The sequence below is a fragment of the Azospirillum agricola genome (assembly GCF_017876095.1).
Lineage (GTDB): Bacteria > Pseudomonadota > Alphaproteobacteria > Azospirillales > Azospirillaceae > Azospirillum > Azospirillum agricola.
In genome coordinates this window covers 1-107,398 of the sequence record NZ_JAGINM010000023.1, presented here as the reverse complement: position 1 = coordinate 107,398, position 107,398 = coordinate 1, and the positions used below count along the sequence as shown (strand labels likewise).

At 69.4% G+C, this 107,398-nt stretch carries 88 protein-coding genes and 1 rRNA gene; 37 read left to right on the top strand and 52 right to left on the bottom strand.

Annotated elements, in window-relative coordinates; genetic code table 11:
* Positions 1–94: ribosomal RNA gene (locus J2847_RS35040) — 23S ribosomal RNA — on the top strand; the annotation flags it as partial.
* Between the two features lie 161 nt (positions 95–255).
* Here the strand turns inward: J2847_RS35040 and J2847_RS27260 are convergent.
* The 11 genes from J2847_RS27260 to J2847_RS27210 all read right to left on the bottom strand — a co-directional run bounded on the left by J2847_RS27260 (position 256) and on the right by J2847_RS27210 (position 14,447).
* Positions 256–1,362, bottom strand: coding sequence for a GNAT family N-acetyltransferase (locus tag J2847_RS27260; protein ID WP_209781909.1), 1,107 nt, complete (start codon positions 1,360–1,362; stop codon positions 256–258).
* Positions 1,359–2,363, bottom strand: coding sequence for an NAD(+) synthase (gene nadE, locus J2847_RS27255; RefSeq protein ID WP_085553902.1), 1,005 nt, complete (start codon positions 2,361–2,363; stop codon positions 1,359–1,361). The genes J2847_RS27260 and nadE overlap by 4 nt, the downstream gene beginning before the upstream one ends.
* 57 nt (positions 2,364–2,420) lie before the next feature.
* A complete protein-coding gene (gene asnB, locus J2847_RS27250) occupies positions 2,421–4,448 on the bottom strand; it encodes an asparagine synthase (glutamine-hydrolyzing) (protein WP_209781908.1) in 2,028 nt (675 codons plus the stop codon).
* Positions 4,449–4,509: 61 nt separating this feature from the next.
* Positions 4,510–6,051: a class I adenylate-forming enzyme family protein gene (locus J2847_RS27245; protein WP_209781907.1), complete on the bottom strand. Its 1,542-nt coding sequence runs from the start codon at positions 6,049–6,051 to the stop codon at positions 4,510–4,512.
* 73 nt (positions 6,052–6,124) lie between these two features.
* Positions 6,125–6,418, bottom strand: a complete 294-nt coding sequence (locus tag J2847_RS27240; RefSeq protein WP_209781906.1) for an acyl carrier protein — start codon at positions 6,416–6,418, stop codon at positions 6,125–6,127.
* Between the two features lie 278 nt (positions 6,419–6,696).
* The gene (locus J2847_RS27235) at positions 6,697–7,632 is read right to left on the bottom strand and encodes a polysaccharide deacetylase family protein (protein WP_209781905.1); all 936 of its coding nucleotides are present in this window, start codon (positions 7,630–7,632) and stop codon (positions 6,697–6,699) included.
* Positions 7,633–7,751: 119 nt separating this feature from the next.
* Entirely contained in the window at positions 7,752–8,915 is a 1,164-nt protein-coding gene (locus J2847_RS27230; RefSeq protein ID WP_211114868.1) for a glycosyltransferase family 4 protein, read from the bottom strand.
* A 273-nt stretch (positions 8,916–9,188) separates the two neighbouring features.
* The gene (locus J2847_RS27225; RefSeq protein ID WP_209781903.1) at positions 9,189–10,442 is read right to left on the bottom strand and encodes a glycosyltransferase family 4 protein; all 1,254 of its coding nucleotides are present in this window, start codon (positions 10,440–10,442) and stop codon (positions 9,189–9,191) included.
* 26 nt (positions 10,443–10,468) lie between these two features.
* Positions 10,469–11,401 (bottom strand): glycosyltransferase family 2 protein, encoded by a 933-nt coding sequence (locus J2847_RS27220; protein ID WP_209781902.1) that lies wholly within the window; start codon positions 11,399–11,401, stop codon positions 10,469–10,471.
* A gap of 37 nt (positions 11,402–11,438) precedes the next feature.
* Positions 11,439–12,761, bottom strand: coding sequence for an O-antigen ligase family protein (locus J2847_RS27215; protein WP_209781901.1), 1,323 nt, complete (start codon positions 12,759–12,761; stop codon positions 11,439–11,441).
* Between the two features lie 240 nt (positions 12,762–13,001).
* A complete protein-coding gene (locus J2847_RS27210; protein ID WP_209781900.1) occupies positions 13,002–14,447 on the bottom strand; it encodes an exopolysaccharide biosynthesis polyprenyl glycosylphosphotransferase in 1,446 nt (481 codons plus the stop codon).
* 787 nt (positions 14,448–15,234) lie between these two features.
* Between J2847_RS27210 and J2847_RS27205 the strand changes: the two genes are divergently transcribed.
* Complete coding sequence (locus tag J2847_RS27205) at positions 15,235–16,713, top strand: lipopolysaccharide biosynthesis protein (protein ID WP_209781899.1); 1,479 nt, start codon at positions 15,235–15,237, stop codon at positions 16,711–16,713.
* An 82-nt stretch (positions 16,714–16,795) separates the two neighbouring features.
* On the opposite strand, the gene J2847_RS27200 is transcribed toward J2847_RS27205, so the two are convergent.
* The 5 genes from J2847_RS27200 to J2847_RS27180 form a co-directional block, all read right to left on the bottom strand.
* Positions 16,796–19,372, bottom strand: coding sequence for a cellulase family glycosylhydrolase (locus J2847_RS27200; protein ID WP_209781898.1), 2,577 nt, complete (start codon positions 19,370–19,372; stop codon positions 16,796–16,798).
* Between the two features lie 220 nt (positions 19,373–19,592).
* Positions 19,593–20,528, bottom strand: a complete 936-nt coding sequence (locus J2847_RS27195) for a class I SAM-dependent methyltransferase (protein ID WP_233474820.1) — start codon at positions 20,526–20,528, stop codon at positions 19,593–19,595.
* 136 nt (positions 20,529–20,664) lie between these two features.
* Positions 20,665–21,918, bottom strand: coding sequence for an endo-1,4-beta-xylanase (locus J2847_RS27190; RefSeq protein ID WP_209781897.1), 1,254 nt, complete (start codon positions 21,916–21,918; stop codon positions 20,665–20,667).
* Positions 21,919–22,014: 96 nt separating this feature from the next.
* Complete coding sequence (locus J2847_RS27185; RefSeq protein ID WP_325169497.1) at positions 22,015–24,348, bottom strand: GumC family protein; 2,334 nt, start codon at positions 24,346–24,348, stop codon at positions 22,015–22,017.
* A gap of 3 nt (positions 24,349–24,351) precedes the next feature.
* Complete coding sequence (locus J2847_RS27180; protein WP_209781896.1) at positions 24,352–25,173, bottom strand: WecB/TagA/CpsF family glycosyltransferase; 822 nt, start codon at positions 25,171–25,173, stop codon at positions 24,352–24,354.
* Positions 25,174–25,528: 355 nt separating this feature from the next.
* Between J2847_RS27180 and J2847_RS27175 the strand changes: the two genes are divergently transcribed.
* Together J2847_RS27175 and J2847_RS27170 are read left to right on the top strand one after the other, a co-directional pair.
* Positions 25,529–27,850 (top strand): helicase-related protein, encoded by a 2,322-nt coding sequence (locus J2847_RS27175; protein WP_233474819.1) that lies wholly within the window; start codon positions 25,529–25,531, stop codon positions 27,848–27,850.
* Between the two features lie 83 nt (positions 27,851–27,933).
* Positions 27,934–28,587, top strand: a complete 654-nt coding sequence (locus J2847_RS27170; protein WP_085553916.1) for a MarC family protein — start codon at positions 27,934–27,936, stop codon at positions 28,585–28,587.
* Positions 28,588–28,590: 3 nt separating this feature from the next.
* On the opposite strand, the gene paaK is transcribed toward J2847_RS27170, so the two are convergent.
* From paaK to J2847_RS27105, 13 genes are all read right to left on the bottom strand, one after another.
* Positions 28,591–29,853 carry a phenylacetate--CoA ligase PaaK gene (gene paaK / locus J2847_RS27165; RefSeq protein ID WP_233474825.1) on the bottom strand — a complete coding sequence of 421 codons (1,263 nt, stop codon included), beginning with the start codon at positions 29,851–29,853 and terminating at the stop codon, positions 28,591–28,593.
* A gap of 146 nt (positions 29,854–29,999) precedes the next feature.
* Complete coding sequence (gene pcaF / locus J2847_RS27160; protein WP_209781894.1) at positions 30,000–31,208, bottom strand: 3-oxoadipyl-CoA thiolase; 1,209 nt, start codon at positions 31,206–31,208, stop codon at positions 30,000–30,002.
* A gap of 34 nt (positions 31,209–31,242) precedes the next feature.
* Positions 31,243–31,698 (bottom strand): hydroxyphenylacetyl-CoA thioesterase PaaI, encoded by a 456-nt coding sequence (gene paaI / locus J2847_RS27155; RefSeq protein WP_209781893.1) that lies wholly within the window; start codon positions 31,696–31,698, stop codon positions 31,243–31,245.
* Positions 31,691–33,211 (bottom strand): 3-hydroxyacyl-CoA dehydrogenase PaaH, encoded by a 1,521-nt coding sequence (gene paaH / locus J2847_RS27150; protein ID WP_233474818.1) that lies wholly within the window; start codon positions 33,209–33,211, stop codon positions 31,691–31,693. The genes paaI and paaH overlap by 8 nt, the downstream gene beginning before the upstream one ends.
* The gene (paaG, locus tag J2847_RS27145) at positions 33,208–34,011 is read right to left on the bottom strand and encodes a 2-(1,2-epoxy-1,2-dihydrophenyl)acetyl-CoA isomerase PaaG (protein WP_209781892.1); all 804 of its coding nucleotides are present in this window, start codon (positions 34,009–34,011) and stop codon (positions 33,208–33,210) included. Before paaG ends, paaH begins: the two co-directional genes overlap by 4 nt.
* Positions 34,008–35,690 (bottom strand): phenylacetic acid degradation protein PaaN, encoded by a 1,683-nt coding sequence (gene paaN / locus J2847_RS27140; protein ID WP_209781891.1) that lies wholly within the window; start codon positions 35,688–35,690, stop codon positions 34,008–34,010. Before paaN ends, paaG begins: the two co-directional genes overlap by 4 nt.
* Positions 35,691–35,738: 48 nt before the next feature.
* Positions 35,739–36,824, bottom strand: a complete 1,086-nt coding sequence (gene paaE, locus J2847_RS27135; protein WP_209781890.1) for a 1,2-phenylacetyl-CoA epoxidase subunit PaaE — start codon at positions 36,822–36,824, stop codon at positions 35,739–35,741.
* A 47-nt stretch (positions 36,825–36,871) separates the two neighbouring features.
* Positions 36,872–37,393 carry a 1,2-phenylacetyl-CoA epoxidase subunit PaaD gene (gene paaD / locus J2847_RS27130; protein ID WP_209781889.1) on the bottom strand — a complete coding sequence of 174 codons (522 nt, stop codon included), beginning with the start codon at positions 37,391–37,393 and terminating at the stop codon, positions 36,872–36,874.
* Positions 37,394–37,400: 7 nt separating this feature from the next.
* Complete coding sequence (paaC, locus tag J2847_RS27125) at positions 37,401–38,165, bottom strand: 1,2-phenylacetyl-CoA epoxidase subunit PaaC (RefSeq protein ID WP_209781888.1); 765 nt, start codon at positions 38,163–38,165, stop codon at positions 37,401–37,403.
* Positions 38,166–38,197: 32 nt separating this feature from the next.
* Positions 38,198–38,500 (bottom strand): 1,2-phenylacetyl-CoA epoxidase subunit PaaB, encoded by a 303-nt coding sequence (paaB, locus tag J2847_RS27120; RefSeq protein ID WP_085553924.1) that lies wholly within the window; start codon positions 38,498–38,500, stop codon positions 38,198–38,200.
* A gap of 24 nt (positions 38,501–38,524) precedes the next feature.
* Positions 38,525–39,526 carry a 1,2-phenylacetyl-CoA epoxidase subunit PaaA gene (gene paaA, locus J2847_RS27115; protein ID WP_209781887.1) on the bottom strand — a complete coding sequence of 334 codons (1,002 nt, stop codon included), beginning with the start codon at positions 39,524–39,526 and terminating at the stop codon, positions 38,525–38,527.
* A gap of 694 nt (positions 39,527–40,220) precedes the next feature.
* Positions 40,221–41,912, bottom strand: a complete 1,692-nt coding sequence (locus J2847_RS27110; protein WP_209781886.1) for a sensor histidine kinase — start codon at positions 41,910–41,912, stop codon at positions 40,221–40,223.
* A gap of 70 nt (positions 41,913–41,982) precedes the next feature.
* Positions 41,983–42,807: a Crp/Fnr family transcriptional regulator gene (locus tag J2847_RS27105; RefSeq protein WP_209781885.1), complete on the bottom strand. Its 825-nt coding sequence runs from the start codon at positions 42,805–42,807 to the stop codon at positions 41,983–41,985.
* A 235-nt stretch (positions 42,808–43,042) separates the two neighbouring features.
* On the opposite strand from J2847_RS27105, the gene J2847_RS27100 reads away from it, so the two are divergent.
* Entirely contained in the window at positions 43,043–43,276 is a 234-nt protein-coding gene (locus J2847_RS27100) for a hypothetical protein (protein WP_085553928.1), read from the top strand.
* Positions 43,277–43,310: 34 nt separating this feature from the next.
* On the opposite strand, the gene J2847_RS27095 is transcribed toward J2847_RS27100, so the two are convergent.
* From J2847_RS27095 to J2847_RS27080, 4 genes are all read right to left on the bottom strand, one after another.
* Positions 43,311–45,650, bottom strand: a complete 2,340-nt coding sequence (locus J2847_RS27095; RefSeq protein WP_209781884.1) for a hybrid sensor histidine kinase/response regulator — start codon at positions 45,648–45,650, stop codon at positions 43,311–43,313.
* Positions 45,651–45,661: 11 nt separating this feature from the next.
* Positions 45,662–46,858 carry an ABC transporter substrate-binding protein gene (locus J2847_RS27090; RefSeq protein WP_411800653.1) on the bottom strand — a complete coding sequence of 399 codons (1,197 nt, stop codon included), beginning with the start codon at positions 46,856–46,858 and terminating at the stop codon, positions 45,662–45,664.
* A gap of 137 nt (positions 46,859–46,995) precedes the next feature.
* Complete coding sequence (locus tag J2847_RS27085) at positions 46,996–47,811, bottom strand: alpha/beta fold hydrolase (protein ID WP_209781883.1); 816 nt, start codon at positions 47,809–47,811, stop codon at positions 46,996–46,998.
* A gap of 125 nt (positions 47,812–47,936) precedes the next feature.
* On the bottom strand, positions 47,937–48,362 hold the full coding sequence (locus tag J2847_RS27080; RefSeq protein ID WP_085553930.1) for an OsmC family protein: 426 nt from the start codon (positions 48,360–48,362) through the stop codon (positions 47,937–47,939).
* A 286-nt stretch (positions 48,363–48,648) separates the two neighbouring features.
* Here J2847_RS27080 and J2847_RS27075 point away from each other — a divergent pair, with 286 nt between their 5' ends.
* The gene (locus tag J2847_RS27075) at positions 48,649–49,224 is read left to right on the top strand and encodes an ANTAR domain-containing response regulator (RefSeq protein WP_209781882.1); all 576 of its coding nucleotides are present in this window, start codon (positions 48,649–48,651) and stop codon (positions 49,222–49,224) included.
* A gap of 40 nt (positions 49,225–49,264) precedes the next feature.
* On the opposite strand, the gene J2847_RS27070 is transcribed toward J2847_RS27075, so the two are convergent.
* The 4 genes from J2847_RS27070 to J2847_RS27055 are packed head-to-tail and all read right to left on the bottom strand — an operon-like array spanning position 49,265 to position 53,758.
* Positions 49,265–49,909, bottom strand: a complete 645-nt coding sequence (locus tag J2847_RS27070; RefSeq protein WP_209781881.1) for a DedA family protein — start codon at positions 49,907–49,909, stop codon at positions 49,265–49,267.
* A gap of 60 nt (positions 49,910–49,969) precedes the next feature.
* Positions 49,970–50,536 (bottom strand): AAA family ATPase, encoded by a 567-nt coding sequence (locus J2847_RS27065; RefSeq protein WP_209781880.1) that lies wholly within the window; start codon positions 50,534–50,536, stop codon positions 49,970–49,972.
* Between the two features lie 7 nt (positions 50,537–50,543).
* The gene (locus tag J2847_RS27060) at positions 50,544–51,923 is read right to left on the bottom strand and encodes a sigma-54-dependent transcriptional regulator (RefSeq protein WP_209781879.1); all 1,380 of its coding nucleotides are present in this window, start codon (positions 51,921–51,923) and stop codon (positions 50,544–50,546) included.
* A complete protein-coding gene (locus J2847_RS27055) occupies positions 51,920–53,758 on the bottom strand; it encodes a sensor histidine kinase (protein ID WP_233474816.1) in 1,839 nt (612 codons plus the stop codon). Before J2847_RS27055 ends, J2847_RS27060 begins: the two co-directional genes overlap by 4 nt.
* A gap of 245 nt (positions 53,759–54,003) precedes the next feature.
* Between J2847_RS27055 and J2847_RS27050 the strand changes: the two genes are divergently transcribed.
* The 8 genes from J2847_RS27050 (at position 54,004) to pseG (ending at position 68,683) form a co-directional block, all read left to right on the top strand.
* Positions 54,004–55,320, top strand: a complete 1,317-nt coding sequence (locus J2847_RS27050) for a dicarboxylate/amino acid:cation symporter (RefSeq protein WP_209781878.1) — start codon at positions 54,004–54,006, stop codon at positions 55,318–55,320.
* 222 nt (positions 55,321–55,542) lie between these two features.
* The gene (locus tag J2847_RS27045; protein WP_209781877.1) at positions 55,543–57,855 is read left to right on the top strand and encodes an NADP-dependent malic enzyme; all 2,313 of its coding nucleotides are present in this window, start codon (positions 55,543–55,545) and stop codon (positions 57,853–57,855) included.
* 81 nt (positions 57,856–57,936) lie between these two features.
* Positions 57,937–59,970, top strand: coding sequence for a tetratricopeptide repeat protein (locus tag J2847_RS27040; protein ID WP_233474815.1), 2,034 nt, complete (start codon positions 57,937–57,939; stop codon positions 59,968–59,970).
* Positions 59,967–64,724 carry a tetratricopeptide repeat protein gene (locus J2847_RS27030; RefSeq protein ID WP_325169496.1) on the top strand — a complete coding sequence of 1,586 codons (4,758 nt, stop codon included), beginning with the start codon at positions 59,967–59,969 and terminating at the stop codon, positions 64,722–64,724. The genes J2847_RS27040 and J2847_RS27030 overlap by 4 nt, the downstream gene beginning before the upstream one ends.
* Positions 64,725–64,780: 56 nt before the next feature.
* Positions 64,781–65,482 carry a hypothetical protein gene (locus J2847_RS27025; RefSeq protein ID WP_085553936.1) on the top strand — a complete coding sequence of 234 codons (702 nt, stop codon included), beginning with the start codon at positions 64,781–64,783 and terminating at the stop codon, positions 65,480–65,482.
* A 217-nt stretch (positions 65,483–65,699) separates the two neighbouring features.
* The gene (locus tag J2847_RS27020) at positions 65,700–66,425 is read left to right on the top strand and encodes a nucleotidyltransferase family protein (protein ID WP_085553937.1); all 726 of its coding nucleotides are present in this window, start codon (positions 65,700–65,702) and stop codon (positions 66,423–66,425) included.
* A gap of 83 nt (positions 66,426–66,508) precedes the next feature.
* Positions 66,509–67,435 carry a GHMP family kinase ATP-binding protein gene (locus J2847_RS27015; RefSeq protein ID WP_325169495.1) on the top strand — a complete coding sequence of 309 codons (927 nt, stop codon included), beginning with the start codon at positions 66,509–66,511 and terminating at the stop codon, positions 67,433–67,435.
* A 186-nt stretch (positions 67,436–67,621) separates the two neighbouring features.
* A complete protein-coding gene (pseG, locus tag J2847_RS27010) occupies positions 67,622–68,683 on the top strand; it encodes a UDP-2,4-diacetamido-2,4,6-trideoxy-beta-L-altropyranose hydrolase (protein ID WP_209781873.1) in 1,062 nt (353 codons plus the stop codon).
* Between the two features lie 4 nt (positions 68,684–68,687).
* Here the strand turns inward: pseG and J2847_RS27005 are convergent, their stop codons facing one another.
* Positions 68,688–69,197, bottom strand: a complete 510-nt coding sequence (locus J2847_RS27005) for an RT0821/Lpp0805 family surface protein (protein WP_085553940.1) — start codon at positions 69,195–69,197, stop codon at positions 68,688–68,690.
* Positions 69,198–69,369: 172 nt separating this feature from the next.
* Between J2847_RS27005 and J2847_RS27000 the strand changes: the two genes are divergently transcribed.
* The 3 genes from J2847_RS27000 to J2847_RS26990 are packed head-to-tail and all read left to right on the top strand — an operon-like array spanning position 69,370 to position 72,495.
* Complete coding sequence (locus tag J2847_RS27000; protein ID WP_209781872.1) at positions 69,370–70,998, top strand: acyl-CoA synthetase; 1,629 nt, start codon at positions 69,370–69,372, stop codon at positions 70,996–70,998.
* Positions 70,995–71,732 (top strand): sulfite exporter TauE/SafE family protein, encoded by a 738-nt coding sequence (locus J2847_RS26995; protein WP_209781871.1) that lies wholly within the window; start codon positions 70,995–70,997, stop codon positions 71,730–71,732. Before J2847_RS27000 ends, J2847_RS26995 begins: the two co-directional genes overlap by 4 nt.
* A gap of 58 nt (positions 71,733–71,790) precedes the next feature.
* Positions 71,791–72,495, top strand: a complete 705-nt coding sequence (locus J2847_RS26990) for an ABC transporter ATP-binding protein (protein ID WP_085553943.1) — start codon at positions 71,791–71,793, stop codon at positions 72,493–72,495.
* Between the two features lie 57 nt (positions 72,496–72,552).
* Here J2847_RS26990 and J2847_RS26985 read toward each other — a convergent pair whose 3' ends face one another.
* Positions 72,553–72,954, bottom strand: a complete 402-nt coding sequence (locus J2847_RS26985) for a carboxymuconolactone decarboxylase family protein (RefSeq protein ID WP_209781870.1) — start codon at positions 72,952–72,954, stop codon at positions 72,553–72,555.
* Positions 72,955–73,119: 165 nt separating this feature from the next.
* A complete protein-coding gene (locus tag J2847_RS26980; RefSeq protein WP_209781869.1) occupies positions 73,120–74,442 on the bottom strand; it encodes a tetratricopeptide repeat protein in 1,323 nt (440 codons plus the stop codon).
* Between the two features lie 224 nt (positions 74,443–74,666).
* On the opposite strand from J2847_RS26980, the gene J2847_RS26975 reads away from it, so the two are divergent.
* The 4 genes from J2847_RS26975 to J2847_RS34690 all read left to right on the top strand — a co-directional run bounded on the left by J2847_RS26975 (position 74,667) and on the right by J2847_RS34690 (position 78,275).
* Positions 74,667–75,587, top strand: coding sequence for a L,D-transpeptidase (locus tag J2847_RS26975; RefSeq protein WP_325169494.1), 921 nt, complete (start codon positions 74,667–74,669; stop codon positions 75,585–75,587).
* A gap of 108 nt (positions 75,588–75,695) precedes the next feature.
* A complete protein-coding gene (locus J2847_RS26970; protein WP_209781867.1) occupies positions 75,696–76,565 on the top strand; it encodes a branched-chain amino acid ABC transporter permease in 870 nt (289 codons plus the stop codon).
* Complete coding sequence (locus J2847_RS26965) at positions 76,562–77,548, top strand: branched-chain amino acid ABC transporter permease (protein WP_209781866.1); 987 nt, start codon at positions 76,562–76,564, stop codon at positions 77,546–77,548. The genes J2847_RS26970 and J2847_RS26965 overlap by 4 nt, the downstream gene beginning before the upstream one ends.
* A 1-nt stretch (position 77,549) precedes the next feature.
* Positions 77,550–78,275, top strand: a complete 726-nt coding sequence (locus tag J2847_RS34690) for an ABC transporter ATP-binding protein (RefSeq protein WP_209781865.1) — start codon at positions 77,550–77,552, stop codon at positions 78,273–78,275.
* An 18-nt stretch (positions 78,276–78,293) separates the two neighbouring features.
* Here J2847_RS34690 and J2847_RS26955 read toward each other — a convergent pair whose 3' ends face one another.
* From J2847_RS26955 to J2847_RS26940, 4 genes are all read right to left on the bottom strand, one after another.
* Positions 78,294–79,067, bottom strand: coding sequence for a family 16 glycosylhydrolase (locus tag J2847_RS26955; RefSeq protein ID WP_233474814.1), 774 nt, complete (start codon positions 79,065–79,067; stop codon positions 78,294–78,296).
* 173 nt (positions 79,068–79,240) lie between these two features.
* Positions 79,241–80,413, bottom strand: coding sequence for a rod shape-determining protein RodA (gene rodA / locus J2847_RS26950; RefSeq protein ID WP_209781863.1), 1,173 nt, complete (start codon positions 80,411–80,413; stop codon positions 79,241–79,243).
* Positions 80,414–80,548: 135 nt separating this feature from the next.
* The gene (locus J2847_RS26945) at positions 80,549–81,742 is read right to left on the bottom strand and encodes a GGDEF domain-containing protein (RefSeq protein WP_209781862.1); all 1,194 of its coding nucleotides are present in this window, start codon (positions 81,740–81,742) and stop codon (positions 80,549–80,551) included.
* A gap of 102 nt (positions 81,743–81,844) precedes the next feature.
* Complete coding sequence (locus tag J2847_RS26940) at positions 81,845–82,477, bottom strand: TetR/AcrR family transcriptional regulator (protein WP_233474813.1); 633 nt, start codon at positions 82,475–82,477, stop codon at positions 81,845–81,847.
* Positions 82,478–82,688: 211 nt separating this feature from the next.
* Here J2847_RS26940 and J2847_RS26935 point away from each other — a divergent pair, with 211 nt between their 5' ends.
* The 3 genes from J2847_RS26935 to J2847_RS26925 all read left to right on the top strand — a co-directional run bounded on the left by J2847_RS26935 (position 82,689) and on the right by J2847_RS26925 (position 86,051).
* Entirely contained in the window at positions 82,689–83,798 is a 1,110-nt protein-coding gene (locus J2847_RS26935; RefSeq protein ID WP_209781860.1) for an HlyD family secretion protein, read from the top strand.
* 73 nt (positions 83,799–83,871) lie between these two features.
* Positions 83,872–85,437 (top strand): DHA2 family efflux MFS transporter permease subunit, encoded by a 1,566-nt coding sequence (locus tag J2847_RS26930; RefSeq protein WP_209781859.1) that lies wholly within the window; start codon positions 83,872–83,874, stop codon positions 85,435–85,437.
* A 104-nt stretch (positions 85,438–85,541) separates the two neighbouring features.
* On the top strand, positions 85,542–86,051 hold the full coding sequence (locus J2847_RS26925; RefSeq protein ID WP_085553956.1) for a hypothetical protein: 510 nt from the start codon (positions 85,542–85,544) through the stop codon (positions 86,049–86,051).
* 45 nt (positions 86,052–86,096) lie between these two features.
* On the opposite strand, the gene J2847_RS26920 is transcribed toward J2847_RS26925, so the two are convergent.
* Both J2847_RS26920 and J2847_RS26915 read right to left on the bottom strand, forming a co-directional pair.
* Positions 86,097–87,329, bottom strand: coding sequence for an E22 family MetX-like putative esterase (locus J2847_RS26920; protein ID WP_209781858.1), 1,233 nt, complete (start codon positions 87,327–87,329; stop codon positions 86,097–86,099).
* Positions 87,330–87,425: 96 nt separating this feature from the next.
* On the bottom strand, positions 87,426–87,743 hold the full coding sequence (locus J2847_RS26915; protein ID WP_209781857.1) for a heavy metal-binding domain-containing protein: 318 nt from the start codon (positions 87,741–87,743) through the stop codon (positions 87,426–87,428).
* A gap of 177 nt (positions 87,744–87,920) precedes the next feature.
* Between J2847_RS26915 and J2847_RS26910 the strand changes: the two genes are divergently transcribed.
* The 6 genes from J2847_RS26910 (at position 87,921) to J2847_RS26885 (ending at position 92,136) form a co-directional block, all read left to right on the top strand.
* A complete protein-coding gene (locus J2847_RS26910; RefSeq protein ID WP_209781856.1) occupies positions 87,921–88,559 on the top strand; it encodes an XRE family transcriptional regulator in 639 nt (212 codons plus the stop codon).
* 303 nt (positions 88,560–88,862) lie between these two features.
* A complete protein-coding gene (locus tag J2847_RS26905) occupies positions 88,863–89,825 on the top strand; it encodes a YqaJ viral recombinase family protein (protein ID WP_209781855.1) in 963 nt (320 codons plus the stop codon).
* A complete protein-coding gene (locus tag J2847_RS26900; RefSeq protein WP_233474812.1) occupies positions 89,813–90,664 on the top strand; it encodes a hypothetical protein in 852 nt (283 codons plus the stop codon). The genes J2847_RS26905 and J2847_RS26900 overlap by 13 nt, the downstream gene beginning before the upstream one ends.
* Before the next feature lie 32 nt (positions 90,665–90,696).
* Positions 90,697–91,038 (top strand): hypothetical protein, encoded by a 342-nt coding sequence (locus J2847_RS26895; protein WP_233474811.1) that lies wholly within the window; start codon positions 90,697–90,699, stop codon positions 91,036–91,038.
* A 54-nt stretch (positions 91,039–91,092) separates the two neighbouring features.
* Positions 91,093–91,368, top strand: a complete 276-nt coding sequence (locus tag J2847_RS26890) for a hypothetical protein (protein ID WP_209781854.1) — start codon at positions 91,093–91,095, stop codon at positions 91,366–91,368.
* 129 nt (positions 91,369–91,497) lie between these two features.
* Complete coding sequence (locus J2847_RS26885; RefSeq protein WP_209781853.1) at positions 91,498–92,136, top strand: LysE family translocator; 639 nt, start codon at positions 91,498–91,500, stop codon at positions 92,134–92,136.
* Between the two features lie 33 nt (positions 92,137–92,169).
* Here J2847_RS26885 and J2847_RS26880 read toward each other — a convergent pair whose 3' ends face one another.
* The 4 genes from J2847_RS26880 to J2847_RS26865 all read right to left on the bottom strand — a co-directional run bounded on the left by J2847_RS26880 (position 92,170) and on the right by J2847_RS26865 (position 96,366).
* Positions 92,170–94,569, bottom strand: coding sequence for a Tex family protein (locus tag J2847_RS26880; protein WP_209781852.1), 2,400 nt, complete (start codon positions 94,567–94,569; stop codon positions 92,170–92,172).
* Between the two features lie 398 nt (positions 94,570–94,967).
* On the bottom strand, positions 94,968–95,408 hold the full coding sequence (locus J2847_RS26875) for a periplasmic heavy metal sensor (RefSeq protein WP_209781851.1): 441 nt from the start codon (positions 95,406–95,408) through the stop codon (positions 94,968–94,970).
* A complete protein-coding gene (locus J2847_RS26870) occupies positions 95,405–95,833 on the bottom strand; it encodes a hypothetical protein (protein ID WP_209781850.1) in 429 nt (142 codons plus the stop codon). The genes J2847_RS26875 and J2847_RS26870 overlap by 4 nt, the downstream gene beginning before the upstream one ends.
* The gene (locus J2847_RS26865; protein WP_211114867.1) at positions 95,830–96,366 is read right to left on the bottom strand and encodes a sigma-70 family RNA polymerase sigma factor; all 537 of its coding nucleotides are present in this window, start codon (positions 96,364–96,366) and stop codon (positions 95,830–95,832) included. The genes J2847_RS26870 and J2847_RS26865 overlap by 4 nt, the downstream gene beginning before the upstream one ends.
* 363 nt (positions 96,367–96,729) lie before the next feature.
* On the opposite strand from J2847_RS26865, the gene J2847_RS26860 reads away from it, so the two are divergent.
* The 7 genes from J2847_RS26860 (at position 96,730) to J2847_RS26830 (ending at position 105,360) form a co-directional block, all read left to right on the top strand.
* Positions 96,730–97,761 (top strand): amino acid ABC transporter substrate-binding protein, encoded by a 1,032-nt coding sequence (locus tag J2847_RS26860; protein ID WP_085553968.1) that lies wholly within the window; start codon positions 96,730–96,732, stop codon positions 97,759–97,761.
* An 84-nt stretch (positions 97,762–97,845) separates the two neighbouring features.
* The gene (locus tag J2847_RS26855; protein WP_209781849.1) at positions 97,846–99,003 is read left to right on the top strand and encodes an amino acid ABC transporter permease; all 1,158 of its coding nucleotides are present in this window, start codon (positions 97,846–97,848) and stop codon (positions 99,001–99,003) included.
* Positions 99,000–100,148 carry an amino acid ABC transporter permease gene (locus tag J2847_RS26850; protein ID WP_209781848.1) on the top strand — a complete coding sequence of 383 codons (1,149 nt, stop codon included), beginning with the start codon at positions 99,000–99,002 and terminating at the stop codon, positions 100,146–100,148. The genes J2847_RS26855 and J2847_RS26850 overlap by 4 nt, the downstream gene beginning before the upstream one ends.
* Before the next feature lie 22 nt (positions 100,149–100,170).
* Positions 100,171–100,911: an amino acid ABC transporter ATP-binding protein gene (locus J2847_RS26845; protein ID WP_211114866.1), complete on the top strand. Its 741-nt coding sequence runs from the start codon at positions 100,171–100,173 to the stop codon at positions 100,909–100,911.
* 37 nt (positions 100,912–100,948) lie between these two features.
* Positions 100,949–101,656, top strand: coding sequence for a response regulator (locus J2847_RS26840; protein ID WP_085553972.1), 708 nt, complete (start codon positions 100,949–100,951; stop codon positions 101,654–101,656).
* A gap of 396 nt (positions 101,657–102,052) precedes the next feature.
* Positions 102,053–104,257: a methyl-accepting chemotaxis protein gene (locus J2847_RS26835; RefSeq protein WP_209781847.1), complete on the top strand. Its 2,205-nt coding sequence runs from the start codon at positions 102,053–102,055 to the stop codon at positions 104,255–104,257.
* 20 nt (positions 104,258–104,277) lie between these two features.
* The gene (locus J2847_RS26830) at positions 104,278–105,360 is read left to right on the top strand and encodes an amino acid ABC transporter substrate-binding protein (protein WP_325169493.1); all 1,083 of its coding nucleotides are present in this window, start codon (positions 104,278–104,280) and stop codon (positions 105,358–105,360) included.
* 155 nt (positions 105,361–105,515) lie between these two features.
* Here the strand turns inward: J2847_RS26830 and pgmG are convergent, their stop codons facing one another.
* Together pgmG and J2847_RS26820 are read right to left on the bottom strand one after the other, a co-directional pair.
* Positions 105,516–106,916 carry a phosphoglucomutase/phosphomannomutase PgmG gene (pgmG, locus tag J2847_RS26825; RefSeq protein WP_209781846.1) on the bottom strand — a complete coding sequence of 467 codons (1,401 nt, stop codon included), beginning with the start codon at positions 106,914–106,916 and terminating at the stop codon, positions 105,516–105,518.
* Positions 106,917–106,987: 71 nt separating this feature from the next.
* A partial coding sequence (locus J2847_RS26820; protein WP_209781845.1) for a UDP binding domain-containing protein occupies positions 106,988–107,398 on the bottom strand: 411 nt, incomplete at its 5' end.

The window sequence follows — 107,398 nt, the reverse complement described above, 5'->3', positions numbered from 1 at the left end:
GAGCCGTGACAGACCATCACGTCGATAGGAGGCGTGTGGAAGGGCGGCAACGCCCGAAGCTAAGCCTTACTAATCGCTCGATCGGCTTGATCTCCTCCGAGCGCCATGCACAGCGGTAAGCCGCTCATGGACGCCGAGAGGATTGCATCCTCAGAATTCACGACCCGTCACGAAACTCGGCTTTATCGCGATCCTGATCGAAAAAGGGCGCCTTCCGTTGGAAGGCGCCCTTTTCGCATTCTGGCCCTTGCCTTTCTATTCGCCCAGGCTCTTGAAGCCCATGTCGCTGTCGGCGGTCGTGACGAACCAAGCCTTGGGATCGCCGGTCAGCGGTTTCAGCTCCGGCTGGTCGAGCGCCGGCCGGACCATCATGCGGGTCGGCGTGCGCAGCCCGTTCTTCAGGCACAGGAAGCCCATCAACGACAGCGGCCGCGCCGCCTGGGCGTTCAGGGTCCGGCACATCAGCGCCGCCATCCCCTCGCGCCGCGCCTGATCGACCACCAGGGCGAAGGCGGGCATCAGCCAGCCCGGCCGGGCCAGATAGTCGCACACCACCGCCACCGGCTCGCCCTTCCAGTGGTCGACGCGCAGCACGACGTAGGCCAGCACGGTCTCGCCGCGCGTGACGTAGAAGCGCCGGTGCCGGTCCGCCTTGGGCGAGGCGTCGAACCGCCAGTTCAGGAAGGCCCAGTCGCGCCGGGCGATCACCGGATGCTGGGGCGAGGCCGCCTCCCACAGCTCGTCGACCCGGTGGTCGAAGCTGCCGATCTCGACCAGCTTGGCCCCGAAGGCGCGGCTGCCCATCGCGTAGCCGAAGGAGGCGGTGGTCAGGGCCGGCTTGCCGACCTTGGCCACCAGCTTCGCCAAGCCGCCGCCGTAGGGGCTGACCCGCAGGCAGCGCGGCGGGTCGAGGACGCGCAGGTAGGTCGGAATGTTGCCGAGGTCGGTCCAGCCGGCGCGCTTGTAGGACTTGTAGGCGGCGTCGGTCATCGACAGCGACACGGCGAGGTCGCTGGCCGCCATGTGGCTTTCCGACAGGGCCGGACCGACCCCGCGCAGGCGCCATTCGGCCGCGACCATCAGGTCGATGGCCCAGGACGCCTTGCGGGTCCGTTCGCCGACCTTCAGGGCGAAGGGGATTCCGCCCTGCTGGCCGACGATCGCGCCGTTCCGCTTGCACACCCAGAGCTGGACGCCCTCGTCGTCGCGCTCCGGCGGTTCCTCGAACAGCCAGTGGAAGTGGTCGGGCGCCAGCTGCATGGCGTCGGCGCCGAAAGTCTCCCGTTGGAAGGTTTCCAGAAGAGGGCGGTCCTCCGGCTCATACCGGACGACCCCACGCTGCTTCCAGTCGATGACGCTCATGCGTCGCTCCCGATGTCAACCGGCTGCACCAGCGCGGCGTGGCGCAGGATGCGGGCCGAGGTGCGGCGCTTGGCGGTGATGTCCTTGTAGACGCGGTGGACCTGCTCGACCGGAATGCCGAGGGCAGCGGCGGCCTCCTCCTCCGACGCGCCGCGACCGTAGGCGCAGAGCGCCAGATCGAGCTGGTCGTAGGGCAGGGCGTAGTAGAACTCCTCCTGCGACTGGGGCAGGGTGTAGGTGTCGGTGCTCGGCGACTGGCCCTGGATCTCGGCGGGCAGGCCGAGATGGGCCGCCATCCCGTAGACCTGCGACTTGTAGAGGTGAGCGATCGGCTTGAGGTCGGCCAGACCGTCGCCGCCGCGCACGAAGAAGCCCAGCTCGTATTCCAGCCGGTTCGGCGTGCCGAGCACGGCGTAGTTCAGGCGGTCGGCGTGGGTGTATTCGACCGTCTTGCGGATGCGCTGCTTCAGGTTGGTCGCCGCGACGACGTCGAGATAGACGTCAACCGGCATGCGGCTGCTCTGGCGCTCGCCGTCCGGCGATTCGACGGTCAGGGTGAAGTAGTTGACGCGGTCGGCGTCGAGCAGGCCGGCGGCGAGGCCGATCTTCTGCTTCCAGCCGGGGCCGAACTCCGGGAACAGGCGGCGGATGGCGTTGTCGCGCCGCTCGTAGCAGCCGAGCGCGGTCAGCGGGGCGGTGATGTTCTCCATGATCGGCGTGACGCCGAGATGCTCGCAGAGCAGGGTGCCGAGGCGGGTGCTCTTCGGCGAATTCTCCTTCTCCGGCATCAGGATGGCGCAGACGCGCTCCGGCCCCAGGGCGCGGACGGCGAGCGCCGCGCAGACCGAGCTGTCGATGCCGCCGGACACACCGAGCACGATGCCCTGGCGGCGCAGATCATGGGCGACGATGCGCTGGATGGCTTGCTCGATCTCACGCGCCGCGGCCTCGTAGTCCAGATCGAGGGCCTTGGAGTCGAACGAGTGAAGGGCGTTCAGCATGGCGTCAGATTTCCCGGTTCGCGGTTGAAGCATCGTCGGTAGGAGTGGACAGAGGCGTCAGGCCGCCGCCGTGGAGCGGGCGGTGGCGAGGCGGTCCTCCAGGACATGGATGTCGGCGCGCTCCAGGGCGTCGCGCTGCTGGCGGACGCGCTGGGGCAGGTCGTCGAGCATGGATTTGGCCAGCATTTGCAGGGTCAGCACGCCGACCAGCGCCATCTCCTCGCGCTCGCCGGCCATGTGGCCGTTCTGGCGGTGGGCCTTCTCGGCCAGCGCCGACACCGCCGTGGCGTCGGCGAGGCCGTAGCGCGACAGAGCCTCGGGCGAGAGGAGGTCGCGGACATAGGCGGGCGCGTCGGCGCCGAACAGCGCGCTGGTCATCGGCGCGCGGTAGGGGCGCTTGGGTCGGTGGCCGATCTCCGCCGGCAGATGGCGGGCGGCGAGGCGGCGCAGCGCCAGCTTGTCGCGCAGGCCCAGCATCTTGACCCGGTCGGGCAGGGCGGCGCAGAGATCGTCGACGCCCGGGTCGAGGAAGGGATAACGGACCTCGATGCTGTTGGCCATGGCGACGCGGTCACCCTGGCTGGCCAGCAGGTAAGGGGTCATGAAGGAGGCGATCTCCGCCCACTGGGTGCGGGCGAGCGGCGACCAGCGCGACCAGCCGTCGGGCAGGTGGGCGGCGATCCGTTCCTCGAAGGTGGCGGCGTCGGCGGTGGCCTGGACGTCGCCGTTCAGAAGGCGCTGCGACCAGGCGGTGTTCTGCCAGCGGGTGCGGTGGGCGTAGAAGGGCTCGTCGGTCTCCATCATGCCGCGCTTGAAGAAGGCCTGCCACAGCGGGCTGTCCTTCTGGCCGGTGACGGCGGCGAAGGGGTGGACGCGGCCGAGCAGCTTCGGACGCGCCTTGGAATCCGGCTGGCGCGCCCAGAAACGGCGGACCTTGTCCTCCTTGAAGATGTCGTAGCCGGCCAGCCACTCGTCGGCGCCCTCGCCGGACAGCACGACGCGGATGCCGCTGTCGCGCACGAGGCGGGAGAGCAGGAAGAGCGGGGCGGGCGCGGTGCGGACCAGCGGCGACTCGCCGTGCCAGATCACGTCGGGCAGGGCGGCCTGGATGTCCTGCGGGCCGCAGAGGATGTCGTGATGCTCGGTGCCGACATGGGCGGCGACGAGGCGCTGCTGCGGGGTCTCGTCGAAGCCGGCGTCGGTGAAGCGCACGCCGAAGCTGTGCATGGTCGTGGTGTCGAGCTTGCGGGCCAGCGCCGCGATCACCGAGCTGTCGAGCCCGCCGCTGATGTAGACGCCGACCGGCACGTCGGCGCGCAGCCGCAGGCGGATGGCGTCGAGCAGCTTCTCCTCCAGCCGGTCGGCGGCCTCGTCGAGCGAGATGTCCGACAGGGAGGCGTCGCCGGACAGATCGGGCTGCCAGTAGCGCTCGGCGTGCGGCACGAGGTTGGCGTCGATGCGGATGGCGGTCGCCGCCGGCACGCTCTCGACCCCGGCGAAGACGCTGCCGTGGGGGGCGGCGCTCCAGTGGGTGAAGACCTGGGCGAGGCGGGCCGGGTCGAACTCCGGCGTGACGCGGCCGCCGCCGAACAGGGCCTTGGCCTCCGAGGCGAAGACCAGATGGTCGCCGCGCCGGGCATGGAACAGCGGCAGGATTCCGAGCCGGTCGCGGACCAGCCAGAGGTCGTGGCGGCGCGCGTCCCACAGGGCGATGGCGAACTGGCCGTTCAGCTTGGACCACAGGGCCGGCCCGTACTCCTCGAAGCCGTGGACGATCACCTCGGTGTCGGTCTGGGTGTAGAAGCGGTGGCCGCGCCCCTCAAGGTCGCGCCGCAGCTCGACGTGGTTGAAGATCTCGCCGTTGTAGCTGACCCAGAGCGTGCGGTCCTCGTTGTGGATCGGCTGGAAACCGCCGGCGAGGCCGACGATGCTGAGGCGGGCGTGGGCCAGCCCGACCCGCTCGTCGCGGTAGAAGCCGTAGCCGTCCGGGCCGCGATGGCCCAGCATGGCGATCATCCGCTTCAGCTCGTCCAGATCGGCCGGTTCGGCGCGCGGTCCGGCGAGAACTCCGGCGACACCACACATGGGATTGCTCTCTCTTTGCGGAAGGGAGGGGCGGGGCGGAGGGGAGGTCAGGCGGCCCCGATCAGGCCGTCTGGGCGAGGTCGGCCCGCCGGATCTTGCCGGTTTCGGTTTTCGGCAGGGCGTCGCGGATTTCCAGGAACTTGGGCACGAGATGGCTTTCCAGCCGGCCCCGGCAGTGCTGGCGGATCGCCGGCTCCGACAGGATGGCGCCGTCGCGCGGCACCAGATAGGCCTTCACCGCGAGGCCGTCGGCGGCGTCGGGGACGCCGACGACGCAGGCCTCGGCGACGGCCTCCAGCTCGTAGAGGACGTTCTCGACCTCCTTGGGGCTGACCTTCTCGCCACGGCACTTGAAGACGTCGTCCTTGCGGCTGACGAAGTAGAGATGCCCGTCGGAATCCTGGGTGAAGAGGTCGCCGGAGAACAGCAGCGTCTCGCCCAGCGGGCCGCTGCGCAGGCGCTTGGCGGTTTCCTCCGGACGGTTCCAGTAGCCGCGCATCACGTTGGCGCCGCGCACCACCAGCTCGCCCACCGTGCCGGGGGGCAGGCGGTTGCCGTCCTCGTCGGCTATGAAGGTCTCGCAGTTGGGGATGGCGCGGCCGACGGAGGCCGGCTTGCTGTCGAGGTCGGCCGGGTCGAGCGTGCAGATGCGGGTGCAGCACTCGGTCATGCCGTACATGGAATGGAAGACGGCCTGCGGGAACAGTTCGCGCACGCGGCGCAGATGGGCGGCCGGCAGCGGGGCGGCGGCGTTGGTGACGTAGCGCAGCGACGACAGGTCGGCGGTCTTCAGCGCCTCAAGGTTCAGCAGGGTCGAGAAGAAGGTCGGCACCCCCGGCAGGCCGGTGATGCGGTGCTGGACCATGCGCTTCAGCGTCTCCAGCGGGAAGGCGAAGGAGCGCTCCAGCACGACGGTGAAGCCGACGCGGGCGCCGGTGAGGATCTGCGACAGGCCATAGCCGAAGGTCAGCGGCAGGACGCACATCACGACGTCGTCGGGTGTGTTTTCGAGGTAGCTGGAGATCGCCCAGCTCGTGTTGACGAAGTTGGCGTGGGTCAGCATCACGCCCTTGGGGCGGCCGGTGGTGCCGGAGGTGTACATGATCGCCGCCAGATCCTGGTCGATCAGGCCGGGGGCGGCGGGGACCCGGTGCGGGGCCGACAGCGCGTCGGCGTAGAGCAGCCCCTCCGTCTCCGGGGGAAGGGCGGCGCCCACCCACAGGACGGCCGGCGGGGTCGGCAGGTCGGACAGGGCGGGCAGGACCTGGCGGGCGAGCGCCGACGGAGCCAGCAGGGCGCGGACGCCGCAGTCCGCCAGCAGATAGCCCAGCTTGTCGGACTTGGTGGAGGGATTGACGGGGACGAAGACGGCGCCGGCCTTCAGCGCGCCGAACAGGCCGGCGACATACTCGATGGAGTTCTCCAGCATCACCGCGACGCGGTCGCCGCGTCCGATCCCCGCCGACTGGAGCGCGCAGGCGACGGCGTCGCTGTCACGGTCCAGCTCGGCGAAGGAGCGGCGGGCGTCGCCCGCGATCAGCGCGGTGTGCGCGGGGGTGCGGGCGGCGGTCTCGGTCAGGAACTGATGAAGCAGATGGGCCATGATCGTCCCCGTCAATCAACAGAGCCGGCGGGCCGAACCGGTTTCCGGTTCCGCGGCGCGTCCGGTGCCGCCGTCAGGCGGCGGTGCGCAGGGTCTGCTTGCGCTCGACGAAGGCGGTGATGCGGTTCACCGATTCCAGGTTGTCGGCGATCATGTCCTCGTCGTCGACGGCGATGCCGAAGCGTTCCTCCAGGAAGGCGACGACATGCATGATGCCGGTGGAGTCGATGATGCCGGATTCCAGCAGGGATTCGCCGTTGTCGAAGCCGGAGTCCTTGCCGAGCAGGAAGTTCTCCACGATGAAGGCGCGGATCTCCGGCAGGGCGGGAGCGTTCAGGGTCGTTTCGGTCAGGGTGGCGGTCCGCATGTCGCTGAAAACTCCTCGTAGGTTCGGGCGTGAAACGGTGGCTGGTCTCATCTGGCGGTTGAGCCTTCCCTGGCCCGGTCACCGCGTTTCGCATCCGCGTGATACAGTACTTTTATTGTGTCAAATTCCTGGTTTGGCGAGAGAGCAAAGGATAGGGGTGGGTCGAAGACTGTGGTTAGCCACTCTGTTCCGGGATGTAGAGCTTGAAACGGTCGGCATAGATCTTAGAACTCGAAGTGCTTGACTTCCGCATCGGCCTCCAGGCCGAGGGTAGGCGGTCATACGCCGGCCGGCTGATGGGCCGACGGGGTGGCGCTGTCCGGCTTCCAGCCGGCCGCCGGCTGCGCGGGGGTGGCCGGCGACTTCCATTTGCGCAGCCAGGCCGGAATTCCGGTGAGCTGGACGCTCAGCCACTCGACCGACGCGTCGTCGGAGAGCGGAAAGGCCTTCAGCCGCAGCGGATCGCTGCCGGCGCCGTTCCAGCCGGGATCGATGGTGCGGGCGGTGCGGTAGCCGGCCTTGTGGATCTCCTCCACCTCGCGCTCGCTGAAGTCGCCGTTGGGGAAGGCGAAATGGCGGCAGGGCAGGCCGACCGCCTCCTCCAGCTCCGTCCGGCACAGGCCGATCTCCTCGGCGCACAGCCGGTCGTCGCATTGCAGAAGGATCGGGTGGGTGCGGGTGTGGGCGCCGAAATCGGCGACGTCGGTCATGCGGGCGACCTCGTCCCAGCTCATCGCCTGGAGGTCGGCGCCGTCGCGGTCGGGGTCGTTGCCGGCCTCCGCCAGCAGGCGGCGTCGCTCGGCGTCGGGGACACGCTTCAGCGTCTCCACCCCGATGCGGTCGGCCGCCGCGGTCTTCCACCAGTAGGGCCGCGCGGTGCCGACGATCCGGCTGCACAGATAGACGGTCGGCCGCAGGTCGTATTCGCGGAACAGGGGGGCCAGCGCCGTGTTGTTCCGATGCCCGTCGTCGAAGGTCACCACCAGCGGGTAGGGCGGCAGTGCGTCCCAGCGCCCGGTTTCCATCGCCGTCGCGACGGCGTCCAGCGTGGTGAAGTTGTAGCGCTTCGCGTACCACTCCAGATGCTGGCGCATCACCTCGGGTTCGGGGTTGTGGTAGACCACGATGGTCACGCCCCGGCGCGCCATCAGGAAGCGCTGCAAGGCGCCAAATCCCGACCAGCGCACCATGGCGGCAATGGTTTGCTGCTTCATGGTGTCCGTTCCTTTTTCCGTGGCGCCGCTCAAGACATGGTCCGGGCGGCGCCGCTCAAGACATGACCGGCTCCGCGCACCCCTTTCCTTGCGGAGCGGGGCGCGCGGAGCCGGGGGCGTCATCCGGTGCGTTCTGCGGGCCCGCGGGCCGCCATGGGCCCGGCGGTGGGCGGAGTCTCGGTCTCGGTCCTCCAGGCCCGCGCGTTGCGCCGGTAGATGTCGAGAATCCGCTCGCGGTACACGGCGATGTCGAACTGCCGTTCCCAGCGCGAGCGGGCGCCGACGCTGAGGTTGCGGCGCAGGGTGGGGTCGTCGATGACGCGGGCCAGCGCGGCGGCGAGTGCGTCGGTGTCGCCGGGCGGCACCAGCAGGCCGGTCTCGCCGTCGGCGATGGCGTCGGGAACGCTGCCGACCGGGGTGGCGACGATGGTCAGCCCCTCGGCCATGGCCTCCAGCACCGACATCGGCAGCCCCTCGAACATCGAGGGCTGTACCAGCACCTGGGCGGCGGCCAGTTCGCGCCGGCAGCCCTGCTGGTCGAGCCAGCCGGTGAAGCGCACACGGTCGGCGATCCCCAGATCCTGGGCGAGCGCCCGGTAGGTGCAGAGGTCGCCGTCGCCGGCGATGGTCACATGCCACGGCTTGTCGCGGCAGGCGGGGGAGGCCAGCGCGTTCAGCAGCACGTCGATGCCCTTCAGCTTGATGAGCCGGCCGAGGAACAGCAGCCGCACCGGGCCGGCCTCCGCCCCGTCATCCTCCGCCGCGCGGCGCGGCGGCTGCGCCGGCCCCGGCACGGCGTTGTGCAGCAGCGTGGTGCGCCGCCGCGCGTCGGGGCCGAAGGCGTCGGCGACCCAGTCGCGCCAGAACTCGCCGAGCACGACGATCTCGCTGGTCATCGCCATCATGCGGCGGATCCCCCAGCGGATCAGCGGGTTGGCGTCCTTGTAATGCTTGGGGAAGCGGCCGCCGTGCAGATGCAGCACCACCGGCACGCCAAAGGCGCGGGCGAGCCCGATCAGGATGCCCTTGCGCAGCACGCTGCCGTATTCGGCCATGTGGATGTGGACGAGCTGCGCCTTGCCCGAGGCGAAACAGCCGGTCAGATGGGCCGTCGCGCGGGCGAAGTAGAAGGGCATCAGCCGGAATTTGCCGGGACCATAGCTGTCGACCACCTCGAACCGCACCTCCGGGCAGTTTTCCCGCAGATCGGTGGTGAAGTTGTCGACGACCCGTCCCATGCCGCCCTTTTCCTGAGTGCCGCCGGGGGAGACGATGTAGATCATGTCCGCTCCTGGTCCTTGTGCCCGCTCGCTGTTTCCCCCGACCCGAACGGTCGGTCTCCATCCGGAGGGGGAAGCGATCTGTATTGATCCCGGCGAAGTTCCAAAGAAGAGTCCGGCGCTATCCACTCCAAAGCAGGTATTTGAAAATACCGTCGAGAATAACGCGACAGCAACGGTCCGAGGGTGTTAGGCGCCTTTGCCGAGGCCATGTCCGACGGACCTGTTTTGGAGCAACCGGAAGAACATCTATGCCGGGGCGATTACCTCGTTCGGTCAGCGTCCGCCCATGCGGGGTACCGTCGCCTTGGGGGACGCGCTCGCCGCTTCGGCCAGCGGTTCCAGACGGGGGTCGAGCTCGGCTCCCGGCCGGTCCAGCTCCTGGTAGATGGCGAGCAGCGACTTGCCGTAGGCGTCGATCACGAACTGCTTCAGGAACAGCCGCCGTCCCTGCTCCGCCAGCTTGCGGTGCAGGGCCGGGTCGGCGGCCAGCCCGGCGATGGCGTCGGCCAGGGCCGCCGGGTCGTTCACCGGGATGATCCGGGCGGTCTCGCCGTCGGTCAGCACCTCGGGGATCGAGCCGACCGGGGTGGTGATGACCGGCAGTTGCGCCGACAGCGCCTCCAGGATGACCATCGGCAGCCCCTCGTGGGTCGAGGGCAGCAGCAGCAGGTCATGCGACTTGATGTGGGCGTGCGCGTCCTCGCGCGACACCCAGCCGAGGAAGCGGCATTCCTCGGCCACCCCCAGGGATTCGGCCATCCGGCGGTAGCCGTCGACGTCGCCGCCGCCGCCGATGGTGACGTGGAAGCGCAGGCCCCGCTCCTTCAGGCGCTGGCAGGCGCGCAGCAGCGTGCCGATGCCCTTGCGCTCCGACAGGTTGGCCAGCACCAGCAGCGACAGCTCCGCCCCCGGCGGCGGCGGATCGCGCGGGGCCAGGTCGGCGCCGATGTCGGGAACGGCGTTGTAGAGCACCCGGACCTTGTGCGGGTCGGTGCCGACCGACTGCACCAGATAGTCGCGCCAGTTGTCGCCCAGCACCACGGCGCGGCCGCAGCGGTTGAACAGCCAGCGGCTGATGGCGCGGGGGAAGGCGCCGCTCTCGAAATACTCGACGAAGGAGGCCCCGTGCAGATGGACCACGGTCGGGCAGGAGAACAGCCCGGCCACCGCCTGGATCGCCGCCTTGCGCAGGAAGCTGCCCTTCTCCGACACGTTGATGTGGACCACCGACACCCGGCGCCGGGCCAGGAACCAAGCCAGCCGGGCCATCGTGCCGGCGAGGAAGAAGGGGGACCACAGCACGCTGCCGGTGCCGCGCGTGTCGAGCACGATCGTGCTGGGCGCGCCGGGGCTGGCGGCGAACTGGTCGACGACGTAGCCGGTCATGCGGCCGATGCCGCCGCCGCCGTCGAGGGCTCCGGGGGTGGCGAAGACGATGGCCACCCGTTCCTTGGCGGAACGGGCCGCCGCCGGTTTGCTATGGCCCGGCTGGGTCTGGTCGGTGCGCGGGGCGCGGAATTTCTGCATGGAGTCCGGTCCTTCCGACGTCGTCATCAGGCCGCGCCGGGCGCGGAGAACAGGGCTTGGCGCAGACGCCGCCGGAGACCGACCGGCATCAACGAGTGCATGGTGAAGGTGGCGAGCGCCATCGGCGTCGGCCGCCCGTCGCGCAGCGCCGAGTTCAGGATCCGCCAGCGCACCCCGGCGGTCCGCGCCGCCTGCTCGCCGCCGGTGGCCTGCAACAGCAGGCTGGCGTAGGCGCGCGGCGACAGCCGTTCGCGCATCGATTCCGCCCATTCGATGGCGAGGTCGATGTTGCGGCAGGTCGACAGGGTGACGCGGTTGTTCTCGGTGTAGTGCACCGCCATCACCTGCGGGATGTGGACCAGCGCCACGCCGTCCAGCGTGCCGCAGGTGATCAGCCACTCCCAGTCGTCGAAGCGTGATTCCGGGATGGGAACCTGCTCCAGCAGGGCCTTGGGCGCCAGCAGCGTGGTGGTCGGCGCGAAGGTCTCGCCCTTGAACAGGCCCCGGCGGACGAAGAGATAGTCGCCGATGGAGTCGTTCACCGTCGCCAGCCGGCGCGGCCAGGCGAAGTTGCCGCGCGCCGTCACCACCTGGCAGCGGCAGCTGATGATCGGGTAGCGCACGCCGGGCGGACGGGCCGCCATCTGCAAGGCCACCTTCTCCGGCATCCAATGATCGTCGTCGTCGAGGAAGGCGATCCACTGGCCCTTGCCCCGGCGCACGCCGATGTTGCGGGCCTCGGCGGCGCCCTGGTTCTTCTCGAGCTCCAGGACGGTCAGGCGCGGGTCGGCCAGCGTCGCCAGATGCGCGGCGGTGGCCGGGTCGGGGCCGTCGATGACGACGATCACCTCCAGGGCCTTGTGGGTCTGCGCCAGTGCGCTCTGCACGGCCCGCATCACCATGTCGGGGCGGTTGCGGGTCGGTATGACGACGGTTACCAGCTCTTTCGAGGACTTCATGATTGTGCCTTCGGTCGAAGGGGAATGGGGAGTGGCCTCAAAATGGGCGGCCGGGTCCGGCATAGATCGGGGCGTTGGCGGCGTAGGCGGCCTGCTCGCGCGCCTGCCTCTGCGCGCGGGCGTGGTGCTGGGCTTGCAGGAAGCGCTGGCGGCGGCTGTGCTCCATCAGGCGGACGACGCCGATCACCAGGACGATCCAGTTCATGGAGTGGCGCTCCAGGAACACGCTTTCGGAGATCGAGATGGCGACCAGCGCGCAGCCCACCGCGAAGGCCCAGGCCGGCTCGGCCCGGCTGGCGCCGTAGCGGGCGGCGAAAAAGCCCTGGAACAGCAGGCGGCCCATGATGACGATCAGGATGATGACGCCGGGAACGCCGAGGTCGAGCGTCGCCTCCAGCCAGCCGTTGTGGGCGGAGTTGATGCCCCAGCTCTCGACGAAGGCGCTTCCCGGCCCGTAGGCGCCGTACCAGTAGGCGGCGTAGCCGTAGCCGAGCAGCGAGCGGTCGGAGATCGAGCCCAGCACATGCTCCCACAGCACGGTGCGGCCGGTCAGGGTGGGATCGCGGCCCAGAGCGTAGAGCGCGTCGTGCCAGAAGGAGGCGGTGGCGGTGCCGGCGAGGATGAGCGCGACCAGCATCAGCGCCATGGTCGGCGCGAAGCTGCGGATGTTGCCGCGCACCAGCCCGGTGGCGAGCAGGGCGGCGGCCACCAGCACCGAGGTGACGAGGCCGGTGCCCGAGCGCGACATGACGATCAGCAGCAGCGCCAGCGCCAGCAGCGAGCGCGTCACCCAGCGCTTGGCCTCGCGCTGCCAGTCGAGCCAGAGCAGGCACAGAACCAGCCAGACCATCATGCGGCCGGTCACGTTCTTCTGGAAGAAGATGCCCTTCCAGGCGCCGACATGCTGGGCGCTGTCCAGCCCGACCGCCGGCATGGCGACGACCGAGGCGAAGGAGAGGAACATCAGCGCCGACAGGCCGGTCGCCAGCAGGCGCATGATCTCCGGGAAGGTGAAGCGGAGCGCCATGTAGATCCCGAACACCGTGGTGAACAGGAAGGCGAGCGAGCGCCGCAGCGTGACGTCCGGGTAGAGCGACCACAGCGCCGACACGAAGGCCAGCACCAGCAGCACCGTCACCGCCGGGCTGGCGGTGGGGATGCGGAAGGCCAGGCTGGGGCGCAGCGCGATCAGCAGCAGGATCAGCACGTAGATGCCGGCGAAGAACATCATGGCGCCCGACGATTCCTGATCGGCGGCGACGACGCTGCCGCCGGTCAGCAGAACCGGGAGCACCGTGCCGCCGAAGGCCATGATGCACACCACGGTGATGCTCTTTTCCAGAAATTCGAGGATTCTCATGAGCTGCCGTTCCGCTTTTGGCTGTGCAACAAGAAGATGCCCACCGATGCCGCGCCCGCGTAGACAGGCGGAGGCGTTAGACCGAAGGAGGCTTTCCCCGTCCGGGGTACCCGCAACCGCCGTGTCCCCTCCTTTTCCCGCGCTCCGATTGGCGGTCCGTGAGGCTGTTCCCCCCAAAACGCCTCGAGGCCCTTCGCGCCGGGGGAAGCGCGAAGGGCCTCGAGGCGGGGTGGGGCGGCCTTACGACCCGTCGCCCTTCAGAACCATCACCGCCGTCTTGCACAGGATGAAGAAGTCGAAGAGCAGGCCGCAGTTGCGGACGTAGAAGACGTCCATCGACACGCGTTCCTGGAAGGTGGTGCGGTGGCGGCCCGACACCTGCCAGTAGCCGGTCAGTCCGGGGCGGACGGTGCCGATCACCTCGGCCGAGGCGCCGACCTCCGGCAGTTCCTTCGGCATGTAGGCGCGCGGACCGATCAGGCTCATGTCGCCCATCAGGATGTTCCACAGCTGCGGCAGCTCGTCGAGCGAGGTCTTGCGCAGGAAACGGCCCAGCGGGGTGATGCGCGGATCGACCGTCAGCTTGTGGTAGGTCATGTACTCTTCGCGGGCGACCGGATCGTTTTCCAGAAGCTGCTGGAGATGCTCCTCGGCGTTGATGTGCATCGAGCGGAACTTCAGCAGGTCGAAGGTCTGCTTGCCGCCGGCCCAGCGCTTCTGCCGGAACATCACCGGGCCGGGGCTGTCGAGCTTGATCGCCACGGCGAGGCCGAGCATCAGCGGGGCGACCAGGACCAGCAGGATGCTGGACAGCACGATGTCCATGGCGCGGCGGATGCGCAGGTAGCCGGTCGGCGGGCGGACGCTGACGCGCAGGGCCAGCGAGCCGTGCAGGTTGTGGTAGGTGGCGTCGACGGCACTGACGTTGCCCTCGCCCAGCACGCAGTAGACCTGCTTGAAGGGCAGCTTGCGGACCAGTTCGGTCACTTCGCAGCCGTGGCGGCCCATGTCGGCGACGATGGCGGCGTGGGCCTGGCTGGCCATGGCCGGAGACTTCGCCAGCAGGTCGACCGGGCCGATCACCGGCAGGCCGGAGACGCGGGTCTGCCAGAGGGAGTCGTCGTTGTCGACGAAGCCGACCGGGCGCATGCCGAGCCAGGGCAGGCGCTGGAGCTTCTCGGCGATGGCGGCGCCCTGGGCGCCGGCGCCGACGATGACGACCGGGGTCCGCCAGTCGAGCGCGCTCGCCAGCAGCCCCTGGATGAGCAGGAGGTCGGCGACGTAGGTGGTGGCGAAGCCGAGCAGCGCGATCGACAGCGCCTCGACGAAGAAGGAGCGGAAGCCGTCCATCACGATGAAGGGAACCGCCAGCACGGCGCAGCACAGGAAGGCCGCCTGGAAGGTGCGGCGGGTCCGTTCCATGTAGTCGAAGCGGCCCAGCGTGTAGATCCCGAAGACCGACTTGACCAGCGGCACCAGCATCAGGCCGGTGACCAGGGAACGCTGCCAGGCTTCCGCCTCGACGGGTGCCGTGTCGGGCGCGAAGAAGTGGTTCAGCGCCCATCCGACCAGAGCGAGCACGAAACCGTCGGATAGGGCCAGCAGAAGTCCGGGGGCCAGCGGCGGAATGGCCGCCTTCTTGGCCGGGGTCAGATCGATGACCACTTCGGGGTCCAATTTGCTCATCGCAGGTCCCGTGAGTTTGAAGGGAATGCCAGCCAGCCCGCACGCCCGCCGTGCGGGTGGTCGCTCGTCATCAGCCTTTCGACCGGCCTCAACATTCTCCCGCCGCAAAGCGCCCATCACGAAATTCGCCGTCGGCGTATTTATGAGAACTGCGCTCTTTATGCGACGTGGAAGCAGGGCCGCGTCTTGTTGAAGTACGAATTAGGATGAGAAACGCCGTTCAGCAACAGATCATAGGGGTTTTGCTTCCGCGTCGGCGATAACCCCAGGGCTTCGAACGGTGCGGACCATGAAATATTAAAGACGATGCTTTGGTGGTGCCGCCTCCAGAGGGGATAGCGCAACGGGTGGGCGGACCGGGCCTGTCCACCCCGGTCGGCACCTTCCGCTATCCGCGAATTGTGGGTAGAGGGGTGCCGGCGCTCATCCTTTCGGTCGGGCTTTCAGGTCCGTCCCGACGGGCGCCGCCGGACGGCCCGCCGAAGAGGTGGGGGCGGGCGGCTCCGAACGGGGTTCGCCAGCAATTCCGGACAAGGCGCCGGCGCGAACGCCCCCTTGCGAGTTTCGGTTGCGCGGCGGCAGAGTCGGCCAGGACGGAATGTGTACTCGCAAGGGGGTGCCCCCGCGCGCCCCCTCGCCCGGAGCGGGAGAGAATAGCCCCGAAGAGTGCTCCGACCGGCTTCAAGGCCGAATTGACGGTGCTCCGACCACTCCCAATGATTGGGGCCACTCTTCTTGTGCGGCCGCGAGAGCACGGCCGCGCTCAGGCGTTGGTGCGGGGAGACGCATGGCTTCGGAAGCTGGAAACATCATCAGGCATGGCTGGCTGTTCATGGTGGCCAACGTGGTCAACCGGGCGGCCGGCCTGCTCTTGCTGCCTCTCTACACCAAACTGCTGGCGCCGCCCGAGTTCGGCGTCTACGCGCTGGTCGTCGTGGTCAGCGACCTGCTGGCGGTCATGCTGATGATCGGCATGAGCAACGCCTTCACCGCGGTCTATTTCGAGCATGAGGAGGGCCGCGACCGGCAGCGCGTGGTGTCGACCTGCCTGATCGCCCTGTTCGCCGTGTCGGTGTCGATGCTGGGGCTGGCCTATCCGGCCGGGCTGGCGGGAAGCTGGGCGATGTTCGGATCGGGCGAGCACGCGCCGGTGATGGCGCTGGCGCTGGCCGGCGTGGCGCTGACCACGCTGTTCGAGCTGGCGCTCGCCTATTACCGGGTGCGCAAGCGGTCGGGCCTGTGCCTGCTGGTGTCGGTGGCCAAGGTGGTGGCGCTGCTCGGCTTCAACCTGCTGTTCCTCTGGGGCATGGGGCTGGGCGTCGAGGGCATCTTCCTGGCCAACGGCGGATCCTTCGCGGTGCTCGGGCTCGGGCTGATGGTGGTGATCCTGCGCGAGAACGGCGCCGGCTTCTCCTGGCCGGTGCTGAAGCGGGTGGCGACGCTCGGGCTGCCCTACATGCCGCAGTCGCTGCTCGACATCGCCAACAACTTCGTGGCGCGCTGGTTGCTGAACATCCTGCTCTCCACCGCCGCCGTCGGCATCTTCGCCTTCGGCATGCGGCTGGCGCAGATCCTCTACATGTTCCTGACCGCGTCCTTCCTGCAAATCTGGTCGGTCAGCCGGCTGGAGGCCGGGCGGGAGAGCGACGGCACCCAGGCCGATTTCGTCTTCCACCTGTTCGTGACGCTGCTGACCGCCGCCGCTCTGGGGATGGCGCTGACCGCGCCGGAAATCCTCTGGCTGATCGCGTCGGACGCCTACGCGCCGGTGCTGCCCTGCATGCCGCTGCTGGTGCTGGCCTTCGTGCTGCACGGCGTCCGCATGAACCCGGAGGTCGCCATCCTGAAGGCGCGGCGGGTCGGGGTGCTGCCCTGGATCTCGGCGGCCAGCCTCGCGGTCGGCACGGCGCTGGCGGTGGCGCTGGTGTGGCGCTGGGGCGTGTTCGGCGCGGCGCTCGCCAATCTCGGGCGCGAGGTCTTCCAGCTCGTGCTGACCGAGGCGGTGCGCCGCCGGATTGCCGAGGGCGACGTGCCGCTGAACGCGGCGCGCATCGGCTGGATCCTGGCTCCGGCCGCCGTCGCCTACGCCGCCGGGGCCTATCTGTTCGGCGACGCGGTCGATCCGACCTTCACGGCGGAGAAGGTTCTGCTGACCCTGGCCTTCCTGGGGGTGGTTCTGTTCGGTCCCGGCATCGGGTCGGCGGGACGCGCGGTGCTGGTCAAGATGCTGCCGCGCCTGCCGCGTCGGGCGCCCTCGACCCCCTGACGGTGACGGGGAGCGGACAAGGAAAGGGCCGGCAGCGTGCGCTGCCGGCCCTTTCCTTTAGACCTTCGATCCGAGCGGACGATCAGGCCGCGTGCTGCAACAGGTCCTGGTGCAGCGAGTCGTAGTAGCTCACGATCGCCTCGGCCGCCACGAGGTCGGCATGGGTGACGTGGGCCAGATCGATGCCGGCGGTGGTCAGAACCGTGTCGATGTTCGGCGGGGTGGCCAACGCATTGTACACGTTCGTCGCGGCGGCGGCTTCGGCGGCCGGAGCGGCAGCGGCGGCAGCCTTGGCGGCGGCGTCGATGATGGTGCCGACACCGGTGCCGTCGGCGATCGTCGCCTGGGTCGAGTTCGACAGCTTCAGGCTGAAGGTCTCGTTGCCCTCGGTGACGCTGTCGCTCAGCACCTTGACCGTGACGGTCTTGCTGATCTCGCCGGCGGCGAAGGTCAGCTTGCCGCTGGTCGCGGTGTAGTCCGAGCCGGCCTTGGCCGTGCCGTCCACCGTGGCGTAGTCAACGGTCACCGCCTGGGTGGCGGCCGAGGACAGCTTCACGGTGAAGACCGCGTCGGTCGTGGTGGTGGTCGAACCGCCGGTCGAGCCGCTGAACAGGCCGGGCTTGATGGCGTTGTACTTGTTGTAGTCCACCTGCCAGCTGTCGGTCATGATGCCGCCGGTGTCGCCCGAACCCGGGCTCCAGGCCCAGTAGGTCCAGCTCGCACCCTGGTCGCCCTTGGCGAGGTCGATGGTGCCGTTGCCGTCCCAGTCGCCGTTCATGTACTGGATCAGCTTGGGCATCCAGACCTTGTCGATGGCGGTCTCCATGCGGCTGCCGAACTCGCCGATCAGGACCGGGTACTGGTCGTTCTTGATGAGGTTGCCCCACATCTGGTCCCACTTCGCCGGCATGTTGTTCGGGAAGTCGGACGCCTTGAACCAGTCCATCATGTGCAGCGACGGACCGTAGTCGTGCACCGAGTAGACGAGCTTGTTGTCGACGTTGAAGTTGACGTCGTAGTTCTTCTGGCCGAGCAGGTTGCCGCCCCACCAGTACCAGTTGTTGTTGACGATCTCGACGCCCTCGACGATCATCAGCCAGTCCTTGTTCACGGACTGGATGGCGTTGCCGATCCGCTCGGCGGCGCGCGCCCAGTCGGTGGACATGTTGCCGTCACCCCAGGTGGCGGCGCCGTGCGGCTCGTTGTGCAGATCGGCGGCGATGACCGCGTCGTTGCCGGCGTAGCGCTGGGCCAGCATCTTCCAGTTCTCGATCATCTTCGATTCCGGATACTGGCTGGTGTACCAGAGGCCGTTCTCGTTCGCCGACGCGCCGTCGCCGGAGCGGTGGTGGTCGAGGATGATCTTCATGCCCGTCTTCTGGGCGTAGTCGATGATCTTGTCGAAGACCTGGAGCGAGGTCAGGCCCTTCAGATCCGGGTTCTTCGAATAGTCGATTCCGGTCGGCATGCGGCCGTTGTCGAGCATGGCGTCGGAGAAGGGCAGGCGGATGACGTTGAAGCCAAGTTCCTGCATCTTGTTCATGTGGTTCTGGTAGCTGTCCATCCACAGCCCCTGCGGCGCGAAGGCGTAGCCCTCGGCACCGAACCAGTTGACGCCCGTCAGCTTGACGCTGTTGCCGGCGCTGTCGACGATCTGCCCGCCATCGGTGTGCAGGAAGCCCGGCGCGATGCCCTTGGAGCCCGTGCTGGTGCCGGCGGTCGGCTCGGTCACCGTCACGTCGTTGACCGACAGGCTCGGCTGCGTCGGGTTCGTGGGATTGGTCGGGTTCGTCGGGTTGGTCGGCGTCGTCGTGCCGCCGTTGGCGAAGAACGACTTGTCGGCGTTCACGACCAGCGTGCCGTTCCACCACATGTCCTTCTGACCGGCGGCGACGTCCTTGCCGTCGAGCGCGCCCTTGTCATAGGTGACGATGCTGTCGGTGGGGGCGACGGCCTTGCCGCCGATGGTGATCTTGTTGACGGTCAGGTTGCGGTCCTGGCCGTTGATGTAGGCGTCGTTGTCGTACTGGATCTGGACCTTGTGGGCCTGATCGGCGGTGACGTTCGCGTTGAAGGTGTAGTCCTTCGCGCCGGTCGTGGCGGTCGCCTCACCGATCACCTTGCCGTCGACCATCACCTTGAAGTGGGCGTTCACGCCGCCGGCGGGCGTGCCCTGGGCGTTGACGATGATCGGCGTCGTGCCGGTGGTGGGGTTGGTCGGGTTGGTGGGGTTGGTCGGCGTCGTCGGGGTGGTCGAGCCGGGGAAGAAATCCTTGGCCATGTTGAAGTTCAGCGACCCGTTCCACCACATGCCCTCCTGGCCGGCCAGGGTGCCCTGGCCATCGGCGGCGTAGGAGACGGCCGAGTTGGTGGAGGCAAGGGTCTTGCCGTTCACTTCGATCGACTTGACGATGAGATCGCGGTACATGCCGGCCTTGTCCGTGGACAGCCAGTCGTTGTCATACACGATCTGAATCTTGTGCGCGGCGTCGGGCGCAACCTTGGTGGTGAAGCTGTATCGGCCGGCGTTGGTGGAATTGACCGTCGCCTGGCCAACGGTCACGCCGTCGACGAGGAACTTGAAATGCGGCCAGACCCCTCCGGCAGCCAGACCCGAAGCGTTGACGACGAAGGTCGTATCGACGGGGTTCGTTGCCATTGGAAGTAACCTCTTTTCCGTGTTTCGCTGGAGCCCAGATTGGACGGAAAAGGTTAACGAGGTATTTCGCATTTTAGGGAAATGCGGCCCGAATGCCACGCAGGGCTGTGAAAAGAAAGAGACGCGAAAATACCCCTTTTGTGATGCGCAAGCGCAACAAAGGGGTATGTGCGTCTCTAAATAGATGAATTCAAACAATATTTTTCCGAGTCGCCTTGCCTCAATCGGGCTTGCGAGCAACCATGAACACCTCGGGACGGAACAGATAGAGCTGACCAACCCTTCCGAGCTTGCGCTTTAGGGTTAACGGCAAGCGTCCCAAAAATGCCTCCGCCCCCCGCACATAGGCGAGATAGCCGCGTCCGGCGAAGTGGAGGTTCCAGCGCCGCCGCAACGCCATCGGCGCGACATAGACCGCCTCGATCCGGTCGAAGCCGGCTCGGGCCAGCAGATCCGCCGTCTCCGCCCAGGTGTATTCGCGCAGATGCATGCAAATCGGCTCGTCCAAGCCGAACACCTCCGACAGATCCATCGGGCCCGCGAACTTGTGCGGCATGTTCAGGACGTAGCGGCCGCCCGGCTTCAGGATGGCGAGGACGTTCTCCATGTGGAGGGAGACGTCCTCGGGATGGAAATGCTCGATGACGTGGGTCGAGATCACCGAATCGTAGCGGTTGGCCGGCTCGAAGCGGGCGAGGTTGACGCCGTCGCAGCAGCGCCATGTGATGTTGGGATCCTCCTCGATCCAGCGCTCGCCGCGCTCCCGCGTCACCTCGGTGGCGACGCAGCGGTAGCCGTGGCGGGCGAGGTAGCGCAGCAGCCGCGCCTTGCCCGACCCGACCTCGTAGACATCCTGCGGCCCGCCGAGCAGGGTGAGGAAATGGCGGAAGTCGAGATCGTCGTCACGGGTGGCCGCGTCGTCCTCGGCCTCGTTCAGCCAGGGGCAGCCGGAGTAGAGCGTCGTGTAGGCGCGCTCGAAGGTGTCCCAGCGGTTCTCCCGGCTGGAATCGAGCAGCTCGCGGGCGAGCTGGCGCTCCAGGTCCCAATGCTGCCGCACCATCGCCTCGCTCAACGGATAGGACGGGGCCAGATGGAACTTCCGCTTGTAACGGGTGATCAGGTCTTGAGCATCCAGGGGGGTGGTTGGCTGATCCAAGATCGACCTCGTTCGGTGAACCGCGACACCACCGGGATGTGGGGTCGCGGCCGCCGGACTGCCCTGGTGCGGACGGGCGGTGGCGCGGCGCGATCGGGCGGGCTAGCGCCTCGGATGGCGTTACCCCGTACGACGCTCAACCGGCACGGGTCTTGCCGCGCAGCGCCTGGACCGCCGCCTCGTACATGGGAAGCGGGCGGGAGTGGCGGTCGTAGGGCGAGGGTTGCGGATCCATGCCGGCGTTCTCGCGCGCGATGAAGTTCAGGTCGGAGCGCAGGTGCCACCAGACCAGTTCCTCCAGCCGGGAATTGGCGGCCACGTCGCTCAGATACTGGCCGGCGAGCAGGGCCAGCGTGCGGTCCTTCTCCGCCCGCGACCAGGAACGCGGCAGGCGTGTCTCGTCGACGTCCATCTCGGTGATGTGGACGGCCAGCCCCAGCCGGTCGACCGCGCGCAGGAAGCGGCGCATGCCCTCGCGGTCGTAGGGCTTGCCGGCGATCAGATGGCTTTGCAGCCCGATGCCGTCGAGCGGCACGCCGCGCTTGACCGCGCCGGTCAGCCAGTCGAGCAGATAGGCGCGCTTGCGCTGCTGCCAGCCCTCGTTCAGCTCGATGCCGAACTCGTTGATCACCAGCTTGGCGTTGGGGAAGGCGGCGCGGGCCTGGTGGAAGAAGGGGTCGAGCCATTCCGGCCCGGCCTCGGCCCCGCCGGCGGCGACCCACCACATGCCGCGCCGGAAGCCGAAGCGGTCCTGCTCCTGCGGGTGGCTGTCGGCGGTCTCCCAGAAGAAGACCTCGTTGGCGACGTCGATCCGGTAGAAATTGTCGCCGTAGCGGGCCTTGACGCGGGCGACCGTGTCGGCGAAGCGCGTCTGCACCGTGTCGGGGCCGAGCGTGCCGTCGGGCGAGAAATAGGCGTTCTCGGCGATGCCCAGCTCGGGCTGCCGCTCGACCGGCAGCTTCATGTAGGGCGGCATGCCCATGTGCTGCCAGATGATCGTGTGCCAGTTGGGCATGGCGCCGATGCCGCGCGCCAGCTCGACGCTGGCGTCCATCCGGCGCCAGTCGAAATACCCCTCCTCGGGTTGGAAGACCGCCCATTTCCCGCCATTCTCCGGCGTGACGACGTCGCATTCGCGGGCCATCAGACGGTCGAGAGCCGGATCCTCGGGATCGATGAAATGGTCGCGCGCGGCGCCGTGGCGGATCTTCGCGGCGCGGCAGACGTCGCGCAGCGTCACCGCCGGCTCGTCCGGCCGGTCCGGGTGGGAGGCGGCGGCGATGGCGGCGGTCGGGTCGGTGGCGGCGCGGCAGCTCGCCAGGACGGCGGCGCAGGCCGCCACGCGCAGGACGTCGCGACGGCGGGGGGATGGAAGCGTGAGCTTGGTCATAAGGGCCAGTCCACGTGCTGTTTTCGACGGAAGGAATGAAAAAACTCCCTCTCCCGGTCAGGGGAGAGGGAGTGCCGAAGGCTTGGTCCGCAGGCCTTACGGGGCGGCCCGCAGGCTGCTGTCGCCGTAGTATTTCCGGGTCGCCATGTAGCTGTTGTACGGCCCTTCATACCCGCGCGAGGCGGCCTTCTTCAGGTTCACGTCGGTCATCACCGCGACGAACTTCTCGTGGTCGATCGGGCCGAGGTCGGCGACCGCCTGGAGGTCGCTGGCCGTGGTGTGGCCCCAGCGGCTGACGAACAGCACCTTGGAGGCGGCGCCGCAGACGATGCGGGCGTCCGACACGGCCAGCGCCGGGGCGGTGTCGAACACCACCAGGTCGAAGTGCGGCGACAGGCCGGCCATCAGGTGGACGAGGCCGTCGACGTTGAAGCGGTCGAGCGTCTCCGGCATCAGGCGGCCGGCCGGGACCATGGCGAAGGGCACGTCGTCGCTGCTGTGGACGATCTCGTCGAGCGTGGCGGTGCCGGCGATCCAGTCCGACAGGCCCTTCTTGGCCGACAGGTTGAACAGGCCGTCGATGCGCGAGCGGCGGAAGTCGGTGTCCACGACCACCACGCGGCGGCCGGCCTGGGCGGCGACCTGGGCGACGGCGAGGCTCATCGAGGTCTTGCCGTCCTGCGGGCGGGCCGAGGTGACGGCGATCGAGCCGACCGGACCCAGATCCGACAGGTGGTTGCGGAACAGGGCGCGCAGGGATTCGCTGAACAGCGAGAAGGGGTGGTTCTGGAAGATCTGGTAGAGCCGGCCGCGGGCGCCGCGGGTCGAGTGGTGCGGGACGATGTGGACGTTGCCGACACCGAGGATGCGGCGGACGGTCTCCGGCGTGCGGATGCGGCGCTGGAGCAGCTCGATGCCGAAGACGGTGAAGATGGCGATGAAGACCGAGGCGGCGAAACCGGCGATCAGCAGAAGGACGCGGAAGGGACCCGACGGCTCATGCGGGACCTGCGGCGCCGAGACCAGCTTGACGGCGGTCGGGAAGGCGCGGTTGTCCTGCTGGGCCGAAACCTCCTCCAGGCGGGCCATCAGGCTGTCGAGCAGGGTGCGCTTGGCGGTGGCTTCGGACTCCAGGGTGCGCAGCGGCACGGCCTCTTCCGCCATCGTCTGGTAGCCGGACTCGAGCTTGGCGATCATCGCCTTCAGGGCGTTTTCCTGCTCGATGGCGACGTTGGCCGCCTCGCGGACGCCGGTGATCTCGCGGCGCATTTCCGTCTGCATCGAGGAGTTGGCCTCGGACAGGCGGGCCTGGAGCTCCAGGATGCGCGGGTGCTTCGGACCATACTGGCGGGAGAGCTGCGCCATTTCCGTGGAGATGGCGGCGACGGTGGCGCGGAGCTGGGCGACGACCGGCGAGGCGATGCTGGCGCCGTTGCCGCCGCGACGCTCCAGCGTCTCGGCCTGGGCGACGGCGCGGGCGCGCAGGGCCGAGGCTTCGGCCAGGCGCAGGCGGGCCTGCTCAAGCTCGCCGGTGGCCATCAGGCCGTTGCCGCCCTTGACCAGCCCGGCCTTGAAGCGGATGGATTCGACGCGCTGGTCGGCCTCGGCGACCTCCTTGCGCAGGGTGTCGATGCGGTCCTGCAACCAGGCCACGGCGCTGGTCGACAGGTCGCGGTCCATCTGCTGGCGGGTTTCCATGTAGCGGCGGACGATGGTGTCGACGACGTCCTGCGCCAGCTCCGGGTTCTTGGCGGTGTAGCGCACCTGGATGACGCGCGAGCGGCCGACGATGGCGACGTCCAGCTTGCGGCGCAGGCGGTCGAGGATCCCGTCGATGCCGGCCGAGGCGTGGGCCTCGCGGGCCAGCGTGTCCTTGGTCATGCCGTCGCCGTGGGCGAGGATGGCGGTGACCGGGCCGGGCAGCTCCTCACCCCAGACGATGTGGGCCTTGTCGCGGAGGAAGGCGGTGGCCCGCTCCACGAAGGGCTTGGTCTCGTCGGCCTGGACCGGCGGGTTGAATTCCGGGTTGGTGGCGAGCTTCAGGTCCTCCACCGCGCGGGACAGCACGGCGGTGGATTTCAGGATCTCGATCTCGGAGAGGATGGCGGCGTCCTCGGCCGGGATGGAGCCCAGCGCCTGATCCTCCGCCCGCACCACGCGGACCTGCCGGTTGTCGACCAGCAGCAGGGCTTCCGACGTGTACTGGTCCTTCAGCAGCGAGACGCCGAAGGCGGTGAGCGCCGTCAGCAGCACGACGATGACGGCGATCAGCATCTTGTGGGCGCCGAGCACGCGCAGGATGAAACGGAAGTCGGGGCCCATGGCGGGGGCCTGTCCCTCGAACTCGTTGCGCGGCATGTGATGGCCGACGCTGGTGGGCCAAGCCGGAGCCGGCGGGCCGCCGCGATTGATCTGGGGAAGGTTTTCCACGTCTCAAAGCTCCTTGTGCATGGGCGTGCGGGGCGCGGCCGAGGCGGACCCGGTGGACTGGATGGGGGCGGGACGAAGGGGCGTGGACCGCAGCGAGGCGGCACGGCGGAGAAGCAGGACGGTGCGGGCGAAGCCGAACGCACCGACGCAGTAGCGGTTGAACAGGCGCTTCGGTTCCTGCGCCAGCCGGAAGGCCCATTCCAGGCCGGAGCGCTGGACGGCCTCCGGCGCGCGCTTGAAGCGGCCGGCCAGGAAATCGACGATGGCCCCGCCGTTGACGATCAGGACCGGATAATCGAGCGAGCGCTTGAGCAGCGCGGCCACCTCCTCCTGCCGCGGCATCCCCATGGCGAGCAGGATCACGTCGGGCCGCGAGGCGCGGGCCTGGGCGACGTAATGCTCCACCGGATGGAAGCCGTGCTGGAGGTCGGCGTACTGGTGGGGCGTGTTCGTCTCCAGCACGGCGCGGGCGCGCTCCAGCCAGGGGGTGGCGGTGCCGTAGACGGCGACCTTGCGGGCCGGCAGCGTGCGGAGCAGCAGCGGAATGAAGTCGGTGCCGTTCATGTTCAGGCCGGGCTGCAAGCCCAGGAAGGGCAGCACGGACTGGAGGCCGACCCCGTCGCGCAGCAGGATGTCGGACGCCCGGAAGGCGGCCAGCGCCTGATCGGACGCCATGCAGACGTTCACGCCATGGGCGTTCAGGAAGGACAGGATGGTCGGCCGTTCCACCGCGCCCAGGGACGCCAGCAGAGCGCGGCGTTCGGCGTCGTTGGACACGCACCGCATTCGCTCGACGAGTTCCAGGACGTCACGAGGGCTCGGCATGCGCATCTCCTGAGGAAAGAGGGGCGGGAGCGGGGACGGACCGCTCCGGCCGGTCGATGATGCTGGGGCGGGTGGGCGACTACTCCGTTGGAGCGCCGCCCGGGAACCGCTCGTGGCTCTATGTGGCCGGTCCTGCCCCCTTTTCGCACGGGCGAGATTGGTGAAGCCGGGGCGGATTCGAATTAGCCCGGCCTCGCCGTCCGGGGTGGAATCGGCTTGCCGGGGCAAGCGGTTCAGCCCATATAGGGAACCCGGTCCGACGCGGGCGCACGGGTGTGCCGCGCCGGCGCGTCTCCACGCGCGCGCCTTGAGCCTTTTCAGGGACCGGCCGCTCAAGAAAAAAGACACTGGATTCATGACCGACGACCGCTCCGCCCCCGAGACGGGCAAGACCCCCGGCACCGCCGACGAATACGACCGCCGCGAGGCCCTGCGCGCCATCGCCGCCGTCGTGCGCGGCGACGGCATCGAGGTGGACGCGGACAGCACGCCGGCCCGCTGGAGCATCGCGGTCGTCCACCCGGTCGCCATCCCCGGAACCGACCGCAGCCTGAAGCTGCGCTTCAAGATCGCGCTGGGCCCGCTGCCGGACATCGAGGCCGAGCTGTGGGGCCTGCTGACGGCGGAGGAGGAGTTCGGGCGTCCCCAGGCCAAGACGCTGGGCAAGAAGGTCAAGGCCGCCTGCCTGTCCTCCTCGGCCATCGAGAAGGCCAAGGGTCGGGTCGATTCCTGGTTCCAGTCGATGCAGCAGCGCGCCGCCGGCTTCGGCGACGCGTGGCGGCCCAAGGGCTTCGCGGAGGAGCTGGGGCGCGTCATCGGCTTCGGCGGCCGCATTCCCCGCTTGCAGACCCTGCTCGACGCGCTGGAGGAGGCTTTCTCCACCGCCGCCTCGCGCGCCGGCCTGAAGGTGCGGCGCGAGCGGCTGGAGAACGCGTCCGGCATGGGCGTCTATCTCGACAGCTTCACCACCGCCCGCGCGATGATCCGCAAGCTGCGCCTCTTCGTCGGCCCGACCAACTCCGGCAAGACCCACGCGGCGATGGACCGGCTGGCCGAGGCGGAGAGCGGCTGCTATCTGGCGCCGCTGCGCCTGCTGGCGCTGGAGGGGCAGGAGGCGCTGGAGACGCGCGGCCGTCCGTGCAGCCTCGTCACCGGCGAGGAGCGCGACGTGCGGCCGGGAGCCTCCTTCACCTCCTCCACCATCGAGATGGTGAACACGTCCAAGATCTGGGGCGCCTGCGTCATCGACGAGATCCAGATGATCGGCGACGCCGACCGCGGCTGGGCCTGGACCCAGGCGGTGGCCGGCGTGGCGGCGCCCGAGATCCTGATGACCGGCTCGGCCGACGCCATCCCCTACGTCAAGCGGCTGGCCGACGCGATGGGCGAGGAGCTGGAGGTCGTCGAGTTCACCCGCAAGTCGCCGCTGCGCGTGCAGGAGGAGAAGGTCTCGCTGGAGAATGTCCGCCGCAGCGACGCGGTGATCGCCTTCTCGCGCAAGGACGTGATGGCGCTGCGCCATGATCTGCTCGGGCGTGGCCACACGGTGGCGGTGATCTACGGCGCCTTGTCGCCGGAGGTCCGGCGGGCCGAGGCGCGGCGCTTCCGTGACGGCTCGGCCGACGTGCTGGTGGCGACCGACGCCATCGGCATGGGGCTGAACCTGCCGGTCGCCCGTGTCGTGCTCTCCACCACCCGCAAATACGACGGGCGCGAGGAGCGCGACCTGAACCATTCGGAGATCCGCCAGATCGGCGGGCGCGCTGGCCGCTTCGGCATGCAGGAGGACGGGCGGGTCGCCGTGCTGGAGGGCGAGAACATCAACCCGGTGCGCCGGGCGCTGACCTCGCCGCCGGTCCCGCCGGAGGATCCGCGTTCGTGGATCTCGCCCAACCTCAGCCATGTCGAGGCCATCGCCCGCGAGCTGGACACCGACAGCCTCGCCAAGGTGCTGCGCACGGCCGGGCAGGAGCTGCTGCGCGCCAACCAGACCTTCCGCATGACCGACCTGGAGCAGCGCATCCAGGCGGCGGCGGCCGTCGACCGGGCCAAGCTGCCGCTGGCGGTGCGCGACATCCTGGCCCGTTGCCCGATCGACACGCGCGACCAGAACAACCTGCGCCTGCTCGGCAACTGGGCGATGAACCAGGGCAAGGGGATCCCCAACGGCGCTCCCGACGCCGCCGAGCGCTTCCGCCACAATGTCGGCACCGACGTGGAGCTGGAGAAGGCCGAGCGCGCGGTGAAGGAGCTGACCGCCTACGCGTGGCTCGCCTACCGTTTTCCGGAGGCCTATCCCGAGATGGATCTGTGCCAGGAGCGCCGGGCGCACCTGAACGCCTTCATCGAGCGGACGCTGGCCGAACGCTCGCTGGCGCGGGCCTGCCCGGTCTGCGGCACGCGGCTGAAGGCCAACCACCGCTTCCGCGTCTGCGACAGCTGCTATGGCAACCGGCTGGAGGAGCGGCGCGGTGGCGGCGGCGGACGTCGCGAGGGGCGCGGCCGGGACGGCGGGGCGCCAAGGGACGGTGGTGCGCCGGCTGCGGCCAATGGCGGCGACAAGCCGCCGAGCCATCCGCATTTCCACCACGCCCAGCCGGGGGGCCGGGGCAAGGGGCGCGGCAAGCCGCCGGGCCGTCCGGGTGGCGGGCCGCGTCGGAAGGGTGCGACGCCCTGACCCCTCCGACGAAGCGCGGAGTTGCCAGCGGCCGGGGGCGTCTGTATCAGGGATGACGCCCATCCGCCGGACGACCAGCCCGCATGCTCGACAGCTTCCTGCTCGCCTTCACGGCGCTGTTCTCGATCGTCAACCCGATCGCCATGGCGCTGATCTTCAGCCAGGTCACCGCCGAGCGCAGCGAGCGGGAGCGCGCCCGGCTGGCCGGGCTGGTCGGCCTCTACTCCGCCGTGGTGATGCTGACCGCGCTCTGGGCCGGGGCCTATGTGCTGAACTTCTTCGGCATCTCGCTGGCGGCGCTGCGCATCGCCGGCGGCTTCGTGGTGGCCGAGCGCGCCTGGGTCCTGCTGACCGCTCCCGAGACGCACGAGGCCAGGAAGCAGGAGCAGGCGGCCCCGGCGGAGACCGCCGAGGAATCCGCCTTCTTCCCGCTGACCATGCCCTTCACCACCGGGCCGGGAACGATCTCCGTCGCCATCGCGCTGGGCTCCACCCGGCCGGCGGACAGCGGGGCGCTCACCGGCTTCTTCATCGGCGTTTCGGCGGCGGCGCTGGCCATCGCCGTGCTGATCTGGCTGTCCTACCGCTCGGCCGACCGGCTGGTCGCCCTGCTGGGGCCGACGGGCGCGCGGGTGCTGACGCGGCTGTTCGCCTTCCTGCTGTTCTGCGTCGGCGTGCAGATCCTGTTGAACGGCGTCATCGACGCCGCCACACCGCTGCTGGCGCAGCGTCCGTAGCCGTCAGGACTTGGGGCGCAGGTCGCGCACCCGCTTGGCCTTCCCGATGGAGCGGGCGACGCCGCCCTGTTCGACCGGCTCGACCGTGGTGCTGATGCCGACCCGCGACTTGATGGCGTGCTGCAAGTTCCTGGCGTGGCGGTCCCAGTCCGACGGGCGGGTGTCCGGATCCATCTCGACGCGGACGGCGAGGCAATCCATGTGCCCCTCGCGGGTGACGACCAGCTCGTAATGCGGGGCCAGCGCCGGATCCCGGCAGATCAGCTCCTCGATCTGGGTCGGGAAGACGTTCACGCCGCGAATGATGAGCATGTCGTCGGAGCGCCCGGTGATCTTGTCCATCCGCCGCATCCCCCGCGCGGTGGACGACAGCAGGCGGGTCAGATCCCGCGTGCGGTAGCGGATGACGGGCATGCCCTGCTTGGTCAGGGTGGTGAAGACCAACTCGCCGTAGGAGCCGTCGGGCAGGACCTCGCCGCTGTCGGGGTCGATGATCTCCGGGTAGAAATGATCCTCCCAGATGACCGGACCGTCCTTGGTCTCGACGCATTCCGAGGCGACGCCCGGTCCCATGACCTCCGACAGGCCGTAGATGTCGACGGCGTGGATGTCGAAGGTCTTCTCGATCTCGCCGCGCATGGCGCCGGTCCAGGGCTCGGCCCCGAAGATGCCGACGCGCAGGCTGGTGGCGCGCGGGTCGATGCCCTGGCGGCGCATCTCCTCGGCGATGTTCAGCATGTAGGAGGGCGTCACCATGATGATCGAGGGCTTGAAGTCCATGATGAGCTGGACCTGCTTCTCGGTCTGGCCGCCCGACATCGGCACGACGGTGCAGCCGAGCCGTTCCGCCCCGTAATGGGCGCCCAGGCCTCCGGTGAACAGGCCGTAGCCGTAGGCGATGTGCACCATGTCGCCGCGCTTGCCGCCGGCGGCGCGGATCGAGCGGGCGACGCATTCCGCCCAGACGTCGATGTCGCCCTTGGTGTAGCCGACCACCGTCGGCCGTCCGGTCGTCCCGCTGGAAGCGTGGACGCGGACGATCTCATCCATCGGCACGGCGAACATGCCGAAGGGATAGTTCTGGCGCAGGTCGTCCTTCACGGTGAAGGGGAACAGCGCCAGATCCTTCAGTTCCCTGAAGTCGTCGGGATGGACGCCCTTCGCCTCGCATTTGGCGCGGAAGGCGGGAACGTTGGCGTGGCTGTGGCGCAGCGACCAGGCCAGCCGTTCGGTCTGCATCGCCGTGATCTCGTCGCGGCTGGCCATCTCGTAGCGGTCGAGACCGGACGGGGAAACGGCCGATGGCGGCGCGACGGGGGCGGTCTCGGTCAGGGTGGTCGGCATGGTGCGTTTCTCCCGTTTCCTGGATCGTTCTTCGGGTCCGGCGCTTTTGGTGGCCGGTTCTTGGTTGTTCAGACGCGTTCGACGATCATGGCGATGCCCTGGCCGACGCCGATGCACATGGTGCAGAGCGCGCGGGACGCCTTGCGGTCCTCCAGCTCCATCACGGCGGTGGCGACCAGGCGGGTGCCGCTGGCGCCCAGCGGGTGGCCCAGCGCGATGGCGCCGCCGTTGGGGTTCACATGCGCGGCATCGTCGGGCAGGCCCAGCATCCGCAGCACCGCGAGGCCCTGCGCGGCAAAGGCCTCGTTCAGCTCGATCACGTCCATGTCGGCGATGGTCAGGCCGAGGCGGGCCAGCAGCTTCTGCGAGGCCGGGGCCGGGCCGATGCCCATAACGCGCGGCGCCACGCCGGCCACGGCCGTGCCGGCGACGCGGGCGCGCGGCGTCAGGCCGTAGCGCTTCACCGCCGCCTCCGAGGCGACGATCACAGCGGCGGCGCCATCGTTGACCCCCGACGCGTTGCCGGCGGTGACGCTGCCGCCCTCCTTGCGGAAGGGGGTGCCGAGCTTGGCCAGCGCCTCCAGCGTGGTGTCGGGGCGCGGATGCTCGTCCTCGGCGACGACAACCGGGTCGCCCTTGCGGCGGGGGATGCGGACCGGGACGATCTCGCGGGCAAAGCGTCCGGCTTCCTGGGCGCGGGCGGCGCGCTGCTGGCTGCGCAGGGCGAAGGCGTCCTGGTCGGCGCGGCTGACGTTGTAATCGGCGGCGACGTTCTCGGCGGTCTCCGGCATGCTGTCGATGCCGAACCTGGCCTTCATCAGCGGGTTGACGAAGCGCCAGCCGATGGTCGTGTCGGCGATCTCGGCCGAGCGTGAGAAGGCGCTGTCGGCCTTGCCCATCACGAAGGGCGCGCGGGTCATGCTCTCGACGCCGCCGGCGACGATCAGGTCGGCCTCGCCGGCCTTGATGGCGCGGGCGGCGATGGCGATGCTGTCCATGCCGGACCCGCACAGCCGGTTGATGGTGGTGCCCGGCACGCTGTCGGGCAGGCCGGCCAGCAAGGCCGCCATGCGGGCGACGTTGCGGTTGTCCTCGCCGGCCTGGTTGGCGCAGCCGAGGATCACGTCGTCCACCGCCGACCATTCGACGCCGGGGTTGCGCTCCATCAGCGCCTTCAGCGGCACGGCGGCGAGGTCGTCGGGGCGCACCGGGGCCAGCCCGCCGCCATAGCGGCCGAACGGGGTGCGGACGGCGTCGCAGAGAAAGGCTTCGCTCATGATTTGCTCCACCAACGAACAGATGGTGGCCGACTCAGCCGAGTTCGACCACGTTTCCCTTGATGCGCGCCGATTGGCCACGGAACAGGCCGACGACCGCGCCGTCCTGGTTGGTGACGGTGACGTCGTAGACGCCCGACCGGCCGCGCCGGTGGACCTCGCGGCATTCCGCCGTGAGCTGGTCGCCGAGCTTCGCCGGGGCGGGGAAGGTGATGGAGCAGCCGGCCGCCACCGTCGCCTCGTTGGCGGCGTTGCAGGCGTAGGCGAAGGCGGTGTCGGCCAGCGTGAAGGTCATGCCGCCATGGCCGATGTCATGGCCGTTCACCATGTCCTTGCGCACGATCATGGTCATGCGGGCGTAGCCGGGGGCGATCGCCAGCAGTTCGATGCCGTGGGCCCGGGCGCAATGGTCGCGCTCGTACATGCCGCGCCCGACCGCCTCGGCGACGGCCTGGGCCTCGGTGGAGGCGGCGGCGTTGGTCTCACTCATGGAAGCGGGTTCCTCCCCAGATCTTGCGGCGCAGCAGCGCCGAGGCGCGGTAGCGGTCCTCGCCGTAGGCGCGGGCCAGCGCGTCGAGCGCCGCCAGCACGCGGGTTCCGCCGATGCGGTCGGCCCAGCTCAGCGGTCCCAGCGGGTAGTTGACACCCTTGGTCATCGCGAGGTCGATGTCGGCGGGGGAGGCGACGCCCTGGAACGCCGCGTCCGCCGCCTCGTTGGCGAGCATGGCGACGGTGCGCAGGACGATCATGCCGGGCGCGTCGTCGATCACCGAGACGTTCTTGCCGAGCGCCTGGAACAGCCCGGCGGCGCTGGCGAGAGCCTCGGCCGGGGTGCCGTCGGCGGCGGCCAGGGCGACGCGAGTCGCCTTGCTCCAGTCCAGCGCCAGATCGAACAGGACCAGGGGCGTCCGGCCGTCCTCGACGGCGCGCTGGGTGGCGCTGCGTCCGTCGGTCAGGGCCAGCGTGACACCGTCCACCACGAGGACGCCGTCGCCGGGCCGTTCCTCGACCGTCGCCCCGGCGTCCCGCAGCAGGCCGGGCAGGGCGGCGGCGGGACCGAGGTCGCCCTCGACCGTGACGCGCGACGGGCGCGGGCCGGCGGCGGCCTCGCTCGTCGCTGGCCGGGCGGCACCGGGGCTGTGGTCGTAGAAGCCGCGTCCGCTCTTGCGGCCGAGCCGTCCGGCCTCGACCAGCTCCTGCTGGATCAGCGAGGGCTGGAAGCGCGGGTCGCCGAAATAGGCGGCGTGGACCGAGCGCGTCACCGCGAAGTTCACGTCATGGCCGATCAGGTCCATCAGCTCGAACGGCCCCATGCGGAAGCCGCCAGCCTCGCGCATCACCGCGTCGAGGGTGGCGGGGTCGGCGGCGCCCTCCTGGAGCAGCCGCAGCCCCTCGGCGTAGAAGGGGCGGGCGACCCGGTTGACGATGAAGCCGGGGGTGGAACGGCAGCGCACCGGACTCTTGCCCCAGGCACGGGCCGTGTCGGCCAGGGTATCGAGAACATCGGCGGCGGTCGCCAGCCCGCTGACCACCTCGACCAGCGCCATCAGCGGCGCCGGGTTGAAGAAATGCAGGCCGGCCAGTCGCTCCGGCCGCGCCACTCCGGCCCCGATGGCGGTCACCGACAGGGACGAGGTGTTGGTCGTCAGGATGGCGTCGGGGGCGACGACGGCCTCGATCCCGGCGAACAGGCGGCGCTTGACGTCGAGATCCTCGACGATCGCCTCGACGAGCAGCCCGGCCGGGGCGAGGTCGGCAAGGCCATCCACGGCGCGCAGCCGGTCCAGCGTGGCGTCGCGCTCGGCGGGGCTGCGCTTGCCCTTTTCGACCAGCGCGGTCAGGGCCTTGGCGATGGCCTCGATGGCGGCCCCGGCGGCGCCGGGGCGGGAATCGAACAGCAGGACCGGATGGCCGGCTTGCGCCGCGACCTGGGCGATGCCCTGGCCCATGGCGCCGCTGCCGACCACGGCCACGGTGACGGAGGGGGACAGGGCCGCCATCATCGGCCCTCGAAGTTCGGCGCGCGCTTCTCGATGAAGGCGGCAACGCCCTCCCGGTAGTCGCTGGACTGGCCGGCCTCCCGCTGGAAATCGCGCTCCAGGTCGAGCTGGGTGTCGAGGTCGTTGGTGGAGGAGGCGTGAATCGCCCGCTTGATCAGCGCCAGCCCGTGGGTTGGCTGGGTGGCGAGGTGGCGGGCCAGGACACCGGCCTCCTCCATCAGCCGCTCGTCGTCCACCGCCTTCCAGATCATGCCCCAGGCTTCGGCCTGCTCGGCCGGAACCTTGTCGCCGAGCATGGCGAGCGCCATGGCGCGGGCCTGGCCGACCAAGCGCGGCAGGGTCCAGGTGCCGCCGGAATCGGGGATCAGCCCGATCTTGCAGAAGGCCTGGATGAAGCTGGCCGAGCGGGCGGCCAGCACGATGTCGCAGGCCAGCGCGATGTTGGCCCCGGCCCCCGCCGCGACGCCGTTGACCGCGCAGACCACCGGCATCGGCAGGTCGCGCAACGTGCGGATCAGCGGGTTGTAGTTGGTCTCGATCGAGACGCCGAGATCCGGCCCCTTGGAGCCGGGTGCGACGGCCCGGTCGGACAGATCCTGCCCGGCGCAGAAGCCGCGCCCGGCGCCGGTCAGCAGCAGGCAGCGGACGGAGCGGTCCTCCCGCACCTCGGCCAGCGCTTGGCGAAGCTCGTCGTGCATGGCGGCGGTGAAGCTGTTCAGCCGGTCGGGGCGGTTCAGGGTGACGGTGGCGACGCCGTCGGCGATGGTCAGAAGGATGGTCTTTTCGGTCTCCGAGGCGCTCATTGGGCGGCCTCCGCCACGACGGGGACGCGGCTCTGCACGACGCGGAAGCGGTTGGCGACGAAGGCGAGGTCGCACAGCGCCGCGTTGGCGGCCGGGTTGGCGCCGGTGCCGTGGAAGTCGCTGAAGGCCGCCGACTGATTGACGAAGACGCCGCCGGTCAGGTTGACCGACAGGGCGACGCCGGCCTCGACGAAGGCGTCGGTCGCCTGTTCGATCAGGGCCGGGTCGGTCGAATAGAGGCCGGCGGTCAGGGCTCCCCTGGTGCGGGTCAGGCGGGCGGCGCGCTCCAGGCTGTCGGCGGTGGAGTCGGTCTTCACGACGATGGCGATCGGGCCGAACAGCTCATGGCCGTACTTGTCCTCGTCGGCGGCATCCATGGTCAGGATCAGCGGCGTGCGGACGCGGGCCTCGGGAAATCTCGGGTGGGCGATGGCGCGCGACGGCAGGGCGACCGTGCCGAGCTTGGATGCCTCCTCGATGCGGGCCAGCGTGGCGTCGGACTGGATGGCGCCCAGCACCTCGACGGCGCGTTCCGGGTCGGACAGGAACTTGTCCACCCCGCCGGCCAGCGCCGCCACCACCTGATCGAAGCCCATCCGCTCGGTGCCGGCCTGGATGCCGTCCTTCGGCACGAAGATCACCTGCGTCGTCGTGCACATCTGCCCCGAATAGAGGCTGAGCGTGAAGGCAAGGTTGCGGACCATGCCCTTGGGATCGTCGGTGCCATCGATCACCACCGTGTTGACGCCGGCCTTCTCGGTGTAGACCTGGGCCTGGCGGGCGTTCCGCTCCAGCCAGTCGCCGAAGCCGGTCGAGCCGGTGTAGTCGATGATCGCCACTTCCGGCCTCAGCGCCAGATCCTTGGCGATGGTGTCGCCGACGGCGAGCGTCACGAGGTTGGGGTCCAGCCCGGCCTCGGCCAGCACCTCGCGGGCGATCTTGACGGTGATGGCGAGCGGCAGGACGGCCGTCGGCCCCGGCTTGACGATCACCGCGTTGCCGGTGACGAGGCTGGCGAACAGGCCCGGATAGCCGTTCCAGGTCGGGAAGGTGGCGCAGCCGATGACCAGGGCGACGCCACGCCCGACCACCTCGAAGCGCTTGTCCATCACCAGCGGCGGGTTCTTGCCCTGCGGCTTCTCCCAGCGGGCGGCGGGCGCCTGGGCGGTCATCGCCGCCCAGCCATAGGCGACGGCCTCCAGCCCGCGATCCTGGGCGTGCGGGCCGCCGGCCTGGAAGGCCATCATGAAGGCCTGCCCCGTGGTGTGCATCACCGCGTTGGCGATTTCGAAGCTGCGGGCGTTCAGCCTTTTCAGGATTTCCACGCAGACTCCGGCGCGGCCGTCCGGCCCGGCCTTGCGCCAGCCCGGCATCGCCGCCTTGGCGGCCGTCAGGAGCGCGTCGATGTCCGACACCGGGTAGCTGATGCCGAGATCGATGCCGAAGGGCGAGCGCTCCCCGCCGGCCGTTCCGGTGGCTCCGGGCTGGTCCAGGACGAAGGGCTTGCCCTGATAGGCCGCGAAGGCCGCCTCGCCGTCCGCCGCCGCCGTCTCGCCATAGGCGCGCGGGCTCGGCATCTCGGGGAAGGCCGACCAGTAGGCCCGGCTGCGGCTGGCCTCGACGGCTTGGCGCAGCGTGGCCTCGTGGGTGGCGAACAGGGTCTGCGGGGTCGTGGTCATCGGGCGTTTCCTCGTTCTTTTATCGTGGTGCGCGGGCAGCAGGGCTCGTCAGGCGGCGTCGAAGTCGATGACGACCCGCTCGGTCAGCGGGCGCGACTGGCAGGTCAGGACGTAGCCGGCCTCGACCTCCCACGGTTCCAGGGAGTAGTTCTCGGCCATCTCGACCTTGCCCTCGCGCAGCTTGGCGCGGCAGGTGCAGCAGACGCCGGACTTGCAGGAATAGGGCAGGTCGGCGCCGTGCCGGTGGGCGGCGTCGAGGATGCTCTCGCCGTCATAGGCGAGCGCGAATTCCTTGCGCTTGCCGTCCTGGAGAATGGCGACGGTCGCGGCGTCGGCCGGGCTGTGGCTGTCGGCGGCGGTCTTCGGCCGGGCCGCGCGCGGACCGGGGGTGGTGCCGAACAGCTCCAGATGGATGCGCCCGGGCGGGGTGCCGGCCGCCGCCAGGGCGTCGCGCACCGCCTCGACCATCGGCTGCGGGCCGCACAGGAAGGCGGCGTCGAGCGATCCGGCGTCGATCGCCCCGTCGCACAGTTCACGCACCAGGGCGGCGTCGATGCGGCCGGACAGCAGCCCGGCCTCCTCCGGCTCGCGGCTGAGCAGATGGTGGATGACCAGCCGGTCCATGAAGCGGTTCTTCAGATCCTCCAGTTCCTCGCGGAAGATGATCGAGGAAACCGTGCGGTTGCCGTAGACCAGCAGGAAGCGGCTCCGGGGCTCGCGGGTCAGCGCCGTCTTCAGGATCGACAGGATCGGGGTGATGCCGCTGCCGGCCGCGAAGGCGACGTAGGTTCGCGCCGCCTCCGGGTCGAGCGGCGTGGTGAAGCGGCCCATCGGCGTCATCACGTCGATCACGGCACCCGGCGCCAGCGACTGGTTGGCGTGGGTGGAGAACAGGCCGCCCTCCACCCGCTTCACCGCGACGCGCAGTTCGCCTTCGTCCACCCCGGAGCAGATGGAGTAGGAGCGGCGGACCTCCTCGCCTCCCAGCGTCGTCTTCAAGGTGAGGTGCTGGCCCTGGACGAAGCGGTAACGGTCGGCGAGGTCGGGAGGGACGTCGAAGAGGATCGACACGGTGTCGGCGGTTTCCCGGCGGCACTCGCGGATGGTCAGCGGGTGGAAGCTGGGGGCGCTCATGGGGACGGGATTCCTTGTCGGGCGTACGGCCGCTCGGTCGGGGCCGCTCAATGGCATTTGAAGACGTCGAACGGTTCGAGGCAGGCGTTGCAGCGGTGCAGCGCCTTGCAGGCGGTCGAGCCGAAGCGGCTGATCTGCATGGTATCGGCGGAGCCGCAGAGCGGGCAGGCGACGGTCTCGTCGGGCGCGGTCAACGCGCGCTTGCCGGATTTCGGCGGCGGAACGATGCCGACCTCGGCCAGCCTGGCGCGGCCGCTGTCGCTGATCCAATCGGTCGTCCAGGGCGGGGCGATCACCACCGACACCCGCGCGTCGAGCCCGGCGCGTGCCAGCGCGGTCTCCACCTCCAGCACGATCACGCCGGTGGCCGGGCAGCCGGAGTAGGTCGGCGTCACCGTCACCGCCAGCCGGCCGGACGCGTCGCGCGCCACCGAGCGGACGATCCCGAGCTCGACCACGCTCAGCACGGGGATTTCCGGGTCCATGACCGTGGCCAGGGCATCCCACGCGGCCGTCACCGCCGCATCGGCTCCCGGCTCCGGTCCCCAGCAGCCTGCTGCGTCGGGCATGGTCGCCTCACCACACCGCGTCGGGGTAGGCGCGCGGCAGGAACTGCATTTCGGCCAGCAGATAGCCGAGATGCTCGCTGTGCTCGCCGCGCCGGCCGCCCTTCTGCATCCAGCCGTCGGTCGGGCGGTCCAGCGTGGCCTCCTCCAGCACCGCGGCGACGCGGGTGTTCCAGGCGGTCCGCAGCTCGGCCGGATCGGGGGCGATGCCGGCGGCCACCAGCGTGTCCTCGGCGGCGTCGCGCTCGAACATCTCGCCGGTGTAGGACCACAGGCGCTCCAGCGCGTCCGCGACCCTGGCGCGGCTGACATCGGTGCCGTCGCCGAGCCGGATCAGCCAGTCGGCGCTGTGGCGGACGTGGTAGCGCACCTCCTTCACCGCCTTGGCGGCGATGCCGGCCAGCGTGGGGTCGGCCGAGGCGGCGAGGCGGCCGTACAGCTCGACCGCCCAGGAATCATGCAGGAACTGGCGCACGATGGTGTGGCCGAAGTCGCGGTTGGGCTGCTCGGCCAGCAGATGGTTGCGGTAGTCGAAGACGTCGCGCCGGTAGGCGAGGCGATCCTCGTCGCGGCCCTTCCCCTCGATCTCGCCCGCGTAACTCAGCAGCAGGCGGGCGTGGCCGACGAGGTCCAGCGCGACGTTGGTCAGCGCGATGTCCTCCTCCAGCTCCGGTGCGTGGCCGCACCATTCCGACAGCCGGTGCCCGAGCACCAGGCTGGTGTCGCCCAGCCGCAACGCGTAGCCGAAGAGGGCCTGTTGGCGATCCGTGCTCATGCGATGGCCTTCCGGGTCAGATGGTCTTCATGTCAGATGTTCTTCACGGCGGCGGGGATGTCGTAGAAGGTCGGATGGCGGTAGATCTTGTCGTCCGCCGGCTCGAACAGGCTGGCCTTCTCGGATGGGTCGGAGGCGGCGATGCTGGCCGCCGGCACCGCCCAGATGCTGACGCCCTCGCCGCGGCGGGTGTAGACGTCGCGGGCGTTGTCGAGCGCCATGCGGGCGTCGGCGGCGTGCAGGCTGCCGACATGCTTGTGGCTGAGGCCGTTCTTCGGGCGGATGAAGATCTCGAACAGCGGCCAGTCCTTGCGATCGGTGTTTGGCGGGGCCATGGTCTCTTTCCCTCGTGTCTCTTGTCAGCCGGCCTTCTTCAGCGCGCGGGCGGCGCGCTTGGCGGCGTGGGCGCTGGCGGCCTCGCGCACCCAGGCGCCCTCGTCCCACGCCTTGCGGCGGGCCTCGATGCGCTCGCGGTTGCAGGGGCCGTTGCCCTTCAGGATTTCGTTGAATTCGGTCCAGTCGATGGCGCCGAAGCGGTGATGGCCGCTCTCGGGGTCGAGGCGCAGGTCCGGGTCGGGGATGGTCAGACCCAGGAACTCGGCCTGCGGGACGGTGGCGTCGACGAAGCGCTGGCGCAGCTCGTCGTTGGAGAAGCGCTTGATCTTCCAGGCCATGTTCTGGGCGGAGTGGGCCGACTGGTCATCGGACGGGCCGAACATCATCAGGGCCGGCCACCACCAGCGGTTCAGCGCATCCTGCGCCATCCGCTTCTGCTCCGCCGTGCCGGTGGCGAGCGCCAGCATCAGCTCGTAGCCCTGGCGCTGGTGGAAGCTCTCCTCCCGGCAGATGCGCACCATGGCGCGGGCGTAGGGGCCGTAGGAGCAGCGGCAGAGCGGCACCTGGTTCATGATGGCGGCACCGTCGACCAGCCAGCCGATGGCGCCGATGTCGGCCCAGGTCGGCGTCGGGTAGTTGAAGATGCTGGAATATTTGGCCTTGCCGGACAGGAGCTGCTCGACCAGCTCGTCGCGCGACACGCCCAGCGTCTCGGCGGCGCTGTAGAGGTAGAGGCCGTGCCCGCCCTCGTCCTGCACCTTGGCCAGCAGGGCGACCTTGCGGCGCAGGCTGGGCGCGCGGGTGATCCAGTTGCCCTCCGGCAGCATGCCGACGATCTCCGAATGGGCGTGCTGCGAGATCTGGCGGACCAGGGTGCGCCGGTAGCCCTCGGGCATCCAGTCGCGCGGCTCGATCTTCTCCTCGGCGTCGACGCGTTCCTGGAAGCGGTTGTCCTCGGCGGTCACCAACCGGGGCGGCGGCTGGGTGCCATGCTCGGTCTTGCTGTCCAAACCTTGCGTGTACATCGGCGTCCCTGCGATTGATTGCGCGTCCAACGAACTGTCTCGAAGGAAAATATGATACAGATCAATCCATGTAAAGCGCGATTATGTGTCATATTGGAATCGCTCCATGGGGGCGTCGAATCGGCGGCCGCCCTGGATTGCCGTCTTTCTGCGGTTGGCACGGGGGCGGTGCCGTGCGACGAGACGGGCGACGCCGACGATGCGATGTCCGATACAGATCGGAGGCCGGATCGCGGATTGCTGCGACGCAAATCGCGGGTGGCGAGGAAAGACGGCGTTTCCGGACACGCGGTTGCCCGAACGGCATGGCCGGCAAGGCATCTCGTCGGGACATCATCCGACGCGCCACCACTCCATCCGGAGCCTGGGTGCTCAAATCAATCTTAGGATGTGCTCTGCGTGGCGAAGAATTTCATGCGTTCGTGTTCAAAAAAACGGCAGAGACAATAAGATCCGATTCAAATTTTATTGAATTCGCCGCTGGTCGCGGCGTCCTTCACAGACTGGCCCTGGGACAACCTTTCATTATTCCCGAAATGGGAAGTGAATTTCCCGTTTGATGCAACTGAAGGGTTTATATTCCGAACCGTGGGCGCAACCGGATGCGTTTTATCCGAATCCTTGCGCCTGCCGGCGCGTCGCCCCAAGCAATGGCGGCGTGATCAGGATTGCGGTCCTGCGATGCGTTCCCGCCTCACGCCACGTCCTGGGGACGGAAGGTCATGATGAACCGTGCCCCTGGCGCGGCGTTCTCGACGGCCAGGGTGGCGTTCAACTGCCGGGTCAGGCCGTTGAGCAGCTTCATGCCCAGGCTTCCGTCCCTCCGGGGCAGCGTGTCGTCGGGCAGCCCGGCGCCATGGTCGCGCACCGTGAGGCGGAGCCGCCCGTCGGCGAGCTGGGAAAACCCGACCTCGACGATCCAGTTGCCTCCATCCGCCTCGGCCGGCTGCCCGTGCTTCAGGGCGTTGGTGACGAGTTCATTGACCATCAGCCCGACCGGCACCGCCTGGTCGGTCGGCAGATCGACCGGATCGGCGGTCACGACGATGCGCCAGAAGCGCTGACTCGCCAGCGTCGACTGCTCCAGGTCGGCGCACAGCGTCCGCAGATAGGGGGCGGCCGCCACCCGGCGGACATCGTCGGTCTGGTAGAGCTGGTCATGGACGCGGGCGATCGCCTGAAGGCGCGCCACCGTGTCGGCGAGCTGCTGCCGGACCTCCGGGGTGGAGCCGGTCTGCCCCTGCATCTGCACCAGCGCGCAGGCCAGTTGAAGGCTGTTCTTCAGCCGGTGGTTGACCTCCTTCATCAGCAGGTCGCGCTGGGCCACCGCTTCGGACAATTCCCTGGTGCGCTCGGCGACGCGCTCCTCCAGGTCGGCGTTGGAGCGGCGCAGCCGGGTCGCCAGCGTGGCCAGGGTGCTGCGGTGCGCATCCTCGGCCGACGCCCAGCGCAGGAGGATCCAGGCGCCCGCCCCGAAACCGAACAGCACGACCAGCCCCAGAGCCAACTGCGGCAGCATCAGGGCGAGCCAGCGGTCGAACTCCGCCCCCTTGGGCGGAATCGCCTCGACGAACAGCGGATAGGTACCGACCCTGCGGCGGGCCGGTTCCTGCCCGGTTTTGGCCGCCAACTCGGCCGGCGGCCCCTTGACCGCCAGCGTCCGCTGGTCGCCTAGGGTCCAGAAGACCGACGCGGGGCCGCCCGGAGGCAGCCGCGCCGGAGGCAGGGTCAATTCCATGGGTTTGAAGGACAGCGTCACGATTCCGGCGAAACCGCCGTCGGGCCGGCTCATCCGGCGGCTCAGCACGATGATCGTCGAGCCGTCCACCTGCGACGCCAGCGGTTCGCTGATCGCCAGGGCGTTGGCCGCCTCCGGCGCCGCGCCTCCGGGACCGGGGCGATGGGCGGCGAAATAGGGCCGGTCGGCGACCGAGAAGCCGGCCGGCAGATCGTCCTCCGTCGAGGCCAGCCGGCGCCCCTCGGCATCCCAGATTCCCAGTCGCATGACGGCCGGCATGAGGCCGCGCAGCCTCCGCAGCTCGGCCGACAGGCGGGCCGATTGGGCCGGGTCGCTCCAGCCGGTTTCCTCGCCCAGCTGGCGCAGCCGGTCGAGCATCAGGTCCGCGGCCTCGATGAAGCGGGCCGCGTGACCGGACAGCGTCTCCACCAGAAGTTCGGTTTCGCGCAGGACCTCGGTGTTCGTCTCCCGATAGGCGCGGTAGCCGGCGAAGGTGAGCAGCAGCGCCACGGTGACGGCGAGCAGGGCGGCGCCGATGCCCAGCCGGCGCACCATCCGCCGCACCTGTGCCGGCTGATCGCCGGGGGCGGGGGCGGCGAGCCGCTGGTCGAGGTTCGGGGGGACACCCTGGTCGGAGGCTTGGGTCAAGGCGTTCGTCTTTTCGGATGGTCGGAGATGAGGGGCGGGGAGCGCCGCTCCCCGGCGCGCGGGCCGAATCCTACATCTTCCGCCTGCCCTCGCCGGCGCCGCCGGCATGGGGGCGGCGCTCCTCTCCGGAAAAGGCGCGCTCCAACCGTTTCGGGGCACGGATCAGGTGGAGGTACAACTCGTCGAACTGCCCGACCGAGGCGAGCTGGCGGACGTCGTTGACGGTGATCCGCTGGCCGTTCAGCTCGATCAGGCCGCTGTCGCGCAGCCGGCGCAGGGTTCGGTTGATGTGGACGATGCTGAGGCCAAGGGCGTCGGCCAGGATCTCCTGGGTCACCGGCAGCGTGAAATGCCCGTTGTCCGCCATGTTGACGGTGGTGAGCCGGCGCAGCAGCTCGACGATCAGGTGGGCGGTGCGTTCCAGCGCGGTGCGCCGGCCGAGGCTGAGCAGCCGCTCGGCGACGATGGCCTCCTCGCGCGCCCCCGACCAGGCGAGCGCGGCGGCCAGACGGGGAAAGCCGCGGAACAGCTCGACGATCCGGTCGGGGGGGAAACACGCGACTTCGACCGCCGTCAGCGTGGTGACGCTGTGGTCGGCGGACTCGAACAAGGTCGAATACATCCCGATGATATCGCCGGGGAGAACAAAGTTGACGACCTGGCGGCGGCCGTCCGGCAAGGCCTTGTGACGGATCGCCCAGCCTTCACGCATAACGCGAACATCGCGGTACTTCTCTCCCTGCTGGAGAAGATCGCTGCGCGGCGGCTGACGTAAGATGTTCCTTTCAAGCTCAGAAAGATAAGCTTTCTCCTCATCCGTAAGGATTAGGTAGCTGCTGAGTTTGAGCCACAATGGAGTGGCTTCCGGCACGGATCTCGCCGAGGCGCGAGTCATGGTCGTCTCTTTGCTTTCTTTGATAGAATATTTGTCGCCTGAATGCCGGTCGTGCCTCTACCCCGATTAAGGGCAGCCACGAACGATTCAACCTTTCGGCCGGTACGGCTACAACATAGGTTAAGGGCATAAGAATTTTTCCCCGAACGGGTGTGACGGGGCCGATTTCGGCCTGTTGTTCAAGAGGTTCGGGACAGGATGATGCCGGAACCGTGGTAAACGACGGGGGCGAGACATGGCTGCGCAGGAGGAGGCGGCAGGGTTGGCCGCGCTCTCGATTTGTGAGTCGCTGATGATTGCGATGGTCGAAAAAGGGCTTCTCACCGTCGATGAGGCGCGGGGGACCCTGGAGGATGCCGCCGCCGCCCACCACGAGGGGGGGCTTCCGGCGCAGATCATCGAACGGCTGGTGGATCAGGTCAGCGTGGTGGTGCAGGCTTCGGTGCGGGGGCGTGACGGGGGCGGGTGAGAACCGACAGCCGCCGGGCACCCGTCGCCCGGAATCAGCCGCCGATCAGGGCGGGTCCCCGGCTCCGCCGCTCCGGACGGCCCTGGGTCGTCGTGGGAATCGCCGCCTCGTTCAGAAGCAGGGCGATGTCCTTGGCGCCGATCGGCTTGTGCAGGATGCGGTAGCCGCTGGCCTCCGCGTCGGCGATCCGTTCCGGCGCGGTGTCGCCGGTCAGCACGACGCAGAGCGGCGGCCGGCCGGCCATGGCCGATTCCACCGCGCGGATGACGTCCAGGCCGGTCTCATGGTCCGCCAGCCGGTAATCGGCGATCACGAGATCGGGAAGGCGGCCGGATTCGGCCAGCACCCGCAGGGCGCCCGACGCGCCGTCGGCGGCCAGGACGCGCCAGCCGAACCCCTCGATCAGCAGGCTCAGCCCCTCGCGCACCAGCGGGTCGTCGTCGATGACCAGGGCGGTTCCGCCGCTGGGGTCCGGGGCGACCGGATCGGCCGAAACCGCCATCTCGGCCTCCAGCGGCGGTGCCATGAGGTCGCCGATCTCCAGCGTGAAGCAGGACCCCTTGCCGGGCCAGGAGGCGACATGGACCCGGTAGCCGAGCAGCCGGGCGAGCCGGTCGACGATGGCAAGCCCGAGTCCCAGCCCCTTGCCACGGTCGCGCGCCGGGTTGGAGACCTGATAGAACTCGTGGAAGATGCGCTCCAGATGCTCCGGCGGGATGCCGATGCCGGTGTCGAAGACCTGGATGCGCAGCCCCGACGGGCCGCGCCGGCAGCCGAGCAGGATGCGCCCGCTGTCGGTGTAGCGGAGCGCGTTCTCCACCAGATTGCGGATGATCCGTTCCAGCAGGGCCGGGTCGGCGCAGAGCGTCAGGCTGTTCGGCACGCTGCGGAAGCCGATGCCCTTCTCGGCGGCGCGCAGCCGGTACTCGGCGTCCAGCCGCTCGAAGATGGCGCCGAGCGAGACCGCCTGCACGTTGGGCGACACCGTGCCGGCGTCGAGCTTCGACACGTCGAGGATGGCGTCGAGCAGGCGGCAGAGCGCCTCCATCGAGGTCTCGATGCTGCCGACCAGCGAGGAGGCCGGGTGGTCGCCCAGCCTTGCGGCCAGCGCCGAGGTCAGCAGGACCAGCGACTGCACCGGCTGGCGCAGGTCGTGGCTGGCCGCCGCCAGGAAATGGGTCTTCGCGGCGTTGGCGCGCTCGGCGACCATCAGCGCCATGACCGCTTCCTGGCGGGCGCGCTCCGCCTCGTTCTTGGAGCTTTCGGCCTCGTTGCGGGCCTGCTCCGCCCGTTCGGCGAGCGTGCGCTGGACGGTGATCTCCTCCACCGCGCGCATCTCGCGCTCGTGCTGGATGGCCCCGATGTGGTCGAGCATGGCGTTGAAGGTGCGGGCCAGCCCGCTGACCTCGTCGTTGCCGCGCACGCGGGCGCGCTGCCCGGTGAAGCCGTCGCTGGCGATGGCGCCGGCCAACTGCTCCAGATCGCGCAGCGACCGGGTCATGTGGTTGCCCACCGCCCGGCTGCCGAAATAGAGCGCCACCAGGGACAGCAGGGCGACCAGCCCGTAGAAGGGCAGCACCCAGGACTGGAAGGCGGCGGACGGCGTCGCCGGGGCCTCCAGCCGCAGGGTCAGGCGCAGCGGCCGCAGATGCTCGGGCAGCGACAGCGGCACCTCCACCGCCATGGCGCCTTCGGCCATCGGCGGCGGCGGCGCGCCGGTCGGGCGCAGCTCGGCCTCCGGGTGCAGGACCAGCGTGCTGAGCGGCACCTTGTAGAGCAGGGCGCCCTCCGGCGAGGCGGTGCGCGAATAGATCAGCATCTCCGCCGCCAGCAGGAACGGGACGCCGTTCTCCCACACCACCGTGGCGGCGGGCTGACCGGTGGCCATGCTGCGGACCAGCCAGGCCATGTCCTCCGGCGTCATGCGCAGCCGGCCCGCCCACTGTCCGGTCCGCTGCCCGTTGTCGGCGATCGGGACGCCCTCGAAATCGGTGAAGACCAGCGCGACGGGGACGCTGGCGATCCGGTTGAAGCTGCGCAGGAAGGGCAGCAGATAGGCTTCCTTGCCGGCGGAATCGACCAGCGCGCTGGCCAGGACGCTGTTGTCCGACAGCTCGCGCACCGTGTCGACCAGCGTGGTCAGCAGCCCTTCGGTCTGGCGGGCGACCAGGGCCGCGTTGGCCTCGATGTTGCCGTGGTGCTGCCGGATCAGATGGCGGCTCGACACCAGATAGAGGCTGGCGCCGATCAGGACGGCCAGCAGCACGCCCAGCATCAGCGACACGAAGGCGAAGCGGCGGGCCAGCCGGCCGCTGGTGAAGCGCCGCTGCACGGTGCGCAGGAGGGACGGTGCGGGATCCGCCGGTGTCGTCATCGCACGCCCTTTCACTCGCCGTCGGGCACGAGAACGCCGTCTCGCGTGAAGCGGGCCATCAGGAGCTCCTTCTCGGTCAGCGCCTCGTGACGGTCCGGGGTGAAGGGGCGGTCGAAGGTCCGGGCGAGTCCCTGGTAATGCTCGACCCGTTCCAGGGCGTCCCGCACGGCGGCGCGGTCGGTGGTGCCGGCGAGATCGATGGCGCGGGCCAGGATGTGGGTCAGGTCGTAGGCGTGGATGAAACCGACGGGCGCCTCGATCTCCTCGATCCGCGAGAGGCCGAACAGCCGCCGGGTGGTTTCCAGGACGGGAGCGAGGCGGTCGGGCGGCGTGCGGAACAGGCTGACGGTCTGGATGACGCTGAAGTCCACCTCGTGCAGGGCTGCCCCGGCCTGTCCGACGAAATCGCCGCCGGTGATGCCCCAATGGCTGAGGATGGGCAGCCGCTCCGCCGCCGGCAGGGCGGCGACCTCGCGCACCAGGATCGCGGCCTCGTCGTCGTTGGCGACCAGCACGATGGCCTGCGCGCCGGCCTGCGCCAGCGTCCGGTACTTCTCGATCAGCGAGCGGTCGCGCCAGTTGTACCACGCGGTCCCCACCGGCTGCGGCACGCCGCCCTCCGTGAAATAGCGGTTGGCCGCCTCCAGGTTGGAGCGCCCCCAGGCGGTGTTGGTCAGCAGGAGCCCGACGCGGGTCAGGCCACGGCGCTGGGCGTGCGCCAGCAGGAAGGGCATCGCCAGGCTGTCGCGCAACGACAACCGGAAGATGTAGTTCGGCTTCATGCCGTTGTCGATGATGGCGTCGGCCGACGACCATGGGGCGAGGAACAGGGTGCGGGTCTCCTCCAGAACCGGCAGTTCCTCGATCACCACCGGGCTGAAGCGACCGCCATACACGGCGACCAGATTGGGGATGGCCGCCAGCTCGCGGATGTTCTTGATGCCGCGCGCCGAGATGGAGCGGTGCTCGCGCGTCACCAGATCCAGCGGGCGGCCGCCCAGCACGCCGCCGGACCGGTTGATCTCGTCGATGGCCGTGCGGATGCCGCGCTCGATGGATTCCGCCGAGGTGCTGTTGGCCAGCCCGAACTCGCCGTCCAGCCCGAGGATCACCGGCGCGCGGGCGGCGGTCTCCGCCGCCGCGACGGCCGCCCGTCCGGGAAGGGCGAGCATCACGAGAAGCAACATGATCCGGACAAAGACAGGCAACGGCATCGTCCATCGTCTGAAGGAAGCGGCCGGAACAACAGGCTTCGGCACAGGGCTGGGCACTATGGTTTGATGAAAAGGGTACGGTCAATCGGCCCTTTGGCTAGAAGTACCCCGTCCGGATGAGGTGGATGCGCTTATGCCGCCGGCCGTGCCGCCACGCCGATGGCCTCGGCCATGGCGGCGAGCACGGCCTCCGCCCGGTCGCGGTGGGGGGTGTGGCCGCAACCCTCCAGCACCAGAACCGACACCGGGCCGCCGCTGCGCGCGGCGATGGCGTCATACTGCGCCGCCGTCGCGTACTCGTCGCCGACGCCCTGGATGACGAGCAGCGGCGTGCGGATCGACGGCAGCCGATCCTCGATGTTCCAATGCCGGAAGGCCGGGGTCAGCCACGTCTCGTGCCAGCCGTGGAAGGCGCCGTCGACATTGTCGCCGTGCAGCCGCTTCAGCCGCTCGCGCAGTCCGCCGTTGTGGTAGAGGTCGCCCGCCGCCCGGATGCCGGCGATGGTGACGTCCTCGACGAAGACATGGGGAGCCTCGGCGATTGCCAGCCGGATGCGCGGAGCCAGGGGGCCGGCGGCGGCGAGCAGCGCGATGGAGGCGCCGTCGCTGTGCCCGACCAGCACCGTGTCGGTCAGGCCGAAGGCGTCGAGCAGCGCCGGCAGCACGATGTCGGCCTCGCGGTGCAGATAATCGATGGGGCGGGGCGGGGTGACGGCGGAGGAGGCGCCGTAGCCGCGCCGGGAGTAGATCAACGCGCCGCAGCCGGTCGCCGCCGCCAGCCGGTCGGGAAAATCCTTCCAGATGGCGATGCAGCCGAGGCCCTCATGCAGGAAGACCAGCGTCGGCCGTCCCTCGCCCGCGGCCGGGATGCGGCGGTATTCCAGCCGGTCGCCGGCGATGTCGATGAAGCCGTCCGTGAAGTCTGCTGCGGTCCCCTGCGGAGCCATGGCGCGTTTCCCCCGTCGCGTCGCTTTCCCTTGGCCGGCGACGGGCACGGCGACGGCGCGCCGCCCGGTCGCGGGCGGCGCGCACTGTAGCATCGCGGGTCGGGGCGCCCGCAAGGGGTGTCGCGTCAGAGCAGCCTGGCGTTCAGGCTGATCTCGGTTCCGGCCAGCGCCTTGGAGACCGGGCAGTTGGCCTTGGCGCCGTCGGCCTGCTGGGCGAAGGCGGCGGCGTCGATGCCGGGAACCTCGGCTTCGCATTCCAGCTCGATCCGGGTGATCGAGAAACCGGCGCCGTCCTTCTCCAGATGGACCTTGGCGTTGGTGTGGACGCGGGTCGGCGGATGGCCGGCCTGCGACAGCGCCGCCGACAGCGCCATGGAGAAGCAGCCGGCGTGGGCGGCGGCGATCAGCTCCTCGGGGTTGGTGCCGGTGCCGTTCTCGAAGCGCGACGGGAAGGAGTAGGACCCTTCGAACGCCCCGCTGCCGAGCCGCATCCTGCCGCTGCCCGATTTCAGGTCGCCACGCCATTCGGCGTCGGATTGCCGCATCGCCATGATCGTCGTCTCCTTGGTTCTCGCGTGAACGGTGGTTTCCAACCGGACAGTAGCTAGGGCGCGGCGCGGGGCCGGCAAAGGCATACTCCCTCCGGAGAGCCCGGCGGTTGCGGAGCGTTCCGGTCCTGTCCAGGCTGTGGGCGGTCAGCCCAAGGAATGGGCATCGGTCGCGCCGATATGGAACCTTTGGATTGGTTTTTGAGGTGGTCCGGATTTTGCTGTGCAGAACGCCATCGCAACCGGCTCGCTTCGATGGGGAAGCGCGGACATCGGAGGGGCGGCGAACTTGCGGGTTCTGGTGGTCGATGATGACGGCGAGCGCGCCGCGGTGGTGAAGGACAGCCTGCGCGAGTCCGGTGCGGAGATCGCGGCGGTGATCGGCATCGACGCCGACCTGCGCGCCGCCATCCAGGTGCACCGGCCCGACGTCATCATCGTCGATCTGGCCTCCCCTTACCGCGACTATCTGGAGGATCTGATGTCGATCAACCGGGAGACGCCGCGCCCGATCGCGCTTCTGGTCGGCGAGGAGGACCGCCCGCTGATGGCCCGCGCCGTCAGGGCCGGTGTCAGCATCTACGCGGTGGACGGGTTGAGCGCCAAGCTGGTGCGGTCGATCATGGAAACCGTGTCCGGGCATTTCCACCGCTTCCAGACGGTCAACGAGGAGTTGGAGAAGTCACGCGCCGCGCTGAACGACCGAAAGATCGTCGAGCGGGCCAAGGGGCTGTTGATGGCGCACCGCGACCTCAGCGAGGATCAGGCCTACAAGACGCTGCGCAGGATGGCGATGGACCAGAACAGGCGGTTGGTCGAGGTGGCGGAGGCGGTGCTGAACGTCGCCGATCTGCTGAAGCGCTGACCGTGGCGTCCGGCGGGGCGTCCGGGATGGGCTGGCGGGATCAGCAGGCCGGGTTCTGCGGCGAGCCGGCGACGGGGGGAGTGATCCTGCACGGCCCCGGCGCGCTTTCCGCGCTCCCGGCCGCCGGTGCGTTGCGGTTGCCGAGGCTGCTCAGGTCGTAGCCGGTCCAGGCGAGGTGACCGGGCGACATCAGCAGGGGAGCCCAGATCGCCGCCGACAGCAGGTTGAAGGTCTGGAACTGCCGGTGAGGCATCGCCATCATGCCGGCGGTGGTCGGCACCACGGCGCGCAGGGGGCCGACGAAGCGCGCCAGGAACACGCTCTTGCCGCCATGCCGATGGAAGAAGGCCTCGCCCCGGCCGCGCAGCTCCGGCCGCCGGCTGAACGGCCAGAGTTGGAACAGACGCTCGCCGTAAAGGCGGCCCAGCCAGTAGGAGGCGGCATCGCCGAGAACGGCGCCGCCCACGATCGCCAGATAGACGGTCCAGAAATCGAGGATGCCGGCGGCCACCAGCGCCCCGGCCGCGGTCAGCATGAGGACGCCGGGAACCAGAAGACCGACGATCGTGATCCCCTCGGTGAAGGCCACCAGGAAGATGATGGCTCCGGCCCACTCCGCGTGCGTCTCGATGAAGGAGGCGAGCGCGGTCGCCTGGGCTTTGAAATCCGGAAATGCGATCGACAAGGCGGCCAAATCCTGGTTGTCGTGGTGACATGGGGCGAGGCTCGGCGGTTTTCCAGCGCTCTAGCGGAGTCCGGCCTGTTCGAGGATGAACGTCACGCGCTCCGGCACGGGACGGCGGGGAAGCTCGACCAGCTCGTAGCCGCAGTCGCCGTAGGTCTCCACCATGGAACGGTGGGTGCGCTCCGCCTCCTCCGGCGACTGCCGGCGCTCGGCGTCCCGCTCGTAGATCTCGGGCCAGGGCGGGGTGATGAACACCCGTTTTTCATAACGGAACAGGTCGACCGCCCTTTCCAGGTGCGGTGGCACCGGCAGGCCGTGCAGCCGCAGATAGCCGACGGTGTCGGGCACGCCGCGGTCGAAGAAGACGGCCCCCGGATGGCCGAGGGCGTTGCGATGGGAGCGCATGTCCCAGCCCAGCATCTGCTCGGCGAAGGCCGCCGGGTCGATCCAGGGCAGGGCGGAACCGCCGATGGCGGTCTGGTCGCGGATCACGCCGCGCCCGGCCTCCTCGGCGCAGGCGTGGCCGGCCTGTTCCAGCGCGCGGATCAGCGTGCTCTTTCCCGACCCCGGTCCACCCGTCAGGACGAACAGGCGGTTGGGGCCGTCCGGCGTCGCGTTGCCCTTCATGACCGCGTCACTCCACGAAATCCTCGCGGCTCAGCCCGTAGCGCTTGAGCTTGTCGTAGAAGGTCTTGCGCGGAATGTTCAGCGCCTCGATGGCGGCCTTCACGCTGCCCTTCTGGCGGGCCAGCTCGCTCTGGATCAGCCCCTTCTCGAAATGGTCGACCCGTTCGGCCAGGGACAGGGCCGGGGCCTGGGCGGGGGCGGCGGGTTCCGCCGCCACATCCTCCAGCCCCAGCACGAAGCGGTCGGCGGCGTTGCGCAGTTCACGGACGTTGCCCGGCCAGTCCTGGGCGACCAGCCTCTGCATCTGGGTCGGCGAGGCGACGCGCGGCTCGCGGTTGTAGCGGCCGGCCGCCTGGACGACGAAATGCTGGAACAGCAGCGGAACGTCGTCGCGCCGCTCGCGCAGCGGCGGGATGCTCACCACCACCACGTTCAACCGGTAATAGAGATCCTCGCGGAATTTCCCGGCCGCCGCCGCCTGCTTGAGGTCGACCTTGGTCGCCGCCACCACGCGCAGGTCGACCGGAACCAGCTCGTTCGATCCCAGCGGCTCGACCACCCGTTCCTGGATGACGCGCAGAAGCTTGACCTGGAGCGACAGCGGCATGCTCTCGATCTCGTCGAGGAACAGGGTGCCGCCGCTGGCGTGCTCGATGCGGCCGACGCGGCGCTTGGCGGCGCCGGTGAAGGCTCCGGCCTCGTGGCCGAACAGTTCGCTTTCGAAGATCGCCTCGGGCATGGCGCCGCAGTTCAGGGCGACGAAGGGGTGCTTGCGCCGGGCGCTGGCGCCGTGCAGGGCGCGGGCGACCATCTCCTTGCCGGTGCCGGTCTCGCCGAACACCAGAACGTCGGCGTCGGTGTCGGCCACCGCCGCGATGGTCGCGCGCAGCCGCTCGATGCCGGCGGTGCGGCCGACGATGCCCTGGGTGGATTCGCCGCCCCCCGACAGGGCGGCGCGCAGGCGGCGGTTCTCCAGCACCAGCCGGCGTTTGTCGACGGCGCGCCGCACGGTCTCGACCAGCCGGTCGGAGGGGAAGGGCTTTTCCAGGAAGTCGTAGGCCCCGTCGCGCATCGCCTGCACCGCCATCGGCACGTCGCCGTGGCCGGTGATGAGGATGACCGGCAGGTCGGGGTCGATGGTCCGCACCCGCTCCATCAGGGCCAGCCCGTCCATCTGCGGCATCCGCACGTCGGTCACCAGACAGCCCGGCCAGTCGCGCCCGAGATGGCGCAGGGCGCGCTCCGCCCCGTCGCAGGCGGTCACCTCGAAGCCGGCGAGTTCCAGCGTCTGCTGCCCGGCCAGCCGGACGGCGCGCTCGTCGTCCACGAAAAGCACGCTGCCGGCGCCGCCGCCGCCCGTGCCGCTGCCGGTGTCGTTCACGGTCATGATGGCTGTTCCATTGTTTTCTGCTCGGCGACCTTGAGCCGCATGGTGAAGACGGCGCCGCCCAGCAGGCCGGAGCGGCCGTTGGCGGCGGTCAGGCTGCCGCCGAAATCCTCGACGATGCCGTGGCTGATCGACAGCCCGAGCCCGAGCCCCTCGCCCGCCTCCTTGGTGGTGAAGAAGGGCACGAACATCCGGGGCAGGTCGGCGTCGCGGATGCCGGTTCCGCTGTCGGCGACGCTGAGCAGCGCCACGTCGTCCGCCGTCGTCAGGGTGATGCGCAGCCGGCGCACCGGAGCGCCGCGCACGGCGTCGGCGGCGTTGCCGATCAGGTTGACCAGCACCTGCTGCAACCGCACATCCTCGCCGGTCACCCAGACGGTGTGGGCGGGCAGGTCGGTCTCGACCGTCACGTCGTCGCGCCGCAGCCGCGCCTCCAGCAGCGACAGCGCCTGACCGACGGCGCCGTTGGCCGACACCGGCCCCAGCCGGCCCGAGGCGCGCCGGGCGAAGCCCTTCAGCTGGCGGGTGATCGCGGCCATGCGGTCGGTCAGGCCGGCGATCTCGCCAAGATTGTCGCGCACCGACTCCGTCCGTCCGCGCTCCAGCAGCACGACCGCGTTGTCGGCGAAGCTGCGCATGGCGGCCAGCGGCTGGTTGATCTCGTGGGCGATGCCCGCCGACATCTGCCCCAGCGCCGCCAGCTTGGCCGCCTGGGTCAGCTCGTTCTCCCGCTCCCGCAACTCCGCCGTCGCTTCGGCGACGCGGCGCTCCAGCTCGGCCCGCGCCTCCTCCTGAACCGCCAGACGCTCGGCGAAGGCGGCGCGGCGCAGGGCCAGCGCGTAGGCGGCGACGGCGGCCAGCGCCATCGCGGCGGCGGCGAGCAGGCCGGCGACCTGGGCGCGGCCCGAGACCGGCTCGCGGCTGGTCAGGCTGTGCAGGGTCCAGTCGCCGCCGGGCACGGCGACCGAGGCCAGCAGATAGCGCCGCTCCACCCCGTTCTCGGCGATGGCGATGCGGTCGGCGGCCCCGCCGAAGGCCCAGGGCAGCACGTCCAGCCCCTCGCTGGTGCCCTCCGGCACGACCGGCAGGGCGATCGGCAGGCGGCGGGGCAGGGCGTGGTAGCGCCAGTCCTCGACGTTGGTGATGAAGACCATGCCGTCGCGGTCGGTCACCAGCAGCTTTTCCGGGCTGGGCACCCAGGCCCGTTCCAGCCGGTCGAAGCCGACCTTCAGCACCACCGCGCCCAGTGTGCGGTTTTCCGCCACCACCCGGTGGGCGGTGTAATAGCCGGGGATGAAGGAGGTGGTGCCCAGCGCGAAATGGTGGCCCTCCCCGCGCTCGATGGCCATTCGGAAATAGGGCCGGTAGGCGAAGTTCTGCCCGACGAAGCTGGAGCTTCCGTTCCAGTTGCTCGCGGTCAGCGTCAGCCCGCTGGTGTCCATGATGTAGAGCGCCGAGGCGCCGAGCGCCTTCCCGATGCCTTCCAGCTTGCGGTTCATCCGGTCGATGCGCTCGGGCGTCGGGTCGCCCAGGAGCGCCGTGACCTCGGAATCCTGTGCCAGCGCCAGGGGGACGGCGGCGTGGCGCTCCAGCTCGGCCCGCAAATTGGCGTCGTAGAGCGCCAATTGCGCGTGCGCGTGCGCGTGCAGGTCCGTCTCCGCCTGCCCGGCGGCCCAGCCGGCGGCCAGCGCCGCGGCCAGCGGCACCCCCAGCAGCAGCAGCGCGAGAAGCAGCCGGCGCGGCCGTTCGAGCGCGAGCGCCGCCAGCCGCGCGGCTCCCCGCGCGGCCCCCTGGGCGATCGAATCTGTCCTTGTGCCGTCAAAGGGCTTCGGCAACGTCACGAAACACCATGCTGCGCCGCAACATTGCTGCGGTGGTCCGGGGAGTGTGTGGATTTTCGCACATCGCAACAGGTCCTGTCGTGTGGATTTTCGCGCATGTGGATTCGTCAAATCCTTGATGTTGCTGGATTCAGCAATTGGCCCATCGCTTGCTTTCACAGGCAACCAAGTACGGGGTCATCCGCATCGTCGGTCAACAGAACGGATGCCCCGGCAGGAACGCCACGAGGAGACCGTCGATGAGCAACGCGACCGCCACCGCCCAGCACGGGCCGGTGAAGAAGCCCTTCTACACCAACCTGACCTTCCAGGTTCTGACCGCCATCAGCTTCGGCATTCTGCTCGGCCACTTCTACCCGTCGCTCGCGGTGGAGATGAAGCCGCTGGGCGATCTGTTCATCAAGATGGTGAAGATGGTCATCGGCCCGATCGTCTTTCTGACGGTCGTCACCGGAATCTCCTCGATCGGCAATCTGAAGAAGGTCGGCAAGGTCGGCGGCAAGGCGCTGCTCTATTTCGAGATCGTGACCACCTTCGCGCTCGGCATCGGGCTGCTGGTCGTCAACCTCGTGCGTCCGGGCGCCGGGATGAACATCGTCCCCGGCCAGCTCAAGGCCGATTCCGTGCAGAAATACGCCACCACGGCGAAGGAGCACGGCTTCATGGACTTCGTCGTCGGCATCGTGCCCGACAACGTGGTCGGCGCCTTCGTCCAGGGCGACATGCTCCAGATCCTGTTCTTCGCCGTGGTCTTCGGCGTCGCCCTGTCGGCGATGGGCCAGAAGGGCAAGCTGGTCGAGGACATCTTCGACAAGGTCGGCCACGCCCTGTTCGGCGTCATCGGCATCCTGATGCGCGTCGCCCCGGTCGGCGCCTTCGGCGCCATGTCCTTCACCATCGGCAAGTACGGCATCTCGTCGCTGACCGCGCTGGGCCAGCTGATGGCGTCGGTCTACATCACCATGGCGATCTTCGTCTTCGTCGTGCTGGGCGGCATCGCCAAGGCCTACGGCTTCAGCATCTGGAGCTTCATCCGCTACATCCGCCAGGAACTGCTGATCGTGCTCGGCACCTCGTCGTCCGAGTCCGTGCTGCCGCGCATGATGGAGAAGATGCAGAAGTTCGGCTGCTCCAAGCACGTCGTCGGCCTCGTCATCCCCACCGGCTACTCCTTCAACCTCGACGGCACCTCGATCTACCTGTCGATGGCGGCGATCTTCATCGCCCAGGCCTTCAACGTCGACCTGACGATCTGGCAGCAGCTCTACATCCTGGTCATCCTGATGCTGACCTCGAAGGGCGCGGCGGCGGTGACCGGCGGCGGCTTCGTGACGCTGGCCGCCACCCTGTCGGCCACCGGCGTGCTGCCGATCGAGGGGCTGGCCCTGCTGCTCGGCGTCGACCGCTTCATGTCGGAGGCCCGCGCCCTGACCAACCTCGTCGGCAACGGCGTCGCCACCGTCGTCGTCGCCAAGATGGAAGGCGAGTTCGACGAGAGCAAGGCGGTCGCCGAGTACCAGGAGCACTTCAAGGAGCCGGCGCTCGCCCGCATCTGACGCGAGGCGCCTGACGAAGGCCCGAAGGCCCGTTTTCGGAAAAAGCGAAAGTGATCCGCACCGGCGGCTTCCGGGTCATGTAAGGTAAGGGGGACGGTTCGGCAGGGTTCGAATCGCCCCCTTTCCCTTTGGATCGGGGTATGTCTTCGGCTATAACCAACCACCAGTCCAAAGCCGGTTCAGCGAATTAACCGGAATCACGTTAATCGGAGGAAGAGGCCCATGTCCGGCGATTTCGACGCGATGGCGCTTGAGTATCACCGCAACCCGCGCCCGGGTAAGCTGGCGGTCGTCGCGACCAAGCCGATGGCGAACCAGCGCGATCTGGCGCTGGCCTATTCGCCGGGCGTCGCCGTCGCCAGCACCGCCATCGCCAACGATCCGGCCCAGGCCGCCTCGCTGACGGCGCGGGCCAACCTCGTCGCCGTGGTGACCAACGGCACCGCCGTGCTGGGGCTGGGCAACATCGGCCCGCTGGCCGCCAAGCCGGTGATGGAGGGCAAGGCCGTCCTCTTCAAGAAATTCGCCGGGATCGACTGCTTCGACCTGGAGCTGAACGAGCTGGACGTCGACGCGCTGGTCGAGACCATCGTCCGGCTGGAGCCGACCTTCGGCGCCATCAACCTGGAGGACATCGCCGCCCCGGCCTGCTTCGAGATCGAGCGCCGCTGCCGCGAGCGGATGAAGATCCCGGTCTTCCACGACGACCAGCACGGCACCGCCATCGTGGTGGGCGCCGCCGTCCTCAACGGCCTCGCCCTGGTCGGCAAGGACATCTCGACGGTGAAGGTCGTCTCCACCGGCGGCGGGGCGGCGGGCATCGCCTGCCTCGACCTGATGCTGAGCCTCGGCGTCCGCCGCGAGAATGTCTGGCTGGTCGACATCGCCGGCGTGGTCCACAAGGGCCGCAACGAGCAGATGAACGAGTACAAGGACGCCTACGCGCAAGCGACCGACGCCCGCACGCTGGCCGACGTCATCGACGGCGCCGACATCTTCCTCGGCCTGTCGGGCGCCAAGGTGCTGAAGCCGGAGCTGCTGGCCCGCATGGCCGAGAAGCCGCTGATCCTGGCGCTCGCCAACCCCGAGCCGGAGATCATGCCCGATCTGGCGCGCGAGGCGCGGGCCGACGCCATCATCGCCACCGGCCGGTCGGACTTCCCGAACCAGGTCAACAACGTGCTGTGCTTCCCCTTCATCTTCCGCGGCGCGCTCGACGTCGGCGCCACGACGGTGAACGAGGCGATGAAGATCGCCGCGACCCACGCCGTCGCCAACCTCGCCCGGGCCGAGCCGTCGGACGTGGTGGCGGCGGCCTATGTCGGCGAATCCTTGCGCTTCGGCGCCGACTACATCCTGCCCAAGCCCTTCGACCCGCGCCTGATCGTCGAGGTGTCGTCGGCGGTCGCAAAGGCCGCCATGGAATCCGGCGTCGCCACCCGGCCGATCGCCGATTTCCGCGCCTACCGCGACCAGTTGAACCAGTACGTCATCCGCTCCGGCCTGTTCATGAAGCCGGTCATCACCAAGGCCAAGACCGCGCCCAAGCGCGTCGTCTACGCCGAGGGCGAGGACGCGCGCGTCATCCGCTGCGCCCAGGTGGTGGTCGACGACGGCATCGCCCAGCCGATCCTGCTCGGCCGCCGCGAGGTGATCGAGCGGGTCATCGGCGAGATGGGCCTGCGCCTGAAGATCGGCCGCGATGTCGAGGTGATCGAGACCGTCCGCGACCTGCGCACCCACAATTACGCCGAGCTGTACCGCAAGCTGATGGGCCGGCGCGGCGTGGCGCCGAGCCACGCGGCCAACGTCGTGCGCACCCAGCCGACCGTCTTCGGCGCCCTGATGGTCCGCCGGGGCGAGGCCGACGCGCTGGTCTGCGGCACGTCGGGCCGCTTCAACGAGCATTTCGCCCACATCGCCGGCCTGATCGGGCTGCGCGAGGGGGTGAAGGTCGCGGCGACGATGAACGCGCTGATCTCGCAGAAGGGCGTGCACTTCATCACCGACACCTACGTCAATCCCGACCCGACCGCCGAGCAGGTGGCCGAGATCGCCCGGCTGGCCGCCGACGAGGTCAAGCGTTTCGGCATCGAGCCGAAGGTGGCGCTGCTCTCCCACTCCAACTTCGGCAGCGCCGACACCCCGTCGGCGCGCAAGATGCGCCAAGCCTACGAGCTGGCCTCGGCCGAGATGCCCGACCTGGAGATCGACGGCGAGATGCACGCCGACGCGGCGCTCGCCGAGGCGATCCGCAAGGAGGTGCTGCCCGACAGCCGCCTGAAGGGGGAGGCGAACCTGCTGGTCATGCCGACGCTGGACGCCGCCAACATCGCCTTCAACATGATGAAGATCCTGGGCGAGGCGCAGAATGTCGGGCCGATCCTGCTGGGGGTGGAGCGTCCGGTCCACATCGTCACCCCGTCGGTGACGACGCGCGGCCTGGTCAACATGACGGCGGTCGCGGTGGTCGACGCCCAGCTCGCCGAGCCGGTCAACGCCGCCCCCCGCCCGCCGGTGGCCGGGGAGATCTGATCCGCCAAGGGGCCGGCGGGGCGCTGTTCCCGCCTGCGATTCGTGCTATTCCCTGAAGCCGGAACGGGCAGACGGGGCGGCATGATGAACCGGAACCAGCGCAGGACCGCCGGTGCCACCAGCGCGAAGGGCAACGCCGCCGCCGCGACGGCGGCGGCCAACCTTCTGGCGCAGGCGGTCCCCCTGCATCAGGCTGGGCGGCTGGCCGAGGCCGAGGCGCTCTACCGGCAGGCGCTGGCCGCCCAGCCGCGCCACCCCGACGCGCTGCATCTGCTTGGCATGATCGCCTGCCAGACCGGGCGCTTCGCCGACGCCGCCGCGTTGATCGGGCAGGCGGTCGGCGCCAACCGCAACGTTCCCGACTACCACGCCAATCTGGCCTTCGCCCTCCAGGCGCTCGGGCGCTCGGCGGAGGCGGAAGCGGCGGCCCGTGCCGCGCTGCGCCTGCGCGCCGCCTTTCCGGAGGCCGCGAACACGCTGGGCAACGCCTTGAACGCCCAGGGAAGGTTCGCCGAGGCCGCCGCCGCCTACCGCGACGCCCTGCGCGCCCGTCCCGATTACGCGGAGGCCAAGGGCAATCTCGGCGCCGTCCTGCGCACCCTGGAACGCTCGGGCGAGGCCGAACCGCTGCTGCGCCAGGCGCTGGCCGGCAACCCGCATCTGGTCGAGGCGCGCGCGGCGCTCGGCCTCGCCCTGCTCGACCTGGACCGGGTGGAGGAGGGGGTGACGACGCTGAAGATGGTGGTGGCCCAGCGCCCCGACCACGCGGGCGCCTGGCTGGCGCTGGCCGGGGTGGTCCAGCGCCGGGGCGACGACGCGCGGCTGATCTACGCCCGCTATTGCGCGGTGGAACCGGCGGACGCCGAGGCGTGGAACGGTTACGGCCTCGGCTTGCAGAAGGCCGACCGCATCGACGCCGCCGCCGCCGCCTACGCCCGCGCGGTGCGGCTCGCCCCGCTGATGACCGAGGCGCTGACCAACCTCGGCAACGCGCGCCGCCTGCAAGGGCGCGGCGCCGAGGCGGCGGCCTTGCAGCGCCGGGCGCTCGATCTGCGGCCCGACTACGCGGCGGCCCACGCCAACCTCGGGCAGGCGTTGCAGGATCTGGGCGACGACCGGGGCGCCGAGGCCAGCTTCACCCGGGCGCTGGAGTTCGATCCCAGGGAATCGGTCGCGCGCTTCAACCGCGCCATCCTGCGGCTGCGCCGGGGGCGGCTGGCGGAGGGCTGGGCCGACTACGCCGACCGCTTCGCCTCCGGCCGGTTGGGCCGCCCCCGCAGTCTGCCGATTCCGGAGTGGAACGGCGAGGATCTGTCGGGTCGCCGGATCCTGCTGTGGGCGGAGCAGGGTTTGGGCGACGAGTTGATGTTCGGTTCCGTCCTGCCCGACGTGATCGCGCGGGCCGGATCGGTGATCGTGGAGTGTGACGCCCGCCTCGTTCCGCTGTTCCAGCGCTCCTTTCCGACCGCCACGGTGCGCCCGCCGACGGAGGGGCCGCGTGACGCCGACTGCCACGCGCCCTTCGGGTCGCTGCCGCGCCGGTTGCGCGGCCGGCTGGCCGACTTCCCGGTCCGGTCCGGCTGGCTGCGCCCGGATCCGGTGCGGGCGGACCTGTGGCGCGAGCGGCTGACGGCGCTCGGCCCCGGCCTGACCGTCGGCATCGCCTGGACCAGCCGGCGGATCACCACGGAGCGGCGGTCCGCCTACACCACGCTCGACCAATGGGAGCCCATTCTCCGCCTGCCCAACATTCATGTGATCAGCCTGCAATATGACGGGCGCGGCGAGGAGATCGCCGCCGCCGAGGAACGCTTCGGCCTGCGCATCCATCGCTGGGACGATCTCGATCAAATGGTCGATCTCGAGGCCACCGCGGCCCTGGTCGCCAGCCTGGATCTGGCGGTCACCGTGGCCTCCTCGTCGGGCGAACTGGCTGGCGCGCTCGGGGTTCCGGTCTGGCGGCTCGGCTGGCCGGACTGGACCCATCTGGGTGCCCCGACCCGGCCCTGGTTTCCCAGCATGCGCTGCGTCCATCCTCGCACCGGGGAGTCGTTGGGCGATGCTCTTATTCAGGTTTCTCAAATGATTATGGGATTATCCGGAGATTCCAGGTGAGCGTTCAGGGTCAATTCGCCGACGCTCTGCGCCACCATCAGGAGGGAAATCTCGCTGAGGCCGAACCGCTGTACCGGATGGTCCTTGACGCCGAGCCGGCGCACGCCGACGCGCTTCATCTGCTTGGCGTCCTCAAGCATCAGATTGGAGAAAGCCAGGAAGCTGTTGAATTGATTGAAAAGGCGTTGGCGATCGACGACACGCCCGCCGATTTCCACGGCAATCTGGGACTTGCGTTGCAGGCGCTGGGACGAGTGGAGGATGCCGTCGCCGCCCAGGAACGCGCCATCGCCCGCAACCCCGATCACGCCGGTGCCCATTTCAACCTTGCGCTGGCGCTGGTCGCCGATGGAAAGCGCGAGCGGGCGGCGGTCCATTACGCCGAAGCGGCGCGCCTGTCCCCCAGCCTCGCGGATGCCCATCTCAATCTCGGCGCCATCCTTCAGGACCTCGGGCGGGCGGACGAGGCCCTCGTCGCCCATGAGCGCGCGGCGGCCCTGCTGCCCGGCGACCCGCGTCCTTGGATGAACCGCGCCATCAGCCTGCGGCAGTTGGGGCGTCTGGACGAGGCCGCCGCAGCAGCCCGGCAGGCCGCGGCGTTCGGGGGCCGGGAGGATGGCGACGCGGCGGCCCTCGCCATGCTCGCCGCGAATCTGCACGCGCAGGGACGCCTGCACGAGGCGGCGGCGCATTATGGCGAATCCTTGCGGATCGATCAGGGAAATCCGATTGTTCTCAATAATTTTGGGATTCTTCTTCAGGAATTGAACGAACCTGATCGGGCCGCCGTCTGCTTCGAGGCGGCCTTTGCCCTGAAGCCCGATTTCGCGGAGCCCCGCGACAATCTCGGCACGTTGCGCGCCAAGCAGGGGCGTTTGGCCGAGGCCGAGGCGCTGCATTGCGCGGCGCTTCGCCACAAGCCGGATCTGGCCGGCGCCTGGAACAATCTGGGCAACGCCCGCAAGGCGCTGGGGCGGAGGCCGGCCGCGTTTCCGGCATGGCGCGCCGCCATCGCCCTGGAGCCCGGACGGGCCGAGTTCCAGTCCAACCTCGGCAACGGCCTGCGGGAGGACGAGCGTTTCGCGGAAGCGGACCTCTGCCACCGCCGTGCCGTCCGACTGGCCCCCGGCGAGGCGGTTCCCAACAACAACCATGGGCACGCCTTGCAGGGCCGGCTTCTCTTCGCCGAGGCCGCAGGCTGGTTTCGCCGCGCCCTGGCGCTCGACCCGGCCTACGCCGAGGCATGGAGCAACCTCGGTCTGGCGCGGCAGCGGCTGGGCGACGCCCTGGCGGAGCGTTGCTACGACCGTTCCTTGCGGTTGCGTCCGGACCTGCCGCTGGCCCATTTCAACAAGGGGCTGCTGCGCCTGGAGGCTGGCGACCTGACGGCCGGCTGGCCGGGCTATGCGTGGCGTTTCGCGGCGGGGCAGGTCGGGGCCGGCCGCCAGCCGCGCGCGCCGGCGTGGCGCGGCGAGGATCTGGCCGGGCGCCGCCTGCTGGTCTGGGGCGAGCAGGGGGTCGGCGACAGCATCCTGTTTTCCGCCCTCGTCCCGGAGATCGCCGTGCGCACCCGGTCCGCCATCCTGGAGGTCGACCACCGGCTGGTGCCGCTGTTCGCGCGTTCCTTCCCCGGATTGACCGTGCGGGCCGAAGCCATCGATGCGCAGGGCCGCGAGACGATGGCGGTTCCCGATTATGACCGCCACGTCCCGATGGGATCGCTGCCGCGCGTGCTGCGCGGGAAGCTGTCGTCCTTTCCCGCCGGCGCCTCCTGGCTGGTTCCCGATCCGGCGCGGGTCGCCGGATGGCGGGACCGGCTGGCTGGGCTGGGCTCCGGGCTGATGGTCGGGATCGGCTGGCGCAGCCAGCTTCTGACGATGGAGCGGAGCGCCGCCTATGTCGGGCTGGAGTGGTGGGGGGCGCTGTTCGCCGTGCCGGGCGTCACCTGGGTGGTTCTGCAATATGGCGACTGCGAAGCCGAGATCGCCGAGGCGGAGCGACGCTTCGGCATCCGCCTGCACCGCTGGGACGATCTGGACCGCAAGGATGATTTCGACGGCGTGGCGGCGCTGATCGCCGCGCTCGACCTCGTGATCTCGCCGGCGATGTCGGTGGGGGAACTGGCGGGCGCGCTGGGCACGCCGGTCTGGCGCTTCGGCCATCGGGACTGGACGCAGCTCGGCAGCGGCGTCCGCCCCTGGTTCCCGTCGATGCGGCTGTTCCAGCCCCGTTCGGGAGAGGCGTTGGCCGGGACGCTCGTCCGCATGGCGGCGCACCTGCGCGACTTGGCCCCGCCGACGCGGGACGCCCCTCCGCCCCCGGCCCTTCCGCCCGATCCGCAAGTCCCGGCCGTCGGTCTCGGCGACGGCTTGCGGCTGCATCAGGCGGGGCGGCTCGACGAGGCGGAAGCGGTCTATCGGGCCATCCTCGCGGCCGATGCGGAGCATCCCGACGCCCTCCATCTGCTGGGTGTCGCCGCCCATCAGCGGAACCGCAACGAGGAGGCGACGGCGCTGATCGCCCGCGCCATCGCCCGGCGCGGCGACGTTGCCGAGTATCACGGCAATCTCGGGTCCGTTCTCCAGGCTCTGGGGCGGTTGCCGCAGGCGGTGGGCTGCTATGAAACGGCGCTGCGGCTGCGCCCGGCCTATCCCGATGCGCTGAACAATCTGGGAAGCGCCCTCCAGGCGCTCGGCCGCCTGCCCGAGGCCGAGGCGCGCTACCGCGCCGCGCTGGCCCAGCGGCCCGGCTTCGTCCAGGCGCTCGCCAACCTCGGGACCGCGCTGCACGCCATGGGGCGGCGGACGGAAGCGCTTGCCTGCCTCGCCGATGCGGTTGAGCGCGATCCGGCGGCGCTCGACGCGCGGCTCGGGCTGGGAGCGCTGCTGAACGATCTCGGACGCGCCGCCGAGGCGGAGATTCAGTATCGCGCGGCGTTGGCCCTGGACGACGCCGATTCCGACGCCCATGCCGGGCTGGGGGCTGCCCTGTTCAAGCGCGGACGCCACGCCGAGGCCGCCGGCAGCCTGGAGCGTGCCGTCGGCCTCGGCAACCGTCGCGGCGTCACACTGGATTTGCTGGGCGCGGCGCATCGCCTGCTGGGCGATCCGGCGGCGGCCGAGCGCTGGCACCGGGCGGCGGTGGCGGCGGAGCCGCTGCGGGCGGCCGCAAGGACCAACCTCGCTCTGGCCGTGGGCGCGCAGGGGCGCCTGGGCGAGGCCGCCGTCGGGCACCGCCAGGCACTGGCCGTCTCGCCCGCCTTTCCCGAGGTGCTCAACAACCTCGGGGTGGCGTTGCAGGGGCTGGGAGCGGGGGAGCCGGCGGTTGCCTGCCACCGCCGGGCGGTGCGGCTGGCTCCGGCCTCGGCGGAAAGCTGGGGCAATCTGGCGGCGGCGCTGCTGACCCTGAAGCGCCATGGCGAGGCGCTGGTGTCCGCCGTCCGCGCGGTGGCGCTGGCTCCGGCCCTGACCGGCGCGCTGACCACCGGCGGCGCCGCGCGGAAAGGCATGGAGCGTTTCGCCGACGCCGCCCGCGACCATCGGCGGGCCTTGCGGGTGACGCCGGGCCACGCCAAGGCCTGGTCGAATCTCGGGACCGCGCTCGCCGGCCTCTCGCGCTGGGAGGAGGCGTTGACGGCGCACCGCCGCGCGCTGGCGCTGGCCCCGGCGCTCGCCGACGCGCATCTCAACCTCGGTCATGCGGAGCAGGTGCTCGGCCGGAGCGGCGCGGCGCGGCGGCACGCCGAGCGGACGATCCGGCTGGCGCCGGGCCGGGCCGACGCGCGGATGAACCGGGCCTTGCTGCGTCTGTCGGCGGGCGACCTGGACGGCGGCTGGCGGGACTACGCCGCCCGTTTCCCGGCGGGCGAGTCACGGGGGCGGCGCTTCGCGATGCCGGAATGGCTGGGCGAGGATCCGTCGGGCCTGAGCATTCTGGTGTGGGGGGAGCAGGGGCTGGGCGACGAGATCATGTTCGGCACCGCCTTGCCCGATCTGGTCCGCCGGGCCGGCCGGCTGGTCGTCGAGTGCGACGCCCGTCTCGTGCGCCTGTTCGCCCGCGCCCTTCCGGGCGCCGAGGTGCGCGCGCCGACCGGCGATCCACGGGACTGCGACCGTCACGCCGCGATGGGGAGCGTCGCGGCGATCCTGCGTCGGCGGTTGGGGGATTTTCCCACCCATCCCGGCTTCCTCGTTCCCGACCCGCTGGAAGCGGCGCGCTGGCGCGACCGGCTGGCGGCGCTCGGTTCCGGCCTGACGGTCGGCGTCTGCTGGCGCAGCAGCCGGATCACGGCGGAACGGGCCGGCGCCTACAGCCGGCTCGACCAGTGGGGACCGCTGTTCGCGGTGCCCGGCCTGCGCTTCGTCAATCTGCAATACGACGAATGCGCCGCCGAACTGGCGGACGCCCGGCGGCGGTTCGGCGTCGCCATCGCGACCTGGCCGGACCTGGATTTGCGCAACGACCTGGACGCGGTGGCGGCGCTGATGGCCGGGCTCGACCTCGTGATCACGGCCCCGACCTCGGTGGGTGAACTGGCGGCGGCGGTCGGCATCCCGGTGTGGCGCCTGGGCGGAGGGAACGACTGGTCGGCGCTGGGGGCCGGCGTGCGTCCCTGGTTTCCGGCCATGGCCGTGCTGGGGCGCGACGGGCGCGGCCACGCCGACACGATCGCCGGCGCGGCCCGGCGCCTACGGGGGATGGGGGTGTCTCCTGCGCCAAAAAGCGGCGAAGGGCAAAAATTAATTGTCGGTTAACCGGGTGGCCGGTACCGTGATCGTGGTGAAGGCTTGGTCGCGAGGGAGGGAAGGCCATGTCGGGCAGCGTGTCTGGCGTCAAGCAAATGGTCTCGGACCTCAACAAGTCCCTCAACGCGGCCATCGCCGCGGCGCAGGAGGCCGCGGCCCCGGCGGCGGCGACGGGCGACGTGAAGAGCTACGAGAAGACCGTCCGGAAATCCTCCTCCGACAGCCGCATGTTTGCGACGGACATCGGGGTGCTGTCGAAGAACGTCTCCCGGCTGAACGTGGTCGGCACGCTGGCCCCCAACGACAACGTCGACTTCTACAAGTTCCGCGTCACCACCAAGGGTGAGGCGACGATCGGGCAGGTCGGCGATCCGGGCATGCAGATCCAGGTCATGAGCAAGACCGGGCAGGTGGTCGCCGACAGCAACGAGAAGGCGGGCAAAGCCTACGATTCCTTCCGCAGCCTGCAACGCGGCGAGCTGACCCTCGACCGGGGCGACTACACCGTGCGGGTCAGCCGGGCCAAGGGCGAGTCGGCCAGGGAGCAGAAGAACTACGCGCTCCAGTTCACCATGGGCTCCAGCTATTCCCAGGATTACGACACCATCGCCAAGGAGCCGAGGAAGGGCGACAGCCCGTTCCAGCTCTCCGACAACCAGCAGAAGATGCTGGACGGGTTGAATCAGGCGATCAGCAACATGAACTCCATTCCCAGCGGCCAGACCGGCACGCAGAAGCTCATGGGAAGCTTCAACCTGTTCGTCTGAGCGGCCGTTCGGCGACGCCGCGCTTTCCAAACACCATGAAATCCTTATTAATGGGCGCCGCTCCCAACCTGGGGCGGTTGTCCGCAGTGCGGCCGGGGACGAGCGGCCAGCCTTGCGGCGCGGAGACGGGGCGGCGCATTCCTGCGGTGACCCGGAACACGCTTCGTCGTAAGCTGCTGCGTGATGACGAGATGGGCTTGCAGGAAAGGGCGGTCGGTTGAGGTCTGAGGACGCTCTTGCCAACATTGACGTTGCGGTGCTGGCCGGTGGGCTCGGCACGCGCATCCGGGGAGTTCTGGGCGACACCCCCAAGGTTCTCGCACCCGTGGCGGGTCGGGCCTTCCTGGGGCATCTGCTCGACTATCTCTCCACCCACGGTTCGCGCCGGGTGGTGCTGTGCCTGGGGCATCTGGCCGACCGGGTGACCGCTTGGCTGGCGCGCGGTGATTCGGCCGGTGCGATGGACGTCGTCTGCCAGATCGAGCCGAAGCCGCTGGGGACCGCCGGGGCGCTCGGCTATGTCCGCAAGGAGTTGCGGTCGAACACCATTCTGGTGATGAACGGCGATACCTTCCTCGACGCCGACCTGCGCGCGTTCGTCGCCGCCCACCGGCTGTCCGGGGCGGAGGCGTCGGTGCTCTGCGTCGCCGTCGACGACGCCTCCCGCTACGGCCGGGTCGAGATCGGGGCCGACAGCCGGATCCGCCGCTTCATCGAGAAGGCGCCGGGAAGCGGCACCATCAACGCCGGGGTCTATCTGTTCTCCGCCGCCTTCCTCGACCGGGTGATCGCCCAGGGAGCGGTGTCGCTGGAGCGCGACGTGCTGGAGAAGGCGCCCCCGGGCAGCCTGAACGCCCATGTCGCCAAGGCGCGCTTCATCGACATAGGCACGCCGGAAAGCCTTGCGGCGGCCGGCGGGGTGATCGGCGTGAGAGACGCGTGATCATCAGCCGCACCCCTTTCCGTGTCTCGTTGTTCGGAGGGGGCACCGACCTTCCGCAATGGTACCGTCGCAACGGGGGCTCCGTGATCGGCGGGGCGGTCGACAAATACTGCTACATCAGCCTCCGCACCCTGCCGCCCTTCTTCGAGCACAAGCACCGCATCGTCTATTCGAACATCGAGCTGGTGCGGCGGACGTCGGAGATCCGGCACCCCTCGGTCCGCGCCTGCCTTGCGGAGATGGGAATCGAAGCCGGGCTGGAAATCCATCACGATGGCGATCTGCCGGCGCGGTCGGGGCTGGGGTCGAGTTCCTCCTTCACGGTCGGACTGCTGAACGCGCTCCACGCCTATCGCGGCCACATGGCGAGCCGTCGGGAACTGGCCGAGGAGGCCATCCGCATCGAGCAGGAGGTGATCGGCGAGAATGTCGGGTCGCAGGACCAGGTGTGGGCCGCCTTCGGCGGGCTGAACCGCATCGATTTCCAGACCGATGGCGGCATCGACGTCACCCCGCTGATCATCGGCCGGGAGCGGCGCGACACGCTGCAAAATCATTTCGTCCTGTATTTCACCGGTCTGTCGCGCTTCGCCTCCGACATCGAAGGCGACAAGATCGCCAACATCGCCCGGCGCGAGGACCAGTTGCATGGCTTGCGCGCCCTGGTGGACGAGGCCGCCGCGATCCTTGGCGATCCGCGTCGCGATCTGGCCGAACTGGGCCGGCTTCTGCACGATGGCTGGATGCTGAAGCGCGAATTGGCGTCCAACGTCTCGACCGCCTTCATCGACTCGCTCTATCAGGCGGCGCTCGATGCCGGTGCGCTCGGAGGCAAGCTGCTGGGGGCGGGGGGCGGCGGCTTCCTGCTGCTGTTCATCCCGCCGGAGCGTCAGCCGGCGGTGCGCGAACGGTTGAAGGATCTGACCGCCGTGACCTTCCGTTTCGATTCCGGCGGCAGCAAGATCGTCGTCTACGAGCCGGACGATTTCGAGCGCCGCCGCCGCGCCTGACCGCACCGCCGGGGGCGGCATCCGGGTGGACGGGTGCCGGGTGGACGGGTGCCGGGATGCACGGATGGGGGGCGCCGTCCGCGTTCCGGCGCGCCCGCCGGAAGCGGCCTGGACTCCCGATCCGGGGCGGGGCAAACTCGCCATCGGCTGCAATTCCGCGTCCTCTGTCTGACGATGACCCGCCCCATGGCCATCATCCTCGTTCGCGCCGACGCGTCGCCCGCCATCGGAACAGGGCATGTGATGCGCTGCCTCGCGGTGGCCGAGGCGTTGCGCGAGGACGGTCATGAGGTGGTGTTCGCGGCGGCGGAATCGACCCCGGCCATCGACCGGCGGCTGGCGGCCGAAGGATTCCGCCAAATCGCCATCGCCGGACCGGTCGGCGAGGCGGCGGACCTTGCGGCGACCCGCGCCGCCCTGCGGCGGGAGCATGCGTCGGCGGTGATGCTCGACGGCTACCGTTTCGGCGACGCCTACCGCGCCGGCTTGCGGGCGGCGGGTGCGCGGGTGCTGGCCTGGGACGATCTGGGGGACGGAAGCGCGCTGCACGCCGATCTGGTGGTCAACGCCGCGCCGCAGGCGCACCGGCTGCCCTACGACCGGATGGCGCCGGGGGCGCTGCTGCTGCTCGGTCCGGCCTACGCGCCGCTGCGGCGGGAAATCCGGCAGGCGGCGCGTGCCGGCCGGCGCCCGATCGCGGGGCGCCCGGTCCTGTTGCTGACCTTCGGTGGTTCCGATCCGTTGGGGCTGACCGGCCCGCTGCTGGAGGCGCTGGCCGTCCGTCGGCCGTCCGGCTGCCGGCTGGTTGCCGTGGTCGGCGGCAGCAACCCGCGAGCCGCCGAGGTGTCGGCGTTGGGGGCCCGGCTCGGGCCGGGGGTGTCGGTCGCGGTCGATTGCCCGCGCATGGGGACGCTCATGGCCGAAGCGGGGCTGGCGGTGTCGGCCGGCGGCGGGACGATGGGGGAACTGGCCGCGCTGGCGGTGCCGACGCTGCTGGTGGTGACCGCCGACAACCAGGCGCCGGCCAGCGCCGAGGCGGCAACGCTCGGCTGGTGCGACGCGGTGGATGCCCGGAGGGGCGACGCGGTTCCGGCCATCGTCGAGGCGGCGCTGGCCTTGTGGGCGGATCCGGCGCGGCGCGGCGCGATGGCGGAGGCCGCCGCGGCGCTGCCGCTGGATGGTGAAGGCGCCTGCCGGATCGCCCGCGCCTTCACCGCCACCCGTCTCGCGCCGTCCGTCGTGACGTGACCGGTCAGCTCACCATCCGCCACGTCCCGTCGCGCTGCTGGCAGGCGGTGCCGAAGCCCTGCTGGGTGCGGCCCTGGACGACGATGGTCGTCTGGTATTCGCGGCACAGCTCGCCCGACGCGCCGGTGCCGTCGCGCACCGGGGTGTAGCTGCCGTAGTTGCCGCTCTGCGGGTTGTTCCAGCGGATGGTGCTGCCGGTCGGCGCCGCGTAGGCGTTGTTGGCTGCCTGAAGCGCGTAGGTCTGGTCGGCGCGGTCGAGCGAGGCGCCCGCCATGTTGCCGAGCGCCGCGCCCAGCAGCGTGCCGACGCCGACCGCGACCAGCTTGCCGCTCCCGCCGCCGAAGCGCGACCCGGCGAGACCGCCGGCCACACCGCCCAGCACGGTGCCGGCGGTCTGCTTGTTGGCGGCGATGCCGCCGTAGGAATCGCCGTAGCCCGGCTGGGCGCAGCCGGCGAGCGGGGCCGCGAGCAGGCTGGCGGACAGGGCGACGGCGAGGAAGGGCTTGGCTTTCATGATCGGCTCTCGTCTGTCTTGAAAGGACGTCTTCGAACGGTCGGTTCCAGCACCATCAACATGGCAGACCCGCGAATTATTCCGTCCGCGTGACGGGCTCCCCCTCTGCCCCTATGATCGCCGGCAACGGAGCCCGTGAACGGGCCGGCGAAGATATGGGAGGAGAACCGCGATGCTGCCCCGGGCGGACCGCTATGAGACCATGCGCGACCAGTTCGTCTGGCGCGTGCCGGAGCGTTACAACATCGGCGTCGACGTCTGCGACAGGTGGGCGGAGCGGGAGCCGGACCGGCTCGCCCTGATCCACAAGCGCCGCGGCGGCGGGGTGGAGGAGTATCGCTTCGCCGACATCCGCGCCCTGTCCAACCGCTTCGCCAACGTGCTGGCCACCCATGGCGTGGCGCGCGGCGACCGGGTCGGCATCCTGCTGCCCCAGGCGCCCGAAACCGCCGTCTCGCACGTCGCCGTCTACAAGATGGGCGGCGTCGCCGTGCCGCTCTTCTCCCTGTTCGGGGTGGAGGCGCTGGAGTATCGCCTCGCCAACTGCGGCGCGCGGGCGGTCGTCACCGATGCCGTGGGCGCCGCCAAGCTGGCGCGGATCCGCGACCGGCTGCCGGAGTTGCGCGCCGTCTTCCGCATCGACGGCATCGAGGGCACGCCGGACTGCCTGGACTGGCACGCCCTGACCGACGCGGCGTCGGACGGCTTCACCCCGGTGGACACGGCGGCCGACGATCCGGCGGTCATCATCTACACCTCCGGCACCACCGGCCAGCCGAAGGGCGCGCTGCACGCGCACCGGGTGCTGCTCGGCCATCTGCCGGGCGTGGAAATGTCGCACGACCTGTTTCCGCAGCCGGACGACCGCATCTGGACCCCCGCCGACTGGGCGTGGATCGGCGGGTTGCTCGACGTGCTGCTGCCGGCCTGGCACCATGGCGTGACGGTGGTCTCGCACCGCTTCGAGAAGTTCGATCCGGAGGAGGCCTTCCGGCTGCTGGCCGAGTTCGGCGTCCGCAACGCCTTCCTGCCGCCGACCGCGCTGAAGATGATGCGCTCGGTCGCCGATCCGCAGACGCGCCATGCCTATTCCATGCGTTCGGTCGCCAGCGGCGGCGAGACGCTGGGGGCCGGGCTGCTCGACTGGGGGCGCCGGACCTTCGGCGTCACCATCAACGAGTTCTACGGCCAGACCGAATGCAACATGATCGTCTCGTCGGCGGCGACGCTGATGCCACCCAAGCCCGGCATCATGGGCCGCCCGGCCCCCGGCCATGACGTGGCGGTGATCGATTCCGCCGGCGACCGGCTGCCTCCCGGCGAGGTCGGGCTGATCGCCGTGCGCCGGCCCGACCCGGTGATGTTCCTCGGATACTGGAACAATCCGGACGCCACGGCGGCGAAGTTCATCGGGGACTGGCTCGTCACCGGCGACCAGGGGGAACTGGACGCGGACGGCTACATCCGTTTCGTCGGACGCGACGACGACGTCATCACCTCGGCCGGCTACCGCATCGGTCCCGGCGAGATCGAGGATTGCCTGATCGGCCATCCCGCCGTGCGCATGGCCGCCGTCGTCGGCGTGCCCGATCCCCTGCGCACCGAGATCGTCAAGGCCTTCATCGTGCTTCAGGAGGGGGTGACGGGCGACGACGCGCTGGTCGCCTCCATCCAGGAGCATGTGAAGACCCGGCTGGCCGCCCACGAGTACCCGCGCGCCATCGAGTTCCTCGACCAGCTTCCCATGACCACCACCGGCAAGATCATCCGCCGCGAACTGCGTGACCGTACCACATCATGATCGAACTTCTGCTGCTGCTCGCCGCCTTCCTCGCCGGGGCCATGAACGCCGTTGCCGGTGGGGGGAGCTTCCTCACCCTGCCGGCCCTGATCTACGCCGGGGTGCCGCCGGTCGCCGCCAACGCCACCGGCACCGTCGCCCTGCTGCCGGGCTACGCCAGCGGGGTCTACGGTTATCGCAACGATCTGGCGCCGGTCGGCGATCTCGGCCTGCCGGTGCTGGCGCTGGTCAGCCTCGTCGGCGGGCTGGCCGGGGCGGGGCTGCTGCTGGTCACGCCGGACGCGGTGTTCCGCGGCATCGTGCCCTGGCTGCTGCTGCTGGCGACCGGGCTGTTCGCCTTCGGCGGGCCGCTGGCCGCGCGGCTGCGTTCGGTCGGGCTGCACGGGCGCGGCGCCCTGCTGGCGACCCTGTTCGTCGTGTCGGTCTATGGCGGCTATTTCAACGGCGGGCTCGGCATCCTGCTGCTGGCGCAGCTCAGCCTGTTCGGCATGACCGACCTCAACGCGATGAACGGGCTGAAGAACCTGTTCTCCGCCGTGCTGACCGCCATCGCGGTGGTGGCCTACGCGGCGGGCGGCGCGGTGGACTGGCCCAAGGCGGCGCTGATGATCCTGGCGGCGGTGGCCGGCGGCTATGTCGGGGCGCGGGTCGGGCGGCGAATCCCGGCGGCGGTCCTGCGCGGCGGCATCATCGCCGTCGGGCTGGCGATGAGCCTGCTGTTTTTCTTGAAATGAAGGGCGGGGGCCGCGCTATAGAGTGCGCTGCCCCTCCACCGACCGCGTGCGTCCCGCCATGCTGACCGTTTCAAACCTCGACCTGTTCTACGGTGACGCCCAGGCGCTCGACGGCGTTTCGCTGGCGGTGGCGGAGGGGGCGACCACCGCCATCGTCGGCGCCAACGGGGCCGGCAAGACCTCGCTGATCCGCACCGTCGCCGGCATCCTGAAGCCGGCGCGCGGCAGCATCCGCTTCCGCGACCGTGAGATCGGCGGGATGCCCAGCCATCTGGTCTGCGACCTCGGCATCGGGCAGGTGGCGGAAGGGCGGCAGATCTTCCCGAGCTTGAGCATCCGCGAGAATCTGGAGATGGGCGCCGTCATCCCGCGCGCCCGCGCCGGCGCCCGGCAGACCTTCGAGCGGGTGCTGGACATGTTTCCCCGGCTGCGCGAGCGGCTCGACCAGGCGGCCGGCACGCTGTCCGGCGGCGAGCAGCAGATGCTCGCCATCGGCCGCTGCCTGATGGGCAAGCCGGACCTGATCATGTTCGACGAGCCGTCGCTCGGCCTGTCGCCCGCCCTGGTGCAGGAACTGTTCCGCATCATCCGCGCGCTGGCGGCGGACGGCATGACCATCATCCTGGTCGAGCAGAACGTCGCCGCCTCGCTGAGGATCGCGCAGCACGCCTATGTGCTGGAGAACGGCCGCGTCGCCCTGTCGGGGACCGGCGAGGCGCTGCTCGCCGATCCGGCGGTGAAGCAGGCCTATCTGGGGCTGTGAGGCGATCCGGGAAGAGGGAAAGCCGCCGGAGGGCGGCTTTCCTTTACCGGTAAATCATCACGCCGCCTGCTTGTGCTCCTGCCGCGAGCGCACGAAGTCGCAGGCCTGCTCGACCTCCCGCGTGAAGCTGTCGTAATCGACGGCGAGGCCGTTCAGGTAGGCGCTCCATCCCGCCGAGGATTTGGCGTAATGGACGGCCGCCTCGATCTCGGCGTCGCTGGCGCCGAACAGCTTGGCGATGGCGGTGTGGTAGAACACGCAGTAGCGGCATTTCGTGACCGCGGCGATGCCGAGGCCGATCAGCTCGCGGACCTTCACTGGCAACGGGCCGTCGTCCAGTTGGACAGCCCGGAACAGGCGCCATTCCGCCTCCACCGTGTTGTCCGGCAGTTCCTTGAAGAAGCTGGGGACCAGACCGAAAATCCCTTCGATCTCCTGATACACCTGCTGGCGATCCATGTGCCCCTCCCTGTGCGAACGGACAAGGGCACGACGCCCCCGCACCGTCTTGTCGGCGGTCGGGAGGCGTCGTGCCGTCATGTCGGAAGGGAGAGTGTGCGCCGGTTGCCGGTCGGGGGCTGGTGCGCAGAAGCACAGTGCCCCTTCTGAGGAGACCGGAAGCCGTCAGGCCCGCTGGGCTTCCAGCGCGTAGGCGAGAAGCCGCTCCACGGAGCGCGCCCGGTCGCCTTCCCCGCCCGCGCCGGCATCGCCCGAGGATAGGGACCGGCCGAAGGAGAAGGGGCGGAAGCGGTCCCGGATGTCGTCGGGCCAGCCGGCGGCGCTGTCCTCGGGACCGTGGCCGAGAATCAGGCGGGCCAGCGAGGGCGGCAGGCCGCCGGAGGTCGGCAGGCAGACGACCGGCCGGGTGCGCGCGAACAGGTCGGCGACGAGGTTCGATCCGCCGAAGGCGATGATCGCGTCGGGATCGAAGCGCTCGACCGCTCCGACGATGTCCCGCAGCTTGTCCTCGTCGAAATGCTTCTGCGGGAAGGAGAGCATGCGGATCCGCGTGCCGAAGGTGGCGATGGTCTGGTCGCCGTCATACCCCTCGTTGACGTCGTGGCTGTATTCGGGGACGAAGCCGTTCTCCCCGACGATCGCCATGGCGTTGGGGTTGACGATCACCACCTCGCAGCCATGCACGTCCTGGATGCGGCGGGCATAGTCGAAGGCATCCGCCGTCGGCTGGTGGTCATGACCCAGCATCTGGTTGGTGATGAGCGCGACCTTGCGGATCCTGTCGCGGGGCAGGGCGGGGCGCAGCTGTGCCGCCAACCCGTAGCGGCGCGTGGTTTCCTCCACCAGAAGCCGGTGGAAACGGCGGAACTCTCCAGTTTTGAAGCTGTCAATGTCGCCGGAGCGCGCCTCGCCCTGGAACAGGCCCATCGCTATGCCCCAATAGGCGTAATGGAGCGAGGGGACGGAGAAGCGCAGCGGATCGTCGAGCGCGGTCTGGACAAGATGGCGGTAATGCGCGATGTCGCCGTCCAGCAGGAACAGCAGGGAATAGCGGCGCATCACGTCGCCCATGCTGTAGTTGGCGTCGACCTCCTCCGCCGCCGCCTTGCGGGTGTCGTCGTCGTAACGGCGGATCAGGTTGGCCAGGGCGCCGACATTGCCCCAGCTCTCGCCCTCGTTGGTCAGCAGGGTCAGGGCGCGGGCGAAGCTCAGGGCCGCCTCGCGGGTGCGGCCGCAGGCGTGCAGGGCGTGGCCGAGATTGGCCTGGAACAGGGGGGAGCCGCCGTCACCCGCCACCGCCTGCCCGATCATCGCCACGGCATCCTCCGCCCGGCCGGCCTGGAGCGCGATCACACCCAGCAGATGCAGCGCGTCGGGATGGCCGGGCGAGGCCGCCAGCACGTCGCGGTACAGGCGTTCCGCCTCGTCGGTGCGGCCGGCGCGGTGATGCTCGGTCGCGACGGCCAACGTCTGTTCGATCATGTCCATGGTGGCGTTCCTGTTGCCGGGTCGGCGGACCCTGTGTGAACCCTGCCGGGTGTCGTTCGCGCGGGTGCGAGGTCGATCTTTATCCTGTTTTAGGGGATGTGCGGTCAACTTTCCGCATGCGCGGCTTTTCGACCCCACGTTGGGCATCCTTGAAAGCACTGTCGGCGGTGATCCTCCTGGTCGCCTCGGAGCCTGCCTGTGCCAGCGGTTCACGGGGGGATCCGGTGGGGACGCCCACGGCCCGAATCGTCATCAGCCTTGCCGACCGCCGGCTCAATCTGCTGGAGCCGGGGCGGGAGGCGCGCAGCTTTCCGGTCGCCATCGGGCGGCCGGGGGTGGCGATCCCGCTCGGCGACAGCGCCGTGATCCGCAAGCGCCGCAACCCGACCTGGCGGCCGACCGCCGCGCAACGCCGGGCCAAGCCGTCGCTGCCGTTGTCCGTTCCGCCGGGACCTGGCAATCCGCTGGGCAGGTTCGCCCTGGATCTCGGCTGGGCCGCCATCGCGATCCACGGCACCAACGAACCGGACTCGGTCGGGCGGAGGGCCAGCGCCGGCTGCTTCCGCATGCTGCCGGCCGACATCGAGGCGCTGTTCGACGCGGTGCCGGTCGGCACGCCGGTGCGGGTCCAGCGCGACTCGACCGGCATCCACCCCACGGTCGAGGCGGGTGCCGCGCCCACGGTGCGGCCAGCGGGCGTTTCCGCCACGGCGCCCGTGCGGGCAACGGCTTCCCCACCATCTCCGCTCCCGCCGCCCGTGCTCCCGCCATCCTCGACGGTGCCCGACCCGCCGCCCTCGCCGGTGCCGGACCCGCGCTGCCCGACGGCGACGGCCCCCTTGCGGCGCCTGATCTGCGACACGCCGGCCCTGTCGGTGCTCGACGGGCGGGCGCGGGGGCTCCAGGAGCGCTTTCTGGCGGGTCTGCCGGACCGCGCCGCCGCCGCCTACGCCCTCCTCCGGGACGAGCGGCGGTTCGATGACCGGATCACGGCGCTGTGCTGGATCCGCCTGGGAAGCGAGAGCGATCCGGCGGTCGCCGCCGCCGCGCGATCCTGTCTGGCCGGGGCGCTGAGCGGCCGTCTCGACGACGTGGCGAAGCGGATCGCCGAATTGCAGGGGGGCGGCCGCATGGCGGGTCGCTGAGCGGCGCGTTTCACCGACTCCCTCAGCAATCCGTTCGATCTTCTCTTGCCTGGACAGGGCTGGGCTGCTAACCCGCAGGGCTTCACTCTTTCGGGTCGCCGCCGCTCCATGCCCATCGATTACTATCTCAACATCGCCGCCTCCGGCCTGTTGACCGGCCTCGTGTACGGGCTGGCGGCGCTGGGTCTGTCGGTCATCTTCGGCGTGGTCCGCGTCGTCAACTTCGCCCATGGCGAGATGATGGTCGCCGGCATGTACGGCGCCGTTCTGCTCGCCGGCTTCCTCGGGCTGGATCCGCTGCTGTCGGCGCCCATCGTCGCGGTGCTGCTGTTCGGCTGCGGCTGGGTGTTGCAGCGCGGCCTGGTCAACAAGTTCGTCGAACGGCCGGAGCACATGCAGTTCATCCTGCTGCTCGGCATCGCCAGCATCCTCGTCAACGCCATGCTGATGATGTTCGGGCCGGACGCGCGCAACGTCTCCGTCCCCTACAGCTTCGACACGGTGGAGGTCGGGCCGTTGCTGCTCGACGCGGTGCGGCTGCGCGCCGGTGCCGCGGCGATCGTCGTCGCGGCGGCGCTGTTCGCCTTCTTCCGCTTCAGCCGCACCGGCAAGGCGATCCGCGCCTGCGCGGACAACCCGCTGGGCGCCCGCGTGGTGGGCTTGAACATCGACGGGCTCTACGCGCTGACCTTCGGCATCGGCGCCGCCGTCGTCGGCATCGCCGGCGCGCTGATGAGCCTGCTGGTCGACGCCCGGCCGCAGCTCGCCCCGGAATACACGCTGCTCAGCTTCATCATCGTCATCGTCGGCGGTCTGGGCAGCCTGCCCGGCGCGCTGCTCGGCGGCATGCTGATCGGCGTGTCGGAGGCGCTGGCCGGGTTCCTGCTGATGCCCTCGCTCAAGTCTCTGTTCAGCTACGCGGTGTTGATCGTGGTGTTGCTGCTGCGCCCGCAAGGGCTGTTGGGGAAGCGGTCATGACCGGACGCGGACTCGTTCTCCTGGCGCTGGCCGGCCTGCTGCTGGCCGTGGCGCCGCTGGTCGGCGACCGCTACGTCGTCTCGGTGCTGACCACCGTGCTGTGGTTCGCCTATGTCGGGCAGGCGTGGAACGTGATGATGGGCTTCTCCGGCCTGCTGTCGCTGGGCCACACGCTGTATGTCGGCCTGGGCGCCTATGTCAGCGCCGCGCTGTTCGTGCATTACGGCGTCGGGCCGTGGGCCGGGATGGTGCCGGCCATGCTGGTGGCGGTCGCGGTCGGGACCTTCATCGGCTTCCTCGGCTTCCGCTTCGGCGTGAAGGGGGTGCATTTCTCCCTGCTGACCATCGCCTTCGCCGAGGTGGCGCGGATCGGCTTCGACCATATCCAGTGGCTCGGCGGCTCCGGCGGCTTCTTCCTGCCGGTCGAGGCGGGGGTCAGCGATCCGCTGAACCTGCGCGGCTCGCCGCTGCTGTTCTATTACGTGATCCTGGCGCTGGTGGTCGGCGCGCTCGCCCTGTCGCGGGTGCTGCTGCACAGCCGGCTCGGCTACCAGTGGCTCGCCGTCCGCGAGGAGCCGGAGGCGGCGGAGGCGGTCGGCGTCGACCTGTTCCGCGCCCGCATGACCGCCGTGGCGGTGTCGTCGGCGCTGACCGCGCTGGGCGGCGTGTTCCAGGCCTTCTATTTCAACAACCTGTTTCCCGAGCAGGTGTTCTCCATGGGCCGTTCCATCGAGATCATCCTGCCGGCCATCGTCGGCGGCATCGGCACCCTGATCGGCCCGATCCTCGGCGCCTTCATCCTGACGCCGCTGGGCGAGGCGCTGACCTTCGTGCTCGAGGAGAGCGGCTTCGACCTGCCCGGCCTGAAGCAGCTCTTCTACGGCGTGGCGCTGGTGGTGATCGTGGTGTTCCGGCCCGAGGGCGTGTGGCCCTGGCTGGCCCGCCGCCTGCGTCTGGTCCGCCAGCCGGGGGAGGGAGCCTGAGATGACCGCGCTGCTCACCGTTTCCGGCCTGTCCAAGCGCTTCCGCGGGCTGAAGGCCGTCTCCAACGTCTCCTTCGAGGTGCCGGAGGGGCGCATACTGGCGCTGATCGGCCCGAACGGTGCCGGCAAGACCACCACCTTCAACCTGATCGCCGGGGTGTTCCCGCCCGATGAGGGCACCGTCACCCTGAAGGGCGTGCGGCTGACCGGGCTGAAGCCCAATCGGGTGTGCGCCGCGGGGATCGGCCGGACCTTCCAGATCGTCAAGCCCTTCGGCGAACTGACGGTGGAGGAGAACGTCGTCGTCGGCGCGCTCGCCCGCGAGCGCTCGGTCGCGGTCGCCCGCAGCCAGGCCCGCGCGGTGCTGGAACGGCTGGAACTGCTCGATCAGGCGGCCCGTCCGGCGCGCAGCCTGACGCTGCCCGACCGCAAGCGGCTGGAGGTCGCCCGCGCGCTCGCCACCCGGCCAACCCTGCTGCTGCTCGACGAGGTGCTGGCCGGCCTGCGCCCGACCGAGGTCGACCGCATGGTCGAGGTCCTGCGCGAACTGAACCGCCGGGAGGGAATGACGATCCTGATGATCGAGCACGTCATGCGGGCGGTGATGGCGCTGTCCGACCAGGTCGTCGTGCTGGACCATGGCGAGAAGATCGCCGAAGGGACCCCGGCGGAGGTCGTCGCCGACCCCCGCGTCGTGGAATCCTACCTGGGTGCCGAGGAGGGCTGAGCGTCCTTCGGGCGCGTGTCAGTTGTTCAGGGTCGAGCTGTCCTCGCGGAAGCGGACCCAGGCGATCTCGGCGGTCAGCGGCTTGCCCGGATACTGGAAGCGGTGCAGCCAGGCGGTGTCGCCGGCGCCGTTCCAGAATTGCAGATAGAGCCGGCCGGGCAGGCGCGGCAACTCGTCCGGCTTGCCGGTGGCGGTGTGCACCGCCTTGCCGTCCACCGTCCAGACGATGCGGTCGGGCTTCCACTCGAAGCCGTAGGTGTGGAACTCCTTGGCGGCGTCGAAGCCGAGGTCGATCACCGTGTCGCGGTGGCCGACGCCGTTGGCGACGTAGCTGATCTCCAGCTTGGTGGTGTCCTTGCCGGCGATGCCCATGGTGATCTCGTCCCACGGATCGCCGAAGGGCGGGCCGGTGTAGTGGGAGACCGAGGTCATCACCCCCTCCGCCTTCACCGCCTTCAGGTTCACGCTGTAGGTGCCCGGCCCGTAGAAGCGGTGGGTGCGGTACTCGGCGCAGGACATCGCCTCGCGGCCGCTCGGCTGGTTGGTGACGGACAGGGTCAGCTTGCCCTTCTGGATCGCCAGATTCCCCTCGTTCCAGCCGCAGCCCATGTAGCTGCCGTTGCTCCAGCCGTTCGATTTCTGCCAGCGCGTGCTGTCGAACGTGGCGAACCGCTCCTCGAAGCTGCCTCCCTGGCGGCTGAAGGCTGTCTCCGCCCGCGCCGTCTGGCTGGCGAGCGTGGCCGCCAGTCCGACGCCCATCGCCACCATCGCGGCCTGTTTGCGAACCCGCATCTCCACCTCCATCGACGGGAAGGGACGCCTCCACCATCGGGCGTCCGCCTACCCGATATCGCGGAGGGGAGGGAAGGAGGCAACGGCGCGTCAGGGGTGCGACCGCCGGTCGGCCGGCTTACCCGTGCCGGCGGCGGCGGGGTACCTCCGGCGGCGGTTCCGGCGCGGCGCCTTCAGACATCGGTCACGCCGCTCTTGGGAATGCGGATTTCACGGTGGACCGACATGCTGAGCAGCAGGCCGACGCCGATCATCAGCGTCAGCATCGCCGATCCGCCGTAGGACACCAGCGGCAGCGGGATGCCGACCACCGGGATCAGACCCATCACCATCGCGACGTTGACGAAGACGTAGAGGAAGAACTGCGCCGTCATCCCGACCGCCACCAGCCGGGCGAACTGGCTGCGGCAGCTCAGCGCGATGACCCAGCCGTAGATCAGCAGCAGCAGATAGAGGGCGAGCAGCGCCAGCGCCCCGGCCATGCCGAACTCCTCGGCCAGCACGACGAAGATGAAGTCGGTGTGCTTTTCCGGCAGGAACATGAGCTGGCTTTGCGAACCGGACATGAAGCCCTTGCCGAACAGCCCACCCGATCCCAGCGCGATCTTCGATTGCAGGATGTTGTAGCCGGCGCCGAGAGGGTCGGTCTCCGGGTCGAGGAAGGTGTAGACGCGCTGCTTCTGGTAGTCGTGCAGGAACTCCCAGGCGACGGGGATGGCGCCGAGGCCGCCGCCGATCACCAGCAGGAACTTCCAGATGCGCACGCCGGCCGCGAAGAAGACGGCGCCGCTGCCCATGATCAGCAGCATGGAGGTGCCGAGATTCGGCTGCATCAGCACGAGGGCCACCGGCGTGAAGACCAGCAGCAGGGGCGGAATCAGCAGCAGCGGCCGGCCGATCTGGTCCAGCGTGATGCCGTGGAAATAGCGGGCCAGCGCCAGCGTCAGCGCCGGCTTCATCAGTTCCGACGGTTGGAGCTGGAAGAAGCCGAGGTCGATCCAGCGCTGGGCGCCCATGCCGATGCGGCCCATCAGCTCCACCGCGAGCAGCAGGCACAGCACCAGGAAGAAGATGACGTAGGCCGACTTCATCAGGTGCCGGACGTCGATCAGCGCGATGCCCAGCATCAGGACGAAGCCGGGAATGGCGCGGACGAGCTGCGGCTGCGCCCAGGGCTTCCAGTGGCCGCCGGCGGCGGAGTAGAGCAGGGCGACGCCCACCGCCGTGATGATGGCGACCAGCAGCACCAGCCCCCAGTTGATCAGCCGGAATTTCGTGCCGAGGGTGAGCTGGGAGCGCTGGGGCTCCAGCCCGCCGGAACCGAGGTTGGATAGGACCGCGACCATGTGCCGTGTTCGTCGATGGGGCCCGGCGGCGCCGGCCGGGCGGATGCGGCGGATAATGCGGCAAGGGACCCCGGCGGTAAAGCCGGGCGCGGGCGCGGCGCCCTTTTTCTCACCGTTCCCCCGCGATGGCCGGAATCAGGCCGTGACCGGCAGCGGGCCGACCGGTTCCGCGAAGCGGACCCGGTTCCGGCCGTCGTTCTTGGCCATGTAGAGGGCGGCGTCGGATTGCGCGAACAGGTCGGAGAAGGTTCCATGGCTTGCGTCCATCGCCACGCCGCCGACGCTGCCGGTGATGCGCAGTCCCAGCCCATCGCCGAGCGGCGTCACCTCGCGCTCGATGGCGGCGCGCAGGCGTTCGGCGACGTCCCATCCGACGTCCGGCCCCGCGTCCGGCAACAGGATGGCGAACTCCTCCCCGCCCAGGCGTCCGATCGTGTCTCCCGGCCGGAGCTGGCGGGCGCAGCAGTCGGCGACGGCCTGGATCACCCGGTCGCCGAAGGGGTGGCCCGCCTGGTCGTTGATCGTCTTGAAGCGGTCGATGTCGATGATCAGCAGGGTCAGCGGCCGGTCGTGCCGCCGGGCGCGCTGGAACTCCGTCTCCGCCACCTCGAAGAAGCGGCGGCGGTTGAGGACGCCGGTCAGCCCGTCGGTGTGGGCGAGCTTGGTCAGCTCCTTGTTGAACTCGTCGCTGGCGAGTAGGACGAAGTTGATGGCGCCCGCCGCCGTGCTCAGGAAGGCCAGGATGAAGACCAGACGCTCGGTCCCGTCATTGACCATCTGGTCGAGCGGCACCGCCGGCTGGCCCAGCGCCGCGCCGATGCGGGCGATGAAGGCGCCGGCCACGACCAGCGTCATGCCCCCGGACAGGTAGTGGGCGACGCCGCGCCCGCGGTAGAACAGCAGCAGCTCGGCGGCGATCAGCAGAAGGAGCAGGATGGCGGCGACGCTCGACAGCAGGCGGACCCGCGAGAGGTCTGACGGCCCGCCGAGCAGAAGCAGAAAGGCGCCGACGCCGACCGCTGTCCCGCAGGCGAGGGCGAAATGGCGCGGCACCGCCTTTTCCTGCACCTGCCGGGCGCAGACATAGTTCAGGCTCAATCCGGCGATGGCGAGGCCGTTGGCCAGGGCGGCCATCAGCTCCGGCATCATCCCGCCGCGCGTCGCCGCCACCAGGAAGCCGGCGCCGACCAGGAACTTGCCGTAGGCGAAGGACAGCAGCGAGCGCCGGATGTAGCTCGGGTACTTCATCGACGCCAGCAGGACCGACACACCGACCGCGAAGGCGATGATGGTGGTCATCTGGGCGATGAAGGCGGTGTCGAGATTCATGCGCCCTGTCGTCACGCGTGATTACGGCAGTATGCAGCGTGACGCTATCGGAGCAATGTTCGGGTGACAAGCGGGAAAGGACCGGTCATGGCCGGGGCCTGATTACGGCTTTTCCGCCGGGGCATAACCTTTGACGAACAGCGCGACGGCGGCGTTGACGAAGCGCTCGATTTTCTCGTCGCTCGGCCGGTCTTCCAGACACAGCATGAGTTGGAGGTGAAGATTGGCCTTCACCAGCCCGAAGAACTGGTGGGTGGCGAGGTCGAGATCCGGGATCGACAGCTCGCCCCGGCGCACCAGCTCGTCGAGGTGGGCGCGGACCTGGGCGAAGGTCAGGGCCGGGCCGGCGTCGTAGAAGGCGCGGGCCAGCTCGGGGAAGCGGTGCGCCTCGCCCAGAACCACGCGGTGCGCGGACAGCGCCTTGGGCGACATCACGAAGGTGACGAACTTGAGACCGATCAGGCGCAGGCCCTCGGCGGCCGGCAGGGGGCGTGCCTCCTCCCACACCTCGGCCAGGGCCGAGTTGGCGCATTCGCAGGCGACCATCGCCCGGAACAGCTCGTCCTTGCTGCCGAAATGCGCGTAGAGCGTCGCCTTGGAGACGTTGGCCTTCTTGGACACCGCGTCCATGCTGACCGCGCCATAGCCGTTCTCCAGGAACAGCGCGCCGGCGGCCTCCAGGATCTGGGCGGCCTTCGATCCCGCCTCTGGGGTGGGGGCAACCAGCGTGGTCATGCGTGCCTCATCTGCGACTGTGTTCTTCGCCCCTACCGCGTTCCGCATCGGACGGCAACCCTCTCATCGAAACTAAACCGTTCAGTTCGGTGTTGACAACAGATAGGTCATCGCGCATCTTCAGGCAACACTAAACTGAACGGTTCAGTTTCTTCCGGCGGCAGGGCCGACCGGCGGAACGACGGCCGCAGGGGCACAAGGGTTTCAGGCAATGGCAACCAATGTCCGCAAGATCGTCCTGCCGGTGATCGCGGCCGCGGCCCTGGCGGGAGGCGGCTACGCCGGCTATGGCTGGTGGACCGAGGGCCGGTTCATCGAATCGACCGACAACGCCTATGTGCAGAGCGACATCACCATCGTCAGCCCCAAGGTGTCCGCCTATGTGCGCGAGGTTCGCGTGGCGGAGAACCAGCAGGTGCGGGCGGGGGACGTGCTGGCGCTGCTCGACGACCGCGACTTCCGCGCCAAGGTCGCGGAGTCCGAGGCGGCCGTCACCGCCCAGCGGGCGGCGCTCGGCACGCTGGACAGCAAGCTGGAGCTTCAGCGCGCGATCATCGACCAGGCAGCCGCCACGCTGTCGAGCGCCGAGGCCGAGCAGCGCCGCGCCCAGCAGGATTACGACCGCAACCGCTCGCTCGCCAGCGACAGCTGGACCAGCCGGCAGAAGCTGGAGACGTCGGACGCCGACCTGCGCAAGGCGGTGGCCCAGGTCGCCAAGTCCCGCGCGGCGCTCGCCGCCGAGAACGATCAGGTGGCCGTCCTGCGCGCCACCCGGACGGAGACCGAGGCCCGGCTGGCCCAGGCCCAGGCGGCGCTGGAGACCGACCGCAACGACCTGAACAACACGGTGATCCGCGCGGCGGTCGACGGTGTCGTCGGCAACCGCGGCGTCCAGGTCGGCCAGTACGCCCGGCCGGGCGTGCAGCTGCTGGCGCTGGTGCCGCTGCCCGACGTCTATGTGGTCGCGAACTTCAAGGAGACGCAGATCGGCCGCATGCGTCCGGGCCAGAGCGTGACCGTTTCGGTCGATGCCTTCCCCGGCCAGAAGCTGGAAGGCAAGGTGGAGAGCTTCGCCCCGGCCTCGGGTTCGAAATTCTCGCTGCTGCCGCCGGAGAACGCGACCGGCAACTTCACCAAGATCGTCCAGCGGGTGCCGGTGCGCATCGCCCTGCCGCGCGACGGCGCGCTCGCCGGTCTGCTGCGTCCCGGCCTGTCGGTGGAGGCCGAGGTCGACACCCGCGGCGCCGACAGCCATCCGCATGTCGAGGCCGGCGGCGTGTTCGGCGCGCTGAACGCGAAGCAGGCGGTGGCCGCCAAGTAACGGCGGCCTCCAGAGACAGAGTGGCGGCCGATCACGACGACGGCCGCCTGTTTCCCGGACGGGGCATCATCCCATGGCGACACCGGCACCCGGTGCGGCGCACGCGATGCGTCCGCTGACCGCACGCGACCGCATCGGCTTCCTCGCCATGGTGGTCGGCATGTTCATGGCGATCCTGGACATCCAGATCGTCTCAAGCTCCCTGTCCGAGATCCAGGCGGGCCTCGCGGCCAGCGCCGACGAGATCTCCTGGGTGCAGACCTCCTACCTGATCGCCGAGGTGGTGATGATCCCGCTGTCCGGGATCCTCTCGCGCATCCTCTCCACCCGCATCCTCTTCACCATCGCCGCCGCCGGCTTCACCCTGACCAGCATCGCCTGCGCCTTCTCCGGCGGCATCGAGACGATGATCGTCTGGCGGGCGTTGCAGGGCTTCATCGGCGGGGCGATGATCCCGACCGTCTTCGCCACCAGCTTCGCCATCTTTCCGCCGGAGAAGCGGGCCGGCGTGTCGGTGATGATCGGCCTCGTCGCCACCATGGCCCCGACCATCGGTCCGACGCTGGGCGGCTGGCTGACGCAGAGCCTGTCCTGGCACTGGCTGTTCCTCGCCAACGTTCTGCCCGGCATCCTCGTGACCTCGCTGGTCTGGACCCTGGTGGACGTCGACAAGCCAAACCTGGAGCTTCGCAAGGGGTTCGACTTCATCGGCCTCGCCCTGATGGCCGCCTTCCTCGGCAGTCTCGAGTATGTGGTCGAGGAAGGGCCGCGAAACGACTGGCTGGCCGATGAATCGGTGGCGATCCTCGCCGTGGTCGCGGTGGTCGGCGGCATCGGCTTCTTCTGGCGGGTTCTGAGCTACCGCAACCCGGTGGTCGAGTTGCGCGCCTTCGCCGACCGCAACTTCGCCATCGGGTCGCTCTACAGCTTCATCATCGGCATCGGGCTCTACGGGTCGGTCTATCTGCAACCGCTGTTCCTGGCGCGGGTGCGGGGCTTCAACAGCCTTCAGATCGGCACCATCATGTTCGTGACCGGCGCCTTCCAGTTCCTGTCGGCGCCGATCGCCGGCGCCCTGTCCAAGCGGCTCGACCTGCGGGTCATGCTGGCGATGGGGCTGGTGCTGTTCGGCAGCGGCGTCTGGCTGAACAGCCACCTGACCGCCGACACCGGATTCTGGGAGCTGTTCCTGCCGCAGGCGGTGCGCGGGCTGTCGCTGATGCTGTGCTTCATCCCGATCAACAGCATCGCGCTCGGTACCCTGCCGCCGGACAAGCTTAAGAACGGATCGGGCCTGTACAACCTGATGCGCAACCTTGGCGGCGCCATCGGGCTGGCGGTGATCAACACCGTGCTGATCGAGCGCGGCGCCCTGCACACCAACCGGCTGGGCGACAACCTCAACCTCGCCCGGCCGGAGGTGCAGCAGACGCTGGATGGGCTGGCGGCCAGCTTCGACGGGCTGGTGGCCGACGCCAACGCGGCGGCGATGGCCAAGCTGGTCGGTCTGGTGCAGCGCGAATCGATGATCCTGACCTTCAACGACTGCCTGCTGCTGATGTCCGGCGTGTTCTTCGCGGCGCTGCTGTTCATGCCGTTGGTGCGGCGGCCGGGCGGCATGGTCAAGGCGGACCATTGAGCGGGGAAGGGGCGGGCGGATCAGGGTTGAGCGGGATGGGACGGGCCGCTCCGGTTGTGCTATAAGCGCCCGACCATCCATCCTCCGATCCCCACCCGGTCCGCATGAGCAAGCGTCAATACACCCGAGGCGAGGTCAAGGAGCTGCTGGGCGCCCTGGAGCGCCAGTGCCGTGAGGCCTCCAAGCTGGCCCAGCAGGCCGAGGTCGAGGCGAGCAAGCACAGCTTCGGCGCCTACCGCGAGTTCCGCGACAAGGTCGGCGAATTCCAGGCGCTCGTCATCCTGATCGAGCAGCGGCTGCGCAATCTGGTGGACAACCGGTCCGACGACCTGCGCGACCAGTTCGAGCGGCTGGACACGGTGATGCTGGCGCTTCTGGTGCGCGCCAGCATGCGCTTCTTCTTCGTGCTGTCGGCCAACCCGATCCTGCCGATGGGGGCCCGCGAAATCTTCGTGGCGGAGCTGCGCAGCCTGCACGACGCCAGCGAGAAGCTGAAGCGGCCGAGCTATGTCGGCAAGCTCGGCCCGGAACTGGACCGGGATCTGGAGACCGCCTCCCTGATCCTGGAGGAGATCATCGACAAGGCGCCGAGCCTGCTGAACTTCCGGGGCTGAGCCGGGCGCGCGGCGGCGGGCTGCCGCGCGCCCGTTGTCGGGCGGTCACTTCGCCAGGAAGGCGGCGATGCTGTCGCCGGCCTTGGCGATGTTCGCCACCCCGTCGAGATGGCCGAGGGTGGAGGTGACCGCCTCGCTGTACTCCACGGCGTTGCCCTGCTTCTCCAGCCGCTCCTTCAGCGGCCGCATGTTGCGGTCGGGCGGGAAGACCAGATCGTCGGCCGAGGGCAGCAGCAGGACCGGCGCCTTGATCTTGGCCAAGCCGTCCTCCAGCGAGCCGCCGTTGCCGGCCACGAAGGTCTGGTTGGCCTTGACCAGATAGAGGAAGTGGTTGGCGTCGCTGACCGCCGCGCGGCTGGCCGCCGCCTTCTCCAGCCACGCCTCGATGGCGTACTGGTTGCCGAGGGCGGCGCGTGGATCCTTGCCCTCCTCGGCCCATTTGCGGCCGAAGGCGGCGTCGGCCCATTTCCAGTGGCGGGCGTGCAGGGTGACCAGCTTCAGCGCCTCGGTCAGCCCGGCCTTGGGCTCGGCCTTGCCGTAATAGTCGCCGTTGTTCCAGTTGGGGTCGAGCTTGATCGGCGCCGCCCACAGGTTCAGCCAGCCGATCAGGAAGGGGTCGGCCTCCGCCCCGCCGATGGCGGCGATCACCCGCTTGACCATGTCGGGATGGGCGGTGGCCCAGTCGAGCGCCTGGAGCGATCCCATCGAACCGCCCATCACCGCCTGCAACGACGTCACGCCGAGGCTGTCGAGCAGCGCCTTCTGCACGTTCACGAAGTCGCGGATGGCGACGACCGGGAAGCTCAGGCCGTAGGGCTTGCCGGTGTCCGGGTTGGTGCTGGCCGGGCCGGTGGTGACGACGGTCGGATCCTTGGGCGACAGGTTGACCAGCGTGTCGGAACTGATGATGAAGTATTTGTCGGTGTCGAGCGGCTTGCCCGGCCCGATGATGCTGTCCCAGTAACCGGGGGCCGGGTCGTCCGCCTTGTATTTTCCGGCGGCGTGGCTGCTGCCGCTGAAGAAATGGGTGACGAGGATGACGTTGTCCTTGGCCTCGTTCAGCGTGCCGTAGCTTTCCCAGCCGATCCGGACATTCTTGATCGTCCCGCCGCCGACGGTGGTGTAGGAGGGCATCTCGAAGGTTTTCTTCTCGACGATGCCGTCCAGCGCCAACGCAGGGGCCAGGGGGGATGTCAGGCCGAGCAGGCAGGCCGCGAACGCGAGGCCGCCGAGGCGGCCGGACCAACGCGCGGCGGCGCTGGTGTCAAGACAACGCATGAACTCGTCCTCCCGATTTTTTGACCGGTTGCTTTTCTGTGCGGAAAGTCTACGGCACGCTGTGGCCCTGTCCAGCGCCGTTCGATGGCGGGAGGCTCACAGCCGCACGGCGGTGCCGTTCACCGAGACCATCAGCATGCCGTTCTCCTTGCCCAGCACCTCGTAATCGACGTCGACGCCGACGATGGCGTCCGCCCCCAGCGCCTGGGCCGCCGCCGTCATGTCGGCCAGCGCCGCCTCGCGCGCTTCGCGGAGCGCCGCCTGGTAGCCGCCGGCCCGGCCGCCGACGATGTCGCGGATCGAGGAGAACAGGTCGCGGAAGACGTTCACGCCCATGATGGCCTCGCCGGCGACCATGCCGAGATACTGGCGGACCGGGCGGCCTTCGACGCCGTCGGTGGTGGTGATGATCATTCCGGTGTCTCCTGTTGGCGGATGGCGCCGTACAGATGGCGGTGCAAACGGCCGAGTCCAAGGCGGCACTGCAAAATCGCAGGCCGGCTGAGTCCAAAGCGCCTCCCCCGCGCCGCGCCCATGCGGGCACCCTGTCCGTTCCGCTGCCGAGGGGCATTCTCACTGGGGACAGTCGCCATGGACGAGACGCGGCGGGCCATCCTGCGCTGGATGACCGGAGTGATGGAGGCGCGGACCTGGAGCGCCGGCGCCTGGGCGCGCCGGGCCGGCGTCACCGCCACCAACCTGACGCGCTTCCTGCGCGACCCGGTCCTGGGCAGCGTGCCGAGCGCCGACACGCTGGCCCGCCTCGCCCGCGTCGCCGGGTCGGAGCCGCGCTTCCTCGACGACCGCGCCTACCCGCCGGTGGCGCGGGTGCCGGTGCTGACGCCGGAGCAGGCCCATGTGTTCCTCGCCCTCGGGCGCGGGGCGGGGGAGGCGTTCCTCGCCGGGGCACTGCGCGAGGGCAGCGCCTCGATCCTGCTCGACGGCGCCGCGTCGCGCCGGGCCTTCGCCCTGCGCATCGCCTCGAAGAGCCTGAACGCCGCCGGCGTGCTGCCGCGCGACTGCGTGGTGCTGGAACCGCTCGACGTGCTGCCGCCGCGCGCCGGCGACATGGTGGTGACGGTGGGCGACGGAACGGTCTGCGGCTACCGCTTCTTTCCGCCGCAACTGCTGCCGGTGTCCACGGATCCCGATTGCCGGCCGACGCTGATCGACCACGCCCAGGTGGCCGGGGTGGCGGTCCAGGTGGTGCGGGCGCTCAAGCCGTCCTGACCAAGCTTTCCGTCCCTTTTGCGTCGCCTAAAATTATCACATCATTGAATCGAACGACCAAAGAACAAAAGAACACCGATAAATCTACCCCGATAGATCCGGCTATTGAAAGAAGCTGGTCAATGTCTTAAAGAAAAACCTGTTCAAATTCTTTCAAATGAGATATGGCTAAGCTATAGGTTCTTCTTTTGTTCTTGAAAGCTGCATGTTCGCATCCCATATTCAGGGTCCGGCGGCGGTGTGCGCCGGATGCGCTGCGAAGCCGCAGCGCCGCAGGGGAACAGCGAACAAACGGCGGTGGACATGGCGATCACGGAGGCGCAGCGTGCCTTGCGGGCGGGGCGGATCGGATCCTCGGACGCGACGCGCGTGATGGCCGGCGACTGGCTGGCGCTGTGGCGCGAGAAGACCGGACGGGCCGAGCGGGACAATCTCGATCTCGTCGCCGCCGTGCAGATCGGCATCGCGACCGAGTCCCTGCACCCCCGTTTCGTCGAGCACGCGACCGGCCTCGCTTGCGTCGCGGCGACCGACACCTACGCCCACGCCGAGCATGACTGGATGGTGGCGCATCCGGATTTCCTGGCGCGCAGCGCGCCGGACGGGGATCTCGACACCATCGTCGAGGCCAAGTTCAACAGCGGCTTCCAGAGCGATCTGGATCTCGCGCGCCGCTACCACTGGCAGCTTCAGCACCAGCTGGCGGTGATGGGGCTGGAGCGCGGGCTGTTGTCGATCCTGCGGCCGACCGGCCACGCGATGGTGGCGGTCCCGCGCCGCGCCGACGACGTGGAACGGCTGGTCGAGACGCTGGAGGCCTTCTGGTGGCACGTCGTCAACGACGTCGAGCCGTCCGATCCGCTGCCGATGGACGGCCCGTCCTACGAGACGCGGCGGGTGTTCGACATGAGCCGTCACAACCGCTTCCGCGCGCTCGCCGACGCGCTGGTCGACCGCCGGGCGGCGGCGCTGGAGGTGCGGGAGGCCGAGGCGGCCATCAAGGCGCTGATGCCGGACGACGCCCGTCTGGCCTTCGTCGGCGCCGACGAGCCGGGGCGGGGCCTGTATCTGGCGCGCGACCGCGACGGGCGGCTCAGCCTGCGCTACGGCGCGCCGCCGCGCCGGGCCCTGGCCGACGCGCAGGATTGGGTGCCCTCCGCTGACCCGAGCCTGGAGGCCGTGCTGAGCGACGGCTGGGCCGCCGGCTGGGGTGAGGGGAGTGCCGAAACGACTGGACAAAAAGGACGCGATCTATGGGACGCATGAGCAAGACCGACAGTGTCGTCGCCGAGAACCAGACCGCCGAGACGCCGGCCCAGCCCACGGCGCAACCCTCGACGGAGGCGAAGGCCGAACCGGCGAAGGGCCGCGCGGCGCCCCGCGTCGAGGCCGCCGACGGCCCGCCCCAGCGCATCGACACCCTGTTCCTGTGGAACCGGCTGAAGCGCACCGACCCGAAGGCGACCAAGCCCTTCACCCGCTCCGGCGGTTTTCGCGGCACGCAGATCGACCCGACCTGGCGGCTGATGATGATGACCGAGCAGTTCGGGCCGGTCGGCAAGGGCTGGGGCTACGAGCAGATGGATTGGACCATCGCGGAGCGGATGGTCTTCATCTGCGCCCGCGTCTGGTACATCGACCCGGAGACCAAGGAGAAGTGCTTCACCGGCCCGCAATGGGGCGGCACCGAGATGGTGCGCCGCCGCAACGGGATGGAGATGCCGGACGACGAGTGCTTCAAGATGTCGATGACCGACGCGGTCGGCAAATGCCTGCTGCAACTCGGGCTGGCCGCCGACGTCTACATGGGCCAGTTCGACGACAGCAAGTACCGTGAGGAATCGGAAGCCTTCTACGCCGCCAAGGCCAACCCGGATCTTCAACCCGAGGCCATCGAGGCCTTCGAGGCGGAGGTGAAGCGGCGCCTCAACGGCTGTCTCGATCTCGACGATCTGGAGGAGGTCTGGCGCGGCGGCGTCGGCACCCGCCTGCGCGAGATCGGCGCGATCGATCGGGCGGCGCAGCACCGCATCACCGGCCTCTTCGCCCAGAAGAAGGCGGAAATCCTCAAGCGCGAGGAGGAGGACGGCCGGGAAGCCGCCTGATCCTTGGAGAGCGAGCCCTCTGGAGACTGGCCATGACGGCACGGACGACGGCGCCCCCCACCCATTCGCCCAGCGGGCTGTTCCGCATGAGCATCTGGGAAAGCGAGTTCGAACGGAGCAACGCCCAGCTTCCGCGCTGGTACTGGGACCATGACCGGCGGCGGCGGTATTACGCCCGCTGGGTCGAGGCGGAGGCCGGGACGCTCGCCTCGCGGCTGTCGGGGCTGCTGCGTCCCGACACCCCGGCGGAAACCGCAGGGCCGGCCAGCCTTTTGATCGAGTCGCTCGCCCGTGACATCGACTGGGCCCGACGGTTGGAAGAGGACGATCCCGAGGAAGACATGCACCGCGATCCATTGCGCCACGCGGCCTGACGCCCCGTGGCCCGACCGGATCGTTCACCGACTGACCGAAAAGGACGCGACGTCATGATGATCGAGGAGGTCCAGGCGCGTCTGCGCGCCGCTCAAGCCCAGGTCGGGCGCGAGGGCCGCTTCGCCCTCACCCTCACCCTGAACGGGCGTGAGGATTGCTACATCACCCATTGGTTCCGCCCCGACCCGCACGCCTTCGAGGATTGCCGGGCGGTGGGGTCGGGGACGGTGGCGGATTGCCTCGCGGCGCTGGACCGTTACGTGGCGGCCAATCGGAAGGCCGCCGCGCCCGCGTCCGCCGAGGCTCCGGCGCTGATGGCCGCCGAATGACATCCCCGTAACCGGTACGGCCATCGGCTCTCGCCCCTCGTTCTCCCCGCGAACGAGGGGCTTTTTTCATGACGCCGGGCAAGAGCCGCGGTAACCTTTCGCAAATTGTGCTCTTTGCGGGGGACGCTGATGGAACCGGCTTTCGCTCTGGCGGGAATTCTCGGCGCGCTGGCGGTCGGTGCCGCCAGCCCGGGGCCGAGCTTCGTGCTGGTCGCCCGCACCTCGGTCGCGGTGTCGCGGCGCGCCGGCCTCGCCGCCGCCCTCGGCATGGGCGTCGGCGGGGTGGTCTTCGCGGCCCTGGCGCTGCTCGGCCTGCACGCGCTGCTGATGCAGGTCGACTGGCTCCATGCCGTCCTGAAGCTGGCCGGCGGAGTCTATCTGGTCTGGCTGGCCGTGCGCATCTGGCGCGGCGCGGCCGAACCGCTGGCGGTGGCGGAGCAAGGCGATACCGCGCCCGCCGGGCTCGCCAGACCCTTCATCTTCGGGCTGACGACGCAGCTCTGCAACCCGAAGACGGCCATCGTCTACGGCAGCATCTTCGCGGCCCTGCTGCCGGCGAACCCTCCGGGCTGGCTGCTTTCCGTCCTGCCCCCGTCGGTCTTCCTGATCGAGGCGGGATGGTACGCGGCGGTGGCGCTGGCCTTCTCGGCCGGGCGCCCGCGCGCCGCCTATCTGCGTTTCAAGAGTTGGATAGACCGCGTCGCGGCGACCGCCATCGGGGCTCTGGGCCTGCGGCTCGTTGCCGACGCCACCACCCCCGCGCCCTGACCCGCCGTTGGGGCGGGCCGGGCAGGGCATCGTCTACTTCTTCTTCCCGGCCTGCGCCCGTGCGAAGGCTTCGGCGAAGGCGTTGTTGAGCGGTTCCGGAGCCTTGGCCGGCCTGGGCGCGGAAGGCTTGGCGGCGGCCGGCGACGGGGCAGGGCGGTTGCCCTGGTGAGGACGCTCCCCCTGACGCTCCCCTTGCGGGCGGCCTCCCTGGGGGCGGCCGTTGCCGGGCGACTGTTCGCCCTGTCCGCCTCGCGCCGCCGGGCGCGGGGCCTCGTCGGTCAGGCGCATGGTCAGGGCGATGCGCTTGCGCGGGATGTCGACCTCCAGCACCTTGACCTTCACCACGTCGCCGGCCTTCACGACCGTGTGCGGATCCTTCACGAAGCTGGTCGAGAGCTGCGAGATGTGGACCAGCCCGTCCTGGTGGACGCCGATGTCGACGAAGGCGCCGAAGGCGGTGATGTTGGTGGCGACGCCCTCCAGGATCATGCCGGGCTGGAGATCCTTCAGTTCCTCGACGCCGTCCTTGAAGGTGGCGGTCTTGAACTCGGGACGCGGGTCGCGGCCGGGCTTCTCGAGTTCCTTGATGATGTCCTCGACGGTCGGCACGCCGAACCGCGCGTCGGTGAAGTCCTCGGCCTGGAGGCCGCGCAGGAAACGGGCGTCGCCGATGACGCTGCCCAGATCCTTGCCGGTCGTCTTCACGATGCGCTCCACCACCGGGTAGGCTTCCGGGTGGACCGCCGAGCCGTCGAGCGGGTTGTCGCCGGCCCGGATGCGCAGGAAGCCGGCGGCCTGCTCGAAGGTCTTCGGCCCCAGCCGCGCCACGTCGAGCAGCTGCTTGCGCGAGCGGAAGGCGCCGTTGCGGTCGCGGTGCTCGACGATGTTGCGGGCGATGGTCTCGTTCAGGCCCGACACGCGGGTCAGCAGCGGCACCGAGGCGGTGTTGAGGTCGACGCCGACCGCGTTCACGCAATCCTCGACCACCGCGTCCAGCGAACGGGCCAGCTTGCCGCCCGCCACATCATGCTGGTATTGGCCGACGCCGATCGACTTCGGCTCGATCTTCACCAGCTCGGCCAGCGGGTCCTGGAGGCGGCGGGCGATGGAGACGGCGCCGCGCAGGCTGACGTCGAGGCCGGGGAATTCCAGCGCCGCCGTCTCCGACGCCGAATAGACCGAGGCGCCGGCCTCGCTGACCACCAGCTTGGTCAGCGACAGCTCCGGGTGGCGCTTCATCAGGTCGGACGCCAGTTTGTCGGTCTCGCGGGACGCGGTGCCGTTGCCGATGGAGATCAGCTCGGCCTTGTGGCGGTGGGCCAGCGCCGCCAGCACGGCGATGGAACCGTCCCAGTCGTTGCGCGGCGGGTGCGGGTAGATGGTGGTCGTCTCGACCAGCTTGCCGGTGGCGTCGACCACCGCGACCTTCACGCCGGTGCGGATGCCGGGGTCGAGGCCGATGGTGGCGCGCTGGCCGGCCGGGGCGGCGAGCAGCAGGTCGTGCAGGTTGCGGGCAAAGACGCGGATCGCCTCGTCCTCCGCCCGCTCGCGCAGGCTCCCCATCAGGTCGGTCTCGACATGCGGGCCGATCTTCAGCTTCCAGGTCCAGCGGACGACGTCGGACAGCCATTTGTCGGCCGGCCGGCCCTGGTCCCGGATTCCGGTGTGGGCGGCGATGGTGCGCTCGGCCGGGTGCGGCTGCCCCTCCTCGACCGGCAGATCGAGGCGGATGTCGAGCACGCCCTGGGTCCGGCCGCGGAACAACGCCAGCGCCCGGTGCGACGGCACCTTGGCCCAGTTCTCCGAGAAATCGAAATAGTCGGAGAACTTGGCGCCTTCCGCCTTCTTCTCCTCGATCGCCTTGGAGGTGATGACGCCCTTGTCCGCCATGGCGGTGCGCAGGCGGCCGACCAGCTCGGCGTCCTCGCCGAAGCGCTCGACCAGGATGTGGCGGGCGCCGTCGAGCGCCGCCTTGACGTCGGCGACCTGCCTGTCGGCGTCGACGAAGGCGGCGGCCTCGCCTTCCGGACTGCGCGACGGGTCGGCGAGCAGGAGGTCGGCCAGCGGCTCCAGCCCGGCCTCGCGGGCGATCTGGGCCTTGGTGCGGCGCTTCTGCTTGTAGGGGAGGTAGAGATCCTCCAGCCGGGTCTTGGTGTCGGCCTGCTCGATCTGGCGCTTCAGTTCGGGCGTCAGCTTGCCCTGCTCGCCGATGGTCGCCAGGATGGTGGCGCGGCGGTCCTCCAGCTCGCGCAGGTAGCCCAGGCGCTCCTCCAGCGTGCGGAGCTGGGTGTCGTCGAGCCCGCCGGTCGCTTCCTTGCGGTAGCGCGCGATGAAGGGCACCGTGGAGCCCTCGTCGAGCATGGCGACGGCCGAGGCGACCTGGGATTCGCGGACCGACAGTTCGTCGGCGATGCGCTGGCTGATGGACAGCATGAGGATGAACCGTGCTGGCTATGGAACCCGAAGGCGGCTCCTATAGCGCGGTGGGGGCGATCCGGCCAGCCCCCTGATGGTCAGCGGGGTCGGACCGGTTGCCGGACGGTGTTTCGCAAAAAGGTGGTAGGGGCGTATTCCTTCGCCGTCTTCACCGGACGTTAACCATGTTGGCCCTATATCTTTGCGTGCAACTTGGTTGCGTTTCCTCCCGAACCTAGACTTGAGGCGGCTCGCCCATCACGGCGGAGCCGCCTTTCTCTTTTTGGCGGGCAGGGTAGGGGAAGGCGGGATAGGGCAAGGCAGGGCGCCGGCCGGACGGGAAAAGGACCGGGACGGAGTGGCCGTCCCGGTCCTCGCCGGAAAGCGGATGCGCCGATCCGACCGAACACGCTGGATCAGGGAAGGCGGCTTTCGGCCAGACGCAGGCGCGCTTCCGGGGACAGGCGCTTGAGGGTATCGACGATGCGCGTCTCGATCTCGTTGCGCAGCGCCTCGTCGGTGGCGCGCCGTCCCACGAACAGCGCGGCGAGACGATCGGCGTCGAAGGGGCGGGCGACCAACTCCTCGCGCAGGCGCGGACCGAACTCCTCATGGGTGGCGCGCATGCGGACGAACAGCGGCCGCGCATCGTCCATGGCGCGGCGCAGGATCGCCACGTCGGCGGCCGGCAGATCCTTCGCCACATGGTCGACGAGATGGGCCAGTGCGCCTTCCGGGCCGGGAGGCGGGGGAGGGCGCAGCATGTGGGCGACGGCGAAGCCGCCGGCCAGCATGTTGACCGCGAGCGAACCGACCAGGAGGAACCAAGGCCAACGGCGCCGGACGGACGGCGTCATCGCGTCTCTCCCAGATAGCTGACGATCATCGCGCCGGACAAATCCAGGGAGTTCGCCCTCTGCGTGGTCAGGATGCCCTGGTTGTAGGACAGGAAGCCCAGCACGCCCATCATGGCCAGGAAGCCGGCGGTCGGCGCGATGCGGATGGGTGGTTTCGCGAGGAACCATGGAACAAACTCCGGCACGGTCCGTTCGGCCAGCCGTTCGAGGATCCGGTCATGGACGCGCTGCTCGCGCTCCGTCGGGATGGCCGGAACGGTCGCCGCGTCCAGCAGGCCGTCGGTGAGCGCGGCATCGGCCAGCTCCCGCCGGGCATCCTCGTTGAGATCGAGGAGCGCCAGGGCCTCGGGGGCGACCTGGGGCGGCCAGCGGTCGAGGTTGGCACCATGGACCGCGGCGTAACGTTTGAACTCTTTGAGTGTCATGGCCGTACGCCGTCCTTCTGACGGATCAGGGGTTGAAGCCGTGCGCGCACCACGCGGCGCGCACGGACGAGAAGACTTTCCATTGCCGAAACCGACACCTGCAATATTTCAGACGCCTCCGCGCAGGTCATCTCCTCATGATAGCAAAGGCTCAGCGCGGCGCGCTGCCGGTCCGGCAGCGCCGCGATGGCGGCATCGACCTCGGCGCCGATCCGCCGCCCGTCGACGATCGTCTCGGCGCTCCAGGCGGGATCGGCGATCTCCTCGGCGGCGTCGAGCGGCGCGAAGGTCCGCCGGCGCTTGTAGTCGATGGCACGGTTCACGACGATGCGGTAGAGCCATGTCGTGAAGCGCGTTCCGTCGCCGCGCCAGCGGTCGGCGTTCGCCCAGATTTGCAGGAAGGCGTCCTGCACGATCTCTTCGGCATCGCTGGCGTTGCCGACGACCCGTTGCGCCAAGGACAAGCTGCGGCGCAGATGGCGCCGCGTCAGAGTTCCGAACGCTTTTCGGTCTCCGGCCGCGGCGTCCGCCATCAACGCCTCGTCGGATGCCGTATCGTCTGCCCAAGGCTCCACGCCCGTGTCCGTCCGCTCCAGATTGCCGTCCTGATGTTATACGAAGCCATCCCGGCGATCCTGCGCGGCCTGCGACATTTTCCTGTGGGGCTTGTGCGTATTTTCCATAATTGAAATTATGCGATTATTCTATGCAAGCGGGGCGGTTGTCCTCACCGCCATCCACAACGCTCCTCATCCTGTTCACAATCGCGGCCTAACTTGTTCATCGCATCAACCGAAAGTCGGCCTCGGACGGTTCGGCGGTCGAATCGTTCGTTCGGTCCTCCGCCGGTGTCCCTACCGGTCGGTCCGGGCGGGTTTCAGGCAAGGAGATTTCCGGTGATCAGCAAACTCCAGGCGGCGGCTCTCGCGGCTGTTGTGACTCTTCCGCTCGCCCTGTCGGGCACCGCGCAGGCCGGCGCCACCTTCGACGGCGTCAAGCAGAAGGGCTACGTCCAGTGCGGCGTCAACCTCGGCCTGTACGGCTTCTCGGCGCCGGACGACAAGGGCAAGTGGACCGGCCTGGACGTCGACGTCTGCCGTGCCGTCGCCGCCGCGATGTTCGGTGACGCCGAGAAGGTCAAGTACACCCCGCTGTCGGCGCAGCAGCGCCTGCCCGCCCTCCAGTCGGGCGAGGTCGATCTGCTGGCCCGCAACACCACCCGCACCCTGACCCGCGACACCGCCAACGGCCTGAACTTCGCGCCGACCAACTACTATGACGGCCAGGGCTTCATGGTGGCGTCCAAGCTGGGGCTGAAGAGCGCCAAGCAGCTCAACGGCGCCACCATCTGCGTGCTGCCCGGCACGACGACGGAGCAGAACGTCGCCGACTTCTTCCGCGCCAACAAGATGAACTTCAAGCCGGTCGTCATCGAGAAGAACGAGGAGCTGCACAAGGCCTTCTTCGCCGGCCGTTGCGACGCCCTGACCTCCGACGCCTCGCAGCTCGCCGCCATCCGCGCCGCCGAGACGGCGAACCCCAACGACTACCTCATCCTGCCGGAGCTGATCTCCAAGGAGCCGCTGTCGCCGGCCATCCGCCAAGGCGACGAGGAATGGACCAACCTCGTGACCTGGGCCTTCTACGCGATGGTCCAGGCCGAGGAGAAGGGCATCACGGCGCAGACGGTCGACGCCGCCATGACCTCGCCCGATCCGGACGTGAAGCGCCTGCTCGGCGTCACCGCCGGCAACGGCAAGGCGCTCGGCGTCGAGGAGAACTGGGCCTACAACATCGTCAAGCAGGTCGGCAACTACGGCGAGAGCTACGAGCGCAACGTCGGCTCGGGCTCCAAGCTGAAGATGCCGCGCGGTCAGAACGCGCTGCACAGCGAGGGCGGCCTGATGTACGCCCCGCCGCTGAAGTAACGCCGGTACAGGACCTGGAAACGGCGGCGGAGCCTCCCCTGTCGGAGGGCTCCGCCGCCTCCCCTCCCCCGTACGGAGCGTGAGATGTCGAAACTTGTCCAAGCGCTGAACTCCGCGCGCGTGCGGGGCTGGCTGTACCAGGCGCTGTTCGTGTCGGGCACCCTGGCCGTCGGCTGGTATCTGGTTTCCAACACCCTGACCAACCTCGGCAAACGGGGCGTCGCCACCGGCTTCGGCTTCCTGAAGCGCGAGGCCGGCTTCGAGATCGGCGAGAGCCTGCTGACCTACGCCGCCTCCGACACCTATCTGAAGGCGCTGGTCGTCGGCCTGTTGAACACGCTGACCGTGTCGGCGGGTGCTGTGATCCTCGCCTCGATCCTCGGCGTCGCCGTCGGCGTGGCGCGGCTGTCCTCGAACTGGATGGTCGGCCGCTTCGCCGCCGTCTTCGTCGAGACGGTGCGCAACGTGCCGCTGCTGCTGCAACTGGTGGTCTGGTACACCATCATGAACCGGCTGCCGAGCCCGCGCGAGGCGATCGAGGTGCTGCCGCACATCTTCCTCAGCAACCGCGGCCTGAAATACCCGGTCTTCGTCGAGCACGCCGGCCATGGCTGGGCCTTCCTGGCGCTTCTTCTCGGCATCGCCGGGGCCATCGCCGTGGTGCGCTACGGCCGTCGCCACCGCGAGGCGACCGGCAAGCCCTTCCCCACCCTGCCCGCGGCGCTGACCTCCATCGTCCTGCCGCCGGTCGTGGTGTTCCTCGCCAGCGGCGCCCCCTTCGCCTTCGACGTGCCGGTGATGGCCGGCTTCAACTTCGAGGGCGGTTCCTCGGTCTCGCCGGAGTTCACCGCGCTGCTGATCGGCCTGTCGGTCTACACCGCCGGCTTCATCGCCGAGATCGTGCGCTCGGGCATCCTCGCCGTGCCGCACGGTCAGACGGAGGCCGGTCTGGCGCTGGGCCTCAGCCCGGCGAAGATCCTGCGGCTGATCATCCTGCCGCAGGCTCTGCGGGTGATCGTGCCGCCGCTGACCAGCCAATACCTGAACCTGACCAAGAACAGCTCGCTGGCCGTCGCCATCGGCTACCCGGATCTGGTCAGCGTCACCAACACCTCGGCCAACCAGACCGGCCAGGTGGTGGAGGCGGTGGCGATGATGATGGTCGTCTACCTCGTCATCAGCCTGGCCATCGCCGGCTTCATGAATTGGTACAACCGCAAAGTGGCCCTGGTGACGCGATGAGCAAGGACAACCCCTCCCAACCGTCCGCCGCCTGGGCCGCCTCCTACGAGGAGGAGCCCTCGCAGGCCGGGGTTCCGCCCTCGCCCGGCGGCATGACGGCGCTGAAGCCCTTCGGCTGGGCCAAGGACAACCTGTTCAACAGCCGGCTGAACACGGTCCTGACCCTGATCTGCCTCGCCATCCTGTGGTTCGCCGTGCCGCCGGTCGTGAGCTGGGTGCTGCTCGACGCCACCTGGACCGGCTCGTCGGAGGCGTGCCGCGAGGCCGTCGGCGCCTGCTGGTCGGTCATCGTGGTCAAGCACCGGCTGATCTTCTTCGGCACCTACCCCTTTGATGAGCAGTGGCGCCCCTTCCTGGCCTGCGGCCTGTTCGTGGCGATGCTGGGCGTCAGCGGCGTGCGCGCCTTCTGGCGGCCCTGGCTGGTCGGCGCCTGGGCCCTGGTGCTGGTCGGCATGGGCGTGCTGATGTGGGGCGGCGTGCTGGGGCTGACCCATGTGCCCAACGACAAGTGGGGCGGTCTGCCGATCACGCTGATGCTGTCGGTCTTCGCCATCGCGCTGGCCTTCCCGCTGTCGATCCTGCTGGCGCTCGGCCGCCAGTCGTCGCTGCCGGCGATCCGCAGCATCTGCGTCGGCTTCATCGAGCTGATGCGTGGCGTGCCGCTGGTCAGCGTGCTGTTCATGGCCTCGGTGATGTTCCCGCTCTTCCTGCCGGAAGGCGTCACCATCGACAAGCTGCTGCGCGCGCTGGCCGGCCTGACGCTGTTCACCGCCGCCTATCTGGCCGAGGCGGTGCGCGGCGGGTTGCAGGCGATCCCGCGGGGGCAGTACGAGGCGGCCGACGCGCTCGGCCTCGGCTATTGGCAGAAGACCTGGCTGATCGTCCTGCCGCAGGCGCTGCGCATCGTCATCCCGCCGATCGTCAACCAGTTCATCTCCTGCTTCAAGGACACCTCGCTGGTCACCATCGTCGGTCTCTACGACCTGCTGACCGCCGCGACCGTGGCGACGACCGACCCCGAATGGCGCCCCTTCTTCGCCGAGGTCTATGTCTTCGCCGGGCTGGTGTTCTGGATCTTCTGCTTCAGCATGTCCCGCTACAGCCAATGGCTGGAGCGCATGGCGAACCGCTACAACCGCCGCTGACCGGCCTTTTCGGAGACCCGCAATGTCCAACGCCATCATCGAACTCCGCAAGGTCGGCAAGTGGTACAACAGCTACCACGCGCTGCGCGACGTCAGCCTGACCATCGGCAAGGGCGAGAAGGTCGTCGTCTGCGGCCCGTCCGGCTCGGGCAAATCGACGATGATCCGCTGCATCAACCGGCTGGAGGCGCACCAGACCGGCCACATCATCGTCAACGGCACCGAGCTGACCGACGACGTGAAGTCGGTCGAGAAGGTCCGCAAGCAGGTCGGCATGGTGTTCCAGAACTTCAATCTGTTCCCGCACCTGACCGTGTTGCAGAATCTCACCCTCGCGCCCATCTGGGTGCGCGGCATGGCGAAGTCCGAGATCGAGGAGATCGCCATGATGTACCTGCGCCGTGTCCGCATCCCGGACCAGGCGCACAAGTTCCCCGGCCAGCTTTCCGGCGGCCAGCAGCAGCGCGTCGCCATCGCCCGCGCGCTGTGCATGAGGCCGGAGATCATGCTGTTCGACGAGCCGACCTCGGCGCTCGACCCCGAGATGGTCAAGGAGGTGCTCGACGTCATGATCGAGCTGGCGAACGAGGGCATGACGATGGTCTGCGTCACCCATGAAATGGGCTTTGCCCGCTCGGTCGCCGATTCTATCGTCTTCATGGCCGAGGGCTCGATCATCGAGAGCGGGTCGCCGGCCGAATTCTTCGAGAACCCGAAAAGCGAACGGACCCGTCAGTTCCTCGGCCAGATTCTGGAGCATTGAGGACGGGCGGACGGTCAAGGCCGAAGGAGTCCCGCGCATGGCGGCGACCATTGCCATCACCGACGACGACGCGGTCACGCGGGAGACGCTGAAGTCCTACCTGACGGACGAGGGCTTCACCGTCCGGCTGGCCGGAAGCGCGGAGGAGCTGAAGACGCTTCTTGCCGCCGAGACGATCGATCTGGTGCTGCTGGACATCCGGCTGCCGCGCCAGGACGGGCTGACGCTGACCCGCGAACTGCGCGCGGTGTCGGAGATCGGCATCATCCTGGTCAGCAGCCGGGCCGAGAAGCTGGACCGTATCATCGGGCTGGAGATGGGGGCGGACGACTACATCGCCAAACCCTTCGAGCCACGCGAGATCCTGGCCCGTGTGCGCAACCTGCTGCGCCGCCTGAAGGCGCCGGGCAGCCCGCGCGACGACCGGCGGCGCTGCTTCTCCGGCTGGACCCTGTTCCTCGACCGCATGCGGCTGACCGATCCGCAGGACCAGCCGGTGCGGCTGACCAGCGCGGAGTTCGAGCTGCTGTCGACCTTCGTCTGCAACCCCGGCCGGGTGATGAACCGGGATTACCTGCTGACGGCGACGACCCGGCGCAAGTCGGACGCGACCGATCGCACCATCGACAGCCTGGTGCGCCGTCTGCGCCGCCTGATCGAGACCGACCCGGCCGATCCGCGCCTGATCATCACCGTGCACGGCACCGGCTATCTGTTCGCCGGGGACGTGACTCAGGGCGCCTGACCGCTCCGAGAGACCCCGGGCCAACTCCCCCGCCGCAAGCGTTCCAAGCGGCGGCCACGCGCTCGGCAGCCTGGGCCACGGAGACACGGGAAAACATTTCCTGTTGTCTCCGTGGCTTATTTTTATGCAGAAAGCGCCAAGTTCTGCCCGGATTGCAGACAAATCGGAACCGAGCGTTGTCTGGATTCCGGTTTATTCAGCTGAGGCGCGACCAATCTTTAAAACTTATTCAGCAAGACCCGGACCAGGACTGTGACTGGCTGTGATCTTTCGCATCAAATACCGACGAAACGTCACAGTCTGTTCACATATGGACGCTAAACCGTTCAAGAGACGTAGCGATGATGACCGTGTTGCAATCCAGCAGACCGTGCGGCGGCGGCGAGGGGTTTGGGCATGAAGAGATTCGCGAACATGGACGAGTCCGGGGCGCGCTTCCGGTTCTGGACCCTGCGGCGGGCCATGGTGTCGGTGGTCGGCGTGCTGGTGGCGGCCCTGTTCGGCAGCCAGGCCTGGGTGTCGCAACGCTACACCGACTTCGCGGTGGCGACCTTCGACAGCAGCGGCGCCGCGACGCTTGGCGTGCTGGTCAACGACCGCATCCGCAAGAACTACACGGAATGGCTCCAGGGCCACGCCAACGAATGGAGCCGTGACGGCTTCCTCGTCGACAGCGTCAGCCAGAAGGAGTTCGCCAAGGCGACGCTGGCGCTGAAGAACATCTCGGCCCGGCCGATCGTCGTCGACCGCGAGGTCAGGCTGGTCTCGGTCGGCGTCTTCGACGCGGACATGAACCGGGTGGCGGAAACCGGCGGCACGCCCAGGGACACGATCGCCACGGTGCCGGCCCTGTTCGAGGCGCTGAAGGGCCGCGAGCTGGCCGACAGGCGCCGCCCCGCCGCCCTGCTGTGGCGCAACGAGCAGGGCCAGCCCTTGTTCAGCATGATCATGCCGATCGGGGGTTTCCGCGTGCTGGGCTTCCTGGAGGTGGTGACCGACCCCCTGCCCGGCCTGTCGACGCTCGGCGCCGTGCTGAACGCCGACATCCGTTTCAAGGATGCCACCGGCAACGTCCTGTATGAATCGAAAAGCGGCACGCCGCCCTCGGCCGACGCCCAGATCTCCACCACCAGCGTCGTCATCGGCGGCGACGGCGGCCTGCCCTGGGCGACCGCCGAGATTTCCCGCGACATCGGGGAGTTCGTCGGCAACATCGAGCATCTCCGCAACGAGGCGATCAAGATGGTGGCGCTGTTCGCGCTCGCCGTCTCGGTGGCGGCGGCGCTGCTGCTGCGCATGGCGGTCTTCACCAACCTGCGCAAGTTCGCCCGCGCCATGGAGCAGATCGCCGCCGGCGACCTGTCCATCGAGATTCCCCGCACCGGCCGCGACGAACTGGGCGTCATGGGCGCGGCGCTGCGCCGCCTGCGCGGCAGCGTCGAGCAGGTGCTGCTGATGAAGCGCATGGTCGATTCCAGCCCGGTGCCGACCGCGCTGCTGCGGCCCGACGGCAGCGTCGGTTTCGTCAACCCGGCGGCGCGGAGCTTTTGCCGCGACCATGGCATCGACGAAACCTCGGCCGACCTGCTGGCGCAGGGGCCGGGCTTCGCCGCCGAATGCGCCGATCCGTCCCGCCCGCCGATCCCCCGCCGCACCCTGCTGGTCGGCGACACGACGGTCGAGGCGCATGTCGACAGCGTGCGCGACGACCAGGGCAACGTGCTGGGCAAGACCCTGTCCTGGACCGACGTGACCGAGCAGGTCCGCTCCGCGGCACTGGCCCGCCAGCTCATCGAGGACGTCCATCAGGTCGCTTCGGGGGTGGCGCGGCAGTCGGGCCAGCTCCGCAGCCTGGCCGACGCGCTGCGCCAGCAATCGGCCAGCACCATCGACAGCACGGTCAGCGCCGGCAGCTTCGTGGCCGAGAGCAACCGCAGCGCGGCCACCTGCAACGGCAGCGCCGAGACGCTGATGACCACCATCGGCACCGTGTCGGGCCTCGCCCACGAGGCGGCGGACGTCGTTGCCACCACCATCGGCGAACTGACCGCCGCGCGCGGCGTGGTCGAGCAGCTCGGCGAGAACACCGACCAGATCCGCAGGATCGTCGACGTCATCACCGGCATCGCCCACCAGACCAAGCTGCTGGCGCTGAACGCCACCATCGAGGCGGCGGTGGCCGGCGAGGCCGGGCGCGGCTTCGCCGTGGTCGCCGCCGAGGTCAAGAAGCTGGCCGAGGAGACGGCCAACGCCACGGTGCAGATCGCCGGCTCGGTCGGCGCCATCAACGGCAGCATCCAGGGCACGGTCGGCAGCTTCGCGCGCCTTTCCGGCTCGGTCGAGCGCATCAGCACGGTTCAGGACCTGATCGGCGACGCGGTGGCGCGGCAGACCGCATCCTCCACCGACATCAAGGCCCGCGTCGGCGAGATCGCCACCACCTCCGGCGAGATCGCGGCGATCATCGAAGGGGTGAGCGGACAGGCGGCGCGGACCGGCGACATCGCGGGCACCCTGACCGAGACGGCGAACAGGCTGGCCGAGGAGGCGGGTTCGCTGCATAGTCTGCTCGGCACGCTGCGCGCCCAGCAGGCGGCCTGACCGGCGGGCGCGGCATCCGCGTGCCGTGGGCGAGGGGCATGGGCGGGTTGGCGATGCGGATGGGGGACTGGAGACGGCGTTTTTGCGCCGTCGCGACACTGGCTCTGCTGGCCGGGAGCGTCTTCGCCACGGCCGGCGCCCGCGCCGAGGACGGCGAGACGCTGGAGCGCATCCGCAACCGTGGGATGGTGGTCTGCGGCTTGCGCAGCGGCCTCAGCGGCATTTCCTTCACCGACCCGCAGGGCCATCTCGACGGCTTCCTGGTGGACTTCTGCCGGGCCTACGCCGCCGCGACGCTGGGCAACGCGCAGGCGATCCGCGTCGTTCGCCTCCCCGACAAGCCGCAGGAGTTCGACGCGGTCGAGAAGCACGAGGTCGACATCGCGCTGACGACGACGACCTGGACCTTCAGCCGGGACGTGTCTTTCGACGTCGAATTCCTTCTGCCCCTGCTCTACGACGGCCAGGGTTTCGCCATCCTCGCCGACGGGCCGGTTGCGCCGCTGGAGCGGTTGGGAGCGCAGACGGTCTGCGTGAAATCCTCGACCACCACCGAGCGCAATTTGCAGGACCACATCCGGCAGACCGACCGGCCCTGGACGATCCGAACCTTCAAGACCTTCGACGAAGCCTTGCAGGCGTTCCTGGCGCATGAATGCGGGCTGCTGACCACCGACCGCACGGTGCTGGTGACCTCGCTGGCCGGCTACCGCAAGGCCGGGCTGAACGTCCACATCTACCCGGACGTCATTTCGCGCGAGCCGCTGACCCCCTACGTCGTGCGCGGCGACCGCAACTGGTACGACATCGGCCGCTGGGTGATCCACGCGACGATCCTGGCGGAGGCCAGGGGCGTCACCGCCGCCGACGTGCAGGCCGGGCGGATGCCCGACGACCCGGAGCTTCACCGCATGCTGGGCCACGGCGGAAACGCTGCCAAGGCGCTGGGGCTGCCCGACGACTGGGCGCTTCAGGTGCTGGTGCAGGTCGGCAATTACGGCGAGATTTTCGAGCGCAACCTGGGCGAGCCCTACGGCATGGAACGCGGGCTGAACCGTCCCTGGCTGCGCGGCGGCATGCTGTATGCGCCGCCATTCCGGTAAGTCGAAGCTTTGGATTTTCTCCTTCTCCCCCCTGGGGAGAAGGTCGGAATGAGGGGGGGGCGGCGCAGCCGAAATCAGTCCGGCGGACGCATCCCCCCTCACCCTAACCCTCTCCCCAGGGGGAGAGGAGATGACGGTCGAGTGTCGATCGCCGATCAGTGGTGGCCGCCGCCGTCGAAGGACGGGGCCGACAGGCCGGACGCCTTCAACTGCTCGATCAGCGCGCCCTTCAGACGCTCCAGACCCTCCTGGCTGAAGGCTTCGGCGCGGGCGACCAGCACGTCCTGGGTGTTGGACGCGCGCAGCAGCCACCAGCCATCCTCGGTCGTCACGCGGACGCCGTCGATGTCGTTGACCTTGGCGCCCGACGCCTTGACCCGCGCCTTGACCTCGTCGACGACGGCGAACTTGCGCTCCTCGTCGATCTGGAAGCGGGTCTCCGGGGTGTTGACCATGTCGGGCAGGCCGTCGCGCAGCGCCGCCAGGGTCGTGCCCAGCTTGCTGACCAGACCGGCCAGACGCACGCCGCAATAGAGCGCGTCGTCGAAGCCGTACCACTTGTCGGCGAAGAAGATGTGGCCCGACATCTCGCCGGCCAGCGGCGAGCCGGTCTCCGCCATCTTGGCCTTCAGCAGCGAGTGGCCGGTCTTCCACATCAGCGGGTTGCCGCCATGCTTGGCGATCTCGTCGAACAGGGCCTGGCTGGCCTTGACGTCGGCGATGATGGTGGCGCCGGGGTGGCTCTTCAGCACGTCGGCGGCGTAGAGCGCGACGAGCTGGTCGCCCCACACCACGCGGCCCTGATGGTCGATGGCGCCGATGCGGTCGCCGTCGCCGTCGAAGCCGATGCCGAGGTCGCAGCCATGCTCGGCCACCGCCTTCTTCAGGTCGACGAGGTTGGCCTCGACGGTCGGATCCGGGTGGTGGTTGGGGAAGTTGCCGTCGATGTCGTCGAACAGCAGGACGTGCTTGCCCGGCAGCTTGGCGGTCAGGCGGCGCAGGATCTCGCCGGCGGCGCCGTTGCCGGCGTCCCAGGCGATGGTCAGGTCGCGGGTGCCGTCATAGTCCTTCAGCAGGCGGGCGACATACTCGTCCTGGACGTCGATCGTCTCCGACGAGCCCTCGCCCGTCGCCCAGTCGGCCTTGGCGGCCAGGGTGCCGAGGTCGAGGATCTGCTGGCCGTAGACCGGGCCCTTGCCCAGCATCATCTTGATGCCGTTGTAGTCCGGCGGGTTGTGCGAGCCGGTGATCATGATGCCGGCCGCCGCCTCGCGGTCGCGGGTGGCGAAATACAGCATCGGCGTGGGCCCGAGGCCGATGCGCAGGACGTGCAGGCCGGTGGAGACCAGACCCTCGACCAGCGCCTCTTCCAACGCCGGGGAGGAGAGGCGGCCATCATAGCCGACGCAGACGGTCTTGCCGCCGCCGCGCACCACCACGGTGCCGAAGGAACGGCCGACCGCGCGGGCGTCGGCCGGGTTGAGCGTCTTGCCGACGATGCCGCGGATGTCGTACTCGCGCAGCACGGTGGGATGGAAAGTGTGGGCTTCGCTCATGTTCTTCTTGTCCTTCCGTTTGGACGCCGTCTCGAACCCAACCGCTCAGAAAATAAAGTCTTGGCCGGCCGTCAGGCCTTGGCCGGTGTGGGCCGGCCGATCGATGTGTAGACGAAGCCGGCTTGCGCCATGTCGTCGGGATTGTAGATGTTGCGCAGGTCGACCATCACCGGCGCCTTCAGCAGGGCCTTGACGCGGCGCAGGTCGAGCGCGCGGAACTCGTTCCATTCCGTCAAGATGGCGACGCAATCGGCGCCCTCCAAGGTGCCGTAGACGTCCTTGGACCATTCGACGCCGGGCAGCAGCTTCTCGGCCTCGTGCATCGCCGCCGGGTCGTAGGCGCGCACCGTGGCGCCGGCTGCCTGAAGGGCCGGGACGATGTCGAGTGAGGGGCTGTCGCGCATGTCGTCGGTGTTGGGCTTGAAGGCGACGCCCAGCACCGCCACCGTCTTGCCGGCCACGCTGCCGCCGCAGGCCGCGAC

Bases quoted from the DNA above. Each gene is read 5' to 3' on its own strand.
- J2847_RS27080 (WP_085553930.1), bottom strand. From the start codon at position 48,362: ATGGCGATGCGGCAATCCGACGCCGAATGGCGTGGCGACCTGAAATCG.
- paaD (WP_209781889.1), bottom strand. From the start codon at position 37,393: ATGCCCGACGCAGCAGGCTGCTGGGGACCGGAGCCGGGAGCCGATGCG.
- rodA (WP_209781863.1), bottom strand. From the start codon at position 80,413: ATGGTCGCGGTCCTATCCAACCTCGGTTCCGGCGGGCTGGAGCCCCAG.
- J2847_RS26940 (WP_233474813.1), bottom strand. From the start codon at position 82,477: ATGACCACGCTGGTTGCCCCCACCCCAGAGGCGGGATCGAAGGCCGCC.
- J2847_RS27060 (WP_209781879.1), bottom strand. From the start codon at position 51,923: ATGACCGTGAACGACACCGGCAGCGGCACGGGCGGCGGCGGCGCCGGC.
- J2847_RS27105 (WP_209781885.1), bottom strand. From the start codon at position 42,807: ATGACTCGCGCCTCGGCGAGATCCGTGCCGGAAGCCACTCCATTGTGG.
- J2847_RS26845 (WP_211114866.1), top strand. From the start codon at position 100,171: ATGTCCAACGCCATCATCGAACTCCGCAAGGTCGGCAAGTGGTACAAC.
- paaC (WP_209781888.1), bottom strand. From the start codon at position 38,165: ATGAGCACGGATCGCCAACAGGCCCTCTTCGGCTACGCGTTGCGGCTG.
- pseG (WP_209781873.1), top strand. From the start codon at position 67,622: ATGGCCATCATCCTCGTTCGCGCCGACGCGTCGCCCGCCATCGGAACA.
- J2847_RS27200 (WP_209781898.1), bottom strand. From the start codon at position 19,372: ATGGCAACGAACCCCGTCGATACGACCTTCGTCGTCAACGCTTCGGGT.
- nadE (WP_085553902.1), bottom strand. From the start codon at position 2,363: ATGCTGAACGCCCTTCACTCGTTCGACTCCAAGGCCCTCGATCTGGAC.
- J2847_RS27065 (WP_209781880.1), bottom strand. From the start codon at position 50,536: ATGAAGGGCAACGCGACGCCGGACGGCCCCAACCGCCTGTTCGTCCTG.
- J2847_RS26915 (WP_209781857.1), bottom strand. From the start codon at position 87,743: ATGATCATCACCACCACCGACGGCGTCGAAGGCCGCCCGGTCCGCCAG.
- J2847_RS26885 (WP_209781853.1), top strand. From the start codon at position 91,498: ATGGAACCGGCTTTCGCTCTGGCGGGAATTCTCGGCGCGCTGGCGGTC.
- J2847_RS27205 (WP_209781899.1), top strand. From the start codon at position 15,235: ATGGCTTCGGAAGCTGGAAACATCATCAGGCATGGCTGGCTGTTCATG.
- J2847_RS26970 (WP_209781867.1), top strand. From the start codon at position 75,696: ATGCCCATCGATTACTATCTCAACATCGCCGCCTCCGGCCTGTTGACC.
- paaI (WP_209781893.1), bottom strand. From the start codon at position 31,698: ATGAGTGAGACCAACGCCGCCGCCTCCACCGAGGCCCAGGCCGTCGCC.
- asnB (WP_209781908.1), bottom strand. From the start codon at position 4,448: ATGTGTGGTGTCGCCGGAGTTCTCGCCGGACCGCGCGCCGAACCGGCC.
- paaG (WP_209781892.1), bottom strand. From the start codon at position 34,011: ATGAGCGCCTCGGAGACCGAAAAGACCATCCTTCTGACCATCGCCGAC.
- J2847_RS27025 (WP_085553936.1), top strand. From the start codon at position 64,781: ATGTCGGGCAGCGTGTCTGGCGTCAAGCAAATGGTCTCGGACCTCAAC.
- J2847_RS27220 (WP_209781902.1), bottom strand. From the start codon at position 11,401: ATGAAGTCCTCGAAAGAGCTGGTAACCGTCGTCATACCGACCCGCAAC.
- J2847_RS27190 (WP_209781897.1), bottom strand. From the start codon at position 21,918: ATGACCAAGCTCACGCTTCCATCCCCCCGCCGTCGCGACGTCCTGCGC.
- J2847_RS26990 (WP_085553943.1), top strand. From the start codon at position 71,791: ATGCTGACCGTTTCAAACCTCGACCTGTTCTACGGTGACGCCCAGGCG.
- J2847_RS27240 (WP_209781906.1), bottom strand. From the start codon at position 6,418: ATGCGGACCGCCACCCTGACCGAAACGACCCTGAACGCTCCCGCCCTG.
- J2847_RS26835 (WP_209781847.1), top strand. From the start codon at position 102,053: ATGAAGAGATTCGCGAACATGGACGAGTCCGGGGCGCGCTTCCGGTTC.
- J2847_RS26840 (WP_085553972.1), top strand. From the start codon at position 100,949: ATGGCGGCGACCATTGCCATCACCGACGACGACGCGGTCACGCGGGAG.
- J2847_RS26865 (WP_211114867.1), bottom strand. From the start codon at position 96,366: ATGGCGGACGCCGCGGCCGGAGACCGAAAAGCGTTCGGAACTCTGACG.
- J2847_RS26870 (WP_209781850.1), bottom strand. From the start codon at position 95,833: ATGACACTCAAAGAGTTCAAACGTTACGCCGCGGTCCATGGTGCCAAC.
- J2847_RS26875 (WP_209781851.1), bottom strand. From the start codon at position 95,408: ATGACGCCGTCCGTCCGGCGCCGTTGGCCTTGGTTCCTCCTGGTCGGT.
- J2847_RS26880 (WP_209781852.1), bottom strand. From the start codon at position 94,569: ATGCTGTCCATCAGCCAGCGCATCGCCGACGAACTGTCGGTCCGCGAA.
- J2847_RS26930 (WP_209781859.1), top strand. From the start codon at position 83,872: ATGGCGACACCGGCACCCGGTGCGGCGCACGCGATGCGTCCGCTGACC.
- J2847_RS27225 (WP_209781903.1), bottom strand. From the start codon at position 10,442: ATGCAGAAATTCCGCGCCCCGCGCACCGACCAGACCCAGCCGGGCCAT.
- J2847_RS27100 (WP_085553928.1), top strand. From the start codon at position 43,043: ATGGCTGCGCAGGAGGAGGCGGCAGGGTTGGCCGCGCTCTCGATTTGT.
- J2847_RS27175 (WP_233474819.1), top strand. From the start codon at position 25,529: ATGACCGACGACCGCTCCGCCCCCGAGACGGGCAAGACCCCCGGCACC.
- J2847_RS27245 (WP_209781907.1), bottom strand. From the start codon at position 6,051: ATGGCCCATCTGCTTCATCAGTTCCTGACCGAGACCGCCGCCCGCACC.
- paaE (WP_209781890.1), bottom strand. From the start codon at position 36,824: ATGAGCGCCCCCAGCTTCCACCCGCTGACCATCCGCGAGTGCCGCCGG.
- paaH (WP_233474818.1), bottom strand. From the start codon at position 33,211: ATGATGGCGGCCCTGTCCCCCTCCGTCACCGTGGCCGTGGTCGGCAGC.
- J2847_RS27085 (WP_209781883.1), bottom strand. From the start codon at position 47,811: ATGGCTCCGCAGGGGACCGCAGCAGACTTCACGGACGGCTTCATCGAC.
- J2847_RS26995 (WP_209781871.1), top strand. From the start codon at position 70,995: ATGATCGAACTTCTGCTGCTGCTCGCCGCCTTCCTCGCCGGGGCCATG.
- J2847_RS26850 (WP_209781848.1), top strand. From the start codon at position 99,000: ATGAGCAAGGACAACCCCTCCCAACCGTCCGCCGCCTGGGCCGCCTCC.
- J2847_RS27050 (WP_209781878.1), top strand. From the start codon at position 54,004: ATGAGCAACGCGACCGCCACCGCCCAGCACGGGCCGGTGAAGAAGCCC.
- paaK (WP_233474825.1), bottom strand. From the start codon at position 29,853: ATGGCCAGCCGCGACGAGATCACGGCGATGCAGACCGAACGGCTGGCC.
- J2847_RS27210 (WP_209781900.1), bottom strand. From the start codon at position 14,447: ATGAGCAAATTGGACCCCGAAGTGGTCATCGATCTGACCCCGGCCAAG.
- J2847_RS34690 (WP_209781865.1), top strand. From the start codon at position 77,550: ATGACCGCGCTGCTCACCGTTTCCGGCCTGTCCAAGCGCTTCCGCGGG.
- J2847_RS26985 (WP_209781870.1), bottom strand. From the start codon at position 72,954: ATGGATCGCCAGCAGGTGTATCAGGAGATCGAAGGGATTTTCGGTCTG.
- J2847_RS26935 (WP_209781860.1), top strand. From the start codon at position 82,689: ATGGCAACCAATGTCCGCAAGATCGTCCTGCCGGTGATCGCGGCCGCG.
- J2847_RS27215 (WP_209781901.1), bottom strand. From the start codon at position 12,761: ATGAGAATCCTCGAATTTCTGGAAAAGAGCATCACCGTGGTGTGCATC.
- J2847_RS26905 (WP_209781855.1), top strand. From the start codon at position 88,863: ATGGCGATCACGGAGGCGCAGCGTGCCTTGCGGGCGGGGCGGATCGGA.
- paaB (WP_085553924.1), bottom strand. From the start codon at position 38,500: ATGGCCCCGCCAAACACCGATCGCAAGGACTGGCCGCTGTTCGAGATC.
- J2847_RS26895 (WP_233474811.1), top strand. From the start codon at position 90,697: ATGACGGCACGGACGACGGCGCCCCCCACCCATTCGCCCAGCGGGCTG.
- J2847_RS27180 (WP_209781896.1), bottom strand. From the start codon at position 25,173: ATGCCGAGCCCTCGTGACGTCCTGGAACTCGTCGAGCGAATGCGGTGC.
- paaN (WP_209781891.1), bottom strand. From the start codon at position 35,690: ATGACCACGACCCCGCAGACCCTGTTCGCCACCCACGAGGCCACGCTG.
- J2847_RS26980 (WP_209781869.1), bottom strand. From the start codon at position 74,442: ATGGACATGATCGAACAGACGTTGGCCGTCGCGACCGAGCATCACCGC.
- J2847_RS27005 (WP_085553940.1), bottom strand. From the start codon at position 69,197: ATGAAAGCCAAGCCCTTCCTCGCCGTCGCCCTGTCCGCCAGCCTGCTC.
- J2847_RS27095 (WP_209781884.1), bottom strand. From the start codon at position 45,650: ATGACGACACCGGCGGATCCCGCACCGTCCCTCCTGCGCACCGTGCAG.
- J2847_RS26900 (WP_233474812.1), top strand. From the start codon at position 89,813: ATGGGACGCATGAGCAAGACCGACAGTGTCGTCGCCGAGAACCAGACC.
- J2847_RS27230 (WP_211114868.1), bottom strand. From the start codon at position 8,915: ATGATCTACATCGTCTCCCCCGGCGGCACTCAGGAAAAGGGCGGCATG.
- J2847_RS26890 (WP_209781854.1), top strand. From the start codon at position 91,093: ATGATGATCGAGGAGGTCCAGGCGCGTCTGCGCGCCGCTCAAGCCCAG.
- pgmG (WP_209781846.1), bottom strand. From the start codon at position 106,916: ATGAGCGAAGCCCACACTTTCCATCCCACCGTGCTGCGCGAGTACGAC.
- J2847_RS26910 (WP_209781856.1), top strand. From the start codon at position 87,921: ATGGACGAGACGCGGCGGGCCATCCTGCGCTGGATGACCGGAGTGATG.
- J2847_RS26965 (WP_209781866.1), top strand. From the start codon at position 76,562: ATGACCGGACGCGGACTCGTTCTCCTGGCGCTGGCCGGCCTGCTGCTG.
- paaA (WP_209781887.1), bottom strand. From the start codon at position 39,526: ATGTACACGCAAGGTTTGGACAGCAAGACCGAGCATGGCACCCAGCCG.
- J2847_RS26920 (WP_209781858.1), bottom strand. From the start codon at position 87,329: ATGCGTTGTCTTGACACCAGCGCCGCCGCGCGTTGGTCCGGCCGCCTC.
- J2847_RS26855 (WP_209781849.1), top strand. From the start codon at position 97,846: ATGTCGAAACTTGTCCAAGCGCTGAACTCCGCGCGCGTGCGGGGCTGG.
- J2847_RS27040 (WP_233474815.1), top strand. From the start codon at position 57,937: ATGATGAACCGGAACCAGCGCAGGACCGCCGGTGCCACCAGCGCGAAG.
- J2847_RS26925 (WP_085553956.1), top strand. From the start codon at position 85,542: ATGAGCAAGCGTCAATACACCCGAGGCGAGGTCAAGGAGCTGCTGGGC.
- J2847_RS26945 (WP_209781862.1), bottom strand. From the start codon at position 81,742: ATGAATCTCGACACCGCCTTCATCGCCCAGATGACCACCATCATCGCC.
- J2847_RS26955 (WP_233474814.1), bottom strand. From the start codon at position 79,067: ATGCGGGTTCGCAAACAGGCCGCGATGGTGGCGATGGGCGTCGGACTG.
- J2847_RS27235 (WP_209781905.1), bottom strand. From the start codon at position 7,632: ATGAAGCAGCAAACCATTGCCGCCATGGTGCGCTGGTCGGGATTTGGC.
- J2847_RS27045 (WP_209781877.1), top strand. From the start codon at position 55,543: ATGTCCGGCGATTTCGACGCGATGGCGCTTGAGTATCACCGCAACCCG.
- pcaF (WP_209781894.1), bottom strand. From the start codon at position 31,208: ATGAGCGAAGCCTTTCTCTGCGACGCCGTCCGCACCCCGTTCGGCCGC.
- J2847_RS27170 (WP_085553916.1), top strand. From the start codon at position 27,934: ATGCTCGACAGCTTCCTGCTCGCCTTCACGGCGCTGTTCTCGATCGTC.
- J2847_RS27260 (WP_209781909.1), bottom strand. From the start codon at position 1,362: ATGAGCGTCATCGACTGGAAGCAGCGTGGGGTCGTCCGGTATGAGCCG.
- J2847_RS27000 (WP_209781872.1), top strand. From the start codon at position 69,370: ATGCTGCCCCGGGCGGACCGCTATGAGACCATGCGCGACCAGTTCGTC.